This window comes from Bacteroides sp. AF34-31BH, from assembly GCF_003602795.1.
GTDB lineage: Bacteria > Bacteroidota > Bacteroidia > Bacteroidales > Bacteroidaceae > Bacteroides > Bacteroides uniformis.
Genome location: NZ_QTLV01000004.1, coordinates 114,548 through 229,890, shown reverse-complemented (window position 1 = coordinate 229,890; position 115,343 = coordinate 114,548). Strand labels below are relative to the sequence as shown.

101 protein-coding genes and 4 tRNA genes (1 of these 105 cut by a window edge) are annotated in these 115,343 nt (G+C 47.2%); 40 read left to right on the top strand and 65 right to left on the bottom strand.

The genetic code is table 11. From position 1 onward, the window contains the following. The 15 genes from DWZ67_RS09015 to DWZ67_RS20085 all read right to left on the bottom strand — a co-directional run. A protein-coding gene (locus tag DWZ67_RS09015; protein ID WP_120138637.1) for a polysaccharide pyruvyl transferase family protein crosses the window boundary here: on the bottom strand, positions 1–1,015 show its 5' portion. The gene continues 113 nt to the left of window position 1, outside the view; 1,015 of the gene's 1,128 nt are visible here — the first part of the coding sequence; it begins with the start codon at positions 1,013–1,015; the stop codon falls past the left edge of the window. Positions 1,016–1,033: 18 nt separating this feature from the next. Beyond that, positions 1,034–2,218: a glycosyltransferase family 4 protein gene (locus DWZ67_RS09010; protein WP_117866172.1), complete on the bottom strand. Its 1,185-nt coding sequence runs from the start codon at positions 2,216–2,218 to the stop codon at positions 1,034–1,036. Next, positions 2,215–3,099 (bottom strand): beta-1,6-N-acetylglucosaminyltransferase, encoded by an 885-nt coding sequence (locus DWZ67_RS09005; RefSeq protein WP_117866171.1) that lies wholly within the window; start codon positions 3,097–3,099, stop codon positions 2,215–2,217. Before DWZ67_RS09005 ends, DWZ67_RS09010 begins: the two co-directional genes overlap by 4 nt. Positions 3,100–3,139: 40 nt before the next feature. After that, positions 3,140–4,021, bottom strand: coding sequence for an SGNH/GDSL hydrolase family protein (locus DWZ67_RS09000; RefSeq protein ID WP_117866170.1), 882 nt, complete (start codon positions 4,019–4,021; stop codon positions 3,140–3,142). An 8-nt stretch (positions 4,022–4,029) separates the two neighbouring features. Beyond that, positions 4,030–5,424, bottom strand: a complete 1,395-nt coding sequence (locus tag DWZ67_RS08995) for an MBOAT family O-acyltransferase (RefSeq protein ID WP_117962770.1) — start codon at positions 5,422–5,424, stop codon at positions 4,030–4,032. Between the two features lie 4 nt (positions 5,425–5,428). Beyond that, positions 5,429–6,622 (bottom strand): O-antigen ligase family protein, encoded by a 1,194-nt coding sequence (locus tag DWZ67_RS08990; protein WP_117866168.1) that lies wholly within the window; start codon positions 6,620–6,622, stop codon positions 5,429–5,431. Positions 6,623–6,625: 3 nt separating this feature from the next. After that, entirely contained in the window at positions 6,626–7,567 is a 942-nt protein-coding gene (locus DWZ67_RS08985; RefSeq protein ID WP_165852463.1) for a glycosyltransferase, read from the bottom strand. A 350-nt stretch (positions 7,568–7,917) separates the two neighbouring features. After that, positions 7,918–8,670, bottom strand: coding sequence for an acyltransferase family protein (locus DWZ67_RS08975; protein WP_118930921.1), 753 nt, complete (start codon positions 8,668–8,670; stop codon positions 7,918–7,920). After that, complete coding sequence (locus tag DWZ67_RS08970; protein WP_117866164.1) at positions 8,654–9,682, bottom strand: glycosyltransferase family 2 protein; 1,029 nt, start codon at positions 9,680–9,682, stop codon at positions 8,654–8,656. Before DWZ67_RS08970 ends, DWZ67_RS08975 begins: the two co-directional genes overlap by 17 nt. Before the next feature lie 6 nt (positions 9,683–9,688). After that, entirely contained in the window at positions 9,689–9,961 is a 273-nt protein-coding gene (locus DWZ67_RS20665; protein WP_158589305.1) for an ATP-grasp fold amidoligase family protein, read from the bottom strand. A gap of 780 nt (positions 9,962–10,741) precedes the next feature. Beyond that, on the bottom strand, positions 10,742–11,329 hold the full coding sequence (locus DWZ67_RS20660; RefSeq protein WP_120138633.1) for an acyltransferase family protein: 588 nt from the start codon (positions 11,327–11,329) through the stop codon (positions 10,742–10,744). Further along, on the bottom strand, positions 11,326–12,297 hold the full coding sequence (locus DWZ67_RS08950; RefSeq protein WP_117866161.1) for a glycosyltransferase family 2 protein: 972 nt from the start codon (positions 12,295–12,297) through the stop codon (positions 11,326–11,328). Before DWZ67_RS08950 ends, DWZ67_RS20660 begins: the two co-directional genes overlap by 4 nt. Positions 12,298–12,340: 43 nt before the next feature. Next, on the bottom strand, positions 12,341–13,807 hold the full coding sequence (locus DWZ67_RS08945; protein WP_117866160.1) for a lipopolysaccharide biosynthesis protein: 1,467 nt from the start codon (positions 13,805–13,807) through the stop codon (positions 12,341–12,343). Positions 13,808–13,920: 113 nt separating this feature from the next. Further along, complete coding sequence (locus DWZ67_RS08940) at positions 13,921–15,258, bottom strand: nucleotide sugar dehydrogenase (protein WP_117866159.1); 1,338 nt, start codon at positions 15,256–15,258, stop codon at positions 13,921–13,923. Positions 15,259–15,693: 435 nt separating this feature from the next. After that, a complete protein-coding gene (locus DWZ67_RS20085) occupies positions 15,694–15,849 on the bottom strand; it encodes a hypothetical protein (RefSeq protein ID WP_005828011.1) in 156 nt (51 codons plus the stop codon). Positions 15,850–15,989: 140 nt separating this feature from the next. On the opposite strand from DWZ67_RS20085, the gene DWZ67_RS08935 reads away from it, so the two are divergent. Next, complete coding sequence (locus DWZ67_RS08935) at positions 15,990–18,083, top strand: BT4734/BF3469 family protein (protein WP_120138631.1); 2,094 nt, start codon at positions 15,990–15,992, stop codon at positions 18,081–18,083. Between the two features lie 58 nt (positions 18,084–18,141). On the opposite strand, the gene DWZ67_RS08930 is transcribed toward DWZ67_RS08935, so the two are convergent. Further along, positions 18,142–18,393 carry a DUF4248 domain-containing protein gene (locus DWZ67_RS08930; RefSeq protein WP_087332628.1) on the bottom strand — a complete coding sequence of 84 codons (252 nt, stop codon included), beginning with the start codon at positions 18,391–18,393 and terminating at the stop codon, positions 18,142–18,144. 284 nt (positions 18,394–18,677) lie between these two features. Between DWZ67_RS08930 and DWZ67_RS08925 the strand changes: the two genes are divergently transcribed. The 3 genes from DWZ67_RS08925 to DWZ67_RS08920 all read left to right on the top strand — a co-directional run bounded on the left by DWZ67_RS08925 (position 18,678) and on the right by DWZ67_RS08920 (position 19,876). Further along, positions 18,678–19,217 (top strand): hypothetical protein, encoded by a 540-nt coding sequence (locus DWZ67_RS08925; protein WP_005828019.1) that lies wholly within the window; start codon positions 18,678–18,680, stop codon positions 19,215–19,217. Between the two features lie 91 nt (positions 19,218–19,308). Continuing rightward, positions 19,309–19,422, top strand: coding sequence for a smalltalk protein (locus DWZ67_RS20080; RefSeq protein ID WP_005828021.1), 114 nt, complete (start codon positions 19,309–19,311; stop codon positions 19,420–19,422). 4 nt (positions 19,423–19,426) lie between these two features. Beyond that, positions 19,427–19,876: an N-acetylmuramoyl-L-alanine amidase gene (locus tag DWZ67_RS08920; protein ID WP_120138629.1), complete on the top strand. Its 450-nt coding sequence runs from the start codon at positions 19,427–19,429 to the stop codon at positions 19,874–19,876. Here the strand turns inward: DWZ67_RS08920 and DWZ67_RS08915 are convergent. From DWZ67_RS08915 to DWZ67_RS08885, 7 genes are all read right to left on the bottom strand, one after another. Further along, the gene (locus tag DWZ67_RS08915; protein ID WP_057088279.1) at positions 19,866–20,405 is read right to left on the bottom strand and encodes a UpxY family transcription antiterminator; all 540 of its coding nucleotides are present in this window, start codon (positions 20,403–20,405) and stop codon (positions 19,866–19,868) included. The two genes, DWZ67_RS08920 and DWZ67_RS08915, sit on opposite strands and share 11 nt — an antisense overlap. A 171-nt stretch (positions 20,406–20,576) precedes the next feature. After that, the gene (locus DWZ67_RS08910) at positions 20,577–22,970 is read right to left on the bottom strand and encodes a GumC family protein (protein WP_120138627.1); all 2,394 of its coding nucleotides are present in this window, start codon (positions 22,968–22,970) and stop codon (positions 20,577–20,579) included. A 16-nt stretch (positions 22,971–22,986) separates the two neighbouring features. Beyond that, complete coding sequence (locus tag DWZ67_RS08905) at positions 22,987–23,814, bottom strand: polysaccharide biosynthesis/export family protein (RefSeq protein ID WP_120138625.1); 828 nt, start codon at positions 23,812–23,814, stop codon at positions 22,987–22,989. 38 nt (positions 23,815–23,852) lie between these two features. Next, complete coding sequence (locus DWZ67_RS08900; protein WP_057253254.1) at positions 23,853–25,256, bottom strand: undecaprenyl-phosphate glucose phosphotransferase; 1,404 nt, start codon at positions 25,254–25,256, stop codon at positions 23,853–23,855. Between the two features lie 503 nt (positions 25,257–25,759). Then, complete coding sequence (locus tag DWZ67_RS08895; protein ID WP_008663082.1) at positions 25,760–26,686, bottom strand: tyrosine-type recombinase/integrase; 927 nt, start codon at positions 26,684–26,686, stop codon at positions 25,760–25,762. A 144-nt stretch (positions 26,687–26,830) separates the two neighbouring features. Next, complete coding sequence (locus DWZ67_RS08890; protein ID WP_005828036.1) at positions 26,831–27,415, bottom strand: Crp/Fnr family transcriptional regulator; 585 nt, start codon at positions 27,413–27,415, stop codon at positions 26,831–26,833. Between the two features lie 54 nt (positions 27,416–27,469). Continuing rightward, on the bottom strand, positions 27,470–28,813 hold the full coding sequence (locus DWZ67_RS08885; protein WP_120138623.1) for an MATE family efflux transporter: 1,344 nt from the start codon (positions 28,811–28,813) through the stop codon (positions 27,470–27,472). Positions 28,814–29,040: 227 nt separating this feature from the next. Here DWZ67_RS08885 and DWZ67_RS08880 point away from each other — a divergent pair. The 9 genes from DWZ67_RS08880 (at position 29,041) to DWZ67_RS08840 (ending at position 35,593) form a co-directional block, all read left to right on the top strand. Continuing rightward, a tRNA-Ser gene (locus tag DWZ67_RS08880) sits at positions 29,041–29,130 on the top strand. A gap of 3 nt (positions 29,131–29,133) precedes the next feature. Beyond that, positions 29,134–29,206 (top strand) — tRNA-Lys (locus DWZ67_RS08875). 15 nt (positions 29,207–29,221) lie between these two features. After that, a tRNA-Glu gene (locus tag DWZ67_RS08870) sits at positions 29,222–29,293 on the top strand. A 99-nt stretch (positions 29,294–29,392) separates the two neighbouring features. Continuing rightward, positions 29,393–29,806: a hypothetical protein gene (locus tag DWZ67_RS08865; RefSeq protein WP_120138621.1), complete on the top strand. Its 414-nt coding sequence runs from the start codon at positions 29,393–29,395 to the stop codon at positions 29,804–29,806. Positions 29,807–29,943: 137 nt separating this feature from the next. After that, positions 29,944–30,084, top strand: a complete 141-nt coding sequence (locus DWZ67_RS08860; RefSeq protein WP_227224494.1) for a hypothetical protein — start codon at positions 29,944–29,946, stop codon at positions 30,082–30,084. Between the two features lie 28 nt (positions 30,085–30,112). Then, positions 30,113–30,760 (top strand): DUF47 domain-containing protein, encoded by a 648-nt coding sequence (locus DWZ67_RS08855; RefSeq protein WP_005828040.1) that lies wholly within the window; start codon positions 30,113–30,115, stop codon positions 30,758–30,760. A 12-nt stretch (positions 30,761–30,772) separates the two neighbouring features. Further along, positions 30,773–31,786, top strand: a complete 1,014-nt coding sequence (locus DWZ67_RS08850) for an inorganic phosphate transporter (RefSeq protein ID WP_005828041.1) — start codon at positions 30,773–30,775, stop codon at positions 31,784–31,786. Positions 31,787–31,879: 93 nt separating this feature from the next. Next, positions 31,880–33,550: a putative transporter gene (locus DWZ67_RS08845; RefSeq protein WP_005828042.1), complete on the top strand. Its 1,671-nt coding sequence runs from the start codon at positions 31,880–31,882 to the stop codon at positions 33,548–33,550. A 54-nt stretch (positions 33,551–33,604) separates the two neighbouring features. Continuing rightward, entirely contained in the window at positions 33,605–35,593 is a 1,989-nt protein-coding gene (locus tag DWZ67_RS08840) for a fructose-1,6-bisphosphatase (protein ID WP_120138619.1), read from the top strand. A 1-nt stretch (position 35,594) separates the two neighbouring features. Here DWZ67_RS08840 and DWZ67_RS08835 read toward each other — a convergent pair whose 3' ends face one another. The 7 genes from DWZ67_RS08835 to DWZ67_RS08805 all read right to left on the bottom strand — a co-directional run bounded on the left by DWZ67_RS08835 (position 35,595) and on the right by DWZ67_RS08805 (position 45,654). Next, positions 35,595–36,881 carry an LA_2272 family surface repeat-containing protein gene (locus tag DWZ67_RS08835; protein ID WP_120138617.1) on the bottom strand — a complete coding sequence of 429 codons (1,287 nt, stop codon included), beginning with the start codon at positions 36,879–36,881 and terminating at the stop codon, positions 35,595–35,597. An 8-nt stretch (positions 36,882–36,889) separates the two neighbouring features. Beyond that, a complete protein-coding gene (locus DWZ67_RS08830; protein WP_005828045.1) occupies positions 36,890–38,437 on the bottom strand; it encodes a sulfatase in 1,548 nt (515 codons plus the stop codon). Between the two features lie 55 nt (positions 38,438–38,492). Further along, on the bottom strand, positions 38,493–40,151 hold the full coding sequence (locus DWZ67_RS08825) for a long-chain fatty acid--CoA ligase (protein ID WP_005828046.1): 1,659 nt from the start codon (positions 40,149–40,151) through the stop codon (positions 38,493–38,495). 100 nt (positions 40,152–40,251) lie between these two features. Further along, positions 40,252–42,219, bottom strand: a complete 1,968-nt coding sequence (locus DWZ67_RS08820; RefSeq protein WP_120138615.1) for a TonB-dependent receptor — start codon at positions 42,217–42,219, stop codon at positions 40,252–40,254. A gap of 20 nt (positions 42,220–42,239) precedes the next feature. Next, a complete protein-coding gene (locus tag DWZ67_RS08815) occupies positions 42,240–43,316 on the bottom strand; it encodes a GDP-L-fucose synthase family protein (RefSeq protein ID WP_022401522.1) in 1,077 nt (358 codons plus the stop codon). A 26-nt stretch (positions 43,317–43,342) separates the two neighbouring features. Further along, complete coding sequence (gene gmd / locus DWZ67_RS08810) at positions 43,343–44,419, bottom strand: GDP-mannose 4,6-dehydratase (RefSeq protein ID WP_005836261.1); 1,077 nt, start codon at positions 44,417–44,419, stop codon at positions 43,343–43,345. A gap of 74 nt (positions 44,420–44,493) precedes the next feature. Further along, positions 44,494–45,654 carry a dicarboxylate/amino acid:cation symporter gene (locus DWZ67_RS08805; protein WP_005837656.1) on the bottom strand — a complete coding sequence of 387 codons (1,161 nt, stop codon included), beginning with the start codon at positions 45,652–45,654 and terminating at the stop codon, positions 44,494–44,496. A gap of 128 nt (positions 45,655–45,782) precedes the next feature. Between DWZ67_RS08805 and gnd the strand changes: the two genes are divergently transcribed. Genes gnd through pgl form a run of 3 tightly spaced genes read left to right on the top strand, consistent with a single transcriptional unit; the run spans position 45,783 to position 49,485 of the window. Further along, complete coding sequence (gnd, locus tag DWZ67_RS08800; protein ID WP_034523384.1) at positions 45,783–47,258, top strand: decarboxylating NADP(+)-dependent phosphogluconate dehydrogenase; 1,476 nt, start codon at positions 45,783–45,785, stop codon at positions 47,256–47,258. A gap of 17 nt (positions 47,259–47,275) precedes the next feature. Next, complete coding sequence (gene zwf, locus DWZ67_RS08795; RefSeq protein ID WP_120138692.1) at positions 47,276–48,772, top strand: glucose-6-phosphate dehydrogenase; 1,497 nt, start codon at positions 47,276–47,278, stop codon at positions 48,770–48,772. Continuing rightward, entirely contained in the window at positions 48,769–49,485 is a 717-nt protein-coding gene (pgl, locus tag DWZ67_RS08790) for a 6-phosphogluconolactonase (protein WP_005836269.1), read from the top strand. The genes zwf and pgl overlap by 4 nt, the downstream gene beginning before the upstream one ends. On the opposite strand, the gene DWZ67_RS08785 is transcribed toward pgl, so the two are convergent. From DWZ67_RS08785 to DWZ67_RS08745, 9 genes are all read right to left on the bottom strand, one after another. Then, entirely contained in the window at positions 49,478–50,521 is a 1,044-nt protein-coding gene (locus tag DWZ67_RS08785) for a DUF2776 family protein (RefSeq protein ID WP_119979722.1), read from the bottom strand. The genes pgl and DWZ67_RS08785 overlap by 8 nt on opposite strands. 99 nt (positions 50,522–50,620) lie before the next feature. After that, positions 50,621–51,265: a pyridoxamine 5'-phosphate oxidase gene (gene pdxH, locus DWZ67_RS08780; protein WP_005828057.1), complete on the bottom strand. Its 645-nt coding sequence runs from the start codon at positions 51,263–51,265 to the stop codon at positions 50,621–50,623. A gap of 316 nt (positions 51,266–51,581) precedes the next feature. Then, a complete protein-coding gene (locus DWZ67_RS08775; RefSeq protein ID WP_005828058.1) occupies positions 51,582–52,268 on the bottom strand; it encodes an energy transducer TonB in 687 nt (228 codons plus the stop codon). 412 nt (positions 52,269–52,680) lie between these two features. Further along, positions 52,681–53,382, bottom strand: a complete 702-nt coding sequence (locus DWZ67_RS08770) for a LytR/AlgR family response regulator transcription factor (RefSeq protein ID WP_005836276.1) — start codon at positions 53,380–53,382, stop codon at positions 52,681–52,683. Further along, entirely contained in the window at positions 53,379–54,446 is a 1,068-nt protein-coding gene (locus tag DWZ67_RS08765) for a sensor histidine kinase (protein WP_005836278.1), read from the bottom strand. Before DWZ67_RS08765 ends, DWZ67_RS08770 begins: the two co-directional genes overlap by 4 nt. 245 nt (positions 54,447–54,691) lie before the next feature. After that, the gene (locus DWZ67_RS08760; protein ID WP_005828065.1) at positions 54,692–55,912 is read right to left on the bottom strand and encodes an ABC transporter permease; all 1,221 of its coding nucleotides are present in this window, start codon (positions 55,910–55,912) and stop codon (positions 54,692–54,694) included. Positions 55,913–55,965: 53 nt separating this feature from the next. Then, positions 55,966–56,712, bottom strand: a complete 747-nt coding sequence (locus DWZ67_RS08755) for an ABC transporter ATP-binding protein (protein ID WP_005828066.1) — start codon at positions 56,710–56,712, stop codon at positions 55,966–55,968. Positions 56,713–56,727: 15 nt separating this feature from the next. Further along, a complete protein-coding gene (locus tag DWZ67_RS08750; RefSeq protein ID WP_057097954.1) occupies positions 56,728–57,957 on the bottom strand; it encodes an efflux RND transporter periplasmic adaptor subunit in 1,230 nt (409 codons plus the stop codon). Positions 57,958–57,969: 12 nt separating this feature from the next. Further along, positions 57,970–59,370 (bottom strand): TolC family protein, encoded by a 1,401-nt coding sequence (locus DWZ67_RS08745; RefSeq protein WP_057088295.1) that lies wholly within the window; start codon positions 59,368–59,370, stop codon positions 57,970–57,972. A 210-nt stretch (positions 59,371–59,580) separates the two neighbouring features. Here DWZ67_RS08745 and DWZ67_RS08740 point away from each other — a divergent pair, with 210 nt between their 5' ends. The 3 genes from DWZ67_RS08740 to DWZ67_RS08730 all read left to right on the top strand — a co-directional run bounded on the left by DWZ67_RS08740 (position 59,581) and on the right by DWZ67_RS08730 (position 62,662). Next, positions 59,581–59,802, top strand: a complete 222-nt coding sequence (locus DWZ67_RS08740) for a DUF4492 domain-containing protein (protein WP_005836288.1) — start codon at positions 59,581–59,583, stop codon at positions 59,800–59,802. A gap of 116 nt (positions 59,803–59,918) precedes the next feature. Next, on the top strand, positions 59,919–61,493 hold the full coding sequence (locus DWZ67_RS08735) for a cytochrome ubiquinol oxidase subunit I (RefSeq protein ID WP_005828071.1): 1,575 nt from the start codon (positions 59,919–59,921) through the stop codon (positions 61,491–61,493). A 20-nt stretch (positions 61,494–61,513) separates the two neighbouring features. Then, on the top strand, positions 61,514–62,662 hold the full coding sequence (locus DWZ67_RS08730) for a cytochrome d ubiquinol oxidase subunit II (RefSeq protein WP_005828073.1): 1,149 nt from the start codon (positions 61,514–61,516) through the stop codon (positions 62,660–62,662). A 75-nt stretch (positions 62,663–62,737) separates the two neighbouring features. On the opposite strand, the gene mtgA is transcribed toward DWZ67_RS08730, so the two are convergent. From mtgA to potA, 7 genes are all read right to left on the bottom strand, one after another. Next, complete coding sequence (gene mtgA, locus DWZ67_RS08725) at positions 62,738–63,442, bottom strand: monofunctional biosynthetic peptidoglycan transglycosylase (protein ID WP_120138613.1); 705 nt, start codon at positions 63,440–63,442, stop codon at positions 62,738–62,740. A 96-nt stretch (positions 63,443–63,538) separates the two neighbouring features. Beyond that, the gene (locus DWZ67_RS08720; RefSeq protein ID WP_035448184.1) at positions 63,539–64,213 is read right to left on the bottom strand and encodes an OmpA family protein; all 675 of its coding nucleotides are present in this window, start codon (positions 64,211–64,213) and stop codon (positions 63,539–63,541) included. 100 nt (positions 64,214–64,313) lie between these two features. Further along, complete coding sequence (locus DWZ67_RS08715) at positions 64,314–65,642, bottom strand: MATE family efflux transporter (protein ID WP_005828079.1); 1,329 nt, start codon at positions 65,640–65,642, stop codon at positions 64,314–64,316. 32 nt (positions 65,643–65,674) lie between these two features. Continuing rightward, entirely contained in the window at positions 65,675–67,012 is a 1,338-nt protein-coding gene (locus tag DWZ67_RS08710) for an ABC transporter substrate-binding protein (RefSeq protein WP_171028991.1), read from the bottom strand. Positions 67,013–67,056: 44 nt separating this feature from the next. Beyond that, complete coding sequence (locus DWZ67_RS08705) at positions 67,057–67,848, bottom strand: ABC transporter permease (RefSeq protein WP_005828082.1); 792 nt, start codon at positions 67,846–67,848, stop codon at positions 67,057–67,059. Further along, positions 67,845–68,618 (bottom strand): ABC transporter permease, encoded by a 774-nt coding sequence (locus DWZ67_RS08700; protein ID WP_005828083.1) that lies wholly within the window; start codon positions 68,616–68,618, stop codon positions 67,845–67,847. The genes DWZ67_RS08705 and DWZ67_RS08700 overlap by 4 nt, the downstream gene beginning before the upstream one ends. A gap of 16 nt (positions 68,619–68,634) precedes the next feature. Further along, positions 68,635–70,041, bottom strand: a complete 1,407-nt coding sequence (gene potA, locus DWZ67_RS08695) for a polyamine ABC transporter ATP-binding protein (protein ID WP_005828085.1) — start codon at positions 70,039–70,041, stop codon at positions 68,635–68,637. 214 nt (positions 70,042–70,255) lie between these two features. On the opposite strand from potA, the gene DWZ67_RS08690 reads away from it, so the two are divergent. Further along, on the top strand, positions 70,256–71,017 hold the full coding sequence (locus DWZ67_RS08690; RefSeq protein WP_016273500.1) for an SDR family oxidoreductase: 762 nt from the start codon (positions 70,256–70,258) through the stop codon (positions 71,015–71,017). Positions 71,018–71,117: 100 nt separating this feature from the next. Continuing rightward, entirely contained in the window at positions 71,118–73,322 is a 2,205-nt protein-coding gene (locus DWZ67_RS08685) for an alpha-galactosidase (protein WP_120138611.1), read from the top strand. Positions 73,323–73,664: 342 nt separating this feature from the next. Here the strand turns inward: DWZ67_RS08685 and DWZ67_RS08680 are convergent. Beyond that, positions 73,665–73,737, bottom strand: a tRNA-Lys gene (locus DWZ67_RS08680). A gap of 138 nt (positions 73,738–73,875) precedes the next feature. Here DWZ67_RS08680 and ettA point away from each other — a divergent pair. Then, a complete protein-coding gene (gene ettA / locus DWZ67_RS08675) occupies positions 73,876–75,573 on the top strand; it encodes an energy-dependent translational throttle protein EttA (RefSeq protein ID WP_016273502.1) in 1,698 nt (565 codons plus the stop codon). A gap of 153 nt (positions 75,574–75,726) precedes the next feature. Here the strand turns inward: ettA and DWZ67_RS08670 are convergent, their stop codons facing one another. The 3 genes from DWZ67_RS08670 to DWZ67_RS08660 form a co-directional block, all read right to left on the bottom strand. Then, on the bottom strand, positions 75,727–77,076 hold the full coding sequence (locus tag DWZ67_RS08670; protein WP_035457911.1) for a DNA/RNA non-specific endonuclease: 1,350 nt from the start codon (positions 77,074–77,076) through the stop codon (positions 75,727–75,729). Positions 77,077–77,165: 89 nt separating this feature from the next. Further along, positions 77,166–78,650: a BACON domain-containing protein gene (locus DWZ67_RS08665; RefSeq protein ID WP_016273504.1), complete on the bottom strand. Its 1,485-nt coding sequence runs from the start codon at positions 78,648–78,650 to the stop codon at positions 77,166–77,168. A 27-nt stretch (positions 78,651–78,677) separates the two neighbouring features. Next, positions 78,678–81,947 carry a TonB-dependent receptor domain-containing protein gene (locus DWZ67_RS08660; protein ID WP_120138609.1) on the bottom strand — a complete coding sequence of 1,090 codons (3,270 nt, stop codon included), beginning with the start codon at positions 81,945–81,947 and terminating at the stop codon, positions 78,678–78,680. A gap of 375 nt (positions 81,948–82,322) precedes the next feature. On the opposite strand from DWZ67_RS08660, the gene DWZ67_RS08655 reads away from it, so the two are divergent. From DWZ67_RS08655 to DWZ67_RS08635, 4 genes are all read left to right on the top strand, one after another. After that, a complete protein-coding gene (locus DWZ67_RS08655) occupies positions 82,323–83,660 on the top strand; it encodes a DEAD/DEAH box helicase (protein WP_120138607.1) in 1,338 nt (445 codons plus the stop codon). A 274-nt stretch (positions 83,661–83,934) separates the two neighbouring features. After that, positions 83,935–85,002 carry a 3-phosphoserine/phosphohydroxythreonine transaminase gene (serC, locus tag DWZ67_RS08650; RefSeq protein ID WP_005828105.1) on the top strand — a complete coding sequence of 356 codons (1,068 nt, stop codon included), beginning with the start codon at positions 83,935–83,937 and terminating at the stop codon, positions 85,000–85,002. Positions 85,003–85,112: 110 nt separating this feature from the next. Beyond that, complete coding sequence (locus DWZ67_RS08645) at positions 85,113–86,036, top strand: NAD(P)-dependent oxidoreductase (RefSeq protein WP_120138605.1); 924 nt, start codon at positions 85,113–85,115, stop codon at positions 86,034–86,036. A gap of 216 nt (positions 86,037–86,252) precedes the next feature. Then, complete coding sequence (locus DWZ67_RS08635) at positions 86,253–87,500, top strand: DUF1015 domain-containing protein (protein ID WP_087332578.1); 1,248 nt, start codon at positions 86,253–86,255, stop codon at positions 87,498–87,500. Positions 87,501–87,560: 60 nt separating this feature from the next. Here the strand turns inward: DWZ67_RS08635 and DWZ67_RS08630 are convergent, their stop codons facing one another. Together DWZ67_RS08630 and DWZ67_RS08625 are read right to left on the bottom strand one after the other, a co-directional pair. Next, positions 87,561–87,950: a hypothetical protein gene (locus tag DWZ67_RS08630; RefSeq protein ID WP_016273509.1), complete on the bottom strand. Its 390-nt coding sequence runs from the start codon at positions 87,948–87,950 to the stop codon at positions 87,561–87,563. Then, positions 87,947–88,495: an RNA polymerase sigma factor gene (locus tag DWZ67_RS08625; RefSeq protein ID WP_035448201.1), complete on the bottom strand. Its 549-nt coding sequence runs from the start codon at positions 88,493–88,495 to the stop codon at positions 87,947–87,949. Before DWZ67_RS08625 ends, DWZ67_RS08630 begins: the two co-directional genes overlap by 4 nt. Before the next feature lie 143 nt (positions 88,496–88,638). Between DWZ67_RS08625 and DWZ67_RS08620 the strand changes: the two genes are divergently transcribed. The 5 genes from DWZ67_RS08620 to DWZ67_RS08600 all read left to right on the top strand — a co-directional run bounded on the left by DWZ67_RS08620 (position 88,639) and on the right by DWZ67_RS08600 (position 91,786). Then, on the top strand, positions 88,639–89,034 hold the full coding sequence (locus DWZ67_RS08620) for a DUF6249 domain-containing protein (RefSeq protein WP_016273511.1): 396 nt from the start codon (positions 88,639–88,641) through the stop codon (positions 89,032–89,034). A 50-nt stretch (positions 89,035–89,084) separates the two neighbouring features. Continuing rightward, positions 89,085–89,660: a flavodoxin family protein gene (locus DWZ67_RS08615; RefSeq protein WP_005836314.1), complete on the top strand. Its 576-nt coding sequence runs from the start codon at positions 89,085–89,087 to the stop codon at positions 89,658–89,660. A gap of 18 nt (positions 89,661–89,678) precedes the next feature. Next, positions 89,679–90,080, top strand: a complete 402-nt coding sequence (locus tag DWZ67_RS08610) for an FKBP-type peptidyl-prolyl cis-trans isomerase (protein ID WP_016273512.1) — start codon at positions 89,679–89,681, stop codon at positions 90,078–90,080. 64 nt (positions 90,081–90,144) lie between these two features. Next, the gene (locus DWZ67_RS08605; RefSeq protein ID WP_005828120.1) at positions 90,145–90,327 is read left to right on the top strand and encodes a hypothetical protein; all 183 of its coding nucleotides are present in this window, start codon (positions 90,145–90,147) and stop codon (positions 90,325–90,327) included. Positions 90,328–90,436: 109 nt separating this feature from the next. After that, positions 90,437–91,786 (top strand): MATE family efflux transporter, encoded by a 1,350-nt coding sequence (locus DWZ67_RS08600; protein WP_120138603.1) that lies wholly within the window; start codon positions 90,437–90,439, stop codon positions 91,784–91,786. Here DWZ67_RS08600 and DWZ67_RS08595 read toward each other — a convergent pair. Next, the gene (locus DWZ67_RS08595) at positions 91,776–92,927 is read right to left on the bottom strand and encodes a glycerate kinase (RefSeq protein ID WP_120138601.1); all 1,152 of its coding nucleotides are present in this window, start codon (positions 92,925–92,927) and stop codon (positions 91,776–91,778) included. The genes DWZ67_RS08600 and DWZ67_RS08595 overlap by 11 nt on opposite strands. Positions 92,928–93,058: 131 nt before the next feature. Between DWZ67_RS08595 and DWZ67_RS08590 the strand changes: the two genes are divergently transcribed. The 3 genes from DWZ67_RS08590 (at position 93,059) to DWZ67_RS08580 (ending at position 95,562) form a co-directional block, all read left to right on the top strand. Continuing rightward, positions 93,059–93,655 (top strand): IMPACT family protein, encoded by a 597-nt coding sequence (locus DWZ67_RS08590; protein ID WP_005828136.1) that lies wholly within the window; start codon positions 93,059–93,061, stop codon positions 93,653–93,655. A 158-nt stretch (positions 93,656–93,813) separates the two neighbouring features. Beyond that, positions 93,814–94,938: an HpaII family restriction endonuclease gene (locus DWZ67_RS08585; RefSeq protein ID WP_120138599.1), complete on the top strand. Its 1,125-nt coding sequence runs from the start codon at positions 93,814–93,816 to the stop codon at positions 94,936–94,938. A gap of 60 nt (positions 94,939–94,998) precedes the next feature. Next, complete coding sequence (locus DWZ67_RS08580; protein WP_016273517.1) at positions 94,999–95,562, top strand: nitroreductase family protein; 564 nt, start codon at positions 94,999–95,001, stop codon at positions 95,560–95,562. Positions 95,563–95,673: 111 nt separating this feature from the next. On the opposite strand, the gene DWZ67_RS08575 is transcribed toward DWZ67_RS08580, so the two are convergent. The 9 genes from DWZ67_RS08575 to DWZ67_RS08535 form a co-directional block, all read right to left on the bottom strand. Then, entirely contained in the window at positions 95,674–98,004 is a 2,331-nt protein-coding gene (locus DWZ67_RS08575) for a TonB-dependent receptor (RefSeq protein ID WP_120138597.1), read from the bottom strand. Positions 98,005–98,234: 230 nt separating this feature from the next. Next, positions 98,235–98,603, bottom strand: coding sequence for a GntR family transcriptional regulator (locus tag DWZ67_RS08570; protein ID WP_009036896.1), 369 nt, complete (start codon positions 98,601–98,603; stop codon positions 98,235–98,237). Between the two features lie 3 nt (positions 98,604–98,606). Continuing rightward, complete coding sequence (locus tag DWZ67_RS08565) at positions 98,607–99,401, bottom strand: hypothetical protein (protein WP_120138595.1); 795 nt, start codon at positions 99,399–99,401, stop codon at positions 98,607–98,609. Further along, a complete protein-coding gene (locus tag DWZ67_RS08560; RefSeq protein ID WP_120138593.1) occupies positions 99,398–100,222 on the bottom strand; it encodes an ABC transporter ATP-binding protein in 825 nt (274 codons plus the stop codon). Before DWZ67_RS08560 ends, DWZ67_RS08565 begins: the two co-directional genes overlap by 4 nt. Positions 100,223–100,339: 117 nt before the next feature. Then, positions 100,340–101,002, bottom strand: a complete 663-nt coding sequence (gene trhA, locus DWZ67_RS08555; RefSeq protein ID WP_243635141.1) for a PAQR family membrane homeostasis protein TrhA — start codon at positions 101,000–101,002, stop codon at positions 100,340–100,342. After that, positions 101,002–103,851 carry an aminomethyl-transferring glycine dehydrogenase gene (gcvP, locus tag DWZ67_RS08550; RefSeq protein WP_120138589.1) on the bottom strand — a complete coding sequence of 950 codons (2,850 nt, stop codon included), beginning with the start codon at positions 103,849–103,851 and terminating at the stop codon, positions 101,002–101,004. Before gcvP ends, trhA begins: the two co-directional genes overlap by 1 nt. Before the next feature lie 31 nt (positions 103,852–103,882). After that, positions 103,883–104,521, bottom strand: a complete 639-nt coding sequence (locus DWZ67_RS08545) for an MBL fold metallo-hydrolase (RefSeq protein ID WP_117879015.1) — start codon at positions 104,519–104,521, stop codon at positions 103,883–103,885. Between the two features lie 15 nt (positions 104,522–104,536). Then, a complete protein-coding gene (rsmG, locus tag DWZ67_RS08540; RefSeq protein WP_120138690.1) occupies positions 104,537–105,157 on the bottom strand; it encodes a 16S rRNA (guanine(527)-N(7))-methyltransferase RsmG in 621 nt (206 codons plus the stop codon). Between the two features lie 37 nt (positions 105,158–105,194). Further along, the gene (locus DWZ67_RS08535; protein ID WP_016273526.1) at positions 105,195–106,061 is read right to left on the bottom strand and encodes a DUF3298 and DUF4163 domain-containing protein; all 867 of its coding nucleotides are present in this window, start codon (positions 106,059–106,061) and stop codon (positions 105,195–105,197) included. Between the two features lie 138 nt (positions 106,062–106,199). Between DWZ67_RS08535 and DWZ67_RS08530 the strand changes: the two genes are divergently transcribed. The 4 genes from DWZ67_RS08530 (at position 106,200) to DWZ67_RS08515 (ending at position 111,003) form a co-directional block, all read left to right on the top strand. Next, positions 106,200–106,598, top strand: coding sequence for a hypothetical protein (locus DWZ67_RS08530; protein ID WP_016273527.1), 399 nt, complete (start codon positions 106,200–106,202; stop codon positions 106,596–106,598). 83 nt (positions 106,599–106,681) lie between these two features. Then, on the top strand, positions 106,682–108,898 hold the full coding sequence (locus DWZ67_RS08525; protein WP_087332569.1) for a TonB-dependent receptor domain-containing protein: 2,217 nt from the start codon (positions 106,682–106,684) through the stop codon (positions 108,896–108,898). Between the two features lie 28 nt (positions 108,899–108,926). Then, on the top strand, positions 108,927–109,238 hold the full coding sequence (locus DWZ67_RS08520; protein ID WP_035457917.1) for a heavy-metal-associated domain-containing protein: 312 nt from the start codon (positions 108,927–108,929) through the stop codon (positions 109,236–109,238). 70 nt (positions 109,239–109,308) lie between these two features. Further along, complete coding sequence (locus DWZ67_RS08515) at positions 109,309–111,003, top strand: heavy metal translocating P-type ATPase (RefSeq protein WP_120138587.1); 1,695 nt, start codon at positions 109,309–109,311, stop codon at positions 111,001–111,003. Positions 111,004–111,014: 11 nt separating this feature from the next. Here the strand turns inward: DWZ67_RS08515 and DWZ67_RS08510 are convergent, their stop codons facing one another. Next, complete coding sequence (locus DWZ67_RS08510; RefSeq protein ID WP_005828170.1) at positions 111,015–111,848, bottom strand: AraC family transcriptional regulator; 834 nt, start codon at positions 111,846–111,848, stop codon at positions 111,015–111,017. A 110-nt stretch (positions 111,849–111,958) separates the two neighbouring features. Here DWZ67_RS08510 and lipB point away from each other — a divergent pair, with 110 nt between their 5' ends. Both lipB and DWZ67_RS08500 read left to right on the top strand, forming a co-directional pair. Further along, positions 111,959–112,630: a lipoyl(octanoyl) transferase LipB gene (lipB, locus tag DWZ67_RS08505; RefSeq protein ID WP_255343538.1), complete on the top strand. Its 672-nt coding sequence runs from the start codon at positions 111,959–111,961 to the stop codon at positions 112,628–112,630. Then, positions 112,627–113,223 (top strand): ACP phosphodiesterase, encoded by a 597-nt coding sequence (locus DWZ67_RS08500; protein ID WP_120138585.1) that lies wholly within the window; start codon positions 112,627–112,629, stop codon positions 113,221–113,223. The genes lipB and DWZ67_RS08500 overlap by 4 nt, the downstream gene beginning before the upstream one ends. 127 nt (positions 113,224–113,350) lie before the next feature. Here DWZ67_RS08500 and DWZ67_RS08495 read toward each other — a convergent pair whose 3' ends face one another. Continuing rightward, positions 113,351–114,190, bottom strand: coding sequence for a DUF4373 domain-containing protein (locus DWZ67_RS08495; RefSeq protein ID WP_120138583.1), 840 nt, complete (start codon positions 114,188–114,190; stop codon positions 113,351–113,353). Positions 114,191–114,230: 40 nt separating this feature from the next. Next, the gene (locus tag DWZ67_RS08490; RefSeq protein ID WP_022401485.1) at positions 114,231–114,578 is read right to left on the bottom strand and encodes an SH3 beta-barrel fold-containing protein; all 348 of its coding nucleotides are present in this window, start codon (positions 114,576–114,578) and stop codon (positions 114,231–114,233) included. Between the last annotated feature and the right edge of the window lie 765 nt (positions 114,579–115,343).

Genomic DNA, 115,343 nt, shown 5'->3' with positions numbered 1-115,343 from the left:
TTTCCCATTTTTCTGGACTGTCCAAGATGCAATTGTTTAATCCGAAAAGAGCCATTAAACTCTCCATACGCGAATTCACTTTATGTCGATGTCTGTTAAACACGAATACAGGTTTGTTAAACATGATGGAGAATGCCGTGCCATGAAAGGAATTGGAAATAAAAACTTTACAATGATAAATCATTGAAATAAACTCACGAGGGCCTGCTTTCATGAAGTTTTTGTTGGCATAAAGCAATGGATAAGTATCTGCTATGGCATAAATCTTCAGATGATGCCGCTGTGCATACTCCTTGGCAAATTGCTTTAATTCTTTGTTCCCCTCAAAGTCGTAAATCAATAGATAATCTTTTTTGGGGATGTTTGTTACCATCAATTTTTTCCATTGCTCTGCCGAAAGTAAAAATACAGGATCAAGTGTCCATGTTCCCTCTATATTCATACTTCTTAAAATATCAAGGCCATGATATTCACGTACCGCCACAGCATCAAAAGTTTCCAATGACTTTTGAATGCGTCTTTTGTTTGTCTCGTCTATGTCCAAATACGAAAAACTTGCAGCATATGATGCTTTATGCCCTTGTTTGACAAACTCCAGGAAGAAAGCCGGATCACGTCCGGCTTCATAAAACACGTTCCATATCTGGTCGCTCCCTACAATGTATAAATCTGCTTTTGGAGGGTTGTTACAAAGTTCTTTATACGAAGTATACCTTAAGGACGTTTCCTTTAGTGTCCGATGATTGAATATGTCGAATGTTTGTTTCCTGCCTAAAGTTGTCTGGCGCTGTAGATACTTCATCACCCGATAGGCAGCACGTGTCAAGGTATATCTGCTCAACTTCGATTCAGGATTCACCCATTTGTAATTATATTTGCGAGTTAGATAGTCTGGTTGGTAATTGATGATTTCCACTTCGTGTCCTAGATTTGTCAAATATTGTTGTAGGGCATAGGCTTGCAGTGATGCGCCATAATTATAAACATCGTATGTGGTAAGTGTGTTTATTTTCATAAATTGTTTTGATAGAACTTATTTTTTGCAATGTTTTTGGGCAATATCAATAGCGGCCATAATACTTTGGGCTGCTCTTTCAGCTGTATGTTTACTTACAATGCGCTTAGACACTTCACCCATTTCCTTTAACCGTTCCTTATTGTTTACAATATTTTGTAAGGTGTCAATGATGGACTGTTCATTGTATGTATCAAACACCCAACCGTTTTCTTTAGTGATTAATTCCGGGTGGCATCCATTGTATATCGTAGTAGCTACGGGTAATCCACAGGCCATTGCTTCTGGTACCACAAGACTCCAGTTGTCTTCTACTGTAGGGAGGATGAAACAATCTGCAGCTTTATAATATTGGGCAATACTATCATAGTCAATGCCTCCTATTAATATCACATCTTGTATCTTTTCGTTTACTATACGGTCACGCAATGGTTGTTCCAAACGTCCATATCCCACATAAACTAAAGTGCAATTTTCTTTGCAATGTGATTTAAATTGTTTCCAAGCAGTCAACAATTGATCAACTCCTTTGATGGGTATTAATTGACCTACAAATAGAATCATGAGCCCCTTGGGGGGGATTTTTAATTCTTTTTTTACTTTGACAATATCTTCATTCGCTATATTTTGTATGGTTCTTGACATACCTGAAATGTCTGCTACCATATGCCCAAATGTTAATCGCTTACTGTCAAACCCTAAAGAGCGAACGTATTCTCCACATAAAATACCGTTACAATCAATAGCGTCTATCCAACGGGAAACTATTTTTCGGTACCATATCCGTAGTCTTCCAGCATTACGTTCTGTATGTGCTGTTCGTTCATAGCACATTACATGAGGAATTCTTTTTAATGCACGTACTGCAAGTGCTGCATATGTCCATTGCATAAATCCATCAGAAATTAATACATCTGGCTTACTGTCAAGAACTTGTTTGATAAGTCCTGGACTAATAGGAATTCTAAAGGTAGTATTACTTTTTGAGGCATTATCAATTTTGGGTTTATTTCCAATACGAAATTCTTTTTCTCGGGCGATTGCTTTATCCCCTAGAACTTCTTTTATTTTTTTTTGTGTCCGCTCTGGTGGAATGTCCTTATAATAAATTACAGTAAGGTTTCTTCCGCAGAGTTTGTTTAGCTCCTGATAAACAGGAATACGATAATCAAGAAAGCTACGTGTTACCCAAGTTATCTTCATACAACGTTTTTATTGTTATTTACATAATCTGAAATTTTTTCAACCAAATCCCAATGCTCTGAACTGAATTTGCGAGCGAACAACATATTTGAATTGATTAATTCATCATAATCTTTTAACTGCCAAATATATGGATTTCCCCTTTGCCAATCTACTTTTCGCAAACACCCCTTATATTCATCTGTTTTTGAATAGAATTTATCTACAAATGGAGAATTGATTAATAAAATCGGTTTGTAAATTTCGTCACAAGCGAATGTATATCGAAACCTTTTGTAGATATAATCTTGTTTGGAAAGAATATAACTTACAGCTTCTTCTGTAAGAGAACTCCAAGTTGTGCCTTTGACTAAAATCGGTATCTCTTTATGCGAGCGCATAATTGGCAGAATCTTTTGCAGTTTTACTAAAATCGAGTTCAAAATACCTTCAATTTGACTTCTCCACCCAAATCCGCGGAGATGCTTGGTGAAAAGATGGTAATACATAATCTTGCTTTTTGTACGCCAAGCATTTTGCATAAGACCATAGAATTCTATTCCATTATGTTCTTCAAAAAAACGGTGAATAAAATTTTGTGATTTGAGAGGTAAATCGATTCCGCTCATTAAGTGGTAGTATCCATACGGACCATGATTATGAGCTAATTTATACAATTCCATTTCTGCCCATGCAATTGTACAATCTGCCCATCTTACATCTATCCGATGTTCATTAGATACAGTGAATAGCTTTGAATACACAGGGTGATATTTTATATCATAAGACACTTTTTTGTCTATGTGAACATAAATATCATTTCCGGGATAATCCAATAGATCCAAAAGTCTTTCCAAAATTTTAAAGTCTGTATGTGCTACAATTAAATATGCATGTTTCATGTAACATAATAGGAATAAGAAAGAATTACCAAGAAACTGTTTAAAATTGATTTTTTAAAAATTGAATCAATGAATCTGTAACTAAAGTCTGACCGTTAACGTTTAAGTGAAGGGGATCAAAAAAAAGTTCATAATTAGATTCATGTTTTGTGAAGTCAATAAAATAGACCATATTATTGTTCGCCAATTTTCGGTAATACTCCATTATGTATTTATAGTTTTCTGGTTGTGTATGGTTTATTGTATCAAGTGTAGGAGTGTTAACTAAATAAACTTTTATGCCGCGTTTTGTCAGCATATGTATTAGCTCATTCAATTTAGACATAAGTTCCTTATTAAAGCTAATGTTACTTTTCCATTTGGAACGCTGTTTCTCAAATTCGTCCATATTTATTTGATTTGTCTTATAGTTTTTGTCATCGTGCATCCAGCCGCGAACAGATGAGTTTATCAAGTCATCGCTATAACGAGACAACCGGATGATTTTGTGCTGCCAATATTCTGTAGGTTTTGCGTGTCTTTTTAAATAGTCGTTCACATTCTTGTCTTCATAGAATGGATAAAATAGCGTATAGCAATTTTTACTAATATTACCTTCTGAAAAAGTAAAAGCATCCACTCCGATTAATGCTGCTTTTAATTTTTTTGAGTATTTTGAGTTTAAATACTGTTGAGTCATTAGATATCGTTCGGGTAAACTTACTCCAGTACGAGTATATTTACTTATTTTGCATTTTAGTCCTTTTTCCAATTTGTCTCTATCCACTCCCATCATCATATGGCTATGACCTACTATTAATATTTCAGACTCTTGTCTTAATCCAAACCCTTTGTTTAATCCTTCTTTTAATAAACTGCTGATAGCAAAATCAAGAAAGAAAAAAACTGCAATGGCAATCAATATTTTATATAATTTCTTCATGTGTCAATTTAAAATTTGAAATAAACAAACTGCGCGCCCGATTGTCCTAATAGAGAAATAGAAAGCAACGTTATCACCAAGAATGCTAAGTTTTTTCCATCATAAGGATTGTTTTCACTTTCTGTTATAGTTATCACTTTCTTATAAGCCAATATTTCAAGTATGATAAATAGTGCTAATGCTGCTAACATTAAAACGAAGCCCATTAGCGATGCGGTGGTGTATTGCCGCCCCCAATCTCTAAATACTCCATTTATCATAGCCGTTGCATCATTGAATGTGTTGGCACGGAAAAAGACCCAAGCCAGTGACACTACTATATATACATAGATGCCTTGTACCCATATACGCCAAAATGACAAAAATTGGTTTTTCAGCCCGCTGATATGTTCTATCAAATACAATACGGCATGTAATGCTCCCCAAAAAATGAAAGTCCAAGCTGCTCCATGCCACAATCCACTAACTAAGAACACTAGTGAAATATTGATATACCATCGCCATTTCGGCACTCTATTTCCTCCACAGGCAATGTAGAGATATTCGGTGAACCAAGACGTAAGTGATATATGCCATTTTTTCCAAAATTGCCTAATTGTAGTGCTGAAATAAGGAAAGCGGAAATTATCATTTAATCTGAATCCCATCATTTTTGCCACACCGATTGCCATGTCTGTATATCCGCTGAAATCGCAATATATCTGTATACTGTATAATGCGATTGCAAGCAGGTTTGAATTTCCTGAATAGAAGTCCGGGTGTTCAAAAACGGAATTTGTATATATGGCTATGCGATCGGCTACTACCACTTTTTTGAAAAGTCCCCAAGCAAATAATTCGCTACCTCTTAATAGATTGTCATTGGTGATAGGGTGTAATTTGTGCAGTTGGGGTAATAGATTGCGCCCCTTTTCAATCGGGCCGGATAGTATATTAGGGAAGAAGGACACAAACAACATAAAGTCAATTAAAGGAGCTTTTTCTTTTATTTTTCCCCGATATATATCAATGGTATAGGTCAATGCCTGAAACGTAAAAAATGAAATTCCGATAGGGAGTACCCATGTGGCAAAATTTTCATTAGCTAGTCCAAGAACGTCCACAATAAAAAAATGAGCATATTTATAGCAAATTAATGGCAGAAGACTTAGTATGACAGTAGTACCACATACCCATTTACGTTTTTGCTGCAACAAACTTTTGCCGCTTATCCAATTAAGTAGTGTAATAGCTCCTAATAGTACAACGTACGTAGGTGATAGTTGAGCGTAGAACCAATAACTGGCTATTAGTAATATTGTATTACGTAAGAATACTCCACCCCATTTTAATTTTTCGTGTATCCATAATGTAGCTAATAGGGGAACTAAGAATAATAAAAAATTAATATCAGAAAATAACATGTTCTTATTTGGTTTTATATTGAATGGTGTGTATTAATGCGAAAAGTCCCAAGATGGGTGGTAAGGTATAATTCCATTCAGAACCCACAGCAGGGAACGATAGATTGTTAACGGTTACAACAGCGAGCATGGGCAAAAGTATGGTCATTTCTGTGCCATATTTGGAAGAAAATGTACCTTGAATATTTATCCATATTGTTTTCAAATAAAACCATCCAAAAATAATAGCTCCTGCAATGCCTGTCCCCAAAAGGACAGATAAAAAGCCGTTGTGGGTGGAATAAGCGGCAGGAAGTCCGGTTAAGTCAACCAAATGCCGTTCACCAACTATATAGCCTAAACCAAACCAAGGATGTTTCCTCCAAGTATCAAACACCACATTCCAAATAATCTGCCTGCCTGTACCAGATTCAACGGCTTCTTGTGATTTGCCGTAAAATACGTACTCGAACACTAAATCTTTAAAAAAATAATAGAATGCCGAGAAAAACAAAAAAGTGACTGCAAGTTTTGGAATGTTTACACCTTTTTTAGTGCATGATAACATTACGAACAAGCCAACTATAAAGGCAATATTAGAAGCAGATGAGGTTCCCATAAGCAACATGAAAAAATTCCAGTATACAAGAGGTGCTAAATGACGTATTTTGTAATGGTTTTTCATTTTCCATGCCATTAAGGCACCCATAGCGGCAATAAGGCTGTGGGTATTGGTGTGGACCAATATGCTTTTAAATGCCAGTACTTTTGCAAAATATCCTATTGTTGCCGATAATGTACATAGATACAATAGATATAGCATGGCTTTTCTCCTGCTTTTTGTTTTCCACATGATTACAGAAACTAACATGTAAGATGAGATTAGTTCTAAACATTTTGAAAAGAGAGCTTTATAATCAGGAAATATAGCCCATAAAAAACTGAGTAATGCAAATATGTAGAACACAAAATAAGATTTAGTTGCTTGAATAGCCGGTGTCAAACTTTTACTTTCTTTAAATGCATAGTAGTAATTGAGTATCGTGCAAAGTAACATCAAGAGAGTGCCTCCGCCTACACTTTCGTTTCCGACATCTTGTTGCACATTAAATATGGTTTTTCTACTCATGTGTAAGAGAATGAGTAAGGTATATATCCAGATTTCTTTGGGATATATCTTTTGGAATAATTTATAATGATATGTTATAAAATTCATCATTAGTTACATTTTAGAGATTTTTTCGTATATCCATAGCAACCAACTATGCTCACGTCTATATTCTTTATAATATAATATTCTACTTTCCGTTTCTATGGCATTGCGTTTGTCTGTTTTCACAGTGGTACTTCCTCCTTCATAATGTATTACAGAAACCGATGGCTCAAATGCGAAACTCCAGCCATGAAGTATAAAACGCTCTGCTAATATCGCTTCTTCATAATAAAGGAATGTGCGTGAATCAAATCCCTCAACAACATGGAATCTATCTGCTCTTACTAGCATAAAAGCGCCACTCACCCAATAGCACTTCCCTTTTGGGGGCTTTGGGGTAGTAGTAGGGAGCATAGCTTGTTTGGTTGTAGTATTCTGTCTTCTTAGTTGGGTTGATTCGGATATTGTAAATGTCGCTTTTTGATTTTTCATGGTTTCTCTTTTTCTCTTTTTTCTTAAGAAAGGGAAAAGTTTCCATCCTATAAGTCTTTTAGGTGAAATATATTTCATATGGGGACTTTGGTCGTTTCCATCTAAGCCTATCACTCTTGGTCCTACTCCAGCACATTGCTCATCTTGATAGAAAGTAGTGGCAAGCACATTTAAAATATTAGGATTCATTATCTCAATATCATCATTAGAAAATAGGTAATTGTCAAATGATATCCCGCTCTTTTTCAAAATATTTACGCCCCAATTGTTTCCCTTGGCATACCCCAAATTTTCAGTAGTAGATATGCACCATCCTTTGGGATGGTCGGCTACTTGTTGCGATTGGTTTATATATAATAATTCACAATCATAAGCAAGATTGCGTCCATATTCTTCGGTTGCATCCACAGCAACAACTATAACACGATATGTATCAGAGAGCTTCGAAAGCTGTTTTACTACATATTTACGAGTGCCTTCTGCATTGTGATAAGACACAACTATGATACCTGTCATCATTTTACTTGTTTCTTTTAAAGATATTGAAAACATGAAGCAATATCATTTCATAGAGTTTTGATAAGGCAATAGGCAAGGTACATCCTGCTAATATATAAAGCCCCATCCACTCCATGGAGAGGTAATTTATACACGGAAATTCAGCGATGCGCTCTAACGGATAATCATACATCAAGCATTGCAAGAGATTTACCGCCTTAAAGGCAAGAAAGTGCAATAACATAATGGAAAAACTGTAATCTCCACAAATGGCAATCCAATTTCCAATCTTGCTGTTGGAAATCAAGTGCGATAAGCAATATACCATTAAAGCCCCCATTGCCGCTATAAGCAAGATTGTTATAGGATTTTCAACATTCACGTTGGCTGGCTGCAAACGCCCGTAGATACCGATGGAAGTCAGCCAAAGAAGCAGTATCAAAAGTACGGTAAATAGGATTGCATATAAGAGTTGCATATTTCGCCCCCCCCCCCCTATTTATCTTTTTTTTACATTTTGAAAAAAGGAAACCTTCATAGAATATCCCACATATTATCATATATTGCCAGATGCAATAAGGACTTTCCAAATGTACGGCATAAAGGCAGATAGAAGCTATACCAATCAGAACCGAGAATACTAAAATTTGGTTTACCTGTTTCGATAGGTTGTTCTTTAGTAGTGAAGCCGTTTTAAAAGCTCCCCAACTTATCAAAGAAACAATTAGCATAGCCGGACAAAACCACATGGCGCCCATTAAAGTTTCGTGTGAAACCATCCGTACTGTGACATGAAACAGTTCTTTCAATATATCTGTAGCAGTTAAAACATTAGAATAGATGTACATATTGTGTAGTGCATTATGCAATAACGCGCACCCAATGCCTGCGCACACAAACGGTATATACAAACGCTTTATTTTTTTTATTAGGTAATTCTTGGGAGCAGCCAGATACTTTTCTTTAAAGAAATATCCGGCTATAAAGAAGAATATAGCCAAATGATATTGGTTGACAAAAATTTCCCAAAACGACGAGTTTACGCAATGCCCTATCACTACGCTGATGATAGCAATTCCCTTTATAATAGAGAATGTAGGGTTATGTTCATTCTTGAAAACCATACAGTTTATCGTAACTCTTTATGTCCATGTATTTTTCGTTCATCAATAATTCCCATTTTTGCATATTTCTTGCATTGAGTCTTTTAATCTTCGGGAAAAGCAACTTTATAGCTTTGGGCGAGATATAAGCACAGGCAAGTGCTCTTATCGCATACCATTTGCGAACCTTGATCCATGGAATATTTACGAAGGCTTTCATAGTAGTTACATCAGTTGCGAAAATGCGTATAAATTTCAATAAATAGCATTCAAGATCTTTGTCGTATTTTTCCAATTGCCCGACATCTAATGATAATAATATTTTTTTTATCAGATGAAGATGACTTTTCAAGTGCTGCTTGCTGCTGATCTTACTGCTAATACTGCCGTTAGTTTTAAAAATACGATAAAAATAATCCGGCTTAGTATCAGCGTAAGCGTATTTACATCCTTTCAACAATGCCTGTATGTTAAAGTCGGAATCTTGCATGGAAAGTAAATTTTCATCCCATTCGAGTTTTCGCTCTTTATATGACAACACCCTATAAATATTAGTCCATCCTACCATCGGCAAAGTCCAATTTAATAAAGCCTTTAAGGTGTCATCAAACAGCTGGTAGCCATAAACATAGTGATACTTATGGTCTTCGCAAACCATAAGAGCCGGGAAAATGGCAAAGTCTAAGTCTTTATGTAAATCCATGTAAGAAACCCTTTGCTCAAAACAATAAGGAGCGATAAGATCATCGGCATCGAAAAAGATAACATATTCAGAATCGCTCGCTAAACTCAGCCCCATGTTTCTGCACGTTTGCGCACCTTTGGGCAGGCGATTCCTTAAATGATATGCAATACGTTGGTCTTTTTTACTAAAACCTTTGACAACTACTGCCGTGTTGTCCGTGGAATGATCGTCAATTAGCAAAAGACGCCAATCTTGAAAACTCTGGTTCAAGATACAATTTAATAGTTGCGCGATGTATTTTTCGCAATTCCAGCATGGAACTACCACTGTTAGTTTGGGTGTGTGCATTTTAATTTATATTTTTACTTTTTGAACCATCAAGATAAGGAACTTCTTCGTGAAGTATGTCATACGTCCGGCAGTTGATGTGAAGGTTAATTCTCCAAAATACACATGCCCGTCTATTTTATAGAAATCAACTCTAACGACCTTGAAAGGTTCAGAAAGTTTGCGTGCGTATTCTATCATATCAGCGAGCTTTGAAGGCTGTGGTACCATATGATTATTCTTGTAATCAGGCGATATGTATCGGTCTAAATTTTCCCATTTTAAAGAGAATAGATTCAACTCCCTCTCTCTTGGGGGTAATATTTTTCTGCAATAATTAATGGTTTAATATTCAGATAATGAGGTTTTGCTGTCATTTTACCGAATTTCCGGTGTAGTTTTTTTTGAGTATATGATTAATGTGTTTTTTATCAATGTTCATCTTGTCATGAACAAGGATTGTGTCCAATTAATATGTTTATGAAAAATTTCATAATACAAATAATCCGCCAGCTTTTAAGGATTATATATTGAGTAAAACTTCTTGATGTAATAACGATATTCCCTTCTGACCTTTTGGGGCATATTCTGTAACTTCATCTTTCTTTATTATTGTAAATTTACGCTAAACTAATCAACCTATAAATAGAATATTGAGCCATTTTTGAATCCTGCCATTCGTAGTGTTCAAGTTGCGTATCAATTGCTCTTGCAAAAAAACTATGAGAAACGCTGCGCTCATAGCGATAGCAAACTTAGCCATATAATGCATGTCACTGTTTGTATATGTAAAAAATTCCACAAACGGAATATGCCAAAAATATATCCAAATAGTATGTGAGCCAATGTATTTAAAAAAAGTGCTTACTTTACCCTCTAACATGCCATTTATTTTTCGTTCTATAGATTTTCTTCTCATCCATAATATGCTAATTATTGCAATAGCGAATGAGGAATAATATATTTGAGGAGGATATTTATATGCACTTGTCACAATGAATTGGTGCGAAGTAGAATAATAGTAAAATGCAATAATGGTAAATATCAACAATCCAGATCGTTGTATTGTGTAATATATTTTTACCCCCCCGTTTTAACAGTAACCATGCCTAATATGAAAAATATGGAATAGGGTATTATTTGCGCAAAAATATTCCACAGAAGAAAATCTGTATTGATATACCTAAGCGTTATTTCATAGCAAACGTAAACAAGTGTTAATTGTGTGGCTATTTTCTTAGAACTGTTGATGAAATTAATATATTTTTTAAATAAAGGTGCCAATAAAGCAATCAGAAAAAATACCCTTATTATCCAAACAAACCAATAAGTATAGAAGATGCTATTGAAAAGCAGGAATTTGGCCATAAAATTGGATGAAAGAAATGACAGAACGCACCCATATCCCCATATGAATATCCACGCAGGAAGTATCAGACGCTTGAAGCGCTTCCAGCAATAAGAACCATAAGATTCGTTTTTAGAACTTAATGCATATGACACTCCTGAAAGGAAAACCATCATAGGTACATTAAATTCTGTCAACTGACATACAAAATTACTATCAGGATGACAATGTATAAGAATAATGGCAATTAGAGCAAAGCTACGTAGTATATCAATACTGTTATCTCTAGTTTTAGTGGCAGAACTTATTATCGTTTTCATTTAATAGTTTTTTTCTTTCCTTTTTTCAAGCCCTTAGCTTTTCTATAGCACCATGAATATATCCGATAAATAAATTTATATTGGCAAAACCAAAGAAATCGTCTGTCTATATATCGATACAAAGGTTCCTTCCCATAAGTAGCTATAAATGTTTTTAAAGCTTGATACTCTTCGTGTTGAAAAGATCGTGACGGGTTAAAGAAGTTGCTTACACACGTTGCTTTTTTTAGCAATTTTGCATAGTTCCATTGAGGGTCATCCCCTAAAATCATACGATTAATCTTACCTATCCGAAGTCCATATTCATCAGACATTGATATTGTATTCATCACTCCATTAGGATTCTCGCAATAAACATATGTGCATTCATTTATTATTTTAGCTTGAGATATATGCTTACCAATATACAGATTCGTAGTAAAATCTTCACCGATTGTAAGCTTGTTTTTAATGCACAAATTAAATATATAATCGTCTAATAGGTTTCTACAAAATAAAGAACCGCACATATATGCATCAAGATCTCCTAAAAAAATTTGCTCTATAAACTCTTTTGAGGTCAAAGATTTAGTCTGATACTCATTCTTCCCTTTGCGAGGCGTAGCGTTATTAACGCATACCACACCTTTCACTATGTCGCAGCCATTGCCAATTTCAGCAGCCATTACTTCCAAAGAATAAGGAGGAAGCAAATCATCTGAGTCAAGAAAAGCGACATACGCTCCATCGCTATGGTGCAAGCCAGTTAATCTTGCCCCGTGAGCACCGCGATTTTCTTGCTCCACCACGATGATACGCCTATCTTGTTCTGCCATTTTCCGGCAAACAACCACCGAATCATCGGGGCTGCCGTCAATCACTAAAATTAATTCCCAATGAGTATATGTTTGAGAAATAACCGAACGCACTGTACGCTCAATAAACTTCTCAGCCTTATAAATAGGTACGATTACTGATATTTTTTCCATCAAATACTATTCTTTTACTTTTTAAATTATCATCAACCTTTTTTTATTTAGGTGTTTTTTCAGCCATACCAATAGACCTTTTTGATTTTACTATTTCAATGAGGTCATTATAATTTTCATCATTTGTAAGAATAGATATGCCTATATAACTAATTATGCCAATAAAACTACCTAAAATGAACTGATAATAATAATTTGAAGTTAAGAACATAGGTATTGAACATAACAATCCCATAGCCCATGCTTTTGCAAGCAGAGGAATAATACACTTCATTTGTTCCCAAAAGCCTAATTGAATAAATTTGCCTGTATAATAACAGTTAACACTATAGGCTATTAAGCCGTAAAAAGCACGGCCAAAGCACAACCACCAAAGACCAAAGGGAATTGTCGTAAATAAAATAGACAAACCTATTATACGATTAACTATGTCCAATTTTAATATAAGGTCAGTTCGTCCTTTTACATACAAAATATTCAAATTAACACGAGTCAACGGATCAAACATATAGCCAAATGCTAATACTTGTAATAAAGGAACACAAAAAATCCATTTTTCACCTATCAATAGAACAATAAAAGGTTCTGCGAGCACAATTAGTCCTACTAAAATGGGATGAATAATATATATAGGAAGCCGCAGAATTTTTTGATAGCTTCGTCGTAAACGGTTTGTATCATCTTGTACTTTGCACATTAATGGATATGCAACTTTCATCACAACACTTATCAATGTACTGGACGGTAAATCAGCGAATTGATTAGCACGATTGTAGTGTCCCACTTCCGTTGGAGTAAAAACACGACCAATAACCAATGTATATAGATTATTATAAATACTAAATAAAAATCCGGACACTAATACCTTGCTCCCAAAATTAAACAGATAGTGGAAAGACTTCCTTGAGAAAACAAACATTGGTATCCATCTTGTATATATTTCAACGAATAAGACTCTTAGCAAACAGGCTGAGACTTGTTGGAATACAAGCGACCAAACTCCAAATCCAACATAAGCCAAGACAATCCCTATGATTCCGGAAATGAGATATGAAGTGATATTTATAATTGAAGAGGCTTTAAATTTAAGTTCTACAGACAGCTTGGCGTTTTGCGAAATAATTAGAGAATTAAATACAAAACCTAACGAAATAACCTTGATTACATCTGTAAGCTCAGCTGTATGATAAAAAACGGCAATATGTGGTGCCGCTATAAACAATATTACATACAAAAACAATCCAACAATTACATTAAAATAAAAACAAGTTGAATAATCGACCTCATTCCTATCTTTTTTTTGAATCAATGCGCTGCCAAAACCACTGTCGAGAATTGATTGCGCCAAATCGGTAAATATAACGGTCATGCCCACAATCCCAAACATTGACGGTTCAAGAATACGGGCGATTATTATTCCGATTATTAATCTAAGAAATTGGTGACCAAACCGTTCCATAGCTGTCCATAACATTCCGGAAACGGCACTGCTCCTTAAAGATGCTTTCATTATCCCAAGATTTCTATTTAGATTGTAAGTACTCAATTTAGGGTATCCTTCTTTGAAAGGGCTCTTTAGAGTGTCCTAAAAATGAGTATGGCTAAAAATTCAATTGATTTTACTCAGTCCCTCCTGAAAATATCCCTCGTATAAATCTTCTCCTTCACATCCTCCAAACAAGCATCATATCGATTGGCTATTATCGCATGGCTCTGCTTCTTGAACTTGTCCAGATTATTCACCACCCGGTTGCCGAAGAACGTGCTTCCATCTTCCAGTGTCGGTTCGTAGATGATAATCTCTGCCCCTTTTGCCTTTATCCGTTTCATTACACCTTGAATGGATGATTGTCGGAAATTATCCGAATTGGACTTCATCGTCAAGCGATATACGCCAATTACAACTTGCTTTTCTTTTGCAACATCATAATTACCTTCTGCATAACTATAGTAACCGGCTTTCTGCAATACACGGTCAGCAATGAAATCCTTGCGTGTGCGATTGCTTTCCACAATGGCGGTCATCATGTTTTGGGGGACGCGGTCGTAATTGGCAAGGAGTTGCTTTGTATCTTTAGGTAAACAATAGCCGCCGTAACCGAAAGAGGGGTTGTTGTAGTGTGTGCCGATACGTGGGTCGAGACATACTCCGTTGATGATGGCTGCGGTATCAAGCCCTTTCATTTCGGCATACGTGTCGAGTTCGTTGAAATAGCTGACACGCAGGGCAAGGTAGGTATTGGCGAAAAGTTTTACGGCTTCGGCTTCTTTCATACCCATAAATAGGGTATCTATGTTCTCTTTAACAGCACCTTGTTGGAGCAATGCTGCGAAAATTTTGGCATATTCTTCCGCATTGGGATTGCTGATGGCATTTATAGCTGTATTTTCTTCTGTAAATTCTGTTCCTTCAATAATTTTAGGATAACCTACTATGATGCGAGAAGGATAAAGGTTATCGTAAAGTGCTTTACTCTCACGCAAAAATTCCGGAGAAAAGAGCAGGTTGAATTTCTTGCCTTCCAGTTCCGGATTGTGAAGGAATTGTTGTGCATATTTTATATAGAGTGAACGGGTATAGCCCACGGGGATGGTTGATTTGATGATCATTACCGCATCCGGATTTACGCTGATGACGAGGTCTATCACATCTTCGATATGATGGGTGTCGAAGAAGTTCTTCACCGGGTCGTAGTTGGTAGGAGCGGCAATAACGACGTAGTCCGCATCTTTGTAGGCTGCCTTGCCGTCCAGAGTAGCAGTTAGGTCAAGCTCCTTTTCTGCCAAATACTTCTCTATATATTCATCCTGAATGGGTGATTTCTTGTTGTTGATAAGTTCTACTTTATTAGGGATTATATCGACAGCAGTGACATGGTTGTGCTGTGCAAGCAAAGTTGCAATACTCAGACCTACATAGCCGGTACCTGCAACGGCAATATTATATTGTTTCATAATCATGATTATATTTTATATGGAATAGCTGCTTACTTTTTCTAATATCTATACCATAAAATTCACAGATTCTTGTAGGTAATTTTTCTTTTCAATTTCTGTCAATTTATGTAATCAGTGGTAAGCCGAAATGACACCTGTGTCACCCCTTAAACATAAATACCCGTTACGCGCGCGAGACAAATTATCAATATGCACAGACCTGTATCGTTTGTGTGTGATAAATATTAGCCTAATAGGGAGTATTGGAAAAAGGGTGCCACAAGTGTCAAGGTTGCAAGTGAAGTTAAGGCTTCAGGACTCCGGTATGGATTCTGTAGTTCCTCAAATCACTCTCCAGGCAATCTGCCACCTCTTTCTCAAAACTCTCCCTTTCTTGGTCTGTTTTCGGGAACGACCTCCAGAAATGCGTTATGGCATGTATCTGGTTGATGTTGTTGCTCAGCCCTTTTTTAAAAGGTTGTAGGTTCTGGTACTCATCATCGTTGCTTGGGCGATGGTCTCGTTGGTCAGATGTCTGCCGTTAACGAGCTGTTCTTTCTGGCATTTGCTCAGAAAGGCTCCGAATGCCGGTGTCACCGGCTCTTTCTTTGTCATGTTGACTCTTTTAATTGTTAAACAATAATAAAAACAAGCGAAATCATTTCCATGTAGTGGAAACGACCGGACTTGTGTATCTGGGCACTTATGCGTTCCTTCGCGTCGTAATTTTAAACATAAACAAAAATCAGTAAATTATGGAACACCGCAATATCAGCCTTTTCAGAGGCTATTCGGACACAGAATCAGTAGAAACTTCTCTTGAAGAAATAGTCAACATCATTAAATGCGACGCTGCCTTGCGAGACCGCACCGAGAAACATCGCTACTACTTGCAGCAAGACCTGCGTAGGGATGCCGACCGCGAGAAGTCCGGCTGTCCCTGCTTCGCTGTTGCCGTCTGCTTTGAAGGTGGGAAGACCCGCGAACATATCTGTGCCTGGACCGGCTATACCTTGGTCGACCTGGACCATATCGCTCCCGAGCGGATGGCTGCCACACTGACATTGATTTGTGCCGACAAGTATACATTGATGGCCTACACCACCGTCAGCGGTCATGGCATCCGTATCATCTGCCGCATCGATGACCTGAACGGAGCGGAAAAGGGAAAAGCCTTCCGGCAATACGCCAAGTATTTCAATCAAGTCAACGACTACTATTCCTGTCTGGTGGGCTTCGAAAGCGACGGGCAGTGCAAGAATGCTACCCGTATCAGTGGACTGGCTTCCGATCCTCATGTATATTACAATCCCAGTGCCGCAGCCTTTGTTCTCCAAAATAGTCCGATTGCTCCCCAACCGCAGGATAGCGCTTCCGAAGTTGTGCCGGCAAAGCGTAACAAACGTTTGGAGAAGGCAGTGAAAGCTGCCGAACGCCTGCTGGAAGAGGAGGGAGTGAGTTATTGTGAACATCATCATAATGAGTACGTGATGCGCATGGGTTATTTGCTCAACCAGTACGGAGTGGCCCGGAAGACAGCCGCCGCTTGGGCAGCGGAGCACTTTCCCGACTATGACGGGGATGTGACAGCCGTCATCGGCTCCTGCTACGCGAATACCGAGGAGCATGGTACCCTCTCTTTTGTCCGCAGGGGAGAGGGCGATGAAAAGTTTGCCACGGTGGCGGATATCGAGCAGTTCCTTTCCGAACAGGCGAAGTTTCGCAAGAATACGGTGAGCGGCAAGCTCGAAGTCTTGATGCCCGATTGCGGAGAGGAGTATACGGAGCTGACCGACCGCTACGTCAACACGTTGTGGAGCCGCATGAACAAGGCAAGGATGCTTGCCCGTGTTACGGACATACGTTCCGTGCTCGATTCGGAGTACACACCGCTTTTCAATCCCTTTGTCTCCTATATGGAAGAGCTGCCTGCCTGGGACCGTACTACCGACCCCATTGCCCGTCTGGCTGCCGGCGTGCACGTGAAGGATGATCAGGAGCTTTTCGGCATCTACTTCAAGAAGTGGTTGGTGGCCACCGTTGCTTCGCTGCTCGACCCTAAGGTGGTGAATCATGAGATTCTGGTATTCATCGGCAAGCAGGGTATTTACAAGACTACCTGGATGCAGCGCCTGCTTCCCACCGAACTGCAGCGTTATTTCTATGTGAAAAGCAACAATCAGCGCGTCAGTAAGGACGACCTCTTTACGCTGACCGAGTTTGCCTTGGTATGCCTGGAAGAGCTGGAAGAGATGACCTCCGCGCAGGTCAGCCAACTGAAGGCCATCACCGCCATGAAGGTGGTGAACGAGCGTGCCGCCTACGGACACTTCAAGGAGAGCCGTCCGCACATTGCCAGCTTCTGCGGGACCAGTAATAATACTTCCTTTCTCAACGACCTCAGCGGCAACCGTCGTTGGCTGCCCTTTGAGGTAGAGTCCATTGACAATCCCTTTGACTGCCCCATAGACTACGCCGGAGTATATGCGCAAGGATATGCTCTCTGGAAGAGTGGTTTCCATTATTGGCTTGAACCGGAGGAGATTGCTGTTATTAATCTTCGTAACCGTAATTTCGAGGTGCCCTGCTTGGAGCGTGAGCTGGTGCAGGTGTATTATCGTCATCCCAGTCCGGGCGAGCGTTGCGTGTTCCTCACCAATGCCCAGATGCTGGGGCGTATCAACATGGGTATCCGCCAACCTTTGAGTGCCACGCGTCTCGGCATGGTGATGAAGCAGGAAGGCTACGAAGCCATGCGCTACAAAGGATGCCGCGGTTATCGCGTGGTGGAACTGAAGGGGGAAGAAATTGCCAATGAGCAATACTTGAAGGGAAGAGCGACGGAATAGGGGTTAGGGATTAGGGGGTAGGGATTAATCGCTCATCCCTAATCCTTCATCCCTATTCCTACGGTCTTCCCAAGTATCTGAATATAAGTTCCACCTGCAAGGAGGTGAATATTTTCTGGGAGCCTTTGTAGCCGGTATGCCGCAGGGCTTCGTCCAGCGCCAAATTCAGCTTTATCCATTTAGACAAGCGGTTGAGTGCGGATGCCGGTGAAATGGTGGGGGCGTATGCCTCTGCCAGTTCACGTTTGTAATAGGGGCGGACGGGCCACTCTTTGCCGGGGATATTTTCGTAGTCTTCAACGTACTTCATAAACAATGCTTTAACTGGTTATTACACTGTAAATGTACGGAATTTTTTCTGTATACCCATTGCCGGAACCCGGTATAATCTTACCTAATCTCACATTTTCCCACATCCCTTCATATCACTTCACCGCATCTCTTATTCTGCCCGGAGGTACGTCGTATCTTTGTTCTGTCAGACGATGAAGGGTGAAGATTAGTAATCGTGACGCGCGAAGATTAGTAATCGTAAGCCCCTGGGATTAGTATCGTCTCCCTATCTTTTAATTTTTAACTTATAATTTTTAATTTATGATTAACTACAGTATCGTGATGCGTGGCAATCCTACCGATAAGACGGTTGCCAAAAAAGCGTACGCAAGTGCGCAGTATTCGGAAGTGATGGACATCAACCGCTTTGCCGAGCATATAGCCAGTCATGGCTGCGTGTACAAGCGTTCGGATATCGTTGCCATCCTCACCATGTCCGTGGATTGCATGCGGGAGCAGTTGCTGGCCGGACAAAAAATCCAGTTGGGCGACCTGGGGAGTTTCTACATCAGCATCAACAGTATCGGCGCGGCTTCTGCCAAGGAGTTCAATCCTGCCATCCATATCCGTAGGCTGAATGTGAACTGGACCTGCGGCCAGCGTTTTGGAGAGCTGCTGGAGGAGGCGGAATTCAATCTGGTGGCAACCCGAAGTGCAGCCCGTGCCGTGGTGAAAGCCCTGAAGGCCGGAAAGACTACCGTGGACCTGACCGGAGCCACTGGCGGGGGTGAAGATGCCGGTGGAGGCAGCAACCCGGGAGGCGGTTCGGACGGAGACCAGGGGGAAAATCCGTTAGGATGAAACGAAAAGACAAAAGAGAGAAAATAAATATGTTCTTCTGTCTAAAAAATGCAGCTAACCATAGTATTTAATTCCTTAATTGCAAATTGTTATGAGTGAGAAAACAAAATCAAAATCTGTATGGGGCATTGTCCTCAAAGTGATTATTACCGTGGCCACTACATTGGCCGGAGTGTTTGGCTTGACTTCCTGCATCAACCGTTAACCGGATGAAAGCAGGCAGTTTCTATCAGAACTATCGGGAGGTAACCCTCCTGGTAGTTCATTGCAGCGCTACGCGCTGTGACCGTCACTTCTCGGTGGAGGCGCTTCGCCGCAGTCATCTGGCACGGGGCTTTGCCGATATCGGTTATCATTTCTACATCACCCGTGACGGCGAGGTGCATATCTGCCGTCCGGTTCATCAGATTGGAGCCCATGCCACCGGCTGGAACGACAAGAGCATCGGCATCTGCTATGAGGGCGGGCTCGACGAGAATGGTGTCCCTGCCGATACACGTACCTATGCGCAGAAATGCTCTTTGCTTGACTTGCTCCGGCAGCTGAAGACCGACTATCCCAATGCCCGTATTTCAGGGCATCGGCAACTCAGTTCCTCTATCCATAAGGCTTGTCCTTGTTTTGACGCCCAAAGCGAATACGAGACAATTAAAAATTAATTCTCTCCACGTATCCTATCGGCATGTCCACATGTGCGCAGCCCAGCATATCTAGCCGGACTGCCACTTTGCTTTTTCCTCCTATCATGACCAGTTCTCCCTCCAATCCGGCAAGGGGGCCTTTTATTACTTTCACGGCATCACCTGCTGCCAGAGGTGTACTGCAAATCTCTACAGCCTCCGGGCTATAATCCAGCATAAAGCGGAAACGTTCCATCTGTTCCTCGGGAATGACGGCGGGACGGCTTTCACCGCGCAATACCATGTATCGACTGATAGCTTGTAAGGTAAGCGGCAAAGGGCGTTCCTGCGGAGTGACATGCACGAAAATCATCATCGGGATGACCAGGCGGTCCACTCTCTTGCGCCGGTCGCTCCATTGGCGTATTTCGCTTTGTATGGGTAAGTAATATTCCACTCCCATAGCTTTCAGCCGTTCGGCAGTCTTCTTTTCCAGACAAGACTGCACGTATGCCACCAGCCATTGGCGACGAGGAATAATATGAGGGGTGATATCAGTATGGTTCATGTAAAATCCTTTAAAGGTGTATTTCTATGGTCTATAAATAGTTGAGGTTCGGGCGCGCTACGCGGTCGCCTGTCACATTGGAGGGGCGGGGTTAATTAAAAATTAGAAATTAGAAATTAAAAATTAGACACTCGATTATTTACTCTCAACTCTTAATAGCTAGTCGCTAACTCAACTGTATCCGTATTTCTTACCGTAGCCGTAATACTTTCCGTATTTACCATAGCCGTAGTAATAACCGTATTTTTTCTTCTTCATATCGATTCCGTTGACTACTGTGCATAAGTTGGGGAGACGATGATGCTCCTGAAGCTCGTTGATGAGCTGGTAATCGGTCTTATGCGTATAATCTGCACGACAGACGTAGATGCTGGCGTCCGCTACGCGCGAAAGGATGAGCGTGTCGGTCACCATGCCGATAGGGGCTGTATCCAGTACGATATAGTCATATTCTTTGCGTAATGTACTGATGGTGTCTTCCAGTGACTGGCGTGCCAGTAGTTCCGTAGGATTGGGTGGGATGGGACCGCCCAATAGCAGGTCGAGGTTGGAAGTTATGCCGGAAGGCTGTATCAGCGCATGAAGGTCTGTGGATTTGGGGGCGGCAAGGTATTGGGTGATTCCTTTTTCTTTGTGTGAAAGATGGAACAACTTGTTCAATCCCGGTTTGCGTATATCCAATCCTACCAGAATGACCTTTTTGCCGAGCAGCGCCAGACTGAGGGCGAGGTTGGAAGCTATGAAAGTCTTGCCTTCACCGCTTATGGTGGAGGTAACCAGGACGACTTTCTTATCCGGATCGCCCATCATGAAGAGCAGGTTGGTGCGCAGGCTGCGGAAGGTTTCCGTCATGATGTCGTTGTCGTTTTCGCGTACGGCAATGGCAGACTCTTCGTGCTTGCTTGAGCCGGTAAGGGGGATGTCGCCGATAATGGGAACCTTTGTGAGCTTTTCCACATCGGTATGCCCCTCAATGCGGAAACGGAGCAGGTTCAATAGGAAAATGATGCCCAAGGGAATGCCGATGCCGATGACAAAGGCAATCATATAGATTTTTTTGCCTTGGGGAGAAACGATGCCGGCAGGCATGGGCTCTTCGATAATGCGTCCATTGTTGGCGGTTGCAGCCAGTGTGATGGCGTTTTCCTCGCGTTTCTGCAGCAGCATGATGTAGAGGGTGGCCTTGATTTCCTGCTGGCGTGCGATACTCATGAACTCCTGCTCCTGCTTGGGGGCGTTGCTGATGCGGCTTTCGTACTTGCGCGACTGTCGGTCGATGTTGCTCCGGGTGATTTGCAGGCCTTTCAAAACACTGTTTACGGTGGTTTTCACATTGTGGCGCATGGCCTCGATCCCCGTGTTCAGATTGATGATGGCGGGATTGCTTTCGGAGGAGGTACGTAGCAGGCGCTTACGCTCCACGATGAGATTGTTGTACTTGTCTATGGCGGAGGTCAGGTTCATGTCGCTCAGTCCTACGTTGGCAGGGATGATCTCGTCGTTGTTTGCAGGATTGTTGATGTAGTCGCGCAGATAGTTCACGAGGTTGATTTGGGTGGCGTTCTCTGCATATTGCTGTTCGTACTTGGAACTTTCCTGAAGGGCAAGCTGCGCGTCGCTGCTGATGTCGGTCAGTCCGGCGCGTTGCTTGAATTCCGCCAGTTCGGTTTCTGTGGTGCCCAGTTCGTGGTTGATGATGCTGATACGTTCCTCGATGAAGTCGGCGCTTTTCTGGGCCACTTCATTCTTTTCGGTGTTGGTGTCCTGATTATAGAGTATTATCAGTTCTTGGGTGAAATCGGAGGCTCGTTGTATATGGGTGTTTTGTACACTGATGGTGGCAATGGTACTGGTATTGGATATGGGGGCTACGGTCAGACCTGCCCTATAGCCTGCTGCTGCGGCAGTGGGGGTACTGATGATAGCCTTCAGATTGACGGGCTCTTGCGGAGCAGGCAATGAATCATTGTGCGAAATGGTGATGACACCTACCGGGAGTGGTAGAATGGCAGGTAGTTCGTCGAAAGATTTGGTCGTTTCTTGCTTGTCTCCGTTTTGTATATAAAAGGCTGTGACAGTCAGTTGGCCGGTAGGGGAGTATATCAGTTCCAGCCGAATGTTCCCTTCCAGTTTGTCAGCTTCCTCGGCGGTCATGAACACATCAAGAGGGGAGTTTTTGTAAAGTGGAACATCGTAGCCGAAAGATTGTTCGATGGCGATGTTGGTATAAAGGTTCAGACGTGACACGACTTTCTTGATGAGTGTCCTTGATTTCAGAATTTCCAGCTCATTGTCAAAGTTGCTGGTCATGGAAAGCATACCAAAATCCTGCATGGCAGACAGTGCATTGTTGGTACTTTTCTTGTCGTCTTCTTTAATTAGGATAGAAGATGACACTTCGTAGACGGGTATTTGGTAACGGAGATAAGCAAAGGCCAGGCCAGTGCATATCAATACGCTTGCCACAAACCAGGGCCAATGAATGATGTATTTGAAAAAGAGGGCTTGGAAATCTGTTTTTTCCTCTTTTTCGTTTAAAAGGTCATCGTATAAATCTTCTTTCATTTTTTGAGGATTAAAATTATCTTACAATGTTGACAATCAGACTTGCGAGTGAAACAAGGGAAGTAATCACAGAAACCCAGATAGTGGTACTGTTACTGACGCTTGCACTCTTTGCCTTGGTTTTATTTGGAGCTATATAAAGGATATCATTCTGCTGCATGTAGTAGTAGGGAGAATGAAGAATATTCTGCTCGTTCAAGTTTAGGCTGATGACATTTCGCTGGCCGTTACAGTCTTCGCGGATGAGCTTGACGTTGTTTCGTATACCGTAAATGGTCATGTCGCTTGCCATGGCAAGCGCCTCGAAAATATTCACTTTCTCATTATTGATAGTGAAAGTTCCGGGACTGTTCACTTCACCGAGGACAGAAATTTTGTAGTTGGACATACGTACAGTGACAATAGGTATTTCTTTGAGATAAGGACGAAGCTGTTCACGGATAAGGTTCTCGGCTGCATTTTTAGTTAAGCCGCCTACTTGCAGTCTGCCTATCACGGGGAAGTCTATCTCACCTGCATTGTCTACGAGATATTGTTGCAGGGCTGGTTGCGATGTAGTGCTGGCATTGGATTGTGCTATGTTATTATAGGTCTGCATGGTCAGGTTGAACGGTGCGGCAGCTTGCGGATCAGTGGTGTTTATGGTGATATTCAGCAAGTCTTTAGGTTGGATACGCGCATCGTAGAGGGTATCCTGCTGATTGACTTCATTGATGACGATTTCCTTATAACTCTTATCTGTAAGTGATTCGTAACTTTGTAGATAAGGTACTTTTTTGTAAGATTGGCAGCTTGCCAATGTAATTGCCGCCATCAAGATGGCTATACTTTTCTTGTTTTTCATTACTGCTCCTTTTAATTTTTGATTTTCAATTTTAATTCTCAATACGCTTCTTTCTCGCCTTGAATGGCGTTTCTGATTGTCTTGTATATAATGTATAAATCCAATAGAAAAGTCCAGTGTTCCAGATACCATACATCGCGCTGTACACGTCCTTCCATTTGCCAGAGTTCTTTGGTCTCACCACGGTAGCCGGTGACTTGGGCCCAACCGGTGATGCCGGGCTTTACCAGATGTCTGACCATATATTTGTCGATAAGGCGTGAATATTCTTCAGTGTGTTTCAGCATATGGGGGCGTGGCCCTACAACGGACATTTGCCCCAGTAACACATTGAAAAATTGGGGAAGTTCGTCAATGCTGGCTTTACGGATGAAATCTCCGATTTTTGTTTTGCGCGGGTCATTGGCGGTGGCTTGTAGTTCGTCACTGTCTATGTTGACACGCATCGAACGGAATTTGTAACACCAGAATTCATTTCCATTCTCTCCGCTTCGTTTTTGTTTGAAGAAGATAGGACCGGGGGAGGATAGCTTGATAGCGGTACCTATGATGATGTAGACGAAGGGGAATACTGTACACAGAAAAACGAGGGAGAAAAAGAGGTCGAAGGCTCTTTTCAGTAGGCGATTTTCCATTTGTGCCAAAGGTTCCTCGCGGATAGTGAGTACGGGGATATTGCCAAACATCTCGAAGTGCATGCGACGATGCAGGTAATTGCGAATATTAGGTACACTATAGAAACGAATCAAGTGATTTTCGCAATAATTGATGATTGGAAGTATTTCATGGCTACGTGCAGAAGGCAAGCAGCAATAGACTTGTTCTATATGGTGTTGCTGTAAATAAGTGACAACTTCTTTAGGCTGCCCTAAATAGGGGACATCTTCGGGAAAATCATCAGAAGGTACATCACAGAAATAGCCGGTAATGCGGAAGCCCGTGGTGGGATCTCCGGTCATTTCTTGATAGAGTTCTGTCATGTTTTTGTTACTGCCGATTAAAATGACGGTACGTGAGTTACCTCCATGTTCTCGATATTTTTTCAGTAAATACCGGAAAAGAAGGCGATATATAGCGAGGCAGATAAAGAAAATACTATAAAAGCATGTAAAAAAACGGAGTGAACTGGTACCTATATCTGCTAAAGTAGCCAAGCTGATGAACAGCGTGGCGTGAAAAGTTGTATTACGGAGAGCCCGACGTACAATGCGTTCCGGACGTACAATACGTTCATGCAGTACGACGCCATTGGAGTAATTGCAAAGTAGATAGACTAGATTCAATAATACCAATAGCTGGGACAATGAATGTGTAAATTCATTGCCCAGTGTTTGGTAGTCAAAAATGTGATATAGCGAGATGAAAATGATGTTCAGTAAGCATAAGTCACCAAAGATAATGACGAACTTAATCACTTTATTGAAATGGAGAACTTGTTTCATAATTCACACTAATTCAATAGCTTTTTTCTTTCTCAATGGTATTGAAAGAGAAAAAACTGTTCATTCTTGTTTGTTTAATAATTCTCTTACTTACAAGGTAATGGATACCAATACTCTCTTACTTACAAGGTAAGAGGTGGTATTTTATTTGGAGAATAATCTTATAAACCAGCCATTAAAAGGTATTTTACATTAAAAGACTATATATGTAATTAAAATGTAAAACGATATTTTATCTCATAATTAAATTTAATTTTTGAATTCAAAATGGGGGCGTTTATGTAAATATATAAGACTGAAATACAAGTGGCTGCAATGTGTCTTATATCTATATATGAGATAAATATGAATTAAAAAATAAATCTATTTTTTTGCGATTGTAGTAATCTTTTTCATATCTTTGCAGCCACAAAACATATTCTCTTACCTTGTAAGTAAGAGAATAAAATTGGATAATAAAAGTACTCCTATACAAATAGGAATACTTTTACAAATTCTAGTTTTTAGGGCTTTTTCTTTTTGTTTGGATGGATTGTTGCAATCACTTTTTTATTTGCTTTACTCATCGCATTGTTGTCAAAAGAAGCGAGGTAAACATGAGTTACCTTTTCAGAAGTATGTCCTAAGCTTTCACTAATCACAGAAATGGCCACTCCTTCGTCTTTGGCAGTGGTGGCCCAGCTATGGCGGGCTACATAAGATGTTAATGGAATGCTTAACCGTAACATCTTCGAAAGTGTGTGTAAATGTTGGTTGTAGAGCCGTAAAGCACTTTTGTATTGTCTGTAACCATCTTCCCCGGTCAGTGATAATATCGGTAGCAAATAGGGGGAAGAGGCGGCTTCGTTTTTATACCTATTTATAATCTGTGCGGCATACGACTCTATATGTACGGACAATTGCTGACGGGTCTTATGGCGGTAATAATAAATGGTATTGTGCTTGACATCCGTTTTGCGGAGATGTACAAGGTCTACGAACGGAATGCCTCGTAAGTAAAAACTTAACAGAAACATGTCGCGGCTGAAACGCAAGGCGGGTTTCTTCTCCAAATCAAGATTTACCAAGCGCCGGATTAGTAAAGGAGAGATGGCCCGTTTGGCGGTAGGCTCATAGCCAGTGAATACATAGGCGAACAAATCGTCTATACTGTGTGTGAATGGAATGCCTTGTTCGGCAGCCTGGTGAGAGATGGAACGGAGCATACGCATATAGGTGGATATGGTATTATGGCGCCGCCCTTCGCCGAGCAGCCGGTCTTCGTATTGCTTGATGAGGCTGGGGGTAAGATCTGCAAAAGTGATGGAACGGTGGCCGATGAAGCGGAAAAAGCTGTTCACTGTACTGGTATATATACCAGATGTACTGTATCGTCCGGCTTGTTTTGTCCGCTGTATCAGGGAAGCGGAAAAATTATGTATAGTATTCATAATCTGAATTTTAATATTTTAAATACATATAAAACAACCTTGAGCATGAAATGATTGTATGGCAATCAATGCACGCTTAGGGGAGAAATGGTAAAATTTCTATATAAATTCAGATATGTATTCTCCGGGCAGACAGGAGGAGGGTTACAGTATGCCCGAACGTACCCGACTCAGTGTTTCGGGGGTCATCAGCAGATAGGACGCAATGTGCGACAAAGGAGCCCGCTTGATGACTTCGGGCTGATGTTCCATGAGCTGGTTATAGCGCTCGCGTGCAGTCTCAAACCGCCAGGAGTCAGCCTTTATCTGTGAAACAATCAGGGAATATTCCAGAATCTTCCGATAGAACATGTTTATTTCCCATGAGATTTCGGTAAGTGTCAGCAGCTTGTTGTATGGCAGCAGGTATACGACACTCGGTTCGAGTGCCTCAATCATGAGGTGGGTGGGTTCCTGCTTCAAGGTACTTTCTATGCAGATGATGATGCAGCCTTCATAGGAAAAGTGTTCGGTGACGTCTTTACCGTTTTTATAATAGAATTGGCGCAACATGCCTTTTCCTACAAATACGATATTATGGCTTATCTGCCCTTCATTGAGTAATAATGCGCCCTTTTCTACTTCCTTGCGAATGAGGATTTCCTCTATCAACCTTCTTCCCTCGGGAGCCATGCCTGGATAGCGGGAGTTGATAGCGGCATCTACGGTTTCTTTCAATAGTGCATCCATAAAGCCATAATTTGTTTGTTCGAGGGGCAAAGATAAGGTTTTTACGAGAAAAAATCAGCTCCGTATGAAACTTTTGTTTACCCATTTCATGCCATACCAGCGGCGGACGAAAATGAAGCCGCGGATATTCTCGTCCAACAGGAAGGCTACCCACATGCCGCAGATACCCCAGCCGAAGGGGAAGCCGAAAAGGTATCCCACACCTACAGCTACACTCCACTGCACCACCAACCCTACGTAGAAGGGGTAGTTGACATCTCCTGCCGCACGAAGGGCGTTGGTGGCGAAGATGTTGATGGGGCGGCCTATTTCGAGGAGTACATCTATGATAAGGATGGTGGCACCCATACGTATGATGTCGGGGTTGGACGTGAGCCAGCCAAAGATGGCATGCCCCGAAAGGGCGAGGATGCAGGACAGCATGACGGTTATCATGACGGATTTCTTCATGACGTATTTTCCCATAAGGAAGGCGGCGTGAGGTTTCTTCTCGCCTATCAGATGCCCGATACAGATGGCGCCGCCTTGTGCCATGGAGATGCTGAACAGATAAGCGAACATGATGATGTTGACACAATAGGTACGGGTGGCGAGCGCTTCCACTCCCAGCATGTTGATGAAGTAAGTGATGACGACCTGCGACGAGCTGTACGACAATTGTTCGCCGGCGGAGGGTAGGCCTACCTTCATCAGATTCTTTAGTTCTATCCATGGGAAAGGGCGGAAGTATGCCACTGGGAAACGGTGGATGTGCTTGCGGAACAGTATGACGAACAGTATAATCATGGAGACACCCCGGCTGAAGGCTGTGGAGATGGCGGCGCCTTCCACGCCCAGTTCCGGAAAGCCGAAGCGACCGAAGATGAGGGAGTAGTTGCCGATGATATTGAGGATATTGACTACGACGGTGACCATCATCGGGTAGATGGCCTTGTTGGCACTGCGCAGGGAGGCGGAGAGGGTGAGGGATAGTGCCTGGAAGAAGGCGAAAGCGCCTACGATACGCATATAGTCCATGCCGTCCTGCATCAGTTCAGCGGTGAGCCCCATCAGCCGGAGGATGGGATGGGCACAGAAAAACAGTATCAAGCTGACCGTGATACCTACCGCCAGGTTGACGAGGATGGATACGCCGACCACTTGCACTACTTTCTTGTGTAGTTTCGCACCGAGATACTGGGAACACAGAACGGACGTTCCGAGATTGATGACTTCGAAAACGAGGAAAGTGAGCATGATAATCTGGTTGACTACCCCTACGGCGGCAACACTGTTGTCCGAGTGGCGGCTCAGCATGATGGTGTCCACCGCACCGAGCATCATGATGAGAAGTGTCTCTATAAAGATGGGGGCGGCCAGCTTGGCAAGCCGCTTTTTCAGGCTTTCTTGTTGTATCATTGTCCGTGTATGTGCACTATACTTTAAAAATCGCGCAAAGATAAGGAAAGGTTGAAAAGGACGGTTTGATATGTATCAAATTTTTTTTCTTGTTTTAGGGTTTGAGTGTTAACGTGTTATCTCAAATTGCATGAAAACTGTGAAAAAAATATGTAGGAAAGATTTGCACAGTCCAAAAGTTTGCCCTACATTTGCACCGCATTTGAAAAGAATGCTGGTTATAAAAAGGAAGTTTGGGTGAGTGGCTGAAACCACCAGTTTGCTAAACTGACGTACGGGTAACCGTACCGGGGGTTCGAATCCCCCAGCTTCCGCCAGATGCACTCTTAGCTCAGTTGGTAGAGCAACTGACTCTTAATCAGTGGGTCCAGGGTTCGAATCCCTGAGGGTGTACAAGACAAATGCGAGGGTGGGTTCATCTAACGGTTAGGATACATGCCTCTCACGCATGGTATACGAGTTCGATTCTCGTACCCACTACAAAAACAAGAAAGCGGTTGACTGATGAAACGGTTAACCGCTTTTTGTTTTTCATTTTTCTGTTGTAATCCGAAAATAGTTTCTATATTTGCACCCGCTATGGCGAAATGTATATTCTATATCTTGTTAGGGTTGTTCCTCATATCGAAGTTCACTTCCGTTTCTGATGATATGGAGGGATGTAAGACACTCCCTACTGCGGATGTGCATTATTTCTCCGGAGCCCAGCACAGCTTGTCGGGGGCAGATGGCAGACAATGCCAGGAAAAAGGGGAGGACGCGAATTATAATTGCCTGGCAGATGCCGGTTGCATAGGAAATACCTTCTCATTACGGCATGCCTCTTGCTCGAAATTGTTGAGGCTTAATCCGGACTTCATTGCTGTCAAGGTCGCGAGAACCCTGAAAACTCTGCTCCCGGAAGAAAAGACAACTTCTTTCCCCTTTACTTTCCATCCCCATAAGATTTCATATAGATATTATGTATATACGCTGAGGCGTATTCTTATTTAGTACTTTCCCCTCCTCTCTTTCGGGAGCCGGAGAGATTGCCCGTCTCCCCATGCCGAGTTTTTCTCTATTTTTTAAGTACTGATAATCAATATATAATGGATTTTCTATTAGATTTTATTCTCCATATCGATCAGTATATGATTGATATAGTGCAGGAATATCATATGTGGGCGTATGCCATATTGTTTCTGCTGATTGTGGCCATTATTGTGGTTTCCATACTGCCGGCCGTGGTAGAAGTGCTGCGTGCAAGACTGAAACAACGAAAACAAAAATAAATTAATATACTTAGTACATTTATCCATTATGAAGAATTCTTTTTTTAGCCGGTTCACACCGAAAGAACCGAAATTCTTTCCTTTGCTGAAGCAATTGTCTGAGATTTTATTGTCCTCGTCGGCTCTGTTGATAGAAATATTGGGCCATGACTCGCCTGAGAAGAGGGCGGAAGATTATAAACGAATCAAAGATTTGGAGCGCGAGGGCGATAAGCTGACCAATCTGATTCTGGATGAACTGGGCACTACTTTCATTACTCCTTTTGACCGGGAGGATATCCACGACCTGGCTTCGGGCATGGATGATGTGATTGATGGAATAAACAGCTGTGCCAAGCGTATCACTATCTATAATCCGCATCCTATTTCGGACAAGGGGAAAGAGCTGGGACATATGGTTCAACAAGAAGCGGCCCTCATCGGCCAGGCCATGGATGAACTGGAGGCATTTCGCAAGAGTCCGGATAAGCTGCGCGCATATTGCAACCAGCTGCATGACATAGAAAACCGGGCAGATGATATTTATGAATTTTTCATCACCAGGCTTTTTGAAGAAGAGAAGGACTGCATTGAACTCATCAAAATCAAGGAGATTATGTATGAGTTGGAAAAAACGACGGACGCAGCCGAACACGTGGGCAAGATTTTGAGGAGCCTGATTGTGAAATATGCATAAACGAACGGACGCATGGAACTATTAGTGATTATCATTGTACTGGCTCTGATATTCGATTATATCAACGGTTTTCATGATGCGGCCAATTCTATTGCCACCATTGTGTCTACCAAAGTGCTTACACCGTTTCAGGCGGTGATATGGGCGGCTTTCTTCAATTTTGTGGCCTTTTTCATCGCCAAGTGTGTCATCGGCGGTTTCGGCATTGCCAACACCGTATCGAAAACGGTGATGGAGCCTTACATTACTTTGCCTATCATTCTGGCCGGCGTGATTGCGGCTATTGCCTGGAATCTGTTCACTTGGTGGAAGGGAATCCCTTCCTCTTCTTCGCACACGCTTATCGGAGGTTTTGCCGGAGCTGCCATCATGGCACACGGTTTTGAGGCCATCCAGTTGAGTATCATTCTGAAGATTGCGGCATTCATTTTTCTGGCTCCCTTGATTGGTATGGTGGTGGCATTCGGTTTTACGTTGTTGGTCTTGTACATTTGCCGCAGGGCGCATCCCCATACGGCCGAGGTGTGGTTCAAGAAACTGCAGCTGGTGTCTTCGGCTTTGTTCAGCATCGGGCACGGTCTGAATGATTCACAGAAGGTAATGGGTATCATTGCTGCGGCTATGATAGCCGGACATTCGGAAGGACTGGGAATGGGGATAAACAGTATTGATGACCTGCCGGACTGGGTGGCATTCTCTTGTTTTACGGCCATTTCACTCGGTACCATGTCCGGCGGGTGGAAGATTGTGAAGACCATGGGGACTAAGATTACGAAGGTGACGCCACTGGAAGGGGTGATTGCGGAAACTGCCGGTGCGTTTACGCTTTATCTGACGGAGTATCTGAAGATTCCGGTAAGTACGACACACACCATTACGGGAGCTATTATCGGAGTAGGGGCCACGAAGCGGCTTTCGGCTGTGCGTTGGGGAGTTACGAAGAGTCTGATGACCGCTTGGGTGCTGACTATCCCCGTCAGTGCTTTGCTGGCAGCAGGGATTTATTGTATCGTATCCCTTTTTTAGAAGTGCTGCCGCATAAAAAATAGACGGGTTCGTTTTATTTTGCATGAGGTTTGCACTATCTTTGCAGCCTGAAACTGTAAAATAGAATGCACATTGGACTGGCTATATAGTTTATTCGTCGAGCACTCCGCCTTGCAGGCGGTTGTGGTACTCTCACTGATTTCCGCTATCGGATTGGGATTGGGGAAGATACATGTTTGCGGCATTTCATTGGGAGTGACGTTTGTATTCTTTGCCGGCATCATTGCCGGGCATTTCGGGTTGTCCATAGACCCGCAGATGCTGAATTATGCGGAAAGCTTCGGGCTGGTGATATTTGTGTATGCTTTGGGTTTGCAGGTGGGACCGGGTTTTTTCAGCTCTTTCCGTAAAGGAGGGGTACAACTGAATATGCTCGCCACGGGTGTAGTGCTTATCGGCACCCTGCTGACTGTACTGGGCAGCTATGGGTTGGGAGTATCCCTGCCGGATATGGTGGGCATACTTTGCGGTGCCACGACAAACACACCGGCACTCGGTGCGGCACAGCAGACATTGAAACAGATGGGATTGGAGTCCAGTACCCCTGCTTTGGGGTGTGCGGTGGCATATCCGCTGGGGGTGGTAGGGGTCATTCTGGCCGTACTGTTCATCCGTAAGACGCTGGCGCATAAGGAAGACCTGGAATTGAAAGAGAAGGATGACGTGAACAAGCCTTACATTGTTGCGTTCCAGGTGCACAATCCTGCCATCTTCAACAAGAGTATCAAGGAAATAGGCGGGCTGAACAGCTATCCGAAGTTCGTGATTTCCCGCTTGTGGCGGGATGGGAATGTGAGTATTCCTACCTCGGAAAAGATTATAAAGGAAGGTGACCGCCTGCTGGTGATTACCTCGGAGAAAAATACGCCGGCTCTGACTGTGCTTTTCGGCGAGCAGGAGCATACTGATTGGAACAAGGAAGATATAGACTGGAATGCCATAGACAGCCAGTTGATTTCGCAACGTATCGTGGTGACGCGCCCGGAGTTGAACGGCAAGAAGCTGGGTTCTCTCCATCTGCGTAATCATTACGGTATCAATATCAGCCGGGTTTATCGTAGCGGCGTGCAGCTGCTGGCCACAGCGGAACTGACCTTGCAATTGGGTGACCGCCTGACCGTAGTGGGCGAAGCCGCTGCTATACAAAATGTGGAGAAGGTGCTGGGCAATGCTGTGAAAAGCCTGAAGGAACCGAACTTGGTGGCGGTATTTATCGGTATTGTCATCGGTCTGGCTTTGGGAGCAATTCCTATTTCCATTCCCGGCATCAGCGCTCCCGTGCGGCTCGGATTGGCAGGAGGCCCTATCATCGTAGGTATTCTTATCGGGACATTCGGTCCGAGGATGCACATGGTGACTTATACTACGCGCAGTGCGAACCTGATGCTCCGTGCATTGGGATTGTCTCTTTACCTAGCTTGCCTGGGACTGGATGCGGGTGCCCATTTCTTCGATACGGTATTCCGGCCGGAAGGGCTGTTATGGATTGCTACGGGTTTTGCGTTGACTGTGGTTCCGGTATTGATTATGGGTATCGTTACCTTCAAGTGGCTGAAGATAGATTTCGGAACAATGGCGGGTATGCTGTGCGGAAGCATGGCAAACCCCATGGCGCTGAACTACGCCAACGACACCATTCCGGGAGACAATCCGTCTGTAGCTTATGCTACGGTTTATCCGCTGTGCATGTTTCTACGGGTAATTATAGCCCAAGTGCTGCTCATGTTCTTCATTAATGGATAATGAAGAATGAGGGATATTATCAACTGTCAATTATCAACTATCAATTAAATAACTATGGGAAATATAACTCCGGAAAGTATTGTCAATGACTTGCGTTATTTGCAATTATTATCACGCAGTTTTCCTACCATTGCTGATGCCAGTACAGAAATCATCAATCTGGAGGCCATTCTGAATCTGCCGAAAGGTACAGAGCATTTTCTGACGGATATTCATGGCGAGTATGAGGCTTTTCAGCATGTGCTGAAGAATGCATCGGGGGCAGTGAAACGTAAGGTGAACGAAATATTCGGGCATACACTGCGCGAAAGTGAGAAGAAGGAAATCTGTACGTTAATTTATTATCCGGAAGAGAAGCTGCAACTTATCAAGGAGCAGGAAACGGACCTGGATGACTGGTATTTGATAACACTGAACCAGTTGGTAAAAGTATGCCAGAACGTTTCGTCCAAATATACCCGTTCGAAAGTACGCAAGGCACTTCCAGCAGAGTTCTCGTATATCATTCAAGAGCTGTTGCACGAATCGAGCATCGAACCTAACAAGCATGCCTATATCAATGTCATAATCAGTACCATTATCTCTACGAAGCGTGCGGATGATTTTATTGTGGCGATGTGCAACCTTATCCAGCGCTTGACCATCGACTCGCTGCATATCGTGGGCGATATATACGACCGCGGACCGGGTGCGCATATTATCATGGATACTCTCTGTGATTATCATAATTTCGACATCCAATGGGGTAACCACGATATTCTGTGGATGGGTGCCGCATCGGGTAATGATGCTTGTATAGCCAACGTAATCCGTATGTCGATGCGCTATGCCAATTTAGCAACGCTGGAGGATGGTTATGGCATCAATCTGTTGCCGCTTGCAACGTTTGCCATGGATACCTATGCGGATGACCCTTGCACCATCTTTGCACCGAAAATGAACTTTGCCGATGCGGAATACAATGAGAAGACCTTGCGGCTGATTACACAGATGCACAAGGCAATTACGGTTATCCAGTTGAAACTGGAAGCGGAAATCATCAGCCGTCGTCCTGAGTTCGGTATGGAAAACCGGAGACTGCTGCATCTGGTGGATTTCGAGCGTGGTGTGTTTGTATACGAAGGCAAGGAATATCCGTTGCGCGATGTGAATTTCCCCACCATAGACCCGGCGGACCCGTATCGTCTGTCGGACGAAGAGCGCGAACTGATGCACCGGATTCATTCTTCTTTCATGAACAGCGAGAAGATGAAGAAGCACATGCGCTGCTTGTTTACGCATGGCGGCATGTATCTGGTGTGCAACAGTAACCTGCTTTATCATGCTTCCGTGCCTCTGAATGCGGACGGCAGTTTTAAACATGTCCGCATCGGCCAAAAGGAATACTGGGGACGTAAGTTGCTGAAAAAGACCGACCAGCTGATACGTACCGCTTACTTTGACGAGGACGGTTCGGACGAGAAACAGTTTGCACTGGATTATGTCTGGTACATGTGGTGCGGACCGGATGCCCCTTCCTTCGATAAAGACAAGATGGCTACCTTTGAACGCTATTTTGTGGCCGACAAAACATTGCATAAGGAGACGAAAGGGCATTACTATGCTTTGCGCAACGAGGCTGAGGTGTGTGACCGCATTCTTGAAGAGTTCGGCGTGAAGCCGGGGCCACATTCGCATATCATCAACGGACATGTACCGGTAAAGACCATTAAAGGTGAGAAACCCATCAAAGCGGATGGTAAGCTGCTGGTGATTGACGGTGGTTTTTCAAAAGCCTATCAGCCGGAAACGGGAATTGCGGGATATACGCTGGTATATCATTCCCACGGCTTGCAGTTGGTGCAGCATGAGCCGTTCCAGAGCCGTCAGAAAGCCATTGAAGAAGGACAAGACATCAAGTCTACAACCCTGGTTGTCGAATTCAATTCGCAGCGTATGATGGTGAAGGATACGGATAAAGGAAGTGAACTCGTTACGCAGATTCAGGATTTGATGAAACTGCTGGTGGCGTATAGGACGGGGCTGATTAAGGAGAAACAATAATTTATAATTTCAGTATCGTCACCCCGCCCTCTACAATGATGCCTTTGTCATAGGTTTTCCCTTGGGTGTAGTAGCGGCTGCCGCCATAACCGCCGGTGAGGAATATGCCAAAGCGCTCGGTCAGGTGGTATTCCAGATTGACACGTGCCTGGAGGGCATAGAGACGTGCCGGAATGCCGTAGTCCTTGTTCTTGAAGGTTTCTATATGTTGGTATCCCAGATCTCCGCTGATGAACAGCTGTTTGTAGAGCGGTAATTCAAGACCGGCACGGTAGAAGAGGGCAGCGGAAAACTTATCGCCAAAATCCAGATAATGGGTACCGCCACCGAGGATGGTATAGAAGAGCCGGTTCTTGAAACGGGCACCTACATTCAGCTTGGTGGCATTACCACCGAAAAACATCAGTTGAACTTTTGTTTGGGGATTGGCATTGACTAATCCCAACTGGAAACCATCTAATTTTTCTTTGTAGTAGTTGAATAGACCTATTTGAAGCCCTTGGGCACGTATGGCCATATTGGCAGCGCCTATTTGTAATCCTCGGGCTGTACCACCCACCACATTGCCCAGGCCGGAAACCTGAACACCGGTCATATCTCCGGCGGTGATGTTGGTAAGGGCGGACATCTGCATGCCATTCAAGTCTTCACCGATTACACTTAGCAGGCCGGCCCCTGAAAATCCTTTGAAATTTCCACCGGAAATATTGGCGAGTCCGGCAAAGTGTATGCCGGAAGCACCTTCTCCGCTGATATTCAACAGGCCGCCTATGGAGGCGCCACGATTATAGTCCCCACTGATGTTTGCCAGACCGGAAATGATGACGCCTTGCGCATGGTTTCCGGTGATACCTACCAGTCCCGAAACGGATACTCCGATAAGGTTGTTGCCATTGATGTTGGTAATTCCTGCTATCTGCATGCCTCGCATGCTTCCCCCCACCATATTTGACAGACCTGCCATCTGTACACCGTTCACATCCCTGCCGGTTACACTGCCAAGAATATTCATGCCGAGGCCATTCAGACGGTTCATGGAGGAGAACACACCCAGATTGAAGCAGGTGCTTCCTATGGTATCAGTCCGCTGTGTGGAGATGTTTTTCCATAAGGAGATATTGATACCTACCGGGCCATGGCCTGTTCGTGGAGAGCGTTGTTTCCGGAAAGATTTCTCGGAGGATTTCTGAATCGTATCCGGCTGTACGCTGCCCGGATTATGTTCTTGGGCAAGAGCTGTCCCTGCAAAAAGCAGGGACACAAGGAGGAGGGAAAGGTTTCGTTTCATACTTTTTTCTATATTTCGTCCGGCCAGGGAGCTGGTTGGCGGGTGGCACGCAACAGAGGGCGCTGCGCATCCACAGACCGGAGGTAATTACTTAATTTCCGTGACAACTCTTTGACAACTTCAGGCTTCTCTCGGGCCATATCATGTTTTTCACTGATGTCGGCGGGGATGTTGAAAAGTTCCCGTCTACCGTCACCGAAATAATACACCAGCTTCCACTCGCCCGAACGGATGGAGCAAGTGGCTCCGATGCCCGGGCCGGAAGGACCCCAGCTATTGGGATAATGCCAGTAGATATCACGGTCTTTCATTTTACCTTTTCCGGTGAGCAATGGCATGAAACTGATGCCGTCGCGTTGCTGTACGGTTGTATAGTTGTCTACGCCTGCCATCTCAAGGATGGTGGGGAAGAAGTCCTCTATCATCAGGTAATGGTCGCATTGGGTTTGGGGCGCTACGATGCCCGGCCAGCGGACAATCATCGGTTCACGTATGCCTCCTTCGTAGGCGGAACCTTTACCACTGTTGAGCGGATAGTTCTGGACATGCAGTTGTCCGGCGCGGGTATGGGCCGCCAAACCGCCATTGTCGGACATGAAGATGAGGATAGTGTTTTCCGTCAGGTTGTTCTTGTCCAGATAATCCATAATGTCTCCCAGACTTTTGTCCATACCCTCAATGAGAGTAGCATAGGCAGCTTCTACCGGAGGAAGGCCTTTGTCCAGGTACTTCTGGTAGAAACGCATGTCAGGTTGTATAGGGGTATGGATGGCATAGTGTGCCATGTACAGAAAGAATGGCTTGTCAGTCTGCTGTGCATCGTCCAGGGCCTTCATGGCCTCTATGGTAAGGGCTTCACTTAGGAAAGTGTCGGTTCCATGATATTTCTCCAGACCGGGTACGGCAGCCAGCGGGCTTTTACCGTCTGTTTTGTTGCCGAAATTCTCCTTGCCATAGTAGCTGGCAGGTGAACCGGCAGCATGTCCGGCTATGTTCACTTCAAACCCCATTTTCAACGGGTCGGCTCCGGGAGTGCCTTCAGCACCGAAGTGGGCTTTTCCGCAATGAATGGTGTGATAGCCATGGTCTTTGAGCACTTCGGCCAGGGAGGTGACTTGTGTGGTCCGTTCCACGCCAGGCTCTTGACAAATGCCGTTAACGTTCCATTCCGGATAAATCATGACCGAGTCGGGTTGTTCATGGGTAGTGTTCTTGCGGAGGGTCCAACTGGTGACTCGATGCCTGGCAGCATTCATTCCCGTAAAAAGGCTGACACGCGTAGGTGAACTGATGCTGCATGCATAGGCCTGCGTAAACATTTTGCCTTGTGTAGCCATCCGTTCCATGTTGGGAGTATGGTACGTATCGTTGTACTTGGTACGCTGTGTCCAAAAGGGGAGGGACGTGTCTTGCCATCCCATGTCATCCACTAGGAACAGAATGATGTTTGGCTGCTCTTTTGGAGCAGGTACGGCATCCCCAGGCGGCATGCCATACGCTTCTCCCGCCATTCCGCATATCGGAAGCATGGCGGATAATAATAATTCGTTTCTCATTTAGATAATAATTTAGAAAGGGTTAGATAGGTTGTAGTTTAATTGTTTTTTTACATTATCCTTTGGCCTCCTGATACAAGAAGCGTTTGATAGATTTCTTCGGCGTTTTTTCAAATTCTTCAGGATAGATTTTCATTTTGAATATCTGGCTGTATGCGGGCAGTTCTGCATTCAGTGCCACACGGTTTTCCTCCATGACGCGTTCGATGTCGTCATTGTTCAGCCCATGGGCAAAGGCATCATCGAAGTCGGGGTAAACCAGACCTACCAGTTTCTCATTCTGCTGCACGATGATGCTTTCGGCTACATACGGCATATTGTTCAGTTTGTCTTCTATCTCTTCCGGGTAGATATTCTGACCGCTCGGACCAAGGAGCATGTTCTTGCTGCGTCCCTTGATGCTTACGTTGCCTTCGGCATCCATCAGGGCAAGGTCTCCGGTGTGCAGCCAGCCGTCTTTGTCGAGTACCTGTACGGTGGCCTCGTCGTTCTTGTAGTAACCCAGCATGACATTGGGACCACGGCAGACAATCTCTCCCGGAATGTTTTCGGGATCGGATGATAGGATTTTCACCTCCATACGCGGTGCGGCCTTTCCGCAAGAACCGGGTTTGAAGCGGGTCCAATCCTCGTAACAGATGATGGGGCCGCATTCCGTCATTCCATAGCCTACCGTATAGGGGAAATCTATCATCTTTAAGAACTGCTCCACTTCCTGGTTGAAGGCAGCTCCTCCTACAATGATTTCTGCAAAGTTTCCGCCAAAGGCTTGAATCATTTGTTCGCGTACGGTCGCCTTTATCTTGTCATTGATGATGGGTACTTTCAGCAACAGCTTCATGGCGGGAGTTTCCAGCTTGGGCAGTACGCTCTTCTTTATAATCTTTTCGATAATGAGCGGAACAGCCACAATCAGGTTAGGCTTCACTTCGGTGAAAGCCTGGAAAATGATTTTGGGGCTGGGCATACGAGTGAGGAAGAATATGTGGCAACCTACGGCGAATTCATACAGAAACTCGAATGCAAGTCCGTACATATGTGCCATTGGCAGCATGGAGACAATCTTGTCACCGGCTTTCAGCGGCAATACTTCGAAAGCAAAAGTGGTGTTTGACCAAAGGCTGCGGTAGGGCAGCATCACTCCTTTGGAGTAACTGGTGGTGCCGGATGTATAGTTGATGACCGCCAGTTCGTCGGGCTGGTCCTTGTGATAACTGACATGCTCCTTGCGGAAGTTCTTGGGGTATTTCTTACCGAACATTTCGTTGAGATGTTCGCGGGCATAGTCCAACTTTTCGCTGCGGGAGACAAGAATGTAGAAGTCTGCCATCATCATGATGCCCTCCAGCAGCGGCATGGCACTTTCGTTGAGGTTTTCCCAAACCTGGTCGCCTACGAAAAGCAGTTTGGCTTCGGAATGGTTCACGATGTTGTGTACATTGTCTGCCTTGAACTCGTGAAGGATGGGGACGATTACCGCACCGTAGGTCAATGTTGCGAGGAACGTTACGCCCCAGTGGGAACTGTTGCGGCCACAGACGGCAATCTTATCGCCTTTCTTGATGCCGCTTGCCTCGAAAATGATATGCAGCTTTTCTATTTTGCGGGCTACGTCCTTATATTGTAGGGTTGCTCCCTTATAGTCGGTCAGAGCGTCTAAATCCCAATTTTCCTTTATGCTATTCTCTATATAGGCGATAAAACTTTGTTCCATGATATTAATTGCACATTTGGTTGAAAATTGTGCAAATATAAGGGTTTATATATAGAAAGCAAACTTTTATAGGGAAAATAGTTTTTATGGCGGCTATTTGCTAAAACTCGACAGTTATACCTAAAGTAGGCAGGATAGTGCCGCTTTCCTGCTTGAGGTATTTCATTTTATAGCGCTGTTCGGTAACAGGAGCAGACGGATTTTCGATGATGCCCGTACTCATTATCACATCCGGCTGCTTCAGTTTGTTGCCGGTGACACCGTAATCGTTTCCTTTGCATGCCAACGGAATGTTGTCTTGGAGGGAAAGTGGCATACGGCTGTAACGCTTGAAGAAACCTTCTGCAGAAACCATGAACCGGTCTTGCAGGTGCCAGTCCACACCGAGGCTGCTTTCAAAGACCTGCATGTACTTCAGGTTTTTGTTGAGATATTGCTCTTCATTGTCTTTATATCCCAAAGCGGTGTAGGGAGGCAATTGGTGGTAGAGGCCGGTACTTCCGCTCAGGGTCCATTGTTCCGAGAGTTTGTAGGATGCAGAGAGGCGTGGGGAGAACTGTTTCCATAGCTGCCGCATCTTTCGGTTGTAAGTGTTGCCGTCCATACGGATACCGGCAGAAAGGGCCAGACGCTTGTCGGCGGTGGTATAGTCGGAAGAGAAGAAAGCCCCCCAGCCGAAGATGTTGAGTGAGGTTTCGTAGATGGAAAGCGTACCCGAATGACTGCCGTATAGTCTTTGCCTGCTGTGGTTTGTATAGATGGAGTTGTTCAGTTCTGCTCCTTCTTTTAGGGTCCATGCTCCCAAGCGCGTTTGGTTTTCGAAACGCAGGGTGGTCTTTTGTTCTGTGGAGCGTAGGCGCAGGGTCAGGTTGTCTTCGGAAGAGTCATCGTTGTTGCGGTATTTCAGATTGCGGTTGTTCAGGTAGTTATGGCTCAGTATAAGGGATTGTACGTGCCTTCCATTGTAGTGTCTGTAAGAGGCTCCGAGAGTGAATGTTTCCTGATGGATAGTGGGGAGATAGCTGAGCAGATATTCGGCATCTTCTCCTTTTTCATCGGTATTCAGTTTCATCTTGTCAATGCCTGCAAGACCAAGCAGGGTCAGCTCGCTGTGCTCGTTGAAACGGGTTTTTGTTTTGAATTGTCCGTCAATGAAATTGGGCAGGAAGGGCAGTCCCAAAGCCTTGAACAAAAGTTGCAGGTAGGACTGGCGTGCGGAGAACAGATAAGTGGTGCGCTGCCCTAGATGGCCTGCTCCGCTGAGCGAGACTTCCGATGCGCCGATGGTGGCTTTGAACGCCTGCTTGTCCGGATTTCCGTCCTTGAGGCGGAAGTCGAGGACGGAACTCAAGGCTCCGGAGCGGTTGGCGGGGAAGGCGCCCGTATAAAATGTAATCTCGCGTATCAGGTCGGCATTGACAATACTTACCGGTCCTCCGGATGCACCCTGAGTGGCAAAGTGGTTGATGTTGGGGATTTCGATGCCATCCATATAAAAGCGGTTTTCGGAAGGAGAACCGCCCCGAACAATCAAGTCGTTGCGATAGCCGATGGGAGAGAAAGAGACGCCGGGATAGGAGCGTACGATGCGCGAAACATCCCGGTTGGCTCCGGGACTTTTCTCTATTTCCTGCAAGCCGATGATACGCATGCTGACCGGGCTTTCGATACTTCGCCGGAAGGGGGAAGGCACCACCACTACTGTGTTCAGCAGATTGGCATCCTCTTCCATCTCTATCTCGATGAACGGGGTTGAGGCTGAAACGATATATTCGGGGGTGGAAACAGTCTGGTATCCTATGCAGGATGCCTCAAGGCTATAGATGCCCGGAGGCACCTGCTCTATCTTGAATGTGCCGAGTGAATCGGTGGATGCCCCTTTCCCGGGGATGCCGGCAACGAAAACGTTGGCGTAGGCCACGGGTTGTCTGGACTGTCTGTCGATGACTTTGCCGCGAACGGAATAGGTCACGGGAGCTATCATGGCATTCATGGTTGGGCTGATACCTGATAAAAGTATCAGCAATATAAACAATACAGTTCCCACCTTGTACCGTATGGCATTCATGGCTAATCATACGTCACTAATTACTTTCCCAAGTACCATCGGTACATGCGTTGCACACCTTCCTCGATATCAATCTTATGATGCCATCCCAATGCATGTAACTTACCGGGATCGGTCAGTTTGCGCATGGTGCCGTCGGGTTTGGAAGTGTCGAAGGTCAACCGGCCCTGATAGCCTACGGTGTTGACAATCAGCTCTGCCAACTGGCGGATAGTGATTTCCTTGCCCGTACCGATATTGATGTGACAGTTGCGGATTTCCTTGTCGCCCGGCTTGAAGGTATCTTTGAAGTCGACGTGTTCCATGACGAAGACGCTGGCATCTGCCATCTCCTCGCTCCAGAGGAATTCGCGCAAGGGGGTGCCGGAACCCCATAATCTCACTTCTTCTTCGCTGATGCCGTATTTCCGGAGGATATTCAGAATGTCCTCTTTGCTGCTGTCGCCGTTGATGCCTTCCACCGGACGCAGGTTCATGTCGTGGCGTACGGCATCCCAGTCGCCTTGTTTCAGGCAGTGGGCGAGGTGTATCTTGCGTATCATGGCAGGGAGCACGTGGCTGCGTTCCAGGTCGAAGTTGTCGTTGGGACCGTAAAGGTTGGTGGGCATCACGGCAATGTAGTTCGTACCGTATTGAAGATTGAAGCTTTCGCACATTTTCAGTCCGGCTATTTTGGCGATGGCATAGGGCTCGTTCGTGTATTCCAGCGGAGAAGTGAGGAGTGCGTCTTCTTTCATCGGCTGTTCGGCATCACGGGGATAGATGCAGGTGCTGCCCAGAAAGAGAAGTTTTTTCACTCCGTGGCGGAAGCTTTCGCCGATGACGTTCTGCTGTATCTGCAAGTTCTTGTAGATGAAGTCAGCACGGTAGATACTGTTGGCCATGATGCCACCCACAAAGGCGGCGGCAAGGAATACATATTCGGGCTGTTCCTCGTCGAAGAAGCGGCGTACGGCAACTCCGTCGAGCAGATCGAGTTCTGTGTGGGTCTTGCCGATGAGATTGGTGTATCCTTTCTCCTCAAGATTTTTCCAGATGGCAGAACCTACCAGTCCCCGGTGGCCTGCTACATATATTTTGGCATTTTTGTCTAACATTGTTGTCTGAAAGTTTAATAGTTCATTCAAAGCTCTTTGCTTCTTAAATACAGTTTCTTCACAAATTTCATGTCGTGCTCTGCCATGATGCGTACCAACTCTTCAAAACTGGTCTGCCTCGGATTCCATCCCAGCAGTGTTTTTGCTTTGGTGGGGTCGCCCAGCAATTGTTCCACTTCGGCAGGCCGGAAATATTTGGGGTCGACTTCCACGAGGACTTTTCCGGTCTGTGTGTCGATACCCTTCTCATCCACTCCCTGGCCTTCCCAGCACAGAGTGATGCCTACCTCTCGGAATGCCAGTGTCGCAAATTCGCGTACGGTATGCATTTCTCCGGTGGCAATGACGAAGTCTTCGGGGGTGTCGTGCTGCAGGATGAGCCACATGCACTCGATGTAGTCTTTGGCATATCCCCAGTCGCGCCGGGCATCCAGATTGCCCAGATACAGCTTGTCCTGGAAGCCTTGGGCGATGCGGGCAGCCGCCAGTGTGATTTTTCTTGTCACGAAGGTTTCACCTCGGCGTTCGCTCTCGTGGTTGAAGAGTATGCCGTTTACAGCAAACATGCCATAGCTTTCGCGGTAGTTCTTTGTAATCCAAAAGCCATACTGTTTGGCTACGCCATAGGGGCTGCGGGGATAGAACGGGGTCGTTTCGCTTTGCGGCACTTCCTGCACTTTTCCGAAGAGCTCGGAAGTGGAGGCCTGGTAGATGCGTGTCTTCTTTTCCATACCGAGAATGCGTACGGCTTCGAGCATGCGCAGGGTGCCTACGGCATCGGTTTCGGCGGTATATTCGGGCACGTCGAAGGATACTTTGACATGGCTTTGGGCGGCAAGGTTATATATTTCGTCCGGCTGCACACTCTGGATGATACGGATGAGAGAGCTGGAGTCTGTCATGTCTCCATAGTGCAGGTTAATGGTACGTTTCTGTTTCATGTCGCGTACCCACTCATCGAAGTAGAGGTGTTCGATGCGGCCGGTGTTGAAAGAGGAAGAGCGACGCAGGATACCGTGCACTTCATATCCTTTCTGCAGGAGGAATTCGGCAAGGAACGAGCCGTCCTGCCCGGTAATGCCGGAGATAAGGGCTTTCTTCATAATGTATGCTTCTTGTTATTATGTCTTTTCGGACTGCAATATTCGTTATTTTCCACGAGATGGCAAAATATAAACTATTTCTTTCCCATCACTTTGTCGATAATCAGTGCGATTGCCCCGTCGCCCGTCACATTGCAGGCAGTACCGAAGCTGTCCATCGCTATGTATAGTGCAATCATCAGCGCTTGTGCCGACTCGTCGAAGCCCAGCATGGATTGCAGGATGCCCAGTGATGCCATGATGGCGCCTCCCGGTACCCCGGGAGCGGCTACCATAGTGATGCCCAGCATGAAGATAAATCCTGCAAATAGAGGGAAATCATGGGGCATGCCTTGCATTATCATCAGTGCCAGGGCGCATGCCACAATCTTCAATGTGCTGCCCGACAGATGGATGGTGGCGCAAAGTGGGATGACGAAGCCGGCAATATCGGCAGAGACGCCGTTCTTCCGACTTTGCTCCAATGTTACGGGGATAGTGGCGGCACTGGATTGAGTGCCTAGAGCCGTGAAGTAGGCAGGCATCATTCGTCCCAGTAGTTTGAGAGGGTTCTTGCGGACAAACAGTGCCGCAATGCTGTATTGGAATACCAGGAGAAAGATGTGAAGCAGGAAGATTACACCGATAATCTTAATAAAGACCATCAGGATGCCGAATACTTGTCCACTGTGTGTCATGTTGAGGAAAATGCCGAAAATATAGATGGGAAGCAGCGGCAATATCACTGCACTGATCATGCGGATGACAATCTCTTGAAAATCGCGTGCCGCATTTTTCAGTACCTCACTTTTCAGATGAGCCAGGCCCAGCCCCAGTGTGAAGGCAAGTACGAGTGCGGTCATAACATTCATCAAGGGCGGGATACCCACGGAAAAATAGGGAAGAATGCCTTGAGACTCACTGACTTCTTCTAACGGCACCCCGGTTTCTATGAGGGAAGGAAATACCGCCATACCGGTGAAATAGGAGAGAAAGCCGGAGAATAAGGTAGCTCCGTAAGCAATGAGCGCCGTGACGACCAGCATCCGTCCGGCTCCTTTGCCGATGTCGGCAATGGCAATCGTGACCAGTCCCACAATGATGAGGGGGATGGAGAAGTTCAGGAATTCACTGAAAATGGCATTGAATGTTACGAACAGCCGTACCAGCGAAGCCGGTAGGAAATTTCCGAAAAGTATACCTAAGATAATGGCAATGATGATGCGTGGCAATAGTCCGATGTGGAAGTTCTTCATGAGCATTGGTTTTCTGTCTGGTTGAAAAATAGGCTTTCGCTGACAAAAGTACTATTTTATTTTCGTAATTCATACGAACAAATGCTGTTAGCATTTTGTTTCCATATAAAGACAAAATTTACATGAATATGAAGAATTTAAATAAAACAGACATTGGACTTATCGGTCTGGCAGTTATGGGCGAGAATTTGGCCCTCAATATGGCAGATAAGGGATGGAATGTTTCGGTATATAATCGTACGGTTCCGGGAGTGGAAGAAGGGGTGGTGGAACGTTTTGTGAACGGCCGCGCCAAAGGGAAAAAAATTGAAGGCTATACAGATATAGCCGAATTTGTAACTTCCATTGCCATACCCCGCAAAATAATGATGATGGTTCGTGCCGGCAGTGCGGTGGATGAACTGATGGAACAGCTGTTTCCCCATTTGTCCGAAGGGGATATCCTGATTGACGGTGGTAATTCCAATTATGAGGACACCAACCGGCGTGTGGCATTGGCCGAAAAGAAAGGCTTCCGTTTTGTGGGAGCTGGAGTTTCCGGTGGAGAGGAAGGAGCGCTGAACGGCGCGTCTATCATGCCCGGAGGATCTGAAAGTGCCTGGCCTGAGGTGAAGCCTATCCTGCAGAGTATTGCGGCAAAAGCATCTGACGGTACCCCGTGCTGCCAGTGGATTGGTCCTGCCGGTTCCGGTCATTTCGTCAAGATGATACATAACGGTATCGAATATGGAGATATGCAGCTTATTGCCGAAGCTTATTGGGTGATGAAGAATCTGCTTGGTCTGGACAATGGACAGATGGCGGAAATCTTTGCTGATTGGAATGAGGGTAAGTTGCGTAGCTATCTCATTGAAATTACCGCCAACATACTGCGTCATAAGGACAAATCAGGAGGTTACCTGATAGATAAGATATTGGATACCGCCGGACAGAAAGGTACGGGCAAGTGGTCCGTTATCAATGCGATGGAGCTGGGCATGCCGTTGGGGCTGATTGCTACGGCTGTGTTCGAACGTAGTTTGTCGGCACAGAAGGGCTTGCGTGAAACGGCTTCCAAGCAATTTGTATGCCGACGCTCGCAGGCGGTGTACAACAAGTCGGAGATGGTGAAGGATATCTATTCCGCACTCTATGCTTCCAAATTAGTGTCATATGCTCAGGGATTCGCCGTGTTGCAGCGTGCATCCGACGCTTTTGCCTGGAACCTCGATTTGGCATCCATCGCACGCATGTGGCGGGGCGGCTGCATTATCCGTAGTATTTTCCTGAACGACATAGCTACGGCTTTCGAGGCAAAAGACAAGCCCAAACATCTGCTGTTGGCTCCTTATTTCAAAAATGAAATGCAGCTGTTGCTTTCCGGCTGGAAACATCTGGTGGCACAATCCATGAAAGAGGAACTTCCGGTGCCTGCATTCTCGTCCGCCTTGAATTATTTCTATTCGCTGGTGTCTGCCAAGTTGCCTGCCAATATGATTCAGGCGCAACGTGACTATTTTGGTGCGCATACCTTTGAAAGGACAGACGAGTTGCGTGGACAGTTTTTCCATGAAAATTGGACGGGACACGGAGGAGATACGAAATCGGGTACGTACAATGTGTGAGAAAGGGGGAGAAGATGATGAATAAATTAGTGATTGTTATATTCGGCGCTTCGGGTGACTTGACGAAGCGCAAACTGATGCCGGCGCTCTATACTTTATATAGTGGCGGGCGGTTGCCGGAAGGATTCTCCATTCTGGGGATAGGACGCACCGAGTATACGGATGCCCGTTACCAAGAATATATAATGGGTGAATTGGGTAAGTTCGTAGCTTCCAAAGAGCAGCTGGAAGATAAAATGAAGGATTTTTGCAGCCATCTGCATTACCAGACATTGGATCCCGCCGAGGTTGAAGGCTATCATCTGCTGGACGGACGTTTACAAGAGTTTACCGGTGAGCAGAAACCGGACAACCTGCTGTTCTATCTGGCTACTCCACCTTCCTTGTACGGTGTCATTCCCTTGCACTTGAAGGCGGCCGGTCTGAACCGTCTTGATACGCGTATCATCGTTGAAAAGCCGTTCGGTTACGATTTGGAGTCAGCCAGAAAGCTGAATAGTATTTATGCTTCCGTTTTCAAGGAGCATCAGATTTACCGCATCGACCATTTTCTGGGTAAGGAAACGGCGCAGAACATTCTCGCCTTCCGTTTTGCCAACGGAATCTTCGAACCGCTATGGAACCGTAATTATATAGACTATGTGGAGATTACAGCCGTAGAGAATCTGGGTATCGAAGGACGTGGCGGATTCTATGAAGGTGCCGGAGCCCTGCGCGATATGGTACAAAACCACCTCATACAGCTTGTGGCGCTCACTGCATTGGAACCGCCTGCCGTTTTCAATGCCGATAATTTCCGCAACGAGGTGGTGAAGGTCTATGAGTCATTGGCCCCCTTGACAGAGGAGGATTTGGAGGAACACATTGTCCGCGGACAATATACGGCTTCGGGCTCGAAAGCCGGGTATAGGGAAGAGAAGAACGTGGCACCTGATTCGCGTACCGAAACGTATATTGCCATGAAAATCGGTATTAACAACTGGCGGTGGAAGGGTGTTCCTTTCTATATCCGTACCGGCAAACAAATGCCGACAAAGGTGACTGAGATTGTTGTACATTTCCGTGAGACGCCCCATCAGATGTTCCGTTGCGAGGGTGGACATTGTCCCCGCGCGAATAAGCTGATTCTCCGCCTGCAACCCAATGAAGGTATTGTGCTGAAATTCGGCATGAAGACTCCCGGACCGGGATTTGACGTGAAGCAGGTGATGATGGACTTCAGTTATGACCAGTTGGGCGGGTTGCCTACCGGCGATGCCTATGCCCGTCTGATAGAGGACTGCATACAAGGTGACCCTACACTCTTTACCCGCAGCGACGCGGTAGAGGCTTCATGGCGCTTTTTCGATCCCGTGTTGCGTTATTGGAAAGAGCATACGGATGCTCCTTTATATGGGTATCCCGTAGGTACGTGGGGACCTTTGGAAAGTGAAGCGATGATGCACGAACATGGTGCTGAGTGGACTAATCCGTGTAAGAATTTGACTAATACAGATGAATATTGCGAGTTATGAAAAGTTATGTTTACCATTCGGCTACAGCTACGGCACATGCGTTGATTGAACATTTGATTGCGATGATGGAGCGTGAGCCGGAAAAGACCTTTTATTTTGCATTCAGTGGGGGAAGTACTCCTTCGCTGATGTTTGACATTTGGGCCAACGAGTACAAGGAGGTGACTCCTTGGATGCGGATGCGGATTTATTGGGTGGATGAACGGTGTGTGCCGGCAGAGGATTATGAGAGCAATTATGGTACCATGCGCCGTTTGCTGTTGGATGAAGTAGGCATGCCCGATGAATACGTTTATCCTATTTATGGAGTGAACCGCCCGGAGATTGAAGCAAAGAACTATTCGACGCTGGTTTGCCGCACGGTTCCGCTTTGGGGTGGCTTCCCGGCCTTCGATGTCGTTTTGCTCGGTGCTGGAGACGACGGGCATACCTCCTCTATCTTTCCGGGGCAGGAATATCTGCTTTCTTCCTTTCATCCTTATGAGGTGAGTGTCAATCCCTATAATGGGCAGAAACGCATAGCCATGACCGGCTGCCTTTTGTTTGCTGCGAAGAATCTTATTTTCTTTATTACCGGCAAGAATAAGGCGGATGTGGTCCGCGATATTCTTGATTCCGGGGATACCGGTCCGGCAGCTTATGTGGCCCACCATGCCGAGCGTGTGGAATTGTTCCTCGATGCTCAGGCCAATGGCGGGAAAATGTCTACTTAGATGTACCGCTCTCCAGAATGCTTACGATGGAGAATAATGTAAAGCAGATGCCTCCCAAACCTGCCAGTACGCGTGCAGGGACAAAATAGGCATTGTGCAGGCTTGCCATCTCAAACAGAAAGGCGGAGAGAAACAGACAAGCCAGGGCCGTGAAGACCGGAATCAGCGGGATGCGGTTGGCCAGCTTGAAAGTGTTCCGCCAGATGGCGGCAAGTAGTATGACTTTGCTGGAAATGCTGTAGCATACCAGTCCCAGGCCTATCATAATATATCCTGTGGAGGAGAGTGCCGGATTGCTGTTGGCCAAGACCAGAAGTCCCCAGAGAATGCTGATGCTGCCCATTATCAAAACAAGGGCCGGCCATTGTTTCCGTTCAGCCTTTGTATAGTTGTTGCGTATCTGGCGGACGATGGTTGCAACCAGCGCCACCAAGCTGGAACAGATACAAGCAAGTCCTGCCATGACATGGCCTGCTACATAATATGCATTGTGCTCGCTGCTTTTTGACAATAGCCAGAAGGCCCATATCCATGCCATTACTGCCATAAGGGTGGCAACTGCTATCAGGATATATCCCTGGGAGGAATTGAATGCATCGGCAGGTTGTAGCTGGTCGGTACGTTCCGAGTTGGCGGGAATGAGGGTGAAGCGGGTGGAGGCTGTGGCTGTGGTAGCTACACAAGCTGTGATGAAACCGACTCCGCAAATCACGTGTCCTGCCACGAAATTGCTTGCCGTGGCAGCTTCGTGCATATAATTCCAACCATAGATTACTGTGAGTACGGCTGCCAGGTAACCAATAACCGGAAGTGCGTATCTGGCTATCGGATTGTAGGTATGAATAATTTGTCTAATGATTGTTGCCGCTGTGGCGAACAAGGCAATGCAAATCATCCCTAAGGAAAATACTACCGGACCGGCCACAAATTTTGCCGAATCCAGTCCTTCGTGGAGCACAAAGGCTCCGTAGCCGAAACAGAAAAGGGCCATCAACAAGGGTATAGCCCTGAAAAGAATACTGATACCGTAATTCATAACTGTTGTTTTTAGAGTTTCCCCTTCAAACAGCGTTTCTGTGGCTTTGTTCCTCCTTTTAAGATTTATTTGTGATGAGAAGTGTTTGCCTGTCCGTATTTAGGGAGCCAGCCTCTCCTTTTTCCAGCTGCCATCCGCTTGTTGGGAATAGAGGAAACGGTCGTGTAGCCTGCTTTCCCGTCCTTGCCAGAATTCAAAACGGAAAGGGGTGACGGCAAAACCTCCCCAGTTGTCGGGACGTTTGATACTTTGCCCTATCCATGTTGCCGCTTCGCGGACGAACGCGCGCATTATCTCCATACGGCTGCCGATGACGTGACTTTGGGGTGAAATCCTCGCCCCGATTTTACTTTTGTAAGGCCTGCTTGCAAAATAGGCGTCAGAATCGGCAGGAGCGCATCTTTCAGCTTTTCCTTCAATGTGTATTTGCCTTTCCAGTTTGTGCCATACGAAAGATAAGGATATATACGGATTTGCAGTCAGTTGCCGGCCTTTTCTGCTTTCGTAGTTGGTGAAGAAGATGAAACGGCCATTTTCCACCCCTTTCAGCAACACTGTGCGTGTAGAAGGATGCCCGTCTGTCGAGACTGTAGCTACCGTCATGGCGGTGGGCTCGTACTCATCACTATGGATAGCATCGTTCAGCCAATGGTCGAATTGCTCAAAGGGATTGTCGTTGAGGTTACCCGGTGTCAGCCTGCCTTTCTTATATTCTCTTCTGATGTCAAAGAGTTGTGATTTCATTATCGTGTGGTTTTATCAGGAGTGATATATTGTTTTTCTATGTAACAGTCTGAGAGGGCTGAATGTTTTTGTTTTTCTGCGGAAAGAAAAATATGGAAGAAGGAAATGGCTGTGTTGATACTTAAAAAAATGGGGGTGTGTCAAAATTCACCACAGATTACACGGATTAACACAGAATGAGCTTAATCTACTGATAGTCAAAGATACTTATCTGTGCAAATCTGTGTAATCTGTGGTGAATACCTGTTTCGACACACCCTCGGATATTGGAGATTACCTTATGAAGACAAGTGGAAAGTGGACACTGGCATGTCTGCTATTGTAATTTAAACATTACGGGAACTGTGAATTTACAACGGACCGGTTTGCCTCGTTGCTCACCGGGTTTCCATTTGGGCATGGTGGAAATCACACGGATAGCTTCTTTGTCCAGATAGGGATCTACGCCTCTTACTACTTTTACATCTACGATGCTGCCGTCTTTGTTGACAACGAATTGTACTATTACGCGCCCCTGGGTTCCGGTCTCTTGTGCAATAGTCGGGTATTTTATACTCTTACCCAGATATTGCATCAGACTCATGCCATTATAAGAAAACTCGGGATTCTTCTCTACAACTTCAAAAATCTCATCCTCTACCGGAATCTCTTCATCTACGGTTGGAGATATGGGTTTGATGATTACAGCTTCACCGATTTCTTCGGAAGAGGCAATGGCTGTTTCTTTCACATTGTCATTATCATCCACAATTGTCAATACCTCGGCAATTGCAGGAGCTTGAGGGGGTGGTGGAGCTACTAATTCGGGTTGCTCCGTGATAGGAATTTCAATTTCCTGCTCAAATACGTTCTCGGTAATAGCACCGCTCATGTCAATCCTAACATCACGCTTCGACCATTCAAATGCAACGAACATGAAGACCAGCACAATTACATAACCTACAAGTAGCCAACTTGACTTCTTGTTTTCCAGGCTTGCTTTGGATGTTTTCTTGATTTCCATAATTTACAAGATTATTACCGTATAATGGTTGTCGCGAAACTAACATTATACAGATGTGATTAGTAAAATCATAAAACATGCGTGCCCACTTGTTTCTGTATTAAAGATAAGAAAATGAATGTTATGTTGGTGTTTGATATGTAGTTATATATAGTTTTTTAAATTTGCTTTGATAATTTTTCTGCTTGTGGATTAAATAGTGTTGATATGTAAAAAGCACTTCCAACGTTCGCTTACGGAGGAAGTGCTTCACACAAAAACTAAACTAGACTTAACTAAACTATTCTATTGGGGGAGTTTCACAACTCCTATCTGTTCGGTGCAAAGATAAAAAAACATATTTTAATATGCAAAAGGATTCTATAATAAATCGACGTTTTTTCCGATTTTATCGACGGATTAGTCGATTTTTTTAGCTTCTTTGGTCTAAAAATTCTTGAAAAGCTTGTTTATAGCTGTCACTTATCGGGATGTAATTCTTTCCGAACACGATGCGGCCACGGTCTATAATACGTATTTTATTCTTCTGAACAATGTAGGAACGGTGGACGCGCATGAAACGCGAGGCAGGCAGAAGTTCCTCCATTGCCTTCATGCTCATGAGAGACAGGATAGGCTTGGGAGAATCCTCCTCGTAGATTTTGAGATAGTCTTTCAGCCCCTCTATGTACAGAATTTTACTCAATTCGATTTGCACCAGCTTATACTCGCTTTTTACGAAGATGCTCTGAATCTCTTCCTTGGGCTGTTGCAGCAATTCAAACCATTGCACAGCCTTGTTGGCAGCCTGCAGAAAGTCGACGTAGGAGATGGGTTTCAGCAGGTAGTCCAGCGCATTGACTTTGTAGCCGTCTATGGCATACTGGTCGAAGGCGGTGGTAAAGACAATGCGGGTGCCGGAATCGACCATCTTCGAAAATTCCAGTCCGTTCAGTTCGGGCATCTGGATGTCGAGGAAAAGCAGGTCGATGTGCTTCTCGGGCAACTCCTTGATGGCTTGTACGGCACTGGAGTATTTACCGACCAACTCCAGAAACGGGGTCTTGTTGACGTAGCTTTCCAGCAACCCTAGGGCGAGGGGCTCGTCGTCTACAATGGCGCACTTCAGATTCATATCTTTATAATTAAAATAGATTTATACTCTTTCATGTCCTCACTCACTCCTTGCTGCCAGTCGTAATGACCGGGATAGGTCAGCTCCAGACGCTTGCGCACTTGTTCCAAGCCGATGCCGCTTCCGCTTTTATCTGCCACGCTTTTGGGATGATAGCTGTTGGTTATTTCGCAATGTATCTCTCCGGGGCTTTCACTGAAGTGGATACGGATAAAGCTGGGCTCAGTGGGGGAGATGCCATGCTTGAAGGCATTCTCTATGAGGGAAATAAAGATGAGCGGAGCTATTTCCGTACGGCTGTCCGGTCGGACGTCTATCTTTGTTTCCACACGGACGTTGGCGGAGAGACGGATGCGCATCAGTTCGATGTAGTTGCGGATGAAGTCCATCTCCTTGTCCAGGGTGACGAAGTTCTGCTGATTGTCATACAGCACATGGCGCAGCAGTCGGCTCAGTTCCTGCACGGCAGTCTGTGCCTTGTCGGCATCGAAGGCGATGAGGGCGTAGATGTTGTTCAGCGTATTGAGCAGGAAGTGCGGGTTGAGCTGGTTGCGCAGGTTCTTCAACTCGGCTTCCGTGCGGCTTTTCTCGGCTTCGCGGCGGGCGGCGTCCATCTGCGCCCAGCGGCGGCTCAGCTTGATGGCAGCGCTGAGGCCGGCGGTGAGAATCATGGTCGAGACGTCGCGCAAGATGAATATCCATTTGGGAGGCCCCATGTGCTGACCGTCATCATCGCCGCGCATATGGTTTTGGAATGTGTATTCTTGCCAAAGGTGGGCGCCGGTGGTAATGCAGATGATGAGCAGTGTGTTCAGCAGGAGATACTGCCGGATGCGTCCCTCGAACAAGTAGCGGGGAATGAGGAGGCAGTAGTTGATGTAGAATACAAGGAAGAATGAGAGGGTACTGCTGCTACCGTGGCGCAGATAGTCCGCAAGGCTGATATTGAAGCCGCTGCGTGTCATCATCAGAAAGGGGAAACCGATGACGATACCCCAGACAATGATGTGTATCAGGGTTTCGATGCCGCGGCGGCGTGGGTTAGGGAGCTGTTGTTTCATCATGATACAAAGATACGGATTTTAGGTGGATATTGGAAATATCCGCTGCCTGCGAAGCAAATCTCTGTTCGCAGGTTGCGGATAAGCGTTTCCAGGTTGCGGATATGTATCCCAAGCTTGCGGATGTCTATCCCAAGGCTTGGGATAGAGATTGTTCTTAGTTTCGCATAACTTTTTTCCCTATTGCCGGAAACTTTTTTCCTAATACTTAAGAACTATTTGGCTAACTTCCGGCAAGGGAGAAAAGGTTATTCGTAGCGTATGGCCTCTATCGGGTCGAGGTCCGCAGCTTTCTTGGCGGGATACCAACCGAAGAACACTCCGGTGACGGTACATACGGCGAAGGAGAGGAATACACTCCACGGCTGGATGAAGATGGGCCAGTGGGCAACGCCCTTCACTATCAAGCTGGCTCCGCATCCGATGATGACACCGATAATGCCTCCGGTGATGCTGATAAGAATGGCTTCGATGAGGAACTGGCTCAAGATGTCGACACCGCGGGCGCCTACACTCATGCGCAGGCCGATTTCGCGCGTGCGTTCCGTCACCGATACGTACATGATGTTCATAATGCCGATGCCGCCCACTACGAGCGAAATGCCGGCTATGCAGGCAAGCAGCGTGGTCATCAGGTCGGTGGTGGAGTTCAGCATGGTGCTGAGTTCCTGCTGGCTGCGAATGGTGAAGTCGTCGTCGTCACTCTCCTTCAGCTTGTGGTTGCGGCGCAGTATCTCGGTGATCTCGTCGGTGGCATTGTCCGTCATGTCCTCGGTGAGGGCGGAGGCGAAGATGCCGCTAAGGTAGGTCTGTGCCAGCAGGCGTTTCATCACGGTGCTGTAAGGGGCAAGCACTACGTCGTCCTGGTCCATGCCCATGGAGTTGTAGCCTTTGGACTTCAGCACGCCCACCACGCGGAAGGGCACTTGGTTGAAGCGGATGATACGTCCCACAGGGTCCTCTCCTCCGGGAAAGAGGTTGTCTTGGATGGTCTTTCCGATGACGCACACCTTGGCAGAGGTCTGTATGTCGGCTTCGGTAAACATCTCGCCGTTCTCCACGCTGAGCTGCCGGATTTCGAGATAGTCCGTGCCCACGCCGCTCACGGAGGAGGGGTAGTTGTTGTTGCCCGCGATGAGCTGCCCGCTGGAGGAGACATTGGGGCTGACGGCAGCCAGAAAGTTGGTTTCGTTGCGCAGGGCTTCGTAGTCGGTCAGCTTCAAGGTCTGCATGGCGCTGGGGTCTTGGCGGACACCGCCGCGCATGTCGGCACCGGGGTGAATCATAATCATGTTGGAGCCCATCTCGGAGATTTGCGCCTGGATGCTTTTCTTCGAACCTTGTCCGATGGCAAGCATCGTGATGACGGACGCCACGCCGATGATGATGCCCAGCATGGTGAGGAATGCGCGCAGCTTGTTGTTGTTCAAGGCTCGCAAGGCTATTTTGAAAAGGTTTGTTCCGTTCATATCGTTTTAATGGAAAGTTTAAAATTAATCCCTAATCCTTAATCCCTTATCCCTCATTCCTCCTCCTGCTTAGGCAATGCTGCCAGGGCTTCGGCTGCATTCTGGATTTGGGTGTTGATGGTATCGTCCTTGATTTGTCCGTCGCGCAGCACGATGTTGCGGCTGCTGTACTGGGCTATTTCGGGGTTGTGGGTGACGAAGATGATGGTGCGTCCTTCGGCATGCAGCTTTTGGAACAGTACCAGAATCTCGAAAGAAGTACGGGTGTCCAGGTTACCCGTAGCTTCGTCTGCCAGGATAACGGCGGGATTGTTCACCAAGGCACGGGCGATGGCTACGCGTTGCATCTGACCGCCGGACATCTGATTGGACTTATGTTCCAGTCGGTCGCCCAGCCCCACGGCTTGCAGGGCTTCGATGGCACGTCTCCGCCTTTCGGAAGCCGAGACGGAGGAGTTATACATCAGCGGTAGCTCCACATTTTCCACGGCAGTGGTTTTGGGCAGCAGGTTGTAACTCTGGAATACGAAGCCGATTTTACGGTTGCGTAGTACGGCGCGTTGAGGCTTGCTCATGGTGCGTACGGAGATACCGTCCAGCAGGTATTCGCCGCTGGTGGGCGTGTCCAGGCAGCCGAGGGTATTCAGCAAAGTCGACTTTCCGGAGCCCGATGTACCCATGATGGTGACAAACTCGCCTTCACGGATGGTGAACGAGACGCCGCGCAGGGCATGCACGGTTTCGTCCCCCACCTGGAAGTTGCGTTTGATATTTTGAAGTTCAATGACTGCTTTATTCATAATTCTTTTTTTGTATTATTTTCCGCTCTTCTTCTTACTTCCCGGAGGGCCAGGCATGAACGGACTCTTCTCACCTCCGGGAGCTTCCTGGCTCATGTCCGGAGCGCCGCTGCCGGGCATACTGCCGATGGTGGCTTCGGTCACCACTACGGTACCTTCGTTAATGCCGCTGATAATTTCCGTGTTGACTCCGTTGGAGATACCTATCTTCACCGGATGGGCGGTAAAGGTGTTGCCTTCGCGGGTCCAGAGTTTATGTTCCCCTTCGCAATCCTTCACGATATCATTGTCGCCGATAAGCGGTTTTTCGGGGTTGAAGCGCAGGGCACGGGCAGGAGCGCACAGTACGTCTTTGCGGTCGAGGGTGAAGATGGTGACGTTGGCTGTCAGGCGTGGTTTCAGTTTCAGGTCCGGGTTGTGGGCGGAGATGACTACTTCGTAGGTCACAACCGTGCTGGTGCCGGTACTCGACGTGCTGCTTGAGCTGGCATCTCCCAGACGAATTTGTGTGACCACTCCTTCGAACACGTCATTCGGGTAGGCGTCTACGGTAAACGTGGCGCGCTGTCCCTCTTCCACACCGCCTATGTCCGCTTCGTCCACGTCGGCCACAACCTGCATCTGCGTCAGGTCGGCAGCGATGGTGAACAGTGTCGGTGTCTCGAAGCCGGAAGCCACGGTCTGTCCTGCTTCCACGTCGCGGCTGATGACTACACCGTCGATGGGAGAGGTGATGGTGGCGTAGGAGAGGTTGCGTTCAGCCTTTGCCAGTGATGCCTGGCTGCTTTCGTAGTTGCTCTTGGCCTTCTCGTAGTTATAGACGGACTGCTCATAGTCCGTGGCGGCGATGAGCTGCTTTTCGTTCAGCGTCTTGTTGCGCTCGTAGAGTTTTTTCTGGTACTCGTATTCGGCCTTTGCACCGTTGTAGGCGGCGCGTTGCGAAGCGAGTTCGCTTTGCAGTGTCACGCGGTCCATCTCGGCAATGAGTTGGCCTTTGGTTACTACGGAATTGTAGTCTACATGAATCTTGTCGATGATACCGCTCACCTGGGTACCCACTTCCACTTCCGTCACCGGTTCGATGGTCCCCGTGGCGGTTACGGATTCGGAAATCTCGCCTTTATGGATGGTTGCTGTGGCGTAGGTCACCTTGTGCTTGGCCTTGGCACCACCGAAGAGCCATACGCCGCCGCCCACTATGATTACGGCAGCTACGGCAATGAGGATGATTCTTTTTTTGTTCATATATATAAGGTATTATAATTCGATTTTTTCTCCTTGATAAAACTTCAGTAGCTGCATATTCAGTATGGCCATGTATTTGGCTTGCAGTGTCTCCTGCTGTGCGCTGAGCAGATTGCTTTTCTCAGTCAGCAGTTCTACGGTATTCTTCATGCCCAGGTTGAACTGCTCTTGAATCAGTTCATAGCTGGTCTGCGTACTTTTCAGTTTCTCTGTAGCGGCGGCGTAGCGCTGCTGGGCGCTGTTGGCATCGAGCCAGAGGGTTTCGATGGTCTTATACAGCGTTTTTTGGTCGTCCAGCAGGTCCAGTTCGCTGGTCTGCTTCTGAATCTTGGCTTTCTCTACGGCACTCTTGGTCTGCCGGTTGCTGAAGATAGGCACGCTTACGGTGAAGCCCAGCGAGTTGTTCCAGTTCTGTTTGACTTGCTCGCTGAAGGTGAAGTCATTGCCGTTGGCATGGCTGGTTCCGATGCCGGCGCTGAGGCTCAGCGTAGGCAGATAGCCAGCGCGGGCAATTTTGATGTCGAGGTCGGATGTCTGTATATTCAGTTTGCCGGCTTCTATTTCCGGACGGAGCACGAGGGCAGAACGGTAAACGTCCGTTTTGGTGGGCAGGGGTGCCAGTACGTTTTCCGTGCCGAGTGTGGGGATGTAGAGGTTCATCTCGGATTCGCCGTCCAGTTCCAGGAGTTGTTTCAGTTGTAGTTTGTAGTCTTGCAGGGTGGCTTGTGCTGTCACCAGCTGGTACTTGTCGGTACTCACTTGCGCTTCCAGTTGTGCCAGGTCGCTTTTGGCTATGCTTCCTGCTTCGAGAAGTTGGCGGGCACGTTCGCATTCGGCCTGGCTCACTTCCAGGGTCGATTCGTTCACTTTCACGGCTTCGGCGGCGTAGAGTATCTGTACGTAGGTTTGTGCGATACTTTCTTCGATGCTGTTCTCGCTCTGTGCTACGCTAAGTTCGGCAATGCGGTTGTTCAGTTGCTGTTGTTTGATGGTGTTGAGGCGTTTCCCGCCGTTGTAGAGGGTCCAGTTGGCATCGATGCCGTAGCTGCCGTTATAGGAAGTCTTGCTCTGGCTGCTGGTGATGTTGTCGCCGTCGATGATGGTGTTTGTCTCGCTCTTCGGGCGATTCACGACACGCTGGCTCACACTGGCCGAAAGGCTGGGGAAGAGAGCGGCTCGGGCGGTCTTTACATCTACCTGGGCACTTTCCGCACTGAGGCGGTTCTTGCGGATGGTGATGTTTTGCTGCAAGGCATAGTCGATGCACGCTTGCAAGTCCCATTGGGCGGGCAGGCTGTCGGCTGGCTGCTCGGAACTGCCGGGTATCTGCGTGGAAGTGCCGTTTTGGGCGGCCACTCCCATGCAGCTTGCCATACATAGCGCTATCACTGTCAATCTTTTTACGTTCGTCATATCTTCGTTATTCTATGGTTTTACATTTGCAAATGTAGTGGGGTGGAGAAAGGATTGCAAAAGTGATAGACGTAGAGTGAATTTTCCTCGCCTAAAATCTTTTTTGTACCGATGAATGGGAGAAGTCTTTTTTCTGTTCAACTTTTCACCTTTTTATTTGTTCTTTATATAAAAGTATTTTATATTTGTAATCATTATAATTTTATCGGCATGAAACAGACTGCGGTAAACATTTGGCGTTTTTATTTGGAAGGTTTTCGAAGTATGACGTTAGGGCGTACTTTGTGGCTTATCATTCTTGTGAAGTTGTTCATCATGTTCTTCATTCTCCGCCTTTTCTTCTTCCCACGGTTTCTGAATACCCCCGTGGTGGGCGATGACAAGGAAGGCTATGTCAGTAATGAGCTTATCCATCGGAGTCTGGGCGACTAAACACGGAGACACAGAGTTTATTTCCTTGCCCTTATAAATTCTCCGTGTCTCTCTGTTCTTACCCGATAACTTAAAAACTTAATAACTCATAACTTATAACTCATAACTTGATTCTTATGCTTGGACACATTGACACTTCCCTGATTGACTGGTCGAGAGCCCAATTTGCCTTGACCGCCATCTATCACTGGATTTTTGTGCCGCTGACACTTGGACTGGCGGTAATTATGGGCATCATGGAGACAGCGTACTACCGTACGGGTGACGAATTTTGGAAACGTACTGCCAAATTCTGGATGAAGATTTTCGGTATCAACTTTGCTATTGGTGTAGCAACCGGTATTATTCTGGAATTTGAATTCGGTACGAATTGGAGTAATTACAGTTGGTTTGTGGGCGACATCTTCGGTGCGCCGCTTGCCATCGAGGGTATTTTGGCTTTCTTTATGGAAGCAACGTTTATCGCCGTCATGTTCTTCGGCTGGGATAAGGTGAGCAAGCGTTTCCACCTGGCATCTACTTGGCTCACGGGGCTGGGCGCCACGATTTCTGCCTGGTGGATTCTGGTTGCCAATGCGTGGATGCAGAATCCCGTAGGTATGGAGTTCAATCCCGATACGGCACGCAACGAGATGGTGGACTTCTGGGCTGTGGCAACTTCGCCGATGGCTGTCAATAAGTTCTTCCATAGCGTGCTGTCCGGCTGGGTGCTGGCTGCCGTGTTTGTAGTAGGCGTAAGCTGCTGGTATCTGTGGAAGAAGCGCGAGAAGAAATTTGCGCTGGCAAGTGTAAAGATTGCCGCATGGGTAGGTCTGTGTGCCGCTGTGCTCTCTGCCTGGACGGGTGATGGCTCGGGCTATCAGGTGGCGCAAAAGCAGCCGATGAAGCTGGCTGCTATGGAAGGCTATTATGAAGGGCGGCAAGGTGCCGGATTGGTAGCGTTCGGGCTGCTGAATCCTGCCAAGCAGACACCGCAGGACGGAGTAGACCCATTCCTTTTCCGTGTGGAAATTCCGAAGATGCTGTCGTTGCTTGCCGAGCGCAAGATGGATGCTTTTGTTCCCGGTATCAATGACCTGCTGAAAGGCGGATATCCGTTGAGCGATGGTACCGTAGCGCTTTCGGCAGAGGAGAAAATAGAAAAAGGAAAAACGGCTATCGGTGCGTTTGCCGCCTATCGTGCAGCCAAGGCTGCGGGCAATGAGGCAGATGCAGAGGTGGCTGCCAAAGTGTTGAAAGATAATGTAGCCTATTTCGGTTACGGTTATATCAAGGACGTGAACGAGCTGGTGCCCAATGTGTCCCTTACGTTCTACATGTTCCGTGTGATGGTGATGTTGGGTGGATACTTCATCCTCTTCTTTATTGTGGTGCTGTTCCTGGCCTATAAGAAAGACTTGTCGCGGATGCCATGGATGCATTGGGTGGCTATGCTCACCATTCCGCTGGGCTATCTGGCTGGACAAGCCGGATGGGTGGTTGCCGAGTGTGGTCGCCAGCCGTGGGCCATCCAAGATATGCTGCCCACGAGTGCCGCCATCTCTAAGCTGGATGTAGGCTCCGTGCAGACCACGTTCTTTATCTTCCTGGTACTTTTCACTGTCATGCTGATTGCTGAGGTGGGAATTATGCTGAAGGCCATTCGCAAAGGTCCGGAAACCGAAACGCACACACCGTCACATAACTCATAACTTATAACTCATAACTCACAATGAATGCTTATATATTTCTTCAACACTATTGGTGGTTTGTAGTCTCCTTGCTGGGAGCACTGCTGGTATTCCTGCTGTTCGTGCAGGGAGGTAATTCGCTTCTGTTCTGTCTGGGGAAGACGGAGGAGCAGAAGAAGATGATGATTAATTCTACGGGACGGAAGTGGGAGTTCACGTTTACAACGCTCGTCACGTTTGGAGGCGCGTTCTTTGCTTCGTTTCCGTTGTTCTATAGTACCAGTTTCGGAGGGGCCTATTGGCTGTGGATGATTATTCTGTTCAGCTTTGTGTTGCAGGCTGTCAGCTACGAGTTTCAGTCGAAGGCGGGAAATCTGCTGGGCAAGACAACGTATCGCACATTCCTGGTGATAAACGGAGTAGTAGGTCCGGTATTGCTGGGTGGGGCGGTTGCTACGTTCTTCACGGGGTCTAACTTCTATATCAATAAAGGGAATATCGCAGATGCGGCAATGCCGGTTATCAGTCAATGGGCTAACGGCTGGCATGGGTTGGATGCGCTGCTTAATCCGTGGAATGTGGTGCTGGGGCTGGCTGTGTTCTTTCTGGCACGTATCTTGGGAGCGCTTTATTTTATTAATAATATCAATGAGGATGATTTGGTGAAACGCTGCCGCCGGGCACTCTGGGGAAATACGGCGTTGTTCCTGGTATTCTTCCTGGCCTTCGTCATCCGCACGCTGCTTGCCGACGGCTATGCTGTACGCCCGGAAACGGGAGAGGTGTTCATGGAACCTTACAAGTATCTGACGAACTTCCTGCAGATGCCGGTAGTGCTGCTTGTATTCCTGGTTGGTGTGGTGGCTGTGCTCTGGGGCATTATCCGCACGCTGTGGAAGCCGGCATTCGACAAGGGTATCTGGTTTGCCGGTGCAGGGACGGTGCTTACGGTATTGGCACTGCTGCTTGTGGCAGGCTATAACAATACGGCCTATTATCCTTCTACCCACGACCTGCAAAGCTCACTCACGTTGGCAAACAGTTGCTCGAGCCAGTTCACACTGAAGGTTATGGCTTATGTCTCTATCCTTGTTCCTTTCGTTCTTGCCTACATCTTCTACGCTTGGCGCAGCATCGACAATCGCAAGATTGATGCGAAGGAGATGGAAGAGGGAGGACACGCGTATTAATTAAAAATTAAGAATTAAAAATTAAAGGAGGATGTGTCATCTGTGTGCTATTAACTGTTTTGATACATCCTCTTCTTATTCTTTTGTCCGCATCTCATTTAGCTGGAATTTGGGTACCAGTTTCATCAATCGTAGAATCTGTCCTTGCCTTTTCTTTATGTAAGGGGAGGGGTGTGCTGAGTCGAAGCGTATGGGATTGGGCAATGTTGCCGCTATTAGTGCGCACTGTCCGGCAGAGAGCTTGGCGGCGGTGGTCTTGAATTTGTATTGGGCGGCGGCTTGTGCACCATAGATGCCTTTCCCCATTTCGATGGAGTTAAGATAGACCTCCATGATACGTTCTTTGGACCAGAAGAATTCTATCAGTACGGTGAAGTAGACCTCCAGCCCCTTGCGTACCCAGGAAGATTGGGGCCATAGGAATACATTCTTTGCCGTCTGCTGGCTGATGGTGCTTGCGCCCCGTTTCCGTTTTCTTGTTTCGTTCTCCTTTATCGCTTTCTGTATCTCGATGAAATCGAACCCGTTGTGTGTGGCAAACCGGTTGTCTTCCGAAGCAATGACGGCCATCGGCAGATGAGGAGATATCTTGTCGGGAGATACCCATGTGTGGTGCCAGCGCGGACTTTCACCCTTGAAGACCTGCTGCACGCTGCGGATAACCATCAGTGGTGTGATGTAGACGGGTACAAAACGATAAACCACTACCGTCAGGATAGTGGAAATAAAGAAGAATAATATCATGTTGCGGAGGAACCGCAAAGGCTTCGGGAGTTTCATGGAGAGAGTGCTAATATGCCAATGTGCTAATATGCCAATGTGATTAATGTGTCAATATGCCAATTAGCACATTGGCACATTAATCACATTAGCACATTAATTATTCGCCTCCGCATTCTTAATCATCTGTTCGCTGGCATACATATATACCTCTACGCGTCGGTTCTGGTCGGCAGACAGACTTTCGTCGTATTCGTTGTATCCCACGCCTTCCACTTTCTTGAACTGGGCCGGAGATACGCCGCAATCCTGCAAATAGTTCTCTACGGCATAGGCGCGGTTCTTGGAAACTTTCATGTTGGCTTCGTAAGTACCCACTTTGTCGGTATGGCCGATGATGGCGATATCGGTTGTCGGGTCTTCCTTCAGAATCTGTGCGAGTTCGCGCAGGGAAGCCTTTGCCTCGTTGCTCAGTGCTGCGGAGTTGAAGCCGAAAAGAATACCTGCCGCAAAGGATACTTTGACAGCCGGCAAGCCGTTGGCATCCGTCACCTGCTCCACTTGGGCGCCTTCAATCTTGGCAGCTTCGGCAGCCTTCTTGTCCATCTTGTGTCCGATGGCAACGCCGGCACCCGTACCTACTGCAGCACCTACCGCAGCTCCAATGGCTGCCCCCTTGCCTTTACCTATCAGTCCGCCGATAATGGCACCTGCTGCTGCACCGGAGCCACCGCCGATTATTCCACCTTTGGCCTTGTTGTTCATTGTGCCGCAACTGCCCAGCAGCAATGCGCCGCACAAAAGTAATACTGTAAATTTCATCTTCTTCATAACTCTTTTTCTTTAAAAGTTGACTTTATCTTTAATGTTGCAAATTTATGTATATAATAACCATATTCTTCTTTCTAAAGTTCGCCAGTTCTGTCCTTTTTTAGAGAATTTTCCTTTTGATGAGGACGAACCAGGCTGTCAGTATAAGACCTTTGGCAACGGTCGTTCCACTTACTGCCCACCAGATGGCATCCACTCCCATACCCATGTGCACCAGCAATAACGCCACCGGAATACGCATGTAATTGCATCCGATGCTGACAATGGCAGGCGGCACTGTCCGTCCCAGTCCGTAGAACACGCCCTGCATGGTAATTTCCATCATCATGAACATTTGCGAATAGCCGTCGATGCGGAGGAAATCTCCACCCACACGGTAGGCTTCGGCCTCGGGTACGAAGATAGAGAACACCTCGCTGCCGAAGAAGATGAACAGTAGTGAGCAGAGGCTTCCGAATACGCCCGTCATCCACATGGTGGTGCGCCATGCTTGCTTCACGCGCGACTTCTGCCCCGCGGCATAGTTCTGGGCGATGAACGTGCTCAGCCCCGTGGAGAATCCTTGCGAAGTATTCCAGGTGATGGCCTCGATTTGTCCACCGGTGGTGAATGCCATCAGTCCGATGTGTCCTCCCTGCTCCGAGGCGGTGCGCGAGAGGAACATATTGACGAAGGCAAATAGCGTGTTCAGCGTAGCCACGGGCAGCCCGAGCTTGAAGATGCGCCGGGTGTACTTCTTTTTCAGCGGAACGATAAAGGAGAAACCTCCGAGCACGGCGCTTTTCCCCCGGAGTTTGTAGACGAAGATGCCGAATACTGTAGCTTCGGAAAGCCATGTGGCAAGTGCCGCGCCCACTGTTCCCCAACCGAAGCCGAAGATGAACAGAGGGTCGAGGACGATGTTCATTATCAGTCCCGTCCCGCTGATGTAGAACGGAATCTTGCTTCGTCCTGCCGCGTTGTAGATGCCCGTAAAGGCAGCGGAGAGAAATATGAAAGGCAGTCCCGTCGACACGATGCGCAGATAAGTCACGGCGGCGTCCGTGATATGCTGTTTCAGCTCGAAGATGTTCAGGATGGGGCGGGCGAAAAGAAAGAGCAGGCCTCCCCAGCAGACGGAGATGAGCAGGGCAATCGTAATGTTGTGCGAGGCAAAGCTGCGTGCGTCCTCTTCGCTGCGTGCACCGATGGACTGGCCTACGCTGACTTCGGCGCCCACTTTATTGAGCAAGGCGATGGAGCCGGACATCCACGTCAGTATGCCTACCGCACCTACTGCAGCCATGGACTCACTGCCCAGACGCCCTACCCATGCCATGTCCGTCAGGCTGTAGGCCATCTGGATGAACGAGGTGGCCATGATGGGCATTGCCAGCGTGAAAAGCTGGCGGTTGATGGGGCCTTGTGTCAGATTCTTTGTTCCTTGCACGTTGACGGGTTTTTAGGTAAACAATGTGTTGCTCATCCCCTTTTCCGCTTTCTGCGGAGACGGTGGCGGCGTTTCTGCTTGTACTTTCGTATCTTGGCATATACCAGCCAGATGAAGAGCAGACCGAAAACGGCGAAGATGAGCAGCACGATGCCTGTGTTGAGATTGTCACCTTTCACGCGGCTCCACATCTCGAGCACTAGTTCCGTGCGGTCGCCGAAGTCGCGTATCATGGCGCAGCGTTCCACTACTCGGCGGTCAGGATATTGTACCGGGTCTATCTGCAGGCTGTCGGCTCCGGGCAGGGGGCCGAAGAAGTAGCTGAGGTCGGAGTGCACGTCGAGCGTGGTATCGGTCTTGGCCTCCATGATTTCCGGTGTGGCTACGGCGCTGACGTAGCCGATGGCATCCATGTTGCGCAGTGCCACGGAAGGCTGGCAGAGGTAGTTGATGAAATAGCTTGCCGCCTTCACGTTGCGGGCGTAGCGGGGGATTACCCAGCCGTCGTACCAGATGTTGCTGCCTTCGCAGGGGACGGTGTAGTCCAGTTCCACACCCACGGCATCGGCCTCCTCGATGGCCCAGACGGCGTCGCCGCTCCAGGTGAAGTTAATCCACGCCTTGTTCTTGGTCATCATTTCCTTGCCGAAGTCGGCTTCCCAGCCGGCGATGTTGGGTTTCATCTCCTTGAGGCGTTGCTCGGCCAGGGCGATGGCCTGCGGGGAGTTGTCGTTCATCAGTTGCTCTACGGTGACGGTGCTGTCGGCCAGCTCCCGGGCGTGGGCGTAGATGATGGCGGTACCGTAGGCATCGCGGTAGCTGTCCTTCATCAGTATTTTGCCGCGGTTTTTGGAGTCCCAGAGGATGTCCCATGTGCCGGCCTCTTCGGCGGTAATAAACTTTTTGTTGAAGAGGATACCAGCGGTGCCCCACATGTAGGGCACGGCATAGTCCTCGGTCTGGCGTTCCGGTTGCGAGGTCTTGTTCAGCTCGTGGCGAATGTAGGGCGACACGTTGGGGATGTAGTCCGGCGTGTGGCCGAAGTTGCGGTCGATGGGTAGCAGGAGGTCTTTGCGAAGCATGCGTTCGATGATGTACTCCGAGGGGCATACGACGTCGAAGTCCTCGTGCCCGCGCTCAATTTTGGTGAGCATGATTTCGTTGATATCGAACACCTGGTAGATGATACGGAGGTCTTCGCCCGTCTGCTGCTTGTACCAGTCGGGAAATTCGGCAAGCACATCTTCATCGATGTAGTCCGCCCAGTTGTATATCTTCAGTACACGGCTGCGCTCTTCTGTGGAGTTTCCACAAGAAGAGAGGGATGCGATACAGCACAGTAGAATCAGTATGTTTATTATCCTTTTCATCATCTTGTTCTTGACAATTGATAACTTATAACTCATCACTCACATCAATCGTTTTTCGTCCGTTCGGCCCGCTTGTTGATTACAATCAGCAGCACCAGCACCGTCACGAAGATGATGGTGGAGAGTGGCCGCAGTTCCGGCGTCAGTCCACCTTTGCGCGCATCGGCGTAGATGTAGGTGGAGAGCGTTTCCAGCCCTTGGTTGCCGATGGTGAAGATGGTCACGGCAAAGTCGTCGATGGAGAGCGTGAAAGCAAGGATGAATCCGCTTATCATACCCGGAAATATCTCCGGAAGAATAACCTTGCGCAGTGCTTGGAACGGTGTGGCGCCCAGGTCGAGTGCCGCCTCGTAGACATTCTGGTTCATCTTTTTGAGCCGGGGCATTACGCTGAGCACCACGTAGGGCGTGCAGAAAGTGATGTGTGCCAGTACCACTGTGGTGAATCCTTGCGATATGCCGAAGCTGACGAACAGCAGGAACAGCGACACACCGGTGATAATGTCTGCATTCATCATCGGGATGGCATTGGCGAAGTTCATTACCTGCCGTGTGCGCGAGCGCAGATTGAAGATGCCGATGGCTGCAATGCTGCCCAGCGCCGTACTGGCGGTGGCGGCAAGCAGGGCAATGGCGAATGTGTTCCAGATGGCATTCATCAGCGAGTGGTGCATCCCGCCCGTAAACAAGGAGCTGTACAGCTTGGTGGAGAATCCCGTCCAGTTGCCCAGCACCTTTGCCTCCGTGAAGGAGAATATCATAATAATTAAGATGGGCGAGTAGAGCAACGCCAGCAGCAGCCACAAGTAGCCGCGGGTTAAGATTCGTGTCATCATATCACACCTCCGCTTTCATTCGATGCCCCGTCCTCCTCGTTGGTAAAGAGGATGGTGATGCCTATCAGCAGCAGCATGATGAGCGAGAGGGCGGCACCGTAGTTCCACATTCCGTTGTAAATATTCTCTTGCACCGTGGTGCCGAACAGTTTGATGTTGTTCATTGTCAGCAACTCGGCAATGGCAAAGGTAGAAACCGTAGGCATAAACACCATCACTATGCCGCTCATCACTCCCGGCATGGAGAGCGGCAGAATCACCTTGCCGAATACGCGGGTAGGAGAGGCTCCCAAGTCCTGCGCAGCCTCAATCAGATTGTGGTCCATCTTCTGAAGGGTGTTGTAAATGGGGTATATCATGAACGGCAGGAAGTTGTAGACCATACCGAACACAAGGGCACCTTCGCCCAGCGGCAGGTTCAGGAAGTCGAACAGCGCCACTGTGGCAAGCGTACGTATCAAGATATTCACCCACATGGGGAGGATGAACAGCACCACCATGGTGCGTGAGGTGTTGAATTGCTTCTGGCTCAGGATATACGCTGCCGGATAGCCCAGCAGCAGGCAGACCAGCGTGGTGATAACGGCTATTCCGATGGAGTAGACAAACGTGTTCATCGCTTCGGGGTGCATCATGAACTTGCGGAAGTTGGCCAACGTAAACGCCCCTCCGTCGTCCGTAAAGGCATAGAGCACGATGAGCAGCAGCGGTACTATGACAAATACAAGCAGAAACAGCGCGTAGGGTACCGTCCAGTTGCGCCGGCGCATGAAGAAATGGGATAACTTATTGAGCACTTCCTTCCTTATTAAGAGATTGAACAATCCGTATATTTTGAGGGGCGATGGTGATACCTACGCGGTCGCCGTCGTCCCACACGTCGTTGGTGTCGACAAAGATGTCTTCGTCCCAGTCCGTAAACACGGTCAGGTGGTAATGGTTCCCTTTGTAGAGGATGAATTTCACTTCACCCGTCAGACGGCCGTCCTCTTCGTTGTCTTCGAGGATGACGTGCTGGAAGTCTACTTCCACTTGCACGGCGCTGCCCGGCTCGATGCCCTGCACGGGGAGGCACTCGAAGTTACAGCCCAGGAAGTCTACGTGCGTCTCGTCCACCAGCTTTCCCTCGAAGGTGTTGCAGGTGCGTTCCTTCTTCATCACGTGGATGTCGAAGGGTTTCACCAGCAGGCCGACTTCGCGTCCTGCCTCGAAGGCATGGTAGTCCTGCACCATCAGCTCGTAGCCTTCGCGCGTCTGCACCAGCATTTCGTAGTGTACGCCTTTAAAGATGCAGCTGGTTACGGTCCCCGTCAGCTGTGCGGCGTCGGATACATCGAAGATGTAGATGTCTTCGGGGCGAATCACTACGTCTACCTGCATCTGCTCGCCAAATCCCGTGTCCACGCATTCAAATTCGTGTCCGCAGAAGGTGACGGCTTTATCCTTTATCATAACTCCGTTCAAGATGTTGCTTTCACCAATGAAGTCTGCTACGAAGGAGTTGATGGGTTCGTTGTAGATGTCCGTCGGCACGCCTATTTGCTGGATGCGTCCTTCGCTCATCACGACGATGGTATCGCTCAAGGTCAGTGCCTCTTCCTGGTCGTGGGTCACATATACGAAGGTGATGCCCAGCTTCTGGTGCATCTCCTTTAGCTCCATCTGCATGTCCTTGCGCATTTTTAGGTCCAGGGCGGCAAGGGGTTCGTCCAGTAGCAGCACTTCGGGTTCGTTGACGATGGCTCGGGCAATGGCTACGCGCTGTTGTTGCCCGCCGGAGAGGGAGTCTACGTCGCGGTCCTCATAGTCCGTCATGCCCACCATGCGCAGGGCTTGCTTTACCTTCTTCTCGATGGTGGCACCGGGCAGCTTCTTCAGCTTCAACCCGAAAGCAATGTTGTTGAACACGTTGAGGTGGGGGAAGAGGGCGTACTTCTGGAACACGGTGTTCACCGGACGCTTGTGCGGCGGTGTCTGCGTGATGTCCTTTCCGGCAATGGTTATCACTCCTTCCGAGGCTGTCTGAAAGCCTGCAATGAGGCGCAACAGTGTTGTCTTTCCGCAGCCGGACGGTCCCAGTATTGTTACAAACTCGCCCTTACGGACAGACAAATTCACATCATTCAGCACGGCCTTATCTCCGAAAAATTTCGATACGTGCTCCACACCGATGATGCAATCGGACTTTTGCATAAGCGTCTTTTACTTTATCCAAACGAATTAAACAAATCTCAGAAGAAAGCTGAAATAAAATCAAAACAGTTTCTCAAGCTTTCAAAAAAGCGGGTGCAAAGTTACATAATTTATCGGGATTTTTCGCCTTACTCTAAAATTCATTATTCCTATGAAGTTAAAATAATAAGTAATACCTTTGTTGGCAGTATTGATATTAAAACTTAATAACATGATGGAAAAGAAGATTGTACTCATCACCGGAGCCTCCTCGGGAATAGGGGAAGGCTGCGCGCGTAAATTTGCCATGAACGGTTACCGGCTTATACTCAATGGCCGTAATGTGGAGAAACTGAATGCTGTAAAGAAAGAATTGTTGGAGAAATATGGAGCCGATGTGTATCTGCTTCCTTTCGATGTCCGCGACCGGCAGGCTGCCCGTGCCGCCCTCGAATCCCTTCCGGAGGAATGGAAGGCGATAGACATACTGGTGAACAATGCCGGACTCGTCATTGGGGTGGACAAGGAACATGAAGGCAATCTGGATGAATGGGACATTGTCATCGATACTAACGTGAAAGCCTTGCTTGCCATGACCCGCCTCGTGGTTCCCGGTATGGTGGAGCGTGGCCGTGGTCATGTTATCAATATGGGGTCCATTGCCGGAGATTACGCTTATCCGGGAGGCAGTGTGTACTGTGCTTGCAAGGCTGCCGTCAAGGCCCTTTCCGACGGACTCCGCATCGACCTGGTGGATACCCCGGTACGCGTAACGAATATCAAGCCGGGGTTGGTGGAAACCAATTTCTCCGTCGTCCGTTTCCGTGGTAACCGGGAGGCGGCCGATAATGTATATAAAGGTATACGCCCGCTGACCGGCGACGATATAGCCGAAGTGGTCTATTTCGCCGCTGCCGTCCCCGAACATATCCAGATTGCGGAAGTGCTGGTGATGCCTGCCAACCAGGCCACGGGGACAATTGTCAGCCGGAAATAGAATTTGTATAAGGATATGATAAAATGATACTATTTTATCTTCGGGGAAACGCCTACATTTGCGCACAGCTAAATGAATATAGAATCTAAACAAGAAAAGCATGAATTTCAAGAAACGAACAAATTTCCTCTTTGGAGTACTGCTGCTGACCGGCAGTTTGTTGGCTCAAAACGTATGTGTATCCACTCCGAAAACCTCTTTGGTGCTTTCGGCTCCTGAAGGCGGTACACTGAGACACTTGTATTATGGTAACAGACTTTCTGAAGCCGACTTGCAGAATATCTCTGCGGCAGAAGCGAGCCATGCAGCCTATCCCGAATATGGATTGAACACTCCCGTGGAGACGGCCCTCGCTGTGAAGCATGCCGACGGTAACATGACCCTCCAGCTCGAAGTGCTGAATGTGACTACCGAGAAGGAAGGGAATGCCGTGACGACTGTCGTGGCGCTGAAGGACAAGGTGTATCCCTTCTTCGTCAACGTCTGTTACCGTGCCTGGCAGGATGCCGACGTGATAGAATCCTGGACTGAAATCTCCCATCAGGAGAAGAAGCTGGTGGTGCTCAATCAGTTTGCTTCCGGCTATCTGCCCATCCGCCGTGGCGATGTATGGCTATCCCATCTCTCCGGCTCCTGGGCCAATGAAGGGGTTTTGACGCAGGAACCTCTCACTCCGGGCATGAAGGTTATCAAGAATAAGGACGGTGTGCGCAATTCCCATACTGACCATGCCGAAGTGATGTTCTCCCTTGACGGCCGTCCGCAGGAGAACACGGGCAACGTGATTGGTGCAGCCCTCTGTTACAGCGGCAACTACAAGCTCCGCATTGAGACGCACGATGATGAATACCACCATTTCTTTGCCGGAATCAACGAAGAGAACTCTACTTATTCCTTGAAGAAGGACGAACTTTTCCGCACTCCCGAACTTGCCCTGACTTATAGTAATGAAGGCTTGAGTGGCGGCAGCCGTAACTTCCATCGCTGGGCACGCCTGCACAAACTGGCGCACGGCACTACCCCCCGCAAGATTCTTTTGAATAGTTGGGAAGGCGTGTACTTTGACATCAACCAGCAAGGTATGGACCAAATGATGGCGGACATTGCCTCCATGGGTGGCGAGTTGTTCGTGATGGACGATGGCTGGTTTGGCGACAAGTATCCCCGTAAGAACGACAGCTCATCACTCGGCGACTGGGTGGTGGACAAGAACAAGCTTCCGAACGGCATTGAAGGCTTGCTGAGTGATGCCAAGAAACATGGCGTCAAGTTTGGCATCTGGATTGAGCCGGAGATGGCGAACACTACCAGCGAACTCTACGAGAAGCATCCCGACTGGGTACTTAAGGCTTCCGAACGTGACGTTGTGTTGGGACGCGGCGGCACGCAGGTAGTGCTTGACCTTGCCAATCCTGCCGTGCAGGACTTCGTTTTCGGTGTGGTAGACAACCTGATGACCTCTTATCCTGAAATAGATTACATCAAGTGGGACGCCAATATGTCTGTCCAGAACCACGGTTCGCAATATCTGACGAAGGATAATCAGAGCCACATGTACATCGAATTCCACCGCGGCTTCGAGAAAATCTGCCAGCGCATCCGTGCCAAATATCCCGACCTTACCATCCAGGCATGTGCCAGTGGCGGCGGTCGTGCCAACTACGGAGTGCTGCCTTACTTTGATGAATTCTGGGTGAGTGACAATACTGATGCCCTTCAACGTGTCTATATGCAGTGGGGAACTTCCTATTTCTTCCCCGCCATCGCTATGGCATCGCATATCAGTGCTGCCCCCAATCATCAGACGTTCCGCACCATCCCTCTGAAATATCGGATAGACGTTGCCATGAGTGGTCGTTTGGGTATGGAAATTCAGCCCAAAAATATGACGGAAGAAGAAAAGGCTCTTTGCAAGAATGCCATTGCCGAGTACAAGACCATCCGTCCCGTAGTACAGTTGGGAGACATTTACCGCCTGCTCTCTCCTTATGACAAGCAAGGTGTGGCTTCTCTGATGTACGTGGCTCCGGAGAAGGACAAGGCAGTCTTCTATTGGTGGAAGACGGAACATTTCTGTAACCAGCACCTGCCGCGTGTGAAGATGGCAGGGCTCTGTGCCGACAAGCAATACCGGGTGCATGAACTGAACCGTATAGATAATGTTCCCTTGAACTATGAAGGAAAGACTTTCAGCGGTGCCTATCTGATGGCAAACGGGTTGGAGATTCCTTACACACATAAGGTGGACTACCACAAACAGACCGACTATTCAAGCCGTGTGCTTTATCTGGAAGAGGTGAAATGACGTGAATAAAGGTGAGGTTTAGCCGCGTAAAGGTGAACTTGAGCGGCGTAAAGGTGAGGTTGATGGGTACAGTTGGTACAGTGGTACAGCGTCTCTTCTATCTCACACACGCATGTATATAAATAATGTACGCGTTATGAAGTAATGTACATAAGCACATGTGTGTGAAGCAGAAGAGGCGCTGTACCCACTGTACCAATTGTACCACTGTTTGGATGTCCAACTTTTCTTTTCGTACCCTTTTGGGACTTTCAGGTAAGATGGAAACATAAAAAAAGTCCCACAATACATTGATATTGTAGGACTTTTTTCTTTTTGTCGCCTTCTGACTTTGTTTCTATGTGAACCGCTTGGGGCTCGAACCCAAGACCCCAACATTAAAAGTGTTGTGCTCTACCTGCTGAGCTAGCGATTCAATCCTTCATTGCTGTTAAGCGGATGCAAAGATAGATACTTTTTTGAAAATTGCAAAATAATATCATCTTTTTTCTTATCTTTGTCCCCATTAATCCTTGATATTAATCATTATCACTGAACATTAATCATTAAATACATGGCAACAGTAGACGATAAAAAGATTATCTTTTCTATGGTTGGGCTGAATAAAACCATTCAGCAGAACAACAAGCAGGTACTGAAGAACATTTACCTCTCGTTCTTCTACGGGGCAAAAATCGGTATCATCGGTCTGAACGGTTCGGGTAAATCGACCCTGCTGAAGATTATCGCCGGATTGGATAAGTCCTATCAGGGCGAAGTGGTGTTCTCGCCGGGATATTCTGTGGGATATCTGGCTCAGGAACCGTACCTCGACCCCACCAAGACCGTGAAGGAAATTGTAATGGAAGGCGTGCAGCCCATTGTGGACGCGCTGGCAGAATACGAGGAAATCAACCAGAAGTTCGGCTTGCCCGAATATTATGAGGACCAGGACAAGATGGACAAGCTCTTCTCCCGTCAGGCCGAATTGCAGGACATCATCGACGCGACCGATGCCTGGAACCTCGACAGCAAGCTGGAGCGTGCCATGGATGCCCTCCGTTGTCCGCCCGAAGACCAGTCCGTAGAACATCTTTCCGGTGGTGAGCGCCGCCGTGTGGCCCTTTGCCGCCTATTGTTGCAGAAGCCCGATGTGCTTCTCCTCGACGAGCCCACTAACCACCTTGATGCCGAATCTATCGACTGGCTGGAACAACACTTGCAGCAGTACGAGGGTACGGTGATTGCCGTGACGCACGACCGTTATTTCCTTGACCATGTGGCAGGCTGGATTCTTGAACTGGACCGTGGCGAGGGCATCCCCTGGAAGGGGAACTACTCCAGTTGGCTGGAACAGAAAACTAAGCGCATGGAGCAGGAAGAAAAGACAGCCAGCAAGCGCCGCAAGACACTGGAACGCGAGCTGGAATGGGTACGTATGGCTCCCAAAGCTCGTCAGGCAAAGGGGAAAGCCCGTCTGAACTCCTACGACAAATTACTGAACGAGGACGTGAAAGAGAAGGAAGAGAAGCTGGAAATCTTTATCCCGAACGGCCCCCGTCTGGGCAACAAGGTGATTGAAGCCAAGCAGGTGGCAAAGGCGTTCGGCGACAAACTGCTGTTCGACGACCTCAACTTCATGCTTCCACCCAACGGCATCGTGGGTATCATCGGCCCCAACGGTGCCGGTAAGACCACGCTTTTCCGCCTTATCATGGGACTGGAAAAGGCAGACAAGGGCGAGTTCGAGGTAGGGGAAACCGTAAAGGTGGCCTACGTGGACCAGCAGCATAAGGACATCGACCCTAACAAGAGTGTATATCAAGTCATTTCCGGTGGAAACGACCTGATTCGCATGGGTGGACGCGACATCAATGCGCGCGCCTATCTGTCCCGTTTCAACTTCTCCGGTGCCGACCAGGAAAAGCTCTGCGGAGTGCTTTCCGGTGGTGAACGCAACCGCCTGCACCTGGCGCTCTGCCTGAAGGAAGAGGGTAATGTGCTTCTGCTGGACGAGCCTACCAACGACATCGACGTGAACACGCTTCGCGCCCTCGAAGAAGGTTTGGAGGACTTTGCCGGATGTGCCGTGGTTATCAGCCACGACCGTTGGTTCCTCGACCGTATCTGTACGCACATCCTCGCTTTCGAAGGAGATTCCAATGTGTTCTTCTTTGAAGGTTCTTATTCAGAATATGAGGAAAATAAACAGAAGCGCCTTGGGAAAGAAGAACCCACCCGTGTACGTTATAGAAAGTTGATGAATGACTGATTTGAGTATTTCAAAGAACAAATAGGAGAGAGGGAGGTCAGCCATAAGGCAAACCTCCCTCTCTCTTCTTATTATCTACTCGTCACTCAGGGAGTGTGTAATATACCATTATTCATGTTCAGATTCACGAATATTCATTCGTAGCACATGATACTACCAGGCCCAATCGGTGAGATTATAGCTACTCTCCACTTCATCCTCAATATAATCGGGAAGATTGCAGAAGAAGTCTATGCCAGTCTTGCTTTCAAGTTCATCAATGCTGATGGCATTTGCTTTGGTGTCATCCCTATTCAGCGGATGTTCAAAAGTATAGCCGTAGTCATCACGATGTTCCACCCAAAAACCTATGGTCTGATAGGATGTAGCTATGTCAACGGGCTGATTGGCACGATGAGCCAATACGGCAATGAAGTAATATTGTGGAACAGGCAATCCTTTTGATGTGAAACCCTTTGAGTCAGTAGCGGGCATCACTCCATCTCCTCCTGCCTTGGTTCCCTTATAATCTATCAATAGCTTGTCGAGCGTTCCACCTTTTGCCACATAGATTTTATCGTACACACTTCCAAAGGCATTGTCCTTGCGCACCCATGAATTGAGTAACTGCTCGAAGGTAACCCAGTAACCGCCATTGAATGAGTTGAGTTGTGGACTCATGTTGCTGAAGTAGAAAGTCTGCTTATTGGCTTCTGTAGAAAAAGAACGGTCATCGGAAGCACAGAGGTGTCCTCGGTCGAATCCGTCATTGGTATGCCAGCTATTGTCAACCCTCATACTCTCCGGCAGCAATGGGTCTACTGCCCAGGCGTCATCACTTCTGGTTACATTTTTCACCCCCGTAATGGCATCGTAGCTATAGGCCACCCAGCGAGAATGTTTCATGTGGTCGTTCCATTCCATTGCATAGTTAAGCACCTTGTTGCCACCGGCCGTAACTTCATGCTCCACGTAGGTATTGCCCTCCATCAGATGTGGCATTTCGTATTCTGTCACGTAATTTTGTCCTTGGGCGGATACATTCGCATTTTTGTTTTCTATCACAATTTTTTGGGCTGCATTATGCTCCACTCCTACATTTATCCCATCAACGTATGCGATGCGAAGTTTGAACATGGCAACTTGTGAAGGAAGCTGATAGCGTACCCAATAAGAAGTTTTTGCTTTGGCCACAGCCTTGTCACTCCATTGCTTTACGGTGGAGTAATCGGGAAGTGACGATAGATTATCAGTATCAAATTCTTCTGAAAAGGTGAATCCGTCACCGGAAATAGTCTTATTGGCTGCAATACTGATTTGCGAACGGATTGATTCATCCAATGTCAAGCCTTTGCTACCATCAATAGCATATAGTACTTCACGCTTGGAACCTTGTTCAGTGAATTGAATGTCATTGATAGTGGGATGTTCATTCATTTCTGAAGAATCATCTGAGCTACATCCACAGAACAATGGCAGCAACAGGCAAATCGCTAAAATCAAATTGTAATATCTTTTATTCATATCATATATAAAATTGAAAAAGAAATCCGCAATGTCATCTACATATACTGTGATGGCAGTGCGGATTTTACTTTATTATAAAAAATTCTTTATTCAGTCACTTTAGAAATGAAGAATGCGCTTCCCACTTGATCGGAATCTTTGTAGCTGGTACGAACACCGCATATAGTAATCTTATCACCTTCAACAATACCCAGTGATTCGAACTGTTTGCTTGCGCCTTTCCAACCTGTAAGAAGACCATAAACATATACCTTGCCGCTTTCATCTGTAATATCAAAATTACCATAAAGGGTACTTGCGATATTTGATACAGTACCGGTCAACTGGTAATATTGTGAAGGGCTTTCCTCTGCTGCAAGGAAATCAGCAACAGTAACTGTTTTTACACTCTTCACGTCCTCTGCAACGGCATTGGTCATCTGCGGAGTACCTTTGTATTCGGCACGTGGACCAACGAGAGTTACAATATCACCTTCCTTGATATTAGAATCAGCAAAATCTTTGATGCCATAGATATATACATCACCCGAGAAATCCTTGATGTAGATATTGCCATATTGGGTATTAGCAATCTTGGTCACTACACCACTAATGCGGTATTGTGTAGCACCAACCTCGGCGGCAATGAATTCAGCAACAGTAGCTTCAACGATGGCGCCCTGCTGTGAGAGTTCAGTCTTGCTTGTGTAATCTTTTTTACCGTCAGTAGTGCGGAATGTAATGCTGGTTGAACGGTCACCACCTTCGTTTCGGGCAGCCTGGAACTTCACGCAAGCATCTGTTCCTTTCTGGTCGATAGAGACAATAGACAACCATTCTTTGGCATCCTCAGGAATTTCTACAGAAACGCCGTTGCCTTTGGTTATGATGTATGCCTCAAAGATACCACCCTCAACCGGAAGTACATCATTGTAGACAGAGTCGACCTTGATGAGCGATTTGTTAATCTTGAGCACAGTAACATCAACAAGCTCAACTGTAGTACCGTAGGTGGTTTTGGGACCTTGTATTGTTACCTCATCGCCTTCTTCCAGACCCAGGCTGGCAAAATTCTTCGTATTGCCTTTGGCGTCCAAAGTTCCATAGACGTAAACCTTACCGGTGGCATCCACAATGTCCCAGTTGCCGTAAACGGTGTTGGAAATATTTGAAACAACACCGGTCACTTTATAAGTCTTCTTGTCGGGACCGGCTATTACCTCGGCACAAGTAGCTTCCGAAATGACTGGCAAGCCTTGCATGATAGTCAAGTTCTGAGTTTCATTGGCGCTGCTCAGCTTCAGTTCCACTGAACGGCCATCCACAGCTTCATCAGCAGAGAATGTGATTTTGCTTTCGCCTTGAGGACCTTGAGTTGTAGAGATGGTAAGCCAATCGGCCTTGTCGTTACCTGTGATAATCCATTCGGACTTCGATTCAATTGTAATGTCAGTGCTACCTCCTTCAACCGGCAGCGCAACGTACGACTGTGAAACCTTCAATCCTGACAAGCCTATTGCTGCATCATCTTCAGCACAGCTTGAGAAAAGGGAAATCACAGCAGCAAGTACTATAAATAGATATTTTTTCATATTCTTCGATTATATTTAAATTGATAATCAGTTAAAGCAATACTTAATACCGATAGAAGCATACCAGCACTGACCAATAGCATGGTTGAGAGTCCAAGTCTTGGTGTTGCCATTTATAGACTCCGGAGTTGAGAATGTAGCAAAACCTTCAGCGTCTACACCTTCATACTTCAAGATACGGGCTTCGTTACCGATAGCAGGATTCAAATGCTTACTTACTCCCCAGCTTGAATTGAAGAAATTAAGCACGTTCTTCATATCAAAGCTCAGCTGCAATTTGTGCTTGGCACCACATACATTCAAGTTGAAATCGTGCTTATAAGAGAAATCTACACGGTGTACCCAAGGAGAATAAAGACTGTTGGGCTCAGCATATTTACCCTGATTATTCTTAAGGTATGAGTCGTTGTGTACATAATCCATGAAGCGTGTCTTGTCATCCTCGCTGACGAAACGGAATGAACCATCGGCAACCTGCTTGTCTGTAGGGATATAAATGGCATCGTAGTTGTAACCGTCACCGTTCATGTCGTTGGCAAGCATGTAAGAGTAATTGTAACCGCCACGCCAAGTCTCGTAAATCAAACTAAAGTGGTTGCCGCTCTTGTCGTTGATAGTGGCACTTGCAATGAAACGGTCGGGAGTAACGTTTAGGCCATTGTGCAAACGGAAGTTGTTGACACCTTCGTATGTAGAAAGGTAGTTGAGTACTGAAGAAGCATTGGAACCCGGAAGTGAAGTCACCTCCTTAGATACTGTATGCGTATAAGCAGCCATCAAATTGATCCATTTGGCAGGCGCTGCGTTCACGGTAACGCTGGTCGACCATCCGTAACCGCGGCTTGTATTCTCAAGCATGTAAGCACTGGGCAGACTCTTGCCCGCCTCGTCCGTATAAGTAGCGTCAGACGGGAATACAGGACGGTTATCAGCACCATTGAAGCGTGTAAAGCCGTTTATATCTTTCTGGCTCCAGTCTTTCAACATGGCGGCATTAAGTGTCTTGTTATAGATTCCTTCTACCGTCACGTTCAATGGGAATGATACGGGTACTGTATAATCCACGGCAATTGAAGACTTCCAGACCTGTGGCATTTTAAAGTCGGGATCGACGCCGCAAATGCTTGAAGGAACTGTACCGTCTTCCGGTTTGATTGTCTGAGGATAACCCAAATCATAAAGCTTTTGTTTCAGAGCTTCTGTAGAAAGGATTCCACCTTTGAATTCATCCATAGTGAAACCTTTGTCTTTTGCATTCTTGGCATTGACTTGCGCCTGATATTGAATCATACCGCCATTGGTAGGCATATTGGTAAAGAATACCAAAGGCAGACGTCCGGAGAACAAACCGCTACCACCACGCAGCTTCAAAGTATTGTTGCCAAGTATATCCCAACTGAAACCTATACGAGGAGATACTGTCAATGAGTTTCCGGGCCATTTGCCGGTATCGATATGACGACCGTTGTAGTCAAGGTCAAGAATAGCATTGTTGGTCATCAAGTCACCATTATCAAAGAAGAGTCCGTCGAAGCGCAGACCGGCTGTAACCTTGAAATCGGAACGTACGTTCCATTCGTCTTGCAAGTAGAAGCCCAATTTATTGTACTGAACACGTGATGCAGGTTCGTTTTCACCGTTATAGCCATAAGTCAAACATACAATTTCCGGAGCAGCTCCTTGAACAAAGTCATCCAGGCTGGTATAGCGATAATATCCTGTACCGTTACGGAGATACTGGTTGTCGGCCATTTGATGCTCATAGTTCAAGCCAACCATGATTTTATGATTGCCGGTATAGTAAGTTACGTCATCTTTTATATTCCACACTGTGTTGTGAACTGCGTTATTGTAAGTGAAAAGTTCTTCACCAAAAGAGATGTAGTTTTGATTGTCTTTCAAAATATCGACAAATGGGAAAATACTGGAATTAGTACCACGTACGTCATCCAACTTGGAGAATGTTGCCAAAAACTGGTTGGACAAGGTAGCAGAGAAGCGGCTGTTAAGGTCGAAAGACAATGAATGTACCAAGTTATCCAAGGAATACATGGAGTTGGCATACGACATGGCATACTGTGAAGTACGACTACCCGACATACGAGTACCACCGTCCATAGAGGAAGCGTTAGGGGCATTCCATACGGTATTCTTGGTATAGTTATAACGCAAAGCCAAGCGATGGTTGTTGTTGATGTTCCAGTCTATACGTGCCAATAATTTAGTGTTCTTATTGTCAGACGGGAAGCTGCTGAATGAACCGGTGTCATAGCCATATCTTTCTTTCGCTATATCGGACACATTCTGAAGATCGGCAACGGTTGCACGTGAGATGTATGCGTCTGCATTGGCCACACCGTCTTCGGAAGCACGCCAGCGATTGGCAATTGCAGGAGTATTCTGCAGCTCGCCGTTTGCAAAGAAGAAGAGCTTGTTCTTGATTATCGGACCGCCAATGGTAAAACCATATGTAGTTGACTGGTCTTTCTCGCGAGCACCTAAGATTGTTTCACGATCAATGGCATCACCGCGCATGTTTTCATTCTGGTGATAAATATAAGCTGTACCTTTGTAAGTATTGGTACCTGATTTGGTAATGGCATTGATACCGCCACCGATGAAGTTGGTCTGGCGTACATCAAACGGAGATATGACAATCTGAATTTCGTCAATCGCCTCTATAGAGACCGGATTACCGCCACCAGGCAGGTTGGAACTCAAACCGAAGTTGTTGTTGAAGTTGGCACCGTCGATTGTGAAGTTGGCTGTACGACCGTCAGATCCGGCAAACGACATCCCATTACCACCGTAAGCAGACAAACGAGAATAGTCGGTAATGCTACGGCTTACAGAAGGCATGCTGGCAATCTGTGTATTGGAAATGTTGGTTGTTGCTCCGGTCTTTTCGGAAGCAAATTTAGTCTTTTGAGCTGTAACAACTACTTCCTCAAGAAGCTCTGATGATTCTTTCATCTGTACATTCAAATTGTAGACTTCACCTAATTGAAGAGTCACATCCTTGTACATCATTGTTTGGTAGCCGATGTAAGAGACTTCCACACTGTAAGGCCCGCCTGCCCGCATACCTTGAATGGTATAACGACCATCAATGTTTGTAATTGCGCCATATCGTGTCCCGGAAGGCTCGTGTATAGCCTGAACTGTTGCACCGATAATGGCTTCCTTGTCTGGGTCTGTTACCTTTCCACTTAATGAGGAGGTAGTCACCTGAGCCTTAGCTGTCATTGCGACTATCACCATAATTGCGGAAAGAATGAATCGCATTCTTTTTGCCATGAGATTTTAATTAATATGATTAAACTATTAAAAAACGTTGCAAATTTAAACAATAACTTTCAGATTACCGTTACATATCAATTACAATTTTATATTATATCTTTGGCATAAAAATGTATTTGTCAAAAGAAAACGGTGATTTTGTCAAGGACGTGCTCAATCTACCTGAGGAAACAGGTTGATTGAGCACGTCCTTGACAACCTCAATATCTTTACTTCCCCAAAATTAAAGTGGGAGAAAACGACTTTAATTTTCTCCTATTCGATTGACGGGCATGTCATGATTTTAGGTAGCTTTCTTAAAAGCTGTTTTTGTTTTGATGGAAACTGACTTCTTATCCGTATCTTTGCATATTGATTAAAAAAGAGATATTCATGGAACTTTCGGATATACTTCATAATTTGAAGATACAAGAACTTACTCCGATGCAGGAGGCTGCTAAGGAAGCCTATCAATCAGCTAAAGATTTAGTACTTCTTTCGCCCACCGGTTCGGGTAAGACACTGGCTTTTCTCCTTCCGCTGGTACAGACCTTGAAAGCGGATATACAAGGTGTGCAGGCTCTTGTACTAGTACCTTCACGCGAATTGGCTTTGCAGATAGAAACTGTGTTCAAGTCTATGGGAACTCCTTTCAAGGCTATGGGCTGCTATGGCGGACGCCCTGCTATGGAAGAACACCGGACAATGAAAGGCATTCATCCCGCCGTCATTATCGGTACTCCGGGACGTATGAGCGACCATTTGAGGAAAGAGAATTTCAATGCCGCCACTGTCGTCACTCTGGTGATAGATGAATTCGACAAGTGTCTTGAGTTCGGTTTCCATGACGAGATGGCAGAGGTTATCGGGCAGCTTCCCTCACTGAAAAAGCGTGTGCTTCTCTCGGCCACCGATGCAGAGGAAATACCGCAATTTGCCGGAGTAGGAGGTGATTCCCCGTCTTCCGGCTCCCGGCTCATGAAGCTTGATTTTCTTGCTCCGGAAGCCCTTGCTCCGCGTCTGCGGCTGCATAAGGTCGTTTCTCCGGAGAAGGACAAGCTGGAGACCCTCTATAACCTGCTTTGTACTCTCGGCTATCATTCCACTCTGGTATTCTGCAATTATCGTGAAAGCGTGGAGCGTGTTGCCGGGTACCTGCAAGCCAGGAAGTTCCCTTGCGACATGTTTCATGGCGGTATGGAGCAACCCGACCGCGAACGTGCGCTTTACAAGTTCCGTAATGGCAGTTGCGCCGTGCTGATATCTACAGACCTTGCCGCCCGCGGACTGGATATTCCGGGTATTGAGAATGTGGTGCATTACCATCCTCCCGTAAACGAGGAAGCCTATACACACCGTAATGGACGTACCGCCCGTTGGGAGGCATCGGGAAATGCATATCTTGTCCTGCATGCCGAGGAGCGGGTACCCGAGTACATTTCTGAAGACATCGAAACGTACGAGTTTCCGGAGACGCTTCCCAAACCGGCCAAGCCCCGATGGGCTACCTTATATATAGGTAAAGGGAAAAAGGATAAGTTGAACAAGATAGATATTGTCGGCTTCTTGTATAAAAAAGGAGGGATGGCGCGTGAAGATGTCGGGCAGGTGGACGTAAAGGAACACTATGCCTTTGTAGCCGTGCGCCGCAGTAAAATGAAACAATTGCTGACGCTGGTACGCGGTGAAAAAATCAAGGGAATGAAAACTGTTATTGAGGAAGCAAAGTGATTTATCTTATAAATATTCATTTTATTTGCGCTTATTCTTTTGAATATGAAGTAATGAAACCGCCTTGCTTTTAGTTTCTCTAAAAGTATTATCCTTGATAAGTAAAGATAACAAAATGGTGCATATATCTTGTATAAACCATTAAAAAGTAAGCTAAATGCGGCTTAAAAATAGAATTTCATCAGGAAAGGTTTGTTTTGAAGAAATATTTCCGTAATTTCGCAAAGTCGAAAGACATTAATGAACGAAATTGTATAACCAAAACAAACTTCAAATGAAAAAGCATAATTTCAATGCAGGACCTTCTATCCTTCCTCGTGAGGTGATTGAGAATACGGCACAAGCTATTCTTGATTTCAATGGCTCAGGCCTCTCACTGATGGAAATCAGCCACCGTGCCAAAGACTTCCAACCCGTTGTGGACGAAGCTGTGGCATTATTCAAAGAATTGCTCAATATCCCCGAAGGATATTCGGTACTGTTCTTGGGCGGTGGTGCCAGTTTGGAATTCTGCATGGTACCCTTCAACTTCCTTGAAAAGAAAGCTGCTTACCTGAATACGGGTGTATGGGCCAAGAAAGCCATGAAAGAAGCTAAGGCATTCGGTGAAGTAGTTGAAGTCGCTTCTTCCGCTGAATCTACTTATACTTATATTCCGAAGGACTATACAGTGCCTGCTGATGCAGACTATTTCCACATCACTACCAACAATACAATCTACGGTACGGAACTGAAAGAGGATTTGGACGTAAACGTTCCGATGGTGGCCGATATGTCTTCTGATATTTTCTCCCGTCCTATCGACGTGTCCAAATATATCTGTATCTATGGTGGTGCGCAGAAGAATCTGGCTCCTTCCGGTGTTACATTCGTCATCGTGAAGAATGACGCTCTGGGTAAGGTATCCCGCTATATTCCGACCATGCTGAACTATCAGACGCATGTGGATAGCGGCTCTATGTTCAATACTCCTCCCGTTGTCCCCATCTATGCAGCCCTGCAGACATTGCGCTGGATTAAGGCAGAGGGTGGCGTGAAGGAAATGGAACGCCGTGCCATCGAAAAGGCCGATATGCTGTATGCTGAAATTGACCGTAACAAAATGTTTGTGGGTACGGCTGCCAAAGAAGACCGTTCACGCATGAACATCTGCTTTGTGATGGCTCCCGAATACAAGGAATTGGAAGCTGACTTCTTGAAGTTCGCTACCGAAAGAGGTATGGTAGGTATCAAGGGACACCGTTCTGTAGGTGGATTCCGTGCATCCTGCTACAATGCCATGCCGAAGGAAAGCGTGCAGGCTTTGATTGACTGCATGCAGGAATTTGAGAAACTTCATTAATAATATTGTTTTTCACCACAGATTACGTAGATTTGCACAGATTGTTTTTATGATTAAACTCTGTGATAATCTGTGTCATCTGTGGTGAGTCTTTTTAATATCATGAAATTATGAAAGTATTAGTTGCAACAGACAAACCGTTTGCCAAAGTGGCAGTAGACGGTATCCGTAGAGAAATAGAAGCAGCAGGTTACGAACTCGTGCTGCTGGAGAAATATGGCGAAAAAGCCAAGCTGCTGGAGGCTGTGAAAGATGCCAACGCTATCATTATCCGCAGTGACATCATTGATGCTGAAGTGCTGGATGCCGCCAAGGAACTGAAGATTGTGGTGCGTGCCGGTGCCGGTTATGACAATGTGGACCTGGAAGCAGCTACTGCCCACAATGTATGTGTAATGAATACTCCGGGACAGAACTCCAATGCTGTGGCCGAGTTGGCTTTCGGCTTGATGGTGATGGCTGTCCGTAATATGTATAACGGTACTTCCGGTACGGAACTGATGGGCAAGAAACTGGGTATCCACGCTTATGGTAACGTGGGTCGCAACGTAGCCCGTATTGCCCAAGGCTTCGGTATGGAGATTTATGCGTTCGACGCTTTCTGCCCGAAAGAAGTAATCGAGAAGGATGGAGTGAAGGCTGTGGGTTCTGCCGAAGAGCTTTACTCTACTTGCGATGTCGTTTCCCTGCATATTCCTGCAACTGCCGAAACGAAGAATTCCATCAATTATGCATTGGTGAACAAGATGCCGAAAGGCGCACTGCTGGTGAACACAGCCCGTAAGGAAGTCATCAATGAAGCCGAGCTTATCCAGCTGATGGAAGAGCGCACCGACTTGAAATACATGACCGACATTATGCCTGCTGCCAATGAAACATTTGCAGCCAAGTTTGCCGGACGTTATTTTTCTACACCGAAAAAGATGGGGGCCCAGACTGCCGAAGCCAATATCAACGCAGGTATTGCCGCTGCTAAGCAGATTGTAGGCTTCCTGAAAGACGGTTGCGAGAAGTTCCGCGTAAACAGGAAATGAGATGAATAGTAAGACTACCTATAAATGTTCAGTTCTTTATTTAGCAATAGGTGCTGGTATATTTTCATTAAGTAGTATATTCAGAAATGAATTGTCAGATTTCGCCCTCGGCTTTTGCGAGGGCGTATCTGTTGTACTGATATTAAGTAGTGCTATTTATCTGATAAGATATTTTGTGAAAAAGAAACCTCAATAATCCATATAAAACACTCTCTTATGGCTATAATTAAACCCTTTAAAGGGATTCGCCCCCCTCAGGATTTGGTGGAACAAGTAGCGTCCCGTCCTTACGACGTATTGAATTCTGCAGAAGCACGTGCAGAAGCGGAAGGTAATGAGAAGTCCCTATATCATATCATCAAGCCGGAAATAGATTTTCCCGTCGGTACGGATGAGCATGACGAACGTGTTTATCGGAAAGCTGCAGAGAACTTTCGTATGTTCCAAGAGAAAGGCTGGCTGGTGCAGGATGATAAAGAAAACTATTACGTCTATGCCCAGACCATGAACGGCAAGACACAGTACGGTCTTGTTGTCGGTGCCTATGTTCCCGATTATATGAACGGTGTTATCAAGAAGCACGAGTTGACTCGTCGTGATAAAGAGGAGGACCGTATGAAGCATGTCCGCGTGAACAATGCCAACATTGAGCCCGTGTTCTTTGCCTATCCCGATAATACTGCGCTGGATGCCATCATTTCCCGTTATACAGCCGGGAAACCGGTATACGACTTTATCGCTCCGGGTGACGGTTTCGGTCATACCTTCTGGATTATAGACAAGCAGGAGGACATTGATGCCATAACCCAGGAGTTTGCCAAGATGCCCGCCCTCTACATTGCCGATGGGCATCATCGCAGCGCCGCTGCCGCTTTGGTGGGTGCGGAGAAAGCCAAGCAAAATCCCAATCACCGTGGTGACGAAGAGTATAACTACTTCATGGCTGTGTGCTTCCCTGCCAACCAGTTGACTATTATTGACTATAACCGGGTGGTGAAGGACTTGAACGGCATGACTCCCGAAGAGTTTCTGGCTGCTGTGGGCAAGAATTTCATCGTGGAGGAGAAAGGTGAGGACATCTATAAGCCGTCCGAACTGCATAACTTCTCCCTCTATTTGAACGGAAAGTGGTACAGCCTTACTGCCAAACCGGGTACTTATAATGATAACGACCCCATTGGAGTACTGGATGTAACCATCTCCTCCAATCTGATACTGGATGAAGTGCTCGGCATCAAAGACCTTCGTTCCGACAAGCGTATCGACTTTGTAGGCGGTATCCGTGGTCTGGGAGAGTTGAAGAAGCGGGTGGACAGTGGTGAGATGAAAGTGGCATTGGCCCTCTATCCCGTTTCCATGAAGCAGCTGATGGACATCGCCGATACGGGCAACATCATGCCTCCCAAGACAACTTGGTTTGAGCCGAAGTTGCGTTCGGGACTGGTGATTCATAAACTGGACTAAATGAATTGATATAAACTGAAACGGGGATGTCTTCCACTAAAAGACATCCCCGTTTTTCGTTCAGAACTCTGGAAGCTTAGGAGTGTGATGTTTGAAATACAGTTTTCTCATCCACCGGTCAAACAGGATGAAAAGCGGAATGGTCAGAATCAGTAGGAGATAAAAGCAAGGAATCTGGATACTTTCTGACTGTGGGAGGGTGGTGGGCGTAAAGGCTTCCCGGATGCTGTCTCCGAAGTACAGAACCAATCCTGTCCCACTGACACCTATCAAGAAGATAGCAGCGGCAATAGTTGCAAGCAGAATTCTTCTTTCTGATTTCTTCTCGCGCAGACGTATGGCTTCTTCTACCTTCTGCATGGTGCGGTAGGTAAAATTGGACGGCAGGCGGAAAGTAGTCTGTTCTCTTACCGCCTTTTTCAATCCTCTATCTTTTAGTTCTTCGTTCATACTTTTTCTTGTTTCATCAACACATAAATCTTTTTACGTATACGGTGTAGCTTCACTTTTGCGTTGCTTTCCGTCAGTCCCAGGATGAGAGCGACCTCATTCAATGTTTTTTCTTCATAATAGAACAGGCTTATCAGTGCCTGTTCCTCGGAATCGAGTTGCTCCATGGCTCTGTTCAATTTGGCAATTTGCTCTTCCCCTTCATCATTTAAGGCTTCATCTACTTGTGTATCGGATATGTTGGCAAGCAGTGTATCATCCATGACAAAGGTATCAAATTTCTTTTTCCGTGCACTCGAGATGGCCGTATTATATGCAATCGAATAAATCCACGTCGAAAAAGAACTGGTGCCCTTGAAAGACGAGAGATGCTGGAAGGCTTTCAGGAAGACATCTTGGGTCAGTTCTTCGGCATCTTCCTGGTTGGAGACGATACGGGCCACCAGGATGAATACCTGCTGGCCGTATGTGTTGAGAAAATGCTCGTAAAGAGCAGTCTCTCCCCTCAAGATGCGCTGGATGATATGTCTCTCGTCGTCTTTCATTTTGTCTGTTAGACGCAAGTTTGTTTGGTTGGTTACAGATTTTCGGAAGAAAAAATATTTTTCCGGAAAAGTGTAACCTCATGTAAACTGCCGCGTCTAAAGGGTACAAAGAAACGAAATTACTAATTTAAATTGAAACGAATATGATGGATTTTATTATGGTGCCTGCGGTGATGACAATCATTACTTTAGGAGTTTACAAATTGTTTGAGCTGTTTGTTTGTAAGAAGGAAAGAATCATGCTGATTGAGAAGATGGACGAGCGGGGACTACTCCCTCAGATGGATACGCCTAAATTACGTGGAAGTAGCTTTTCGTTCTCTGCCCTGAAAATAGGATGTCTGTTGGCTGGTATGGGACTTGGGTTATTGCTGGGTTATCTTATCTGCTATGCGACGATTCCCAATTACTTTACTGCGGACAGAGACTGGATGTATAGGGAGACTGTTTCCCTTATTTATGGGGCTTGTGTGCTGGGTGTTGGTGGAATCGGACTGATAGTGGCTTTTATTACAGAACTAAAACTGAACAAGAAGTAAGGTTATTATGTAGAAAATGCCGACCTTTGCTGAAAAATTAAGAGTATGCAATGAAGGTATTGATTCTTAACGGTAGTCCTCGTCGTCATGGCAACATGTCGAAAATGTTGGAGCTGATGAAGCAGGAACTTGAAGGCTGCGGAGTTGGAACAGTTTATATAGACGTTCCACAGTTGCAGGTACATCCCTGCATCGGTTGCATGAAGTGTCGCAGTTCATTGAAGTGTTGTCTGCCCGAGGATGGGGCACAGAGAGTGTTGCAGTCTATGAAAGAAGCCGATGCAGTGATAATCGGTGCCCCTTGCTATTGGGGAAACATGCCGGGAGAAGTGAAAGTGCTTTTCGACCGTATGGTTTACGGTATGATGGGGGAGAACTCTTGGGGGATGCCCCTTCCGCTTCATAAGGGCAAGAAAGCGATTGTGGTAAGCACTTGTACTACCCCTTATCCTTTCAATATTCTCTATAATCAGACGCACGGTGTGGTGAGAGCTTTCAGGGAGATTCTGAAATGGAGTGGTTTCAAGATTGTGAAAACCATTGAGAGGGGAGGTACTAAGAAGCATCCTGAGCTGACGGAAAAGGATATGCGGAACTGCAAGAAAGCAGTGCACAAATTATTGTAAAGTATTGAAAAAGTCAATATGGGTAGAAAAGAAGAATATAAATTGCAGAACGAACAGTTTCTGGAGCAGTTGCGTACGGCAGAAGGAATCAAGGAATTGCCTTGCGGCATACTTTATCGGGTATTGGAGGAAGGCAGAGACGGTCCGACACCACGTCTCAACAGTGTAGTATCTGTGCATTATAAAGGCACGCTTATTAATGGGCGTGAGTTCGATAATTCGTGGAAACGGAATTGTCCGGAGGCTTTTCGTCTGAATGAAGTGATTGAGGGCTGGCAGATTGCCTTGCTACGAATGCATCCCGGAAGTCGTTGGATTGTATATATCCCTTACACCATGGGATACGGTACACGTACCAGTGGACCCATTCCGGCGTATTCCACACTGATATTTGAAGTGGAATTACTAAATATCTCGTGACACTGCTGAACAATTTGCTTTTTTATCTTGTTCTCATATAAGAATTTAGAAAAACTCAATAGGTATGAATATAGATAAGAAAGCAGGGCATATTGACCCGAAAGTAGCATTGTCTCAGGCAGAACATGAAAAGGGAACAGTACCCGGACAACAGATTGGCCTTTACGGTAATGCAGACAAGAGAGATGTTCGTCAGGTCGTAAAGATTCTGAATCCTGACAAAAACAGTATGGAGAGCAGAGGTTAACCCTCTGCTTTTTTTATTACATGCCTCTTTCTTCGTCGAGTCCAGATGATTTGTTGGAGGGTTTTGTATCTTTGTACCCGGAAATGAAACTCTTAAAAACAAAAGCAGGATGCTACGGAAAGGAGACCTCACTCAAGGAGGCATAACCGGTACTTTATTACATTTTACCCTACCCATGATGGTAGGGTCTTTTTTGCAGCAATGCTACAACATTGCAGATACGCTCATTGTAGGCCAATGCATTGGTGCAGGGGCGTTGGCGGCGGTCGGTTCGGCATACACACTGATGGTTTTCCTTATATCCGTTTTGCTGGGACTGGCGATGGGCAGCGGCACTGTATTCTCTTTACATTATGGTGCCGGAAACCATGTAGCACTGCGTCGTAGCATATTCAGTTCGTTTGTACTGATAGGCATCGTGACACTGATACTGAATGTAGCCGTTTTTATCTGGCTCGGTCCTATTCTCCGGCTGTTGCAGGTTCCGCAAGACATATACGGCATGATGCGCAGCTACTTGTGGATAATCTTCTGCGGTATAGTTTTCACCTTTATCTATAACTTCTACGCATCTCTGCTGCGTGCAGTAGGGGATTCTGTCACTCCGCTTTGGTTTCTGGCAGTTTCTGTCGTTCTGAATATAGCGCTCGACTTGTTTTTTATCCTACAACTGGATTGGGGGATTCAGGGTGCGGCTGCGGCCACTGTCCTCGCTCAAGGAGTAGCTGCTCTGGGCATCATCATTTATACTTACAGAAGGCGTCCGGAACTGCGATGGCATCATGAAGACATGTGTTTTGACCGTACTTGCTTGAAGGAAATAGCTTCCTTCTCTACATTGACTTGCGTCCAACAGTCGGTGATGAATCTGGGAATCCTGATGATACAGGGACTTGTCAACAGCTTTGGAACAGCGGTAATGGCAGCTTTTGCGGCAGCTGTGAAGATTGACTCTTTCGCCTATATGCCCGTGCAGGAATTTGGGAACGCCTTTTCCACCTTTATTGCACAGAACTTCGGGGCCGGACGTTACGACCGTATCCACCGGGGTGTTCGCAGTGCATTTGTCACGGCTGTTGTTTTTTCGCTCCTTGTGTCCGTGCTGGTTTTCGTGTTTGCCGAGCCACTGATGCTTATCTTTGTCCGTCCGGACGAGACGGAGATTATTGCGGTGGGAGTGACATATCTGCGCATCGAAGGTGCTTTCTACTGTGGCATCGGCATCTTATTTTTGCTGTACGGATACTACCGGGCCATCCGTATGCCGGGCATGTCTGTTGTGCTGACTGTGCTGTCGCTGGGTACCCGTGTCGTTCTTTCCTACTGGCTGGCCTCGATGCCCGAGGTTGGGGTGACGGGCATCTGGTGGTCCATCCCCATCGGCTGGCTGATTGCCGACGTGGTCGGCATCTGGTACTATCGGTACAAGAAGTTCCGTTTTCAGGAATCTAAGGCATGATGCGGCAAATTTGCTCCACTGTCCTTCGGATATTTTCTTGAGCAAATTCAGGCTGCATGGCCTGCTCTAAAGAGATGGGAGAGGGGGTAATGGAGAATACGCCCCGGAATCCAGCTGCATTCAGTATCCCGGCATCCTCTATCGCTCCTGCCAGCAGGATGACGGGAATATGTTGCCTCCTTGCTTCCTGCAAGATGCCCGAAGGTACTTTCCCCATAAGAGTCTGCCGGTCCGATTTCCCCTCTCCGGTGATGAGGAGGTCGGCATCCTTAATCTTTTCTGCAAAGTCCAGAGTTTCCAAAAGAAGCTCTATGCCGGGTTTCAACTGTGCATCCAGAAATGCGTGGAGACTGCCGCCCATGCCGCCTGCCGCACCGGCACCGGGATGAAAGGATACGTCTTTGCCGGTAGTGTGGAATATGACGTCCGAAAGATGCTGCATGGCAATATCCAGTTCCTTTACCATATCTGCGTCTGCTCCTTTTTGGGGAGCGAATATGTGGGCTGCTCCATTGGGACCGAAGAAAGGATTGCGTACATCACACGCCGCCGTGAAACATGCCTTTTTCAGTGCGGGATGGGGGGAAGAGCTGTCAATGGAGCTGATTGCCGATAGAAGGGCACCGCATAGGGCGATGCCTTTTTTCATGCTTCCCACTTCGTGTCCTTCTTTATCGAAGAAACGGAATCCCAATGCTTGCAGCATTCCCAGACCGGCATCGTTCGTGGCGCTCCCTCCAAGTCCGATGACGAAACGGAGGCATCCCCGTTCCAGGGCATCGCGTATCAGTTCGCCCGTTCCGAAGGTGGTGGTTTTCATCGGATTCCTTTTGTCGGCAGGAACCAGAGGCAGTCCGCTGATGGCGGCCATCTCTATGAATGCGGTATTGCCGTCTCCGGAGATGCCGTAACTGGCATCGCACGGTTGCATCAACGGGTCGTGGGCACGGACGGTGATACGTTTTCCGTTACTGGCTGCAAGCAGGACGTCGAGCATGCCTTCTCCACCGTCGGCCACAGGGAGCACGATGGTCCGGCATTCGGGACATGCGGCATGTACCCCTTGGGCGGCAGCTTCTCCGGCTTCTGCCGAGGTGAGACATCCTTTAAAGGAATCAAGGGCAATCACTATCTTTTTCATAAATGCGGTCTTTTATAATTTCGTCATGCTTCGGATGACAAGTTGTACAATTACAAAGGTATATACAAAATTTCATTTCTTTTTCATGCAAGCATGAAAGTTCTCTCTTCGGTTTGCATTATCTTTGCAGCATGAGCGAAGATACGTATAAAACCATCGTTGCCCCTTCCGAGGGCATTTACACTGAAAAGCGCAGCAAGTTCATTGCTATTGCCCTGCCGGTGCGTACAGTAGAGGAGGTGAAGGCGCATCTGGAAACTTACCAGAAGAAATACTACGACGCCCGCCACGTGTGCTATGCCTACATGTTGGGCCATGAGCGGAAGGACTTCCGTGCCAACGACAACGGCGAACCATCGGGTACGGCAGGCAAGCCGATTCTGGGACAAATCAATTCCAACGAACTGACGGATATTCTCGTCATCGTAGTGCGCTACTTTGGCGGTATCAAGTTGGGTACGAGTGGACTGATTGTAGCTTATAAGGCTGCTGCCGCTGAAGCCATTGCCGCTGCCACCATCATTGAAAAGACGGTAGATGAGGCGGTGACTTTCCTCTTCGAATACCCCTTCATGAACGATGTGATGCGGGTGGTGAAGGAGGAGGAGCCGGAAATTCTGGAACAGTCGTATGATATGGACTGCCGTATGACGCTCCGCATCCGTCAGTCCATGATGCCGAAGTTGCGGGCACGGTTGGAGAAAGTAGAAACATTAAGGTTTGAATAATACAACAAATGGGATAAGAGCCCCTTTTAATAGGGAAGTTGTTCGTTTCCTTTAACGGAACAAGTTGTTTTCCTATGAGGAACAGACTGTTTTCTTTGCGGAAACGGTACCACTTCTTATGAAAGGCTGACTCCCCCCCCTTAAACAAAAGAAAGTTTATGGCATTTAGTGCAACAAAAAGAGAACTGGGCGAGCTCTACACCTTCTTTCGCCTGCTGGCGGATGGAGCTGTGTCACCGGGTACACCGAAAGCTGAAAAAGACGAAACCCTGCGCTGGCCCGTTGCCTTGATACAGAGGGAAGAGCATGACGGTACGCGCCGTTACTATATCGAAGCGCAGGAAGTACGCGTTGTCAGCGGAACTACCGGGAAGGACGGTTCGTTTGTTCCGGGCGAGAAGGAGGAACTGCGTTTCCCCCGCGAAGACTTTGGTGATGCGGCAGAGTTGGTTCTGCATCTGCTGAAGAACGTTTCGGGCGAGGAAGTGGAAGTGACTGAAGGCTTGGAAGCCTTTCTGGATGCTGTCAATATCTTCGACCTGGAAGCAAAGACGGAAGACCGTACCGACTTTTCCGTTGCCTTCTGGCATCCCGAAGCACCTCTGACGGGCTTCAATGTCCGTTGTCGTCTCGCCCCGATGAATCCGTTGCTGGACGGAGGGCGCACGGCGAATCTGAAGCTGGAGCAAAGCGGTGTCAAGTTTGCCGTGCCCACGGTGAACAAGGTGAATGCCCTGCCGGAATCTCCTACGGAAGTGGCAGAACGCATGATGATGATTGAGCGACTGGGCGGCGTGCTGAAGTATGCCGACGTTGCCGACCGCGTGTTCCGTTGCAACTTGCTGATGATAGACCTCCACTTCCCCCGCATGCTTGCCGAGATGGTGCGCTTGATGCACTTGGACGGCATCACCCGCATCAGCGAATTGACGGAGCGCATCAAGGAGATGAATCCGTTGAAGATAAAGGACGAGTTGATAAACAAGCACCGCTTCTACGAGTTCAAGATGAAGCAGTTCCTGCTGGCACTTGCCCTCGGCATGCGCCCTGCCAAAATTTATAACGGTACGGACTCTGCCGTCGAAGGCTTCTTCCTGACGGACGGCAGCGGGCAGGTACTTTGCTACCACAAATCCCGTCCGCAGGTCTTTGCAGACTTCCTTTATCAGAACACACGTTTGGAGAAAGGTGCCGTAGAGAAAGATAAATACGGCTTCTTGGAGCGCGAGAACGGCGTCTGGTACTTCAAGCTGAATGTAAAGATTGGGCTGGTGAAACGGTGAAACAGCCCCACTGAACACGTACTGATGTGCATTATCAACTATCAATTCTCAATTAAACAAATGAACGAGACATTACAAACTATCAAGGCACGCCGTAGCGTCCGTGCCTATATGGAACAGCAGGTTTCCGCAGAAGATTTGAATCTTATCCTTGAGGCGGCTACTTATGCCCCCAACGGTATGCATTTGGAGACGTGGCACTTCACTGCCATTCAGAATAAGGAAGTACTGAAAGAGTTGAATGATAAAATCAAAGGCGCCTTTGCCAAGAGTGACGACCCTCATACACAGGAACGTGGACATAGCCAGACTTATTGCTGCTACTATCATGCCCCCACGCTGGTCATTGTCTCCAACGAGCCTACCCAATGGTGGGCTGCTATGGATTGCGCTTGCGCTCTGGAGAATATTTTTCTTGCAGCCAAGTCCCTCGGCATCGGTTCCTGCTGGATTAACCAGTTGGGGCAGACCTGCGACGACCCCGATGTCCGCGCTTTCTTGACAAAGCTGGGTGTACCCGAGAGCCATAAGGTATATGGCTGCGCAGCCCTGGGATATGCTCCCGCCGATGCTCCGGTGAAGGAGAAAAAGGTGAAGGAAGGTACGGTGACCATCATCCGCTAAACAGAGATACCCGCAGGAGAGGTGGCGGTCAGGTAATTAATCATACATGAAGCAAAATAACGTATAATTCCGCCACTCTCCGTTGGGCTTCCTCTTCACAGAGGAAATGGGTTATCGCTGCATATTGATGATGCCGCTGTCCGTATCACTGTTGTTCAGCCCCTTGTTGCCTGCCTTGTGCTTGCGTCCGAACTCGAATGTATAACCCACGCGCAGCACGACCATCTGTCCCGTCTCCCTGACGAATGTCTCGGAACGGAAAGGAGCCACTTTGCTGATTCTTTCTTTTCCCACTTTATAGTTATTGGTGAAGGGAAACATAATACCGATTCCCGCCTGAAGGTTCTGCCGGGTGTACATTGCCATGAATGCCGTCTGGTTTTCGTTCTTCTTGATGGTTTCGCCGAAGAAATTGTTCTGCACTTTCCGGAACTGCCCGAGCAGCGAGAAGTCTTTATATTGCACTTGCGCCATCACGCTGTAATAGAATTCATCGTACATATGGCTATAGTTCAGGCCTTCCGACCAACTGCGCGTATATCCTCCCGAAGCATAAAGCGTCAGGAAATCTTTCAGTCCGAACAGTGTAGCGCCATTTATGCCGGCCATCAGTTCCGTATTCAGGCTTTGGAACGACCGCTGGTTTTCATCCTTCAGTATCAGTTTGCCGTCCTCCACGAAGATGCTTTCCATGATGGGATTGTCATAATACTGGTGGCGTACGCTCAGATTGGCATTGAACTGCTTCTTCGAATAGCTGTAAGACAAGGAGTTCGTGAACTGTTGATACGTTTTCAGCAACGGGTTTCCGCGGACTATCTGTATCGTGTCCATCGCCTGCTCCACATCAGTCAGCGAGCCGAGCGACGGTATGGCAGGACTGATGTTGAACCGGTAGCGCAGGAATCCCGCCTTCTTCAGATTATAGCTCAACCGCACGGTGGGCGTGAAGGTATAGTAGGCATGGTCTTCCTCACTCTCCTTGAACCAGGCGCGCGTCATGCCTACGCTGCCCGCATAGCTGAAGTCCTTTACCTTGCCTTGCACCTCGAAGAAAGCGGATGTCTGCGACTGGTCCATCTTCGAAGTGGTAGGGTTGGAACCTTTATACTCATTCTCTGTCCGCATCTGATAGTGGCGGGCACCGCCGCTCAGCTTCACCTCCTTGAAGCTCTTTTCATAAATGGCTTCGCCGATGACGGAGCGCTTGTCGCCGTCCACTAATGTCTGGATGTCTGCCAGCGGTGCGTTCTCGTCCTTGTACTCCTTGTATTTCCGGTTGTTCTTGGTATGGATGAGCGTTCCCGTCACATTCATCTGGATGCTCTGCTGATGGGGCAGGGTATGCTGGAAGTAAAGGTCGAGCGCCGGAGAGTAGCTGGATGTGTGGTTGTTGACGTATGAATAGATGGACTCCGTGCTGCCCACTGCCCACATCTTGTTCAGCTCATTCTGGTAGGGGGCATTGCTGAGGTTGTTACGGAAAATGGCATTGAATACATATTTGTCCGCTTTCGTCAGATTGTACGTCAGATTCAGGTTGTTGATGAAGCTCAGGGAGGGAGACTCGTCTTCGATGCCTTCCTTGATGCGGTCGATGGTACGGTCGCCCAGATAGAAGGTTTCATGGGATTCGAGGCGGCTGTGATACTTGCCGTTCTTGTTGAAGTAGTCGATGCCCCATTCGGAGTTCTTGTAATTGAACTTCGCGTTCAGGAAATTCTCTCCCCATAGGGTGTGGGGCGAATCGGAGAGCTGGAAGTTCACGACACCGCCCGTTTCGCGGCGGCGCAGGATAATGTTGACTACGGCGCCCAGTTCATCGTCTCCGTACTGCTTGCCGGGGTCTTCGATGAACTCCACACGCAGTACGTCTTTGGCTCTGACGGCCGCTATCTCCTTGTCTGTCACTTTAATGCCGTTGATACGGGTTTGTACGGCCCCGCCACCGCTGACGCTCATGCTGTTGCTCAGATTGTCCACTTGCAGACGGGCAATGCCGAGATTGTTCAGCAAGTCGTAGGCACCGAACGAGCGTTTCAGCTGGCTTTCGGAAGGCAGGATGATTTGCCGGTCTACCCGCTGCAGCACATTGCTGGCAGATACCGTCACTTCACCGAGGCTCACGGCATCTTCCTGCAACTGTACATCGCCCAGGTCGAGGCTTTTATTCAGTTTCAGCAGTATGTTTTCACTTTGGAGGCCGATGAAGGAGATGGAAAGGCGGTAGTCGCCTGCCTTGATTTTATGGAGGGCGAACTTGCCTTGTGCATCCGAGGTTACTCCGGTCACCAAAGTAGAGTCTATGGTCCATAATGACACATTGGCGGCTATAACTGCCTCTTGCGAAGTGTCCGTGACGCGTCCTTTGATGGAGAGGCTCTGTGCCTGCGTACTGAGTACGGAGAGGGCAAGCAATAGTAAAAAAAGTTTGGTTTTCATAATCGTTTGTATTAGTCTGTTACTGTTGGATAGGGACGTAAAAGTCACTCCTCCCGTTAAGGGAAGATGCTAATGTTTGTATATCAGTTGTTTATACTTTCCTCGTCTGTCCGATGAAAGTCAGGAATGCATGAAGGAATAAATCTCGTACATCAGTGTCGAAACTTTGACAATCGTAAGTCCGAAGAGGAGTCCGAAGGTAATCCATAATGCAGTCTTTGCGTATCTCTTCATGAACCGTCTTTTTTAAGTTTGTTATATCGTTCTGTTATTTCTTCTATACTGATGCCGAGTAGCTCCATGCTGCGGAACATGTCGGCAAGCTGGTTGTCAAAAAACTCTTTCTTCTGTATTCGCATCACTTTCTTCACCGCATCTTTGGAGAGGTAGAACCCCATTCCCCGTTCCGGGTAGATGATGTCCTCCGTCTGGAGGTATTCATAGGCCTTCAGCACGGTGCGCGAGTTCACTGCCAGTTGTGTGGAGAGCTCCCTCACGGATACCACCCGCTCTTCTGCCCGCCATTCGCGGGTGAGAATCTTGCTGAAACAGAAGTCTACAATCTGCTGGTATATCGGCTTGTTGGTCTTGAAGTCCATAGGCTACAGTTGTTTTTCTTTGAGCAGGAAGTAGCTCGATACCCATGAACCGAGCAGCACACTGATGGGAGCCGCATAATTGCAGAAAGTCACGATGGCTTGTGCACCGGCCGACAACGGATAGTTGGTGTTGGGCCATGTGGCAATGTTATCCATCCAATATCCGTCCGCTCTGGCTTCGGGCATGAGGGAGGCCACAAAAGTTACAATTCCTATGCAGACGGCAATGGAGCCTACAAAGATGGTAAAGCTTTTCAGCAGGACTTGCCGGCTGAAGGCGAAGTAGCCGATGAAGGCGGAAGCATGCAGGATTACATAGGTCAGTATCTGGGTGTTGTGTATCCGGAACATCGTGATGTACGTTGCGAAATACTGCAGGAACTCGCTGCCGCTTAAGGACAGCAGACCTTTGAGGCAGGCTATCAGCAGGCTGCAGAATAGGGGAAGCAGCAGCAGGTATTTTATCCAGATATGCAGGAACTTCTCGAATGCCGATGCCGGCAGCAGTATATCGAGAGTGGAGCTGCGTTTGCTGAATTTTGTTTCCAGCAGGCAGGGGGCCATGAGGATAAAACATAGTACGTAGCGGGAGAATTCGGTGGCAGAGGTCTGTTTGCCGTAGTAACTTCCACCGCGGTTTATGTCGTAGAGAATGCACAGGATGCAGATGAACGATACGACGGCTGCCGACCAAAGCAGGTGTCTGCCGGTCTCATTCCTTTTATATTGTTCCAGTAGCAGGAAGCGTTTCAGATTAAAAGTTGCGTTCATAGTTCTGTTTGTATGATGGATTTTCATTGAAACATGCTCTGTATCTTTTCCGGTTGTTGCAGCACCGCTTTATACAGCAGCTCGATGTCCGGTGTGTTCTCCTCTCCGTCCTCGTTGGGAATGATGGAGAAATAACCCGATAGATTCTCTTCGCTGTAGATGCTTTCTTCCGGCAGAATGTCCGTACGGGCAAAGAGAAGCCGGTTGCTGATTTCGTCCAGCGAACGGTTCAGTAATATTTCGCCTTTGCCAAGGATGACGAGATGGTCCAGCAGGTTCTCGAAGTCGTGTGCCTGATGGGTGGAGATGAGCAGCGTGCTTTCATCGTCCATGCTGCGGCTGATGATACGCTTCAAGGCTTGGCGAGAGGTGATGTCCAGCCCGTTTGTCGGTTCGTCGAGTAGGGTGTATGGAGTATGCAGGGCAAAGGCGTATGCCAGCATTGCCTTCTTCTGTTGTCCGTAGGAGACGGAAGAGAGTTTCTGTTTCCGGTCGATTTTCAGCTCTTCCAGGTTCAGGTCGAATTCTTCCTGATTGAAATGTGGATAGAATACGGAATGGCGTGCAGCGAAGCTGACGATACTCTCGGTTGGCATCTGCATCTCTTCGGGCAGGAAGAAGTAACGGTTCAACCCTTCGGGCTGTCTCTCCGCCGTGTTTCTTCCGTCTATGCTGCACTTTCCGTTTTTGGGAAAGAGTAGTCCGCAGATGAGATGCATCAGCGTCGTTTTGCCTACGCCGTTTTCTCCCAGAAGTCCATATATACCGTTTCCTATTTCCAAAGATATATTGTTGAAAATAAGTGGATTGGACTTGTATCCGTAGCTTGTGTTCTCTATCGTTATCATAACTTTATTAGTGTTGTACTGATGTACAACACTGCAAACGTAGGGTAAGTTATGGAGAAAAGCAAGGGAAAGAGATACTTATTAACTTCTTTTAGCGGTTGTGCGCTTGCCGTTTGCTTACAGCATCTTCACCAGTATGTCCCATACAGCCACCATGTGGCAGGCTGAACCGCCCAATACAAAGAAATGGAAAATCGAATGCATGTACCGTGCCTTGCGCAAGGAGTAGAAAGCAGCTCCCGTGATGTAGCATACTCCTTCGGCAATAATCCAGTAGCAGGCTGTAGGGGAGAAGGCGAAAAGCTGCTTGAATACTACCAGTACGGACAGTCCCATCAGGATGTAACACACTGTTTCCACGTAACTGTGCTCCTCCATCTTGCGGAAGCTGACAACAGTGCCGATGATGGCGCATAGCCAGACGAAGCCGAAAAGTTCCCATCCCCAACCGCCGTCCTCTCTCAATGCAATGAGCGTGATGGGGGAGTAACTGCCTGCAATGTGCCAATAGATGGCCGCATGGTCCCAATGCCGCAAGCGCCGTTTCCACGGATTATGATGTTTCAGGGAGTGGTAGAGTGTGGAGGCAAGATAGGAGCCGCCCATACCGAACAGATAGAGCCATACACCGAATGCTGCCCAAAGATTCTGTACTTGGTAGCATTTTATCAGGAATAGTGTACTTACAATTACTCCCATGGCAATGCCGATGCCATGGGAGATGGAATTGATGGTTTCTTCTTTTTTACTATAAAATAGTCCGTTACGCTTTCTTTTCATCAGTCGAAGCATCCATAGCATGTGGGCAACAGTTTACGGTCTCCCAACGTGTTGTCTACACGTGCCACGTTCACCCAGAACTTGTTTTCGCGCACGCTTTCTATCGGGTAGGCTGCCTTTTGGCGGGTATAGCTGTGCTCCCACGTGTCGGCTACCACTTCGTATTCGGGGTGCGGGGCATTCACCAGCACGTTGTCCGTCTTGTCGGCTTCGCCGTTCTTCACTTCTTGAATCTCGTCCCAGATGGTCAGCATCACCTGCACGAAGTTATCCAGTTCGGCAAGGCTTTCGCTCTCCGTCGGTTCAATCATCAGTGTGCCGTGTACCGGGAAGGAGAGGGTGGGGGCATGATAGCCGTAGTCCATCAGACGTTTGGCGATGTCGTTTTCACTGATGCCCGTCTCTTCGTGCACCTTGCGGCATTCCAATATCATTTCGTGTCCCACGAAGCCGGTAGCACCGCGGTAAACAATGCCGTACGTATCCTTGAGGCAGGCTGCCAGATAGTTGGCGCTGAGGATAGCTATCTTCGTGGCCCGTGTCAGTCCTTCCGTTCCCATCATGCGGATGTAGCCGTAAGTGATGGGCAGGATACCTGCGCTGCCGAAGGGAGCTCCGGACACCTGGTTGGCTGCATTGCCGAACAATTTGTGTCCCGGAAGGAACGGAACCAGATGCTCTGCCACGCAGATGGGGCCTACGCCCGGTCCGCCGCCGCCGTGAGGAGAGGCGAACGTCTTGTGCAGATTCAAGTGGCAGACGTCCGCACCGATAAAGCCGGGATTCGTCAAGCCTACTTGGGCATTCATATTGGCGCCGTCCATATATACCTGCGCACCGCAGGCATGTATGATGTGGCAGATTTCCACTATTTCCGTTTCAAAGATACCGTGTGTGGAAGGGTAGGTAATCATCAGGGCGGCGAGGTCATCCTTGTTTTCTTCCGCTTTGGCACGCAAGTCGGCCATATCCACATTGCCTTGTGCATCGCAGGCGCAGGTCACGGTGGTGAAGCCAGCTTGGATGGCGGATGCCGGGTTGGTGCCGTGTGCGGATGCCGGTATCAGCACCTTGTTGCGGTGTCCTTGCCCGATGCTTTCCAGATAGGCGCGGATGACGCGGAGTCCGGCATATTCGCCTGCCGCACCGGAGTTTGGTTGCAGGCTGACGCCGGCAAAGCCGGTAATTATTTTCAGCTCTTCACTGAGGTTGCTTATCAGTTCGCGGTAACCTTCGGCCTGGTCCTCGGGCACCAGGGGATGCATGTTCATGAATTCCGGACGGCTGAGCGGAAGCATCTCTGCGGCAGCGTTCAGCTTCATGGTGCACGAGCCGAGGGAAATCATGGAGTGTGCCAGTGAGATGTCCTTGCGGTCGAGACGCTTGATGTAGCGCATCATCTCCGTTTCCGTATGGTATTTGTTGAATACTTCATGTGTCAGATAGGTGCTTTGGCGTTTCATCTCCGCGCTGATGCTGCTTGCCATGGGTACGTCGCTTGCCTTTTCCCAATCCCTTCCGGCGGCAATGGCAAAGATGGAGAGCAGTACGTTGACGGCAGTGATGTCCGTAGTCTCATCGATGCTCATACCTACGTCCCCATTCTTGAAATAACGCAGGTTCACTTCCTTGCTCAAGGCGATGGTACGTATCTGCTGTGCCGAAATGGTGTCGGGCAGTGCAAAGCGGAGCGTGTCGAAATATTGTACATTGACCTGCTTGTATCCCAGTCTGTTGATGCTCTTTTCCAAGAATACGGCAATGCTGTGGATGCGTTCTGCAATGGTGCGGATGCCTTCCGGACCGTGATATACGGCATAGAATCCTGCCATTGTAGCCAGCAGTGCCTGCGCGGTACAGATGTTGGAAGTCGCCTTTTCACGCTTGATATGTTGCTCGCGGGTTTGCAGCGCCATGCGGTAGCACAGCTTGCCGTATTTGTCTTTCGACCAGCCGATGATGCGTCCCGGCATATTGCGCTTGTACTCGTCGCGGGTGGCAAAGTAGGCTGCCGACGGCCCACCGTAGAACATCGGTGTACCGAGCCGTTGTGTAGTTCCGAAGACGATGTCAGCTCCCCATTCTCCCGGAGGGGTGAGCAGGGCGAGGCTCAGAATGTCGGCGGCAACGGCCACTTTGCAGTTGGCCGCATGGGCTTTTTCCACGAAGGCGCGATAATCTTCCACGTTGCCGGCGGCGTTGGGATATTGCAGTACGCAGGCGAAGATGTCCGGCGTGAATTCCATTTCATGGTATTTTCCTATACGCAGCTCGATACCTTGCGGAATGGCGCGGGTAGTCATTACCGCCAGTGTCTGCGGGAAGACGGCTTCGTCTACAAATACCACGTTAGCACCCGATTTCTGCATGTCGCGCGGACGCAGGGCGTACATCATCGTCACGGCTTCGGCTGCGGCAGTCGCTTCATCCAGCAGGGAGCAGTTGGCAAGGGGCATGCCGGTGAGGTCGCATACGGCAGTCTGGAAGTTCATCAGGGCTTCCAGGCGTCCTTGTGAGACTTCGGTCTGATAGGGGGTATAGGAAGTGTACCAAACGGGGTTCTCGAATACATTCCGTTGGATAACGGCAGGAGTGATGGTATTGTACCATCCCATACCGATATAGGTTGTGTAAAGTTTGTTTTTGGCAGCCAGTCCTGCAATGTGCTGTCCGAATTCATACTCCGTCATTGTCTTGGGCAGAGCCAGCGGTTCTTTCAGGCGGATGTTGGCAGGAATGGTTTTATCAATCAGCTCGTCCAGGCTTTTCACTCCTATTTTTTGGAGCATCTTCTCCTCGTCTTTTTCGCTGATGCCGATGTGGCGGTAGGCCAATAGGTCGTTTTTCATGGCTGTAATGATTTAAAAGTTTGCTGTATATTTACCGGAAGAACGGATTCTCCGCTTTTTCTATTCCTATGGTAGTCGGTGCTCCGTGTCCGGGATAGACAATCGTGTCGTTAGGCAGGATGAACAGACGGCTGCAAATATGCTCTATCAGTTCGTCGAAGTTGCCGCCGGCAAGGTCGGCACGGCCGATGCTGCCTTGAAACAGCACATCCCCCGAGAACATGCAGTGGTCTGCCGCGCAATAGTACACCAGGCTGCCCGGCGAGTGTCCCGGCACATGGATGGCTTCCAGTTCCGTATTGCCGAAGGTGATGATGTCTCCATCGTGCAGATAAGTGCCCAGAGGCACGGGGGCTTCCTGCAGTTGGAAGCCGAACATGCGGCTTTGTTTCGGCGCTTCGTCAATCCAGAACTCATCGGCCTGGTTGGCTTCAGCCTTCAATCCGAACTCTTTCAGCATGAAAGGATTGCCGAAGATATGGTCCAGATGCAGATGGGTATTCAGCAGATGTTTCACATTCAGCCCATTCTTGGTGATGAAGTTTTTCAAGGCCTGCTTTTCTTCTTCATAAAAACAGCCCGGGTCAATGACGACCGCTTCATTGGTTTCGTCCCAAAGCACATAACAGTTCTCCGGGAACATATTAAACTCAAATCTCTTTATTTTCATATTATGTATTTAGATTTATCCCCCTACATATACTACTTTCTTTGTCTCGAAGAACTCCTCTTCAAAGAACTCCTTCAGGTCCCACAGCGTAGTCTTGTTCTTGACGGGCATGGTTTCGTTTCCCAATTCGCCCCCCTTGAGGCAAATCAGTCCGTTGGGCAATGCATTCTGCTGTTTGGAGGAGATGTTCTTGCGGATAATCTTCAGTAGGTCTGTCAGTGGCATCACGGCACGGCTCACCACAAAGTCGAACTTCCCTTTTTCCTCTTCTGCGCGGGCATGACGGAAGGTGACGTTTTTCAGCCCGATGCTGTTGGCTATTTCGGAGGCTACGCGTACTTTCTTTCCGATGCTGTCCACCAGATGGAAGTGTACTTCGGGGAAAAGGATGGCAAGCGGGATTCCCGGAAAGCCTCCTCCCGTGCCGAGGTCCATAATCTGTGTCCCCGGCCTGAAGTGGATTACCTTGGCTATGCCCAGAGAATGCAGCACATGGTGTTCGTACAAGTTCTCTATATCTTTGCGTGAAATGACATTAATCTTAGAGTTCCAGTCCAGATAGAGGTCGTAGAGTGCGGCAAACTGCCATTTCTGTTCTTCCGTCAGGTCCGGGAAATATTTGAGTATTAAATCCATTGTGAATTTTATATTGATAGACAATTGATTACAGTTCCTATTCGCCGTCTGTTTTTATAGCGCTGCTTAATACAATGAATTTACCGTTCATCAGAGGAGCTATGTCCTCATAAGACAACGTGATTTTGGTTGCTCCCATTACGTATGGGGCAATTTCATATACATTATAATAGAAGGTGATTCCCGTTGGGTCCAGGTAGAAATTCTCGATGGGCTCCAGATCGCCGGTGGTGGCGTAGCCCATGTCCTCCAGCTCTTGGCGGGTGCTGACGTTGTTGTCTGCCATCAGCTGTTTCCAAAGCAAGTCGGTCAGCGCTTCCTTATAGTCGCCTTCAAAGAGGTCATCCAGGCGGATGGGGCTTAGGGTCTTTAGGTCGAGGTTGAGGAAGGTGGACATATAGATGCCGTGTGCGCCGCCGGTATATTCGTTGTAATCTATACGGTAGGTCAGTATCAAGGTATTGCACAACTGCACATGGCTTTCGATTCCTTTATAATAGGAATACCAAGCTCCTATGCTTTCTTCGTCCTCCTTGTCCTGCTCATCCTTTTTGTACATCGGCTCCAGGTCATTGCGGTAGTCGCTGACATATTTCTCCGTATATTTCTTGACAGCTTCTTCGGGTGTCATCGCCATGTACTTGTCGCCGAAGCAGGCAGAGAGGAAGAAGGTGTTCAGACTGTCTTTCAGCCTTACGTCGGATGACTGGCTGGCGTAGGCAAAGTTGAGGATGAGGTTGCAGGCCGGCTTGGCTGTGTCTCCGAAGAGATGTACGGTTTCGTTTACTTGTATACTGTCGAACTCCAACGCGTATGCGTTTTTGTTCACGGTGTTACCGCAGGAAAAGAAAAAGCCGCTTGCCGCAAGCAGAAGGACAAGTAGGCTGACAGTTTGCTTTTTCATATTGAATTTCGTTTATAAATCAACATATCAATCAAAAAACTTTATCGACAAATATAGAACTTATTAACGAACTGCACACATAAAAAAGGAAAAATTAATTCCGGCAAACGGTTAAAACTTTCTATCTTTGCAACGCTTATGAAGGAACTCCGTTACATACTGGCTGTACTCTTTTCCTCCCTTATCATTATAAGCGGAGTGGGGATTTCTGTAGTTCAGTATTGCTGTGCCGGATGCGAGACGACGCAAAGCTGCTGCACTTCCGGCTGTTCCAAATGCCATAATACACATCGTGCCTCACGGCAAACGTGCAAGGATACCGGTTGTACAGCCGTCTACTACAAGGTGGATTTCGTGAAGTATGCACACGAGTCTGCTTCGTTCGTGCCATCCCTTACATTGTTTTGTGAGCAACTGCCGTTGTTTGATTACTCCTTGCCGCAAGTGGCCTGTACTCCGGAAGTGCATTTCGGGGCACCGCCATATGTCGTCGGCTCGCGTCATTATCTGGCGCTCTATTCCACGCTTCTCATTTAGTGTTGTTTTATACGGGGCAATGACATGAATTGTCCGGAGGGAACTGTTTGTTTTTTAATCACTTCTTTAAGTATAAAACAGAAATGAAATATAGTTTGATAGCCATCCTTCTGTTCTCTTTCACCGCCTTGCAGGCGCAGGTAAAGGGAACGGTAAAGGATAATTTGGGCGACCCGATTGCGGGTGCCAACCTCTTCTGGCAGGGAACTACTCAAGGCACCACCACTTCGGTGGACGGTACTTTCTCCTTGTCCAAACCCAATGACAAGCATATGCTTGTAGTCAGCTTTATCGGTTTTGAGAACGATACGATACACGTTAGTAACCGCAATGAGACGCTCGACATTGTCTTGCGCGAAGGGGTGGAACTGAGCGAGGTGAATGTGGTCAGCCGTAAGTTGGGCACCATGAAGCTGCGTAACAGTGTGATGAACGAAGATATGATAAGCAGCGCCGAGTTGAGCCGTGCCGCTTGCTGTAATTTGGGAGAGAGTTTTGTGACTAATCCCTCGGTGGACGTCACTTACTCTGACGCCGCCACCGGTGCCAAGCAAATCAAGCTTCTCGGCTTGTCCGGTACGTATGTGCAGATGATGACGGAGAATATCCCCAACTACCGCGGCTCTGCCGCCCCCTACGGACTGGGTTATGTACCCGGGCCATGGATGCAGAGTATTCAGGTGAGCAAGGGCAGTTCGTCCGTGAAGAACGGCTATGAGGCCATCACGGGACAAATCAATGTGGAATTCAAGAAACCCCAGTTGCCCGAGGCCGATTGGTTCTCCGCCAATCTCTTTGCCAGCAGTACCAACCGTTATGAAGCCAATGCCGATGCCACGGTGAAACTCTCCAAACGCTGGAGCACCTCTTTGCTGGCGCATTACGAGAATGAGACCAAAGCTCACGACAGCAACGACGACGGCTTTGCCGACATCCCCCGCGTGGAGCAGTACAACCTCTGGAACCGCTGGGCATACATGGGCGACCGCTACGTTTTCCAAGCAGGCATCAAAGTGCTTACGGAAGACCGCAACAGCGGACAAGTCGGTCATGGCAAAATGCCTCTGACAGACCCTTATAAGATAAGTATAGGCACCGACCGCTACGAAGCTTTCACCAAGAACGCCTATATATTCAACAAGGAGAAGAACACTAACCTGGCATTGATTCTCTCCGGCTCCCTGCACAAGCAGGATGCCTTGTACGGACGGAAAATCTACGATGTGGACCAGCACAACGCTTATGCCTCCTTGCTGTTCGAGACGGAACTGACCAAGCGTCAAAGTCTTTCTGCCGGACTGAGCTTCAACTATGACTCCTACGACCAGCACTACCGCCTGGACAATGACGCCGCACAGCCTTTGACGAAGAAATTCACCAAAGAAGCCGTCCCCGGCGCCTACGTGCAGTACACCTACAACTGGGACGATAAACTGGTGCTGATGGGTGGCATCCGCGGCGACCATAGCAGCGAGTACGGCTATTTCGTCACCCCGCGTTTCCATGTGAAGTACAATCCCAACGAGTATGTACATTTCCGTCTTTCGGCAGGAAAAGGATACCGCACGAACCATGTGCTGGCCGAGAATAACTATCTGCTGGCAAGTAGCCGCCGGATAGACATCGCCAAACGTCTTGACCAGGATGAGGCCTGGAACTATGGCGCAAGCACTTCCGCCTATATTCCCTTGTTCGGCAAAACCTTGAACCTGAATGCGGAATACTATTACACGGATTTCAGCAAGCAGGTGGTGGTAGACATGGATACGGACCCGCATGCCGTTCTGTTCTACAACCTTCACGGCCGTTCCTATTCGCAGGTAGTGCAGGTGGAGGCAAGCTATCCGTTCTTCCCGGGTTTCACCTTTACCGCGGCTTACCGTTGGACGGATGCCAAGACGAATTACAACGGAGAGCTGATGGAGAAACCCCTTACCAGCAAATATAAAGGTTTGCTGACGGCTTCCTATCAGACACCTTTGGGATTGTGGCAGTTTGATGTAACTTTGCAACTGAATGGTGGCGGGCGCATGCCGGCTCCATACGAACTGACAGACGGCAACTGGTCGTGGGAAAGGCATTATGGCGGCTTCGAGCAGTTGAGTGCCCAGGTGACACGTTATTTTCGCCGCTGGTCTATATACGTCGGTGGCGAGAATCTGACGAACTTCAAGCAGAAGAACCCCATCATCGACGCTTCCAACCCCTGGGGAAGCAATTTTGACGCTACGATGGTGTGGGGACCGATGCATGGGGCAAAAGCCTATGTAGGTGTCCGTTTTAACTTGCCGAGAATATAATATTATTTATTAAATCAATAGCGAAACAATGAAAACAAGAAGATTTTTAATGACTTTGGCGGTTGTACTCTTCTGTGCATCTGCCGCAATGGCGAAAGACATCCGTACAGCCGTGTTCAAGGTAGCACAGATGAAGTGTGAGAACTGTGTAAGGAAGATAAACAATAATATCCGTTTTGAGAAGGGACTGAAGGACTTCCACACAGACCTGAAGACAAAGACGGTAACCATCACGTATGATGCCGACAAGACCAATGTGGAAAAGTTGAAAGAAGGTTTCCAAAAGTTCCATTATGAAGCGGAGTTTGTCAAGGAAACCAAGCAGGACGATAAGAAGTAATTGAACAAACTGCTCATTCCAGTTGTTGCTTTATTAAAGCGGAACAACAACCATCTAAAAAATAAATCGAATGAGCAATATAATTACTAAGGCACATCCCGTGCTGGATATGCACAGCACGGGATTGCGCGTCGTCGGTGCATGGCTTTTTGCCATCGTGCTGATACTGTTTTCTACAGTCTTTGTGCATATACCCTATACCCGTGAAATACAGATGGTACTGGCAATTCCGGTACTACTGTTTTTCGGCGCTCCTTTTTATGCCGGTGCCTGGAAGGGAACCCGGTCGGGCCGCAACAATATAGACCGTCTGGTGGCACTTACCACCTCTGTGGCTTTTCTGTTCAGTGTGTTCAACACTTTCTTCCCGGATTATTGGCTGGGCATCGGGCTGGAACCGCATGTCTATTATGGGGTTGCCGCCGTCATCATCGCCTTTTCCCTGACCGGCGAGTTTATGGAGGAACGTGCCCGGAGAACTGTGTCGGCAGCTATCCGCCGGTTGGGAGGCTGGCAGCATAACGCAGCCCGCGTACTGCCGGAGAAGCAACGCATTGACGACCGTGTTGCCGAGCTTTTTGTCCCGGTCATTCTCATCATTTCCCTGCTGACCTTTTTTATATGGGTGTTCTTCGGAGGCATAGATGTAGTGTCACACGGTCTGTTTGCCGCTTTGTCCGTATTGGTGGTGGCTTGTCCGTGTGCGGTAGGGCTGGCCACTCCAGTAGCTTTGGCGGCGGGCCTCAATAAAGCTGCCCGCAATCATATCCTAATCAGGGACACTTCCGCTTTAGAGCAGATGCGCAATGTGGATGTGGTGGTATTCGACAAGACCGGGACCCTGACAGAAGGACATCCTACGGTAATAGGCTGGCTGTGGGCGCAAGGGCAGGAGGAGCATTATAAAGATGTACTGCTTGCTGCCGAGTCTACTTCGGACCATCCTCTGGCAGAAGCAATCGTTACGGCCCTGGAAGGGGAGGAGCAGGTTATCCCTGCCCACCTGGACGGTTTTGAAAACATTACCGGAAAAGGTGTCAGAGTGGCCTATCAAGGTGCGGAATATTGGGTAGGAAGCCATAAACTGCTGAAAGATTATCAAGCCAATTTGTCGGATATCCTGGCCGATATGCTGACACAATATGAATCGGACGGAAACAGTATTGTCTACTTTGGGCGTGAGAACGATTTACTTGCCGTTATTGCCATCAAGGACCAGTTGCGGGTGACTTCTATGGAAGCTATCCGGGAACTGCGTACCCAGGACATCGAGATATGCATGCTTACGGGAGACGGTGAGCGTACAGCTTCTTCCGTGGCCGGCAGTTTGGGTATCATGCGTTTTGTGGCCGATGCCATGCCCGATGACAAAGAGGATTTCATCCATAAGCTGCAGCTTCAGGGTAAAACGGTTGCCATGGTAGGTGACGGCGTGAACGATGCGCAAGCCTTGAGCTGTGCTGATGTAAGCATTGCCATGGGAAAGGGGACCGATACGTTGATGGACACCGCCATGATTACTCTCAGGACTTCAGACCTGCTGCTGTTACCCAAAGTTTTCCGGTTGTCTCGCCAGACTGTGAGCCTCATGTACCGGAATCTGTTCTGGGCTTTCATCTATAATACAGTAGGTATCTTTGTCGCAGCCGGAGTACTCTATCCCGTCTATGACATCCTGCTGAGCCCTGCGCTGGCAGGTGCTGTCATGGCTCTTTCCTGTGTATCCGTGGCTTTGAGCAGCCTTCGTCTGAGTTCCAGGTTCTGACGGCTGTATTCTCAACTGTTCCTATACTCCAGCGGACTCATGCCCATGTGCCTCTTGAAGTATTTTCCAAAGAAGGAAGCACTGGGGAAGTTCAGGGAATAGGCAATCTCCTGAATGGTCATATTGGTTGATTTCAGCTTGGCTTTCACGTCTACGATGACGACGTGGGCGATGATGTCCAATACATTTCTGCCGGTCACCTGCCTCACGGTGGTGCTGAGGTGTTGCAGGGAGATGCCCAGTTTGTCGGCATAGAATTGCGCGCGGCGTTCGCGGGTATAGTTTTCGATGACGAGCTGCACCAGTTCGCGGCATATTTCCTCTTTCCGGCTCTTGTTCCCTTTTTGCATCTGCGGACGGTGGCAATACATTCTGTCTATGCCGCTGAGGAGCATGTTCAATGTGCTTTGAGCCATTTTTGTATCGGGAGGATAGGGACCGGTCGTGATGCGTGCCCATAAGGCAAAATAGTCCTTGAAATAGGAGGCGACGGTAGGGTTGACAGCCAGTACCGGATACTCCAGTATGTTGGAGAAGGAGCTCAATGTAGACTGGATGAGGTTGACTCCATTGAGGCAATGGGAAGAAAACCCCACGAATCCCAGGCACACTTTTTCCTTTTGTTCGTAAAACTGTATGATGGTTCCGGGAAGCAGGGTAATAAAATCCCCTTGCTTGATTTCCGTATCCATCAGATTGATGGATACCGTGATGGAACCTTCTATGCATAGTGCAAAGATGCATGCTTTCAGGCGGCACGACTGTTTGTATATGTTTAGAATGTCTTCCGTTACTTCAGTCCATGCAATCATGTCTACTGGCAGGTCGACTTGAGGAAATTCCATACGCTTTGTCGTTTAGAGTTCGCACAAAGGTAATTCTTTTCCGGGAAAAAGTAACGGAAGACATTCTGTTTTTAAAATGAAATGTTCTTTTTAGAATTCAAAAAAGTACTATATTTGCTTGCATGAAACTGGAAATATCAGATTGGAACATGATTCCTTATGCCGGAGCATGGAGCCGGCAGACGGAATGGTTTGACGCACTTGTACACGCCAAGCAGGCAGGAGAGTGCTATGTCAATCATATTGTGCTCTGCGAGCATCCCCATGTCTATACATTGGGGCGTAGCGGAAAAGAAGGGAATATGCTGCTGGGAGAAGAACAACTGCGCAGGATAGGGGCTACGCTCTATCATATTGACCGTGGCGGAGACATTACGTATCATGGTCCGGGACAGTTGGTCTGTTATCCTATTCTGAACCTTGAGGACTTTTCTTTGGGGTTGAAGGAGTATGTGCATCTGCTGGAAGAGGCGGTAATCCGTGTTTGTGCTTCGTTTGGCATCGCCGCCGGACGCTTGGAGAAGGCAACGGGCGTATGGTTGGAGGGCGATACTCCCCGTGCCCGTAAGATTTGTGCCATCGGCGTGCGCAGCAGCCATTTTGTTACCATGCATGGGCTGGCACTGAATGTGAATACTGATTTACGTTATTTCAGCTATATCAATCCCTGCGGATTCATCGACAAGGGGGTCACTTCTTTGCAGAAAGAGCTGGGACATGAAGTGCCGATGGAGGAGGTGAAGGAGCGTCTTTGCAAGGAGCTGGTAAATCTTTTGTCATGAACTATCTGGCACATATATTTCTTTCCGGTTCGAACAGAAAAGTACAGTTGGGCAATTTTGTAGGCGATGCCGTAAAGGGAAGCTCCTATAAGAATTATCCGCCGGATATAGCCAAGGGTATTCAGCTTCACCGCGCTATTGACGACTATACCGACCGTCATCCGGCAGTCTGCGAGGTGGTGCATAGGCTTCAACCAGAATTCGGACGGTATTCGGGGGTATTGCTGGATATTTATTTCGATTATTTGCTGGCTTCCCGTTTCGAGTCGTTCTTCGGAGTTTCCTTGAGGAGGTATACCCGGACTTTCTATCTTTCCCTCCTCATCAATTACCGCTATCTTCCGCTACGGTTCAAACGTTTTATCTGGCATTTTATCCTGACCGACCGTTTGCGGAAATACGCCACTCTGAACGGAATAAGAGAGTCTTTGAACATCATGGTGGAATATCATCATATTGATATATCCGTAGATAAGGCAATTCGATACCTTGAAGAGCACGATGAGGAACTGTTTGCTGTGTTCCAGCCATTTTTTATTGAATTGCAGAGGTTTTGTGCTGAATATCAGCATAATTATAAGTCACAATTTTAAGGACGAAGAAGGAATGAATATCGTGTCGGCAAGGAATTAATATCCTGCCGACACGATATTTGTTTTTTGTATCACACGTTGTTGATTTCCTGCATGACATGTTATTGATAGCTTGTGCCCTGTGGAATCAGCTTCCCGTACTCCGCTTCTCCCTTGCCAGTACCGAGATGATGTACCCTCCCTTGCTGTTCACCTTGTTCCAGTTCGTCCCATTGAATATTTTCCAGACGTAGTTTCCCAGCCTGCCGTAGTCCGATAACTTCAGAATCTTCCTGATTTCCTCCCGGTCGGTGATGTAGAGCTTTTCCAGATTCAGCATGAGGCATTCCAGGTTGTGCGTATTCCTGTTGTAGGCATATCCGGGAATGTCTAAATCAGGATTTCCCTGCGCTCCTCCGCTTTCCCCGGGGGGAGTAAGAGGGGGAAGTGCTCTACTTTCTTTTGCTTTGCTTTCTTTTACTTTGCTTTCTTTGCTTTGTTTGGAATTGCATGCATTTTCGGGGAAAATGTCTGCATCCTGCGTGCAATTTTCCCGTTTTTGCGTGCAAGTCTTGTCCTTGTCCGGTTTATCTTCCTCCGTCTCTACCTGCAGATAGGGTAGGGTGGTGAGGTCCCTTTTTCTTCTTTTGGTGGCTTCCAGCCATATTTTCTGTATCTCGGTAGAGGTCAGTACCCCTTGCTCCTTATAGGTTTTGGGGTCGAAAAAGGCTTTCTCCACCAGGATGTCCACGATTCCCTGCATCTCCTGCTCGTTGATGTCCTTTCCCGCCTTGTTTGTGAACAGTGTGCATTGCTCCGCGTTCCATTTCAGGTAATATCCGTTTTCCTTGTGTATCTTGCACAGCAGTTTCATTACCGCCGCCGTTCCTTTCAGTCCGAACCTGGCTTCCACCAGTTCCACTGCTATCTCTTCGAATAGATTTACTTTGAGGGGGAAGTATAGCATTCCCCCGTACATCATGGCCATTGTTTTTAGTGTTTAATGATTAGTGATTAATGGTTAATGGTTAGCATATGGGGCTCCATTCGAGGAAGTTCTCCAGCTGGAAAGTTTTCCATGCCTGCAGTTCCACATCCCAGAAAGCTATGGTGCTTGTCACTCTTGTGATGTCATAATCTCTTCTGAAGTCAGCCTTGTAGGGCAGTAAGGTGGCTTTCGCCAGCCTGAATGTCCCGTCCTGCTTGTGGTAGGCTATGAGTGCGTGTCCGTATTGCATGTGGTCTATCAGGCTTTCTATCCGTCGGGCCATCCATGTGGCGCATGTTTCCGTGTAGTTCTTTTCCAGCATGATACGTATTTTCCATAGGTTTCTCAGTGCTTCGTGAAGTGAAGCGTTCTTTGTCGACTTTCTCATCTTGTTGTCTTTAAAATTAATAATTGTATTAGTTTGGCAGGAGGTACGCTTGTATATAAAAAAGATGCCGCATTCATTGAGAAAGCGGCATCTGCAGGCGGTGTGGCTTCATCCTTACCAAAGTGGCGGCAAAGATAAGTGGTTTATTCCTTAAGTTGTTTATATTTAATTATTGTCAATAAGTTTTGTGGTTTCTGCCCTTTTTTGTTTTATTCCCTATATCTCTCCTGCTACCTTCATTTCCCGCCACACTTCACCGAACTCTTGTATTATAGTGTTTTCTGACAGTCTTTTATAGTCTGGCGTTCTGAAGTCGAAATGTGAGTATGCCCATTGTGCCAATGCCTTGTTGCTTGTCGGCTTTTCTTCTATAAAGTATCTTGATTTTTTCCATAGGATGATGTCTTTAATGACTTCTTTCCTATATTGTGGCAGTATTCCTATAACCTCCCCACTTGAGGGACGTCCTACTCCCGCTTTCGGAGCTGATATGCCGTGCTTTACATTCGTTTCTAGGGGGTCTCTTTTTGTTTTTTTTCCTTACTTTGGAGTGTCTCTTTTGCCTTCATTTTCTAATGTTTTTGGGTTAATAATTAAAATTACTGTAGTTTGTAAAATAAATGCAAAGGTATATCAAGTTTTTTGTTTTTGTGGAGTAAGGATGGAGATAAAAAGCTGGGTTTTATCTTTATGATGGGTTAATGCGTTGATATATAAATGGAAATGACTTTGACTTGGAAGTGTTTTTTAAACGTTCGTTTAATG

Excerpts from the sequence above, each read along its gene's own strand:
- DWZ67_RS09010 (WP_117866172.1), bottom strand. The coding sequence starts at position 2,218 with ATGAAGATAACTTGGGTAACACGTAGCTTTCTTGATTATCGTATTCCT.
- DWZ67_RS09005 (WP_117866171.1), bottom strand. The coding sequence starts at position 3,099 with ATGAAACATGCATATTTAATTGTAGCACATACAGACTTTAAAATTTTG.
- DWZ67_RS09000 (WP_117866170.1), bottom strand. The coding sequence starts at position 4,021 with ATGAAGAAATTATATAAAATATTGATTGCCATTGCAGTTTTTTTCTTT.
- DWZ67_RS08995 (WP_117962770.1), bottom strand. The coding sequence starts at position 5,424 with ATGTTATTTTCTGATATTAATTTTTTATTATTCTTAGTTCCCCTATTA.
- DWZ67_RS08990 (WP_117866168.1), bottom strand. The coding sequence starts at position 6,622 with ATGATGAATTTTATAACATATCATTATAAATTATTCCAAAAGATATAT.
- DWZ67_RS08985 (WP_165852463.1), bottom strand. The coding sequence starts at position 7,567 with ATGATGACAGGTATCATAGTTGTGTCTTATCACAATGCAGAAGGCACT.
- DWZ67_RS08975 (WP_118930921.1), bottom strand. The coding sequence starts at position 8,670 with ATGGTTTTCAAGAATGAACATAACCCTACATTCTCTATTATAAAGGGA.
- DWZ67_RS08970 (WP_117866164.1), bottom strand. The coding sequence starts at position 9,682 with ATGCACACACCCAAACTAACAGTGGTAGTTCCATGCTGGAATTGCGAA.
- DWZ67_RS20660 (WP_120138633.1), bottom strand. The coding sequence starts at position 11,329 with ATGAAAACGATAATAAGTTCTGCCACTAAAACTAGAGATAACAGTATT.
- DWZ67_RS08950 (WP_117866161.1), bottom strand. The coding sequence starts at position 12,297 with ATGGAAAAAATATCAGTAATCGTACCTATTTATAAGGCTGAGAAGTTT.
- DWZ67_RS08945 (WP_117866160.1), bottom strand. The coding sequence starts at position 13,807 with ATGAAAGCATCTTTAAGGAGCAGTGCCGTTTCCGGAATGTTATGGACA.
- DWZ67_RS08940 (WP_117866159.1), bottom strand. The coding sequence starts at position 15,258 with ATGATTATGAAACAATATAATATTGCCGTTGCAGGTACCGGCTATGTA.
- DWZ67_RS20085 (WP_005828011.1), bottom strand. The coding sequence starts at position 15,849 with ATGACAAAGAAAGAGCCGGTGACACCGGCATTCGGAGCCTTTCTGAGC.
- DWZ67_RS08935 (WP_120138631.1), top strand. The coding sequence starts at position 15,990 with ATGGAACACCGCAATATCAGCCTTTTCAGAGGCTATTCGGACACAGAA.
- DWZ67_RS08930 (WP_087332628.1), bottom strand. The coding sequence starts at position 18,393 with ATGAAGTACGTTGAAGACTACGAAAATATCCCCGGCAAAGAGTGGCCC.
- DWZ67_RS08925 (WP_005828019.1), top strand. The coding sequence starts at position 18,678 with ATGATTAACTACAGTATCGTGATGCGTGGCAATCCTACCGATAAGACG.
- DWZ67_RS20080 (WP_005828021.1), top strand. The coding sequence starts at position 19,309 with ATGAGTGAGAAAACAAAATCAAAATCTGTATGGGGCATTGTCCTCAAA.
- DWZ67_RS08920 (WP_120138629.1), top strand. The coding sequence starts at position 19,427 with ATGAAAGCAGGCAGTTTCTATCAGAACTATCGGGAGGTAACCCTCCTG.
- DWZ67_RS08915 (WP_057088279.1), bottom strand. The coding sequence starts at position 20,405 with ATGAACCATACTGATATCACCCCTCATATTATTCCTCGTCGCCAATGG.
- DWZ67_RS08910 (WP_120138627.1), bottom strand. The coding sequence starts at position 22,970 with ATGAAAGAAGATTTATACGATGACCTTTTAAACGAAAAAGAGGAAAAA.
- DWZ67_RS08905 (WP_120138625.1), bottom strand. The coding sequence starts at position 23,814 with ATGAAAAACAAGAAAAGTATAGCCATCTTGATGGCGGCAATTACATTG.
- DWZ67_RS08900 (WP_057253254.1), bottom strand. The coding sequence starts at position 25,256 with ATGAAACAAGTTCTCCATTTCAATAAAGTGATTAAGTTCGTCATTATC.
- DWZ67_RS08895 (WP_008663082.1), bottom strand. The coding sequence starts at position 26,686 with ATGAATACTATACATAATTTTTCCGCTTCCCTGATACAGCGGACAAAA.
- DWZ67_RS08890 (WP_005828036.1), bottom strand. The coding sequence starts at position 27,415 with ATGGATGCACTATTGAAAGAAACCGTAGATGCCGCTATCAACTCCCGC.
- DWZ67_RS08885 (WP_120138623.1), bottom strand. The coding sequence starts at position 28,813 with ATGATACAACAAGAAAGCCTGAAAAAGCGGCTTGCCAAGCTGGCCGCC.
- DWZ67_RS08865 (WP_120138621.1), top strand. The coding sequence starts at position 29,393 with ATGGCGAAATGTATATTCTATATCTTGTTAGGGTTGTTCCTCATATCG.
- DWZ67_RS08860 (WP_227224494.1), top strand. The coding sequence starts at position 29,944 with ATGATTGATATAGTGCAGGAATATCATATGTGGGCGTATGCCATATTG.
- DWZ67_RS08855 (WP_005828040.1), top strand. The coding sequence starts at position 30,113 with ATGAAGAATTCTTTTTTTAGCCGGTTCACACCGAAAGAACCGAAATTC.
- DWZ67_RS08850 (WP_005828041.1), top strand. The coding sequence starts at position 30,773 with ATGGAACTATTAGTGATTATCATTGTACTGGCTCTGATATTCGATTAT.
- DWZ67_RS08840 (WP_120138619.1), top strand. The coding sequence starts at position 33,605 with ATGGGAAATATAACTCCGGAAAGTATTGTCAATGACTTGCGTTATTTG.
- DWZ67_RS08835 (WP_120138617.1), bottom strand. The coding sequence starts at position 36,881 with ATGAAACGAAACCTTTCCCTCCTCCTTGTGTCCCTGCTTTTTGCAGGG.
- DWZ67_RS08830 (WP_005828045.1), bottom strand. The coding sequence starts at position 38,437 with ATGAGAAACGAATTATTATTATCCGCCATGCTTCCGATATGCGGAATG.
- DWZ67_RS08825 (WP_005828046.1), bottom strand. The coding sequence starts at position 40,151 with ATGGAACAAAGTTTTATCGCCTATATAGAGAATAGCATAAAGGAAAAT.
- DWZ67_RS08820 (WP_120138615.1), bottom strand. The coding sequence starts at position 42,219 with ATGAATGCCATACGGTACAAGGTGGGAACTGTATTGTTTATATTGCTG.
- DWZ67_RS08815 (WP_022401522.1), bottom strand. The coding sequence starts at position 43,316 with ATGTTAGACAAAAATGCCAAAATATATGTAGCAGGCCACCGGGGACTG.
- gmd (WP_005836261.1), bottom strand. The coding sequence starts at position 44,419 with ATGAAGAAAGCCCTTATCTCCGGCATTACCGGGCAGGACGGCTCGTTC.
- DWZ67_RS08805 (WP_005837656.1), bottom strand. The coding sequence starts at position 45,654 with ATGAAGAACTTCCACATCGGACTATTGCCACGCATCATCATTGCCATT.
- gnd (WP_034523384.1), top strand. The coding sequence starts at position 45,783 with ATGAAGAATTTAAATAAAACAGACATTGGACTTATCGGTCTGGCAGTT.
- zwf (WP_120138692.1), top strand. The coding sequence starts at position 47,276 with ATGAATAAATTAGTGATTGTTATATTCGGCGCTTCGGGTGACTTGACG.
- pgl (WP_005836269.1), top strand. The coding sequence starts at position 48,769 with ATGAAAAGTTATGTTTACCATTCGGCTACAGCTACGGCACATGCGTTG.
- DWZ67_RS08785 (WP_119979722.1), bottom strand. The coding sequence starts at position 50,521 with ATGAATTACGGTATCAGTATTCTTTTCAGGGCTATACCCTTGTTGATG.
- pdxH (WP_005828057.1), bottom strand. The coding sequence starts at position 51,265 with ATGAAATCACAACTCTTTGACATCAGAAGAGAATATAAGAAAGGCAGG.
- DWZ67_RS08775 (WP_005828058.1), bottom strand. The coding sequence starts at position 52,268 with ATGGAAATCAAGAAAACATCCAAAGCAAGCCTGGAAAACAAGAAGTCA.
- DWZ67_RS08770 (WP_005836276.1), bottom strand. The coding sequence starts at position 53,382 with ATGAATCTGAAGTGCGCCATTGTAGACGACGAGCCCCTCGCCCTAGGG.
- DWZ67_RS08765 (WP_005836278.1), bottom strand. The coding sequence starts at position 54,446 with ATGATGAAACAACAGCTCCCTAACCCACGCCGCCGCGGCATCGAAACC.
- DWZ67_RS08760 (WP_005828065.1), bottom strand. The coding sequence starts at position 55,912 with ATGAACGGAACAAACCTTTTCAAAATAGCCTTGCGAGCCTTGAACAAC.
- DWZ67_RS08755 (WP_005828066.1), bottom strand. The coding sequence starts at position 56,712 with ATGAATAAAGCAGTCATTGAACTTCAAAATATCAAACGCAACTTCCAG.
- DWZ67_RS08750 (WP_057097954.1), bottom strand. The coding sequence starts at position 57,957 with ATGAACAAAAAAAGAATCATCCTCATTGCCGTAGCTGCCGTAATCATA.
- DWZ67_RS08745 (WP_057088295.1), bottom strand. The coding sequence starts at position 59,370 with ATGACGAACGTAAAAAGATTGACAGTGATAGCGCTATGTATGGCAAGC.
- DWZ67_RS08740 (WP_005836288.1), top strand. The coding sequence starts at position 59,581 with ATGAAACAGACTGCGGTAAACATTTGGCGTTTTTATTTGGAAGGTTTT.
- DWZ67_RS08735 (WP_005828071.1), top strand. The coding sequence starts at position 59,919 with ATGCTTGGACACATTGACACTTCCCTGATTGACTGGTCGAGAGCCCAA.
- DWZ67_RS08730 (WP_005828073.1), top strand. The coding sequence starts at position 61,514 with ATGAATGCTTATATATTTCTTCAACACTATTGGTGGTTTGTAGTCTCC.
- mtgA (WP_120138613.1), bottom strand. The coding sequence starts at position 63,442 with ATGAAACTCCCGAAGCCTTTGCGGTTCCTCCGCAACATGATATTATTC.
- DWZ67_RS08720 (WP_035448184.1), bottom strand. The coding sequence starts at position 64,213 with ATGAAGAAGATGAAATTTACAGTATTACTTTTGTGCGGCGCATTGCTG.
- DWZ67_RS08710 (WP_171028991.1), bottom strand. The coding sequence starts at position 67,012 with ATGAAAAGGATAATAAACATACTGATTCTACTGTGCTGTATCGCATCC.
- DWZ67_RS08705 (WP_005828082.1), bottom strand. The coding sequence starts at position 67,848 with ATGATGACACGAATCTTAACCCGCGGCTACTTGTGGCTGCTGCTGGCG.
- DWZ67_RS08700 (WP_005828083.1), bottom strand. The coding sequence starts at position 68,618 with ATGCGCCGGCGCAACTGGACGGTACCCTACGCGCTGTTTCTGCTTGTA.
- potA (WP_005828085.1), bottom strand. The coding sequence starts at position 70,041 with ATGCAAAAGTCCGATTGCATCATCGGTGTGGAGCACGTATCGAAATTT.
- DWZ67_RS08690 (WP_016273500.1), top strand. The coding sequence starts at position 70,256 with ATGGAAAAGAAGATTGTACTCATCACCGGAGCCTCCTCGGGAATAGGG.
- DWZ67_RS08685 (WP_120138611.1), top strand. The coding sequence starts at position 71,118 with ATGAATTTCAAGAAACGAACAAATTTCCTCTTTGGAGTACTGCTGCTG.
- ettA (WP_016273502.1), top strand. The coding sequence starts at position 73,876 with ATGGCAACAGTAGACGATAAAAAGATTATCTTTTCTATGGTTGGGCTG.
- DWZ67_RS08670 (WP_035457911.1), bottom strand. The coding sequence starts at position 77,076 with ATGAATAAAAGATATTACAATTTGATTTTAGCGATTTGCCTGTTGCTG.
- DWZ67_RS08665 (WP_016273504.1), bottom strand. The coding sequence starts at position 78,650 with ATGAAAAAATATCTATTTATAGTACTTGCTGCTGTGATTTCCCTTTTC.
- DWZ67_RS08660 (WP_120138609.1), bottom strand. The coding sequence starts at position 81,947 with ATGGCAAAAAGAATGCGATTCATTCTTTCCGCAATTATGGTGATAGTC.
- DWZ67_RS08655 (WP_120138607.1), top strand. The coding sequence starts at position 82,323 with ATGGAACTTTCGGATATACTTCATAATTTGAAGATACAAGAACTTACT.
- serC (WP_005828105.1), top strand. The coding sequence starts at position 83,935 with ATGAAAAAGCATAATTTCAATGCAGGACCTTCTATCCTTCCTCGTGAG.
- DWZ67_RS08645 (WP_120138605.1), top strand. The coding sequence starts at position 85,113 with ATGAAAGTATTAGTTGCAACAGACAAACCGTTTGCCAAAGTGGCAGTA.
- DWZ67_RS08635 (WP_087332578.1), top strand. The coding sequence starts at position 86,253 with ATGGCTATAATTAAACCCTTTAAAGGGATTCGCCCCCCTCAGGATTTG.
- DWZ67_RS08630 (WP_016273509.1), bottom strand. The coding sequence starts at position 87,950 with ATGAACGAAGAACTAAAAGATAGAGGATTGAAAAAGGCGGTAAGAGAA.
- DWZ67_RS08625 (WP_035448201.1), bottom strand. The coding sequence starts at position 88,495 with ATGAAAGACGACGAGAGACATATCATCCAGCGCATCTTGAGGGGAGAG.
- DWZ67_RS08620 (WP_016273511.1), top strand. The coding sequence starts at position 88,639 with ATGATGGATTTTATTATGGTGCCTGCGGTGATGACAATCATTACTTTA.
- DWZ67_RS08615 (WP_005836314.1), top strand. The coding sequence starts at position 89,085 with ATGAAGGTATTGATTCTTAACGGTAGTCCTCGTCGTCATGGCAACATG.
- DWZ67_RS08610 (WP_016273512.1), top strand. The coding sequence starts at position 89,679 with ATGGGTAGAAAAGAAGAATATAAATTGCAGAACGAACAGTTTCTGGAG.
- DWZ67_RS08605 (WP_005828120.1), top strand. The coding sequence starts at position 90,145 with ATGAATATAGATAAGAAAGCAGGGCATATTGACCCGAAAGTAGCATTG.
- DWZ67_RS08600 (WP_120138603.1), top strand. The coding sequence starts at position 90,437 with ATGCTACGGAAAGGAGACCTCACTCAAGGAGGCATAACCGGTACTTTA.
- DWZ67_RS08595 (WP_120138601.1), bottom strand. The coding sequence starts at position 92,927 with ATGAAAAAGATAGTGATTGCCCTTGATTCCTTTAAAGGATGTCTCACC.
- DWZ67_RS08590 (WP_005828136.1), top strand. The coding sequence starts at position 93,059 with ATGAGCGAAGATACGTATAAAACCATCGTTGCCCCTTCCGAGGGCATT.
- DWZ67_RS08585 (WP_120138599.1), top strand. The coding sequence starts at position 93,814 with ATGGCATTTAGTGCAACAAAAAGAGAACTGGGCGAGCTCTACACCTTC.
- DWZ67_RS08580 (WP_016273517.1), top strand. The coding sequence starts at position 94,999 with ATGAACGAGACATTACAAACTATCAAGGCACGCCGTAGCGTCCGTGCC.
- DWZ67_RS08575 (WP_120138597.1), bottom strand. The coding sequence starts at position 98,004 with ATGAAAACCAAACTTTTTTTACTATTGCTTGCCCTCTCCGTACTCAGT.
- DWZ67_RS08570 (WP_009036896.1), bottom strand. The coding sequence starts at position 98,603 with ATGGACTTCAAGACCAACAAGCCGATATACCAGCAGATTGTAGACTTC.
- DWZ67_RS08565 (WP_120138595.1), bottom strand. The coding sequence starts at position 99,401 with ATGAAAATCCATCATACAAACAGAACTATGAACGCAACTTTTAATCTG.
- DWZ67_RS08560 (WP_120138593.1), bottom strand. The coding sequence starts at position 100,222 with ATGATAACGATAGAGAACACAAGCTACGGATACAAGTCCAATCCACTT.
- trhA (WP_243635141.1), bottom strand. The coding sequence starts at position 101,002 with ATGAAAAGAAAGCGTAACGGACTATTTTATAGTAAAAAAGAAGAAACC.
- gcvP (WP_120138589.1), bottom strand. The coding sequence starts at position 103,851 with ATGAAAAACGACCTATTGGCCTACCGCCACATCGGCATCAGCGAAAAA.
- DWZ67_RS08545 (WP_117879015.1), bottom strand. The coding sequence starts at position 104,521 with ATGAAAATAAAGAGATTTGAGTTTAATATGTTCCCGGAGAACTGTTAT.
- rsmG (WP_120138690.1), bottom strand. The coding sequence starts at position 105,157 with ATGGATTTAATACTCAAATATTTCCCGGACCTGACGGAAGAACAGAAA.
- DWZ67_RS08535 (WP_016273526.1), bottom strand. The coding sequence starts at position 106,061 with ATGAAAAAGCAAACTGTCAGCCTACTTGTCCTTCTGCTTGCGGCAAGC.
- DWZ67_RS08530 (WP_016273527.1), top strand. The coding sequence starts at position 106,200 with ATGAAGGAACTCCGTTACATACTGGCTGTACTCTTTTCCTCCCTTATC.
- DWZ67_RS08525 (WP_087332569.1), top strand. The coding sequence starts at position 106,682 with ATGAAATATAGTTTGATAGCCATCCTTCTGTTCTCTTTCACCGCCTTG.
- DWZ67_RS08520 (WP_035457917.1), top strand. The coding sequence starts at position 108,927 with ATGAAAACAAGAAGATTTTTAATGACTTTGGCGGTTGTACTCTTCTGT.
- DWZ67_RS08515 (WP_120138587.1), top strand. The coding sequence starts at position 109,309 with ATGAGCAATATAATTACTAAGGCACATCCCGTGCTGGATATGCACAGC.
- DWZ67_RS08510 (WP_005828170.1), bottom strand. The coding sequence starts at position 111,848 with ATGGAATTTCCTCAAGTCGACCTGCCAGTAGACATGATTGCATGGACT.
- DWZ67_RS08500 (WP_120138585.1), top strand. The coding sequence starts at position 112,627 with ATGAACTATCTGGCACATATATTTCTTTCCGGTTCGAACAGAAAAGTA.
- DWZ67_RS08495 (WP_120138583.1), bottom strand. The coding sequence starts at position 114,190 with ATGGCCATGATGTACGGGGGAATGCTATACTTCCCCCTCAAAGTAAAT.
- DWZ67_RS08490 (WP_022401485.1), bottom strand. The coding sequence starts at position 114,578 with ATGAGAAAGTCGACAAAGAACGCTTCACTTCACGAAGCACTGAGAAAC.